Origin of the sequence: Pseudovibrio ascidiaceicola (assembly GCF_900114245.1) — a bacterium.
Classification (GTDB): domain Bacteria; phylum Pseudomonadota; class Alphaproteobacteria; order Rhizobiales; family Stappiaceae; genus Pseudovibrio; species Pseudovibrio ascidiaceicola.
This window is the reverse complement of sequence record NZ_FOSK01000009.1, coordinates 173015-277218: the sequence shown is the minus strand read 5'-3', so window position 1 is coordinate 277218 and position 104204 is coordinate 173015. Positions and strand designations below refer to the sequence as shown.

The following is a 104204-nucleotide window of genomic DNA, read 5'->3' as shown; positions in this document are numbered from 1 at the left end:
TGCGCTGGTTGCTACCAGACAATGTAGACATCGTGGCGTCTCACCCCTTGTTCGGTCCTCAGAGTGCCACGACAGGTATAAAGGGTCTAAAAATTGCTGTCTGCCCCATTCAGGGAAAACGACATGCGAGGCTAGTTGCGTTTTTACGCAAGATTCTGGGACTGACTGTCATCGTGACGACACCAGAAGATCACGACCAAGAAGCAGCAGTTGTCCAAGGGCTCACGCACCTCATCGCTAAAGTGCTATTGAGAATGGGACCGCTGCCAACGCGCATGACAACGAAGAGCTTTGACTTGTTATCTGAAGCGATTTCTATGGTTCAGCATGATGCACCAGAAGTATTCGAAGCAATTGAGAAGGCCAATCCCTACGCCGAGACCGTGCGGCGACGGTTTTTCGATTTGGCCGCAAGTTTGAGTGAAGAGCTGGAAGCAGCATTGAGGGCGTCGCCAAATAACGAAAGTGGACATTGATGTAGCGGTATCCAAGGTCGGCTCCGTCCGTATGGAAGAATGCCAGGATTGATGAAGCCTCTGACGGACGATCTGAAGCTTGGCTGAGAAGAACTGTAATCTAGGTGAGGCGTAATGTCCGCTATGGTCACCCAGCGCAATGCTGTCCAAATCGACTTATGGTTGAAACTAAAGAGGTGCTGGAACTTTTGGGTACTGAACGGCTGAAGTCTCTTACAAACCCTGAAAATTATCTCAGCTCCTGCACTCAAATGGTAGACAGGGTGCTGCAGAAAGGCCGGACTGCTAAATGGGCTGCCAGCCGCCGTGGACAAGGACCTGATGCTTCAGTCTAGATCGATACATAACAGAAGCTGCAAATAGATTGTGTGACTGGTCTCTTGCGCTATGATACAGACAATCCGCAGTTGAAGCGGATTGTCTGCTTCCCAAACCTTTATGCGAACATAAAATCATCTGTATTGATGAAGTTGGCATCAACACTGGTTAAGAGGATTGATCCCCCCTCATAGGAAATGAAAGCATCATCACCACGACTTGAGATTGCCAGATCTTCTAAGCGACTTGCTCCACTGTCAAACCTGATAAAGTCTAGCCCATCTGAAAAGTCGATGATCTTGTCAGCTCCGCAATTGGCATTAAAGACAAAAATATCCCGGCCTTTGCCCCCTGATAGCAGATCTTTACCAGATCCTCCCTCCAGCGTATCATTCCCTTTACCAGCGTAGAGCTTATCGTTACCACCACCGCCAAGAAGTATATCATGGTCGTTGCCGCCATATAGCTTATCGTTGCCGGTCCCGCCGTCGAGAACATCACGGCCATCCTCACCATAAAGTTTGTCTTTGCCCTGGCCGCCTTCCAACGTGTCTAATCCAGCACCGCCATAAAGCCAGTCATTACCCTTACCACCCTGCAACAGATCATGTCCTTCATTGGCATAAAGCTTGTTGTCTGCATCGTTACCGATTAATGCATCATCGCCTGACCCAGAAAGAGCATTCTCTATAACAGTGCCACGCATAATGGCCATGTTGCCTTTCAGACCCTGTACATCAGAATAAGTTTCCTCAATGAGAGAAATCCGCTGATTACTTATTTCAGAACTGAAATCAATGGTATCTTCGCCGCCATCATCCATAATGGTGAACGCGACCAGATCTAAATCCGCAATTCCGTCGTAATAATCTCCCGCATTGGAGTTTTCACCATAAGTGGTGTTGTCTGTACGCAGATTTCCCGCTGTGCCATAAAGATCCTGCATGGCAAGAATATCAGCAATCATGGGGGTGATAACTTGGGCGTAGCTGGCGTCAACGCTCGTGTTCTGTTGCTGAGTAAAATAGGACATGACAGTCGCTTGCCAGGAATCATTGGAGTAATGATTATCGACACCATATGTGGCACTGCCGTTGTAGTGCCCCGCATGCCCCAGGCCAAGCGCATGGCCAATTTCATGAATATAGGTCTGGTAGGAATAGGAAGTCAGGCTCGTGCCACTCCGATCAAGCCAGTCTGTGCCAATGTTAATGAAGGATCGTTCTATTTTATCATGGAAGGTCCATGAGTTGGCGTAGGCGCCGTCTGTTTTGTCATCAATGTTGATCTGTGCGTAGTCATTGGTGATCTCAAAATTGATGCCGGTCACCTTTGTCCAAGCATCAAGAGCATTTTCTGCCAAATACTGGCCAGCATCTGTGAGGCCAGAGATATTAACGGTAAGAGTTCCCCCAGGATCAACATCAAATGCGCGGCGATATCCCCAATAGGCGTCTGTCAGCTGATGGGCGATCTGATCATTTGTGAACGCCTCTGGATCTAATGGTTCCACAACGGGATCTGTACCCTCAGATATGCTGAGCAGATAATTTCCAGAAGTGCGCCCCTCAGTACCAGAGCCAGCAAGAATATAATAAGTGCCACGTTCTTCTGGAGTAAAAGTGATCTCTGACTTACTGCCATTCCCGCTTACGGTGTCCTGAGCAGCAACACTGCGATTTGGATTGAAGATGGCCAGGCTCGTGTCCGAAGGTCCGCTGTGGCCTTTGCTATCCATAGTGATGGCGTACTCAACACCAGCTTCCAGAACAACTGCAACAAAATCCGCATCTCCGCCTTTCTTTAAAGAACCGTGAAACGTGTCGCGCGGTGTTAAAGTATAGGGTGTATCGAAGTTTGTTGGGGCATCGCCCTTCTCCACTAATATAGAATTTCTGGAGTTATGTTTGGTAGACATACGAATCCTTTGCGATAATTCAAGTTATCGAAATAGGATATATTTGACCTTGCCCCAATCAATATTTAAATTGATGCCCTTAACAGGTATTATATTTTGATTTATATTATCATTTTACTTGTTAATAAAAGTAACTTGATTGCTACAAAACTTATTTCTTAGCATTTGTGCCATGACAGGTAACGATTAGTCATCTGCAGGCATCTGACAAGGAGGCTCTCCATCTCGCCGTTGAAGCATCGCTTATCTGCATGAGCTTTGTTCGGATACTTGTGTCTTTCGCTTCCGGATTGGGCTCGGAAATCTTGTCTTCATTGGTATAAGTCCCAGTTACATTTCTGTATCGTGACGAAATAGCAAGCCTTACTATGCGATCGGCTCCTACTTCGGGTGGAGAGGCAAAAATGCGCATGACTAGCCGAAAGAAACCTGGAATGCCGCTTAGATCGCGCAGCAAGTTGGAACTAATGAAGCCAGGATTAAGCGCGTTCACAGTGACACCCGAGCTTTCTAATTGCTCAGCCAGCTCAACTGTAAACGCATTGAGTGCAAGCTTTGCCTGAGCATAAGGTTTTAGTGCATCAAAGCCGTGTTTCGTTTGGAGATCATCAAAATTAATATGACCTAATGCTTCCGTATCGGAGGAAACATTCACAATTCTTGATGGTGCAGAGGCTTTGAGACGTTCCAGCAGTAGCTTCGTAAGCAAGAAGGGGCCGATATAGTTTATCGCCCACATCATCTCTAGCCCATCTGTTGTGATTGTACGCTTTGGGACTTGAGCACCTGCACAATTAACCAAGATGTCTATGCGCTTGTGAGTGGCCATGATACGTTCAGCGCAAGAGCGAATACTCTCCATTGATGCCAGATCACAAAATAAAAACTGCGCAAATCCTCCATCAATGGCATTTAACTCGCGTGTCGCTGCCATCCCTTTTTCTTCGTTGCGACCTAAGATGATCAGGTTTGCCCCAAGCTTATGCAGCATCCTAACTGCGGCTCGCCCCATACCATCAGTTCCACCCGTAAACACAATTGTCTTACCTGATATGTGTTTGTCTGCCTCGGGGATTGCATAGAGAGGATTGGGTTTCCTTCGTTGTGGCGTGAAAGTGTTGAGCACCATACTTGCTTGCTTGATGATTGAAGCCTTTTTAGAACTCATGGCCACCTCTATACTGGAATCATTAATTCCGGAATTGTTGATTATCGTAATAAGCGGTATAGAAGTTTAAAATGGAAATCAACCCTTGCAGTGATTAGGAAATCTTCATGAGTAAGAGATCAGGCCAGCGAGCTGAACTTACCCGCGGTCGCAAGCGGGATCGGAACCGGACTGATGCTATTCTTGCTGCGACGGCTGAATTAATCATCGAACATGGGTTTGATAAACTTCGAGTTCAGGATGTAGCAGAAAAAGCTGGAAGTGGGCTCGGCACGATTTACCGAAGGTGGGAGACAAAAGAAGCCTTGGTAACTGATGCTATTCGCGCTTTTCCTGACCCTCCACTACCTTCCAGTGATGATGCCGCAGCAGATTTAGAAGCAGTTATTCGGGAAAAAGCGGACTTTTATGCTTCCAAGCCAGACTTGCTTCCTGGAGTTATTGCGGCATTGAGAGAAGATAAAAGTATAGCTGAAGCTATTCGCGATCGATACGATGATGAACCACTTCGTCAGCTCTTTGCGAGGTTACTGGGTTCCGATCATCCTCAGCTGGATCTGTTGGCAGAGCTTGTCCCTGCAATACTTCTCAACCGAACTGTTTTCCATAACCGCTCGGTTCAAGCCGATAAGTTTGCCGACGAGATCATGGCACTTGTCAAAGCTCTATCGAGTGTTCGAGTTGAGTGATTTTCGTGTCATAAATGAGAGCGGACAAAAGTTGTAGGAGCGTATTAGTTATAGTCACAAGAGGCTGAGCGAATGGCCAGTTTTGGTCAGCTGCCACATGTAAGGAATGTCTTGAAGGGGCCAACAACGGTCATTCGAGCGTTTCTAACTAAGGTTGAGAAAGGTACATCCGGAGGTTTCTACATCAACTCTTATGAAAGACCCAGATGATAAGAAGGACTTTCAGATTAACTGGTCTGCGCGGCTGGAGGAGAGGGAGACGATTAGCTCCCCTGAAGGGCTAGGACTAGGTGATCTAGTGAAAGCTATTAGGGCGAAAGCACCACAATCTGGCTGGAAGGCGGAACGGCTAGGGAACGGTTCCGGCTGACAAATCGCATTTTAACGAGTAGCGGCCGTTCCTATGATCAATCGGCGATACTGAACTGTACAGAGTGATGGTCTTGTCTGGATTTTTTCTACCACTCCTTTTTAAGTTGATCCCAATCATATTGAACAACATGAGGAGTATCTTGGGTTGACTTTCCAAAATAATTTATTTCTTTTGGAATTGGGGTGGCTGGAACTTCTTCTCCAGTAACTGCGTCGGTTACTCTCCATTTATACTCGCTAGTGACTTCCGCTTTAACTGTTTGGTTGTTTTGCACTTCCCATTGCTGTTGTTCCGACCAGTTAAGGATCCCATCTTCGGCGACCCGATTAGCTGACTGAAGTACATTATACTTTACTCCTAGATCCGAAACTTCTCTTATTTCTACGTAATCTGCAGCAACAAGTGTCAGATGTTGATCAACAAAGTTCTTGGGGAATGCAAAATTGATCGCTAGTGTTTCTTTGTTTGGGAACTCAACTGATGCGTAAGCTAATACCGTTTTGCTTCCAGCGTTTAACTGGCCAAAATCAGTTGGATATTCTAGTGACATCAAGTAGTTAGAAATTGTTGCAGTTTGAGGGTAATATTTAGGGCCTCTATATTTAAAGTACTTTCGAAACTTGCTGTGTGCATGTCTGTCTGTTGACGACAAACCAACATAGCTTGGGTTGGAAGAAATGCTTTGCTCTTCATCTATGGTGAACCCAACTAGTACGGCATAGAGCTCTGGAGTAATTCGCCACTTACCTATTGCGAACTTGTCTCCGACCTTCAAGTTTTTCTGCTCAGCAAATGTGTTTGCTGGATGGTGTGATGCATAAAATACTTGCTGGTTGTCCAAATTACACCTGCCTAGAGCGGCTTTCCCTAGAGGAGGATAAGAAAGTCGCTCTTGATTGTTATGGAGATGAGCCCACTTGACAGAACGATAAACATGGTACCCGGCTTCGAATTTTCGAGCAGTGAACCGGCAATTGGATGCTAGCTCTTGAAAAATTTTTAGTGCTAATGCAGGTGATCTTTGGCGTTGAAATGCGTCAAAGCGTTCTCGAAATCTAGACAATTTCAAAATCTCAACTCCACAAGAGTGTTAGAGCTAGTGAACTTTCACAGAACATGAAGGCATGTGAAAATTGCAAACCAATCAACTAGATAGCAGATTGCTGTTTTGATGTGTGTTTGGCTTTAAACACCAATTACTGGGACAAAGATTCTCGCCGTTCTTTTTCAGATACAATCAGATTGTTGGCAACCAAAAGAACTTCATCGCGGCCATAGGAGCTGCCGTCCTCGAGTACATCGCCAACGTTGCTCAGATTCACGATTTGTGATTTCAGATGAAAAGCAGCGCCTGTTGGTGTATGGATGAGGCGATCATTTCGCCACTCGAATTGATCAGGAGTAACTTTAGTCAATTGCTCTGTCCATCATTGTATGTGCTTCTCATGACGCTCCCAATTTATAGGTTGCGGCGTAGAGTTTTTTAAAGGTGCGTGCTGGTAACCCAAGCTGGAATAATAGCAAGAAGCTGAGTAGCGCAGACATGTTCCCATTTTATTATATACTTGTCAGCTATGTTACCAACGCTCTAAAGTGGTCATCCATACATTTTATGGCAGTTGTTTGTATTTTTGATAGCCCAAATCCCATTGGGAAAATCGGATTATACACATCGGTTGATACAAAATACTCCAACAATTTCACAGCAGATTTAATATAGCGGTCTACCTTGTCAGAAAGTAACTCAGCAGTCACTTCGGCTCTGCTGCTAGATTTGCTGTGTGTTATTTCGTTTCTAAGGCGTTCCAGGTTTTTGAAGTCTGACCAGAATTTTTGAGACGTAGGTTTGTCGACACCTAAACAATCAGGGAGTATCGAAGATAGTTTTTCTGTCGTTGGCAGTTTTCGCTCTATTTCAGCTTTTCCATATTTCTCGACTACACCCTTGCTCTTCTCTTTTGAGTAAACGTAAGTGTCTGGGATACTTGAATTGCAGAATGCTTCAACTGCCTTGTAGGCAAACAATATCGATTTTTGAATTTCTTCTAACAAATCGTATACCGCGACGATGTCATCCTGTTCGATCAAATACTCGCCTTTAGCAGGAATTCTTATCTTACGTCGTAGTTCAATTGCAGCTAAATTCGATTTCCTTGCAATGTTAAGCGAAAGCGCGATTTCATTAGGTGTAACAAAGCCCAGTTCATTGGTTCCAATCGTCGCTAATTTCATTTTTTGGAAAAATGCCGTCTTGTTATCATCTTCAATGTAAATTGCAGTGGGTTTGTTGCAGCGTACGTCCGGTTGGTTGTATTTGCGCTTTTCTTTGTCCTTCTCAATGCCGTCAATGGTATGAACGCACACTATTAAATCATCTTGTTTTAGATCAGAACTCACAAACTTCTCCTTTTTGGTCGTCGCATCTTGATAGGCTAGCTGTTGTACTTTGTTAATCAACACTTGATTGCAACGAGCAGGATGTACACTTAATGTTAGCACGCCTAATTACGGAGCAGTATTATGTGTTCAAGGAATGTACTTCGCGTTCTATCTGCAATTCGAGACATTGTAGGCGCTGATGTGAAGGGGGTTGGTCCAGAGATGTCTGCCTTACTAAAAAATAAAAATCTTCGAGGCATGGACAATTTTGAAATTTTAGCGGGAATTGAAGAGAGCGAAAGCTATGGCTTAGTAACTGTTGTTCGAGGCACTCCAGCGGGACAGCGGTTGGGCGTGCCAGTAGAATTCAGGGGAATTGTTGGAGTTAATATCCTCGAAGCTGGACAGGAACTGCTTGACTAATCCCGCCCAACAAAGGAGGCAAGCGGCTGAAATGTCTGATTTCATCGTAGGTTCAGCGGAACATCTATTTTCAGCTGTGGTCATTCCTCAATATCAAGAGTTCTTAAAAAATAACGCAGATATTAAAGCAGCAGTCTGCACAATTATTCTGAGTTACCATTTGTATGAGTGGGTTAACGGCCAAAGTTTCAACAAAGATGACTTTCTCAAACAATACCCTGAGAACAATGTACTAGCAGAGTATTTTGACTACTCCAGAAAGATCACAAATGGTGTGAAGCACGGGAACCCAAAAATAAAAACAAAAACGCAAATAGGATTTTCTTCCGCATTCAGTTCTGCGTTTGCACGGCCACTCAATGTAGTGACCGATGAGGACGAGACAGTCTCTGTGGACGAACTATTAAAAGTGATAATTGAGTACTGGAAGCAGCAGATGCGCTTAATCGCGTAGAAGATTGAATATAGTAATCCGTAAAAGGAGCCTGAAATTGCTGACCATCTTTTCTCTGATCGGAGTTTGGCTAAACATAACAGGTGTAATTGGCTTGTTTCTCTTTGGAATGCCGTTTCACGTACCTAGAAAAGGTGATTTCCTCCTTATATCATCGAAGCGCGACGACAAAGAAGTGAGAAAAGAGTACGCCTTCAGCTTTCTTTCTTGGAGTTCTTTGGCACTCATTATCGTCTCTGCCGTTTTTCAGACAATGGCAGTTTGCTTTTCTTGATCATCAAGTGCAGCGCAGATACGGAGGCCTTGTTTCCTCCTCTTTTTTGAGCATAAAAACATCAACCTGAAGCTGAAGCCTCGTTCTAGCTGAGAATGCCTCAGACACGTGCGAACGTCCGCAACTGGTCATCAGCAACCTGCCAGTAAATAAGGCCAACTGCGGCCATTTGGGTGCTTCAATCAAGAGTTGAACCAGTTCCACCAAGATGCGTTTTCAGTAGCCCCCGCAAACGATCTGTAACTACTCGAACGGCCCACTCCTGCCATTCGCCGATTGGTCAACATTGCAAAGTGGCTTCCACAACGCTGCCATTCATTTCGGATTCAGAGGATTTCGTAGTTGCGGGCACAGCGGCCTTTTTGCTAGAGATTTTTCTCGATAATCGTTTCTTGGTAATTAGCATTTGTGCTTGATAACTTGCAGGTATAAGCATTGACCTCCAACAACCTGAGCGAGAATCGGTCAAGCGCTGTTTTCAAACGCCTAAATGGTCCAGTTGGCTTACCAGCTGAAAACGAATGAACGAATGTAAAGAAAAACGAACTCATTACAGTCAGCTCAATTTGCGAAGTAGATTGGACGATAAAACAAGTGGCATCATCGAATTTTGAGATTGGTCAATGTGTGCAACTTAGAAGGCGGCACTGGTTGATCGAGGAAATTGAAACGAACGATTTTGGACCCCTTTCTCTAGAGCTGCGATGTCTCGACGACGATGCTACGGGCCATAGACAAATCGTCCTGCCCACCTCAGAGGTTTCTATTAAGCATGTTGATGACTTGCTTTGGCGCCAGCTTGGTTTCAATGTCCCGACTGATCCAAAGGGATACACGGCGTATCTCCAATCACTCAAGTGGAATACTGCGTCCGCGTCCGACAACAACTTGTTCCAAGCGCCGTTCCGAGCAGGGATCGAAATCTCACCTTATCAGTTGGTGCCTTTGGCAAAGGCATTGGACCTGCCCAGAGTAAATCTATTGATCGCTGATGATGTTGGGTTGGGCAAGACTATTGAGGCAGGTTTGGTCTTGCGCGAAATGCTTCTGCGTAGGCGGGTTGACTTCTTCGTTGTCGCTGCTCCAGCTGCGATGACGCTCCAATGGAAAGAAGAGTTGTCTTCCAAGTTTGGATTGAATGCTCAGGTCGTCGATGCGGAGTTCTTTGCAGAAATGCGAGCGAATCGAGGTTTTGGTTACAACCCGTGGCAAGCAACAAGTGCTTACATCATTTCTCACTCCTTGTTGCGTGATGAAGCTTATACGGTTGGTCTAAAAGCTATTCTGGGCGACCCGAGACCTCGTTCCATGTTGATCCTAGATGAAGCTCATCATGCCGCACCGGCACATAGTCAAGCGTACGCCACGGACAGCCAGTTGACCTATGCGATACGTGAACTGTCAAAGAAATTTGAACACCGGCTCTTTCTTACCGCCACGCCGCACAATGGTCACTCAAACTCTTTTTCGGCTTTGCTTGAAATGCTCGACCCTCAGCGGTTTACACGAGGGATTCCGGTTACTCAGGACCAGCATGATGCAATTATGGTGCGCCGTCTAAAATCTGACCTTAGAGAACACTCAGACACGCCTTTCCCGATCAGACGCATCGAAAACTTTGAGCTTGGGGATACTGAAGCTACAGCACCCGAGTTGGAGCTCTTTGAATCTCTTTTGGATTTCGGCGAACTTGCTGATAGGAAGGGAGGATACAGCTTTGTAAGACTGCAGCAGAGGTTACTATCTTCTGTATCCGCTTTTTACTCAACACTTGCTGCAGAAATAAAAAAAATGCCCGACGGCGTTGTGAGGGACGCTGGCAATGCACTAGCACAAGCGGCAAAATCTCAAGCCTTCAAAGGAGACGCGAAAAGTCGGAGGCTTGCCAGATGGATTAGAGAACACATGGGCTCCGGTGAGGTCTGGAACCAGAGGAGAGTGATTGTATTCTCCGAATATCGTGACACCTTAGACTGGCTCCAGAAACAGTTGCTTGAAGAGCTGTGTCTAAGCCTGGAGGATAATCGCATTGCTGAGTTTCATGGCAACACACATCAAAGCGAAAGGGAACGGATCAAGGCTAGGTTCAACGCCGATCCCGATCAAGAGCCACTGCGAATATTGTTGTGCACGGACGCGGCTAGAGAGGGGATCAACCTTCAGCATCGTTGCTACGACTTGTTTCACTTCGACCTACCATGGAACCCTTCGCGGTTGGAGCAGCGAAATGGCCGGATTGATCGGCGCCTACAACCCGCCACAGAGATTTTTTGCCGATACTTTACTTATAAGAACCGTTCCTCTGATCGTATTTTGCAAGCATTGTTCAAAAAAACTGAGCGCATAAACAGCGAACTTGGCGAGGTTGGCCGCGTGATTGAGACCAAAATCGAAGAGCGCTTCAAGGACGGAATTACTAAGAAGAATATGTCTAGACTTCGGGCGGACCTCGATAGTGAAAGTTATCTTGAAGTCCAAAGACAGATCGAAGAACAACAGCTCAGTTCGGATAGAGCAGCACGTGTAAAGAAGCTCGAAGCAGAGTTGCGCTCAATTGATCGGCGTCTACAGTTGTCGCGGGCAAGTAAAGATGTTGCGCCCAGTTCGTTGCAAACCGTTTTTTTCAACGCCCTCGATAAAATTGGAGCTCCTGTCACGCCGGAACAAGTGGATGTTGCGGGCGATGTTGATATCATTGAATTGGATCCAAACTCAGACGGGTTTTCCAATGCAGATTGGACGCCAGTGTTCGACCAATTGCGTACTAGACCTCGAAACAAGGACGAAACTCTAGCCGAGTACCGATCCAACGCACCACTTAAGAAGGTCAGTTTTTTGCCAGCCAAAGACGGCGACAGGCTAAGGTCTGATGTTGAGCATCTTCACCTTGAGCATCGTCTTGTGAAACGTCTACTTTCACAGTTTGAAGCCCAAGGGTTTCGGTCGAGACTGGAGCGAACCGCTGTCTTGAACGCACAAGTTTCTCGCGGAAGATTGGTTCTATTGGTAAGACTCACGCTCTATTCGAAAGGTGCAAACCGTTTGCACTCTGAAGTGATACCAGTCGCCGCCACCATAAACGCAGACGACGTAACGCCTCTGAAAAGCGACGGGCAGACGGCTGCTCAAGCATATAAAGAGCTTCAGGGCGCAATCGCGAATGCTTCACAACCGGGTTCAGAGATTTGTGATATTTATCGAAGGAGGGCATCCCATGACGCGCTTTCATTGCGGGATATAGCAGAGGAACGTGCGAGGGAGAACGAAGCAAAGGTACGAGATGATCTTCGAAGCATCGGAGAAAGGCAAGCTGCGTCACTTCGCAAGCTACTGCAAGAGCAATTCGACCGCATTTTGAAGCAACAGGGTGAAGTCCAAACGTTCTTTGATTTCAGTGCGGAAGAAAAAAAGCAGCGCGAGCTTGACCAACTGTATTGGGCGACGCGTCTCAAAGACTTGGAAGCGGAAATTGAAACCGAACCAGAGATGGTACGGCAGAAACACGAAATATCTGCGCGTCGGGTCGAGCCTGTTGGGTTGGTGTACCTGCTACCAGAGGATCAAACATGATAGACCTTTGGCTTAAACATGTTCGGCAGGAAGGACTGGTTGTTTCACAATCTGCTCTAGCCGCCGAAAACTTGGTGCCTATCAAGCAGACCGCTGAAGATACAGAAACCTTCTTGCAAAATGCTCACGATTTTTGGTCGCTTGCTGCCAATGTTCTGGGTTGGCCACAGGAACGCGTTCTAAAAGGAAGCCGAAAACCCACAGATGCGGTGTTTCGCCTCACAGAAATGAATGTCACACTCGAAGCTGATGCGGCCTTAGCAGGCAGTGGCGGCGAAGGTGTTAGACTGCTTGTAAAGCATCTCGCGAACGACATCGATCCCGATGCACGTACCTCGCTGGGACAATGGAGCGGTGTGTCCGAGCAGCAAGCTTTTGAGCGGCACCTACGAGAAAGTGGCATTTTGCAAGGTCTACTCGTTACCGATGATGCTTTGCGCTTAACATACTCTCCCTCAGGAGAGACGCCTGGTTACTTAGAATGGCCAATTGAGGGACTGAAGACGACCGCTGGCCGCGAAATGCTCGCGGGCCTGAAGCTTTTGCTCGGCCGGAACGCCATTTGGGGCAGCAAAGAGGCCCGGCTCGATGGCATTCTGAAGCGGTCCCGCGAAAGTCAGAATATCGTTTCGACGAAACTCGCGGATCAAGTCCTTGGCGCGCTGTATACGCTTCTTCGCGGCTTCACATCTGAAGTGGAGACAGACCACCAGTTGCGCGATGTAGCGGAGACCGCTCCACAGCAATTCTACGAAGGCCTTTTGACGGTACTGATGCGGCTGGTCTTTGTGCTTTATGCTGAAGATCGCGATCTGATGCCGTCATCCGAGGATGAGAAGGCCAAGACCATTTACGAGCAAGGGTATGCTGTGCGGCGTCTCTTTGTCGATCTTGAGGCCGACGCAGCCCTTTACCCCGATACGATGGCAGATCGATATGGCGCTTGGGGTCGTTTGTTGGGTCTATTCCAGCTTATCTATGACGGTGCAGGCCCCAGCTTCATGCACCAACGACGTGGCAAGCTGTTTGATCTGACGACCTTCCCCTTCTTGCTTGGGCAGTTTGATGAGGGTGACGACCCTGATGTCCTGCCGGTTTCCGATAAATGCATTCATGAGGTGCTGAAACAGCTTCTGATGCTTGGTGGTGAAAGGCTGTCTTACAAGACGCTTGACGTCGAACAGATCGGCTCGGTCTATGAAACCGTAATGGGCTTCACAGTCACCCGCTCGAAAGGATCGAGCATTGCTTTGCGTTCGGGTAAAGGCGGCATCCCGGCCTACATCGACCTTGAAGCAGTCCTCGGCAAAGCCCCGGATAAGCGGGCGAAATATTTCTTGGATACGATCGACTTCAAGACGACACCCGCTCAAACCAAACTTCTCAAAACCTCAAAAACCATCGATGAGATACTGACAGCCCTCGATAAGAAAATCGACGTGCGCGGCTCGCCCGACAAACGCGTGGTGACGGCTGGCACGATTATCTTGCAGCCAACGGATGAGCGGCGAAAGACGGGTAGCCACTATACGCCGCGATCGCTGACAGCTCCTATTGTCAAGGAAGCGTTGGAGCCGGTGCTGGCGCAGCTTGGTGACAACCCGACACCTGACCAAGTGCTTGACCTAAAGGTCTGCGATCCAGCCATGGGGTCTGGTGCGTTTCTGGTGGAAACATGCCGTGCTCTTGGCGAACAACTCGAGGCGGCTTGGGCGCGTCATCCAGAGTTACTCCCTGATGAGGCACGGATAGATCCGCAGGTCTTTGCGCGACGTGAGGTCGCGAAGCGCTGTCTTTACGGTGTTGATAAAAACCACATGGCGACGGACCTCGCCAAGCTGTCCCTCTGGCTTGTGACGCTGGCCAAGGATGAAGACTTCAGCTTTTTGGACCATGCCCTCAAAACCGGTGACTCCCTCGTGGGGCTGACCTTTGACCAGCTCGCAGAGTTTGACTGGCAGACCGATGGGACCTATCCCGTCTTCACGCAAGAGTTCCGCAGGAAAGTTGATGCAGCCCGCGGGGATCGGCAACGCATCCGTACCGCCCCGGACAATGTGACCTTTGAACAGCAAAAGCATCGGCTGGATGAGGCGGACCGTGATATCGCCGAGGTCCGGCTGGGCGGTGACGCTGTGATTGCGGTGTTCTTTTCGGAGGCGAAGGCAAAAGCGCGGCGGCAGGCGTTGGACGATTTTCAGGTTCAATTTGGTCAGGAGGATGGGCAGGACGTTTCGCGGCGATTACAGCAGGGTCTGTTCAGCGGCAATTATCCCATTACACCATTCCATTGGGACATTGAGTTTCCCGAGGTCTTTGCGGGCGACAATCCCGGCTTTGACAGCATTGTCGGCAACCCGCCCTTCGCGGGAAAGAACACGATCATCAATGGATCACGCTCGGGTTTCATGGACTGGCTAAAGATCATCAGCCCCGGCGCGCATGGGAATGCGGATCTGTCGGCGCATTTCTTCCGTCGCGCGTTTGCGCTGCTGCGCGAGGGTGGCACAATGGGCTTGATCGCAACAAATACGATTGGGCAGGGGGATACACGCGAGAGTGGGTTACGGTACCTGCTACAAGTGAAAAACGGCGAGATTTATAATGCGCGGCGGCGGGTGAAATGGCCGGGTGAGGCTGCGGTAGTTGTATCCACGGTTCACGTGAGTAAGGGACCTGCGAAAGGCGTGTCGGTGCTACTGGATGGTCGTTCTGTCAGTCGTGTCTCGGCCTTTGTCCGCGAGGGCGATTTTGATGAAACACCTGCAGTTCTCGAAGAAAATCAGAATACTGCGTTCCAAGGATCGGTAATTCTAGGCCAAGGGTTTACCTTTGACGACGAGAATGCGGAGAAAGGCAAAGCGACCAATATAGATCGCATGAAAGAGCTTATTGCCAAAAACCCTCTGAATTACGAACGTATTAAGCCGTATCTGGGGGGCAATGAGGTCAACAATGATGCGGAACATCGACATCGTCGTTACGTCATAGATTTTGAGGATTTTCCGCTACGTCGCGACCGAAGTTTGAAGCATTGGACAGACGCCAACGAAGCAGAAAAAAAAGAAATGATACGCCTCGGTATTGTCCCCTCCGACTACAGTGAAGCAGTCGCTGAAGATTGGCCGGATTTGTTGGAAATTGTGGAGACACTCGTGAAACCAGAACGCGCTGGTAACCCACAATGGGATCGGCGTGAAATCTGGTGGCGTTTTACTAGGCGAACAAACTCACTTTATGATTCGATCGGCGCGAAAACCTCAGTATTCGCAGTGAATTGCGGTGCGACACCACACCTTTCGGTAGCCAAATTACCTGCGTCGTCAATTTGGGGTCATTCGTTGGTGATTTTCTCTAGCGATGAGTTTTCACTGTTTTGCAATCTTCAATCGCGGATCCATGAGATATGGGTGAGACTGACAAGTTCGAGTATGAAAGATGACCTTCGTTACACATCAACAGATGGCTACCAAACGTTCCCGTTTCCTTTTGCCAAAACAGAAACGCTGAAGGCAAAGGGTGCTGAGTATGAAAATCTACGCCGCGAGATAATGAAGAAAGCGGCCATAGGTTTGACCGAGCTCTACAACAGGTTCCATAGCCCTCTCGACCGGAAACCAGACATCGTCGAACTCCGTCGGCTTCATTCAGAAATGGACGACGCCGTTCTGCATGCCTATGGCTGGGATGACCTTGCCGACTTGGCGCAGGACACATCCGAAGATGGGGCTGCCCCACGCTTCCTGCATCGCACAGACGAACCAGAATTCGCCTACCAAGAACGCTATCACTGGCCCGCATGGTTTCGCGACAAAGTGTTGGCGCGTCTGTTGGAGCTGAACCGCCAGCGCGCTGCGGAAGAGGCCAAAGAACCCCAGAATGACAAAATGAAACCATCGGCTTTGCAGCTTGATCAACAAGGAACGCTGATATGAGCGACGCAGCCAGCACCAAAGCCTCGGCGCAAGTCCGCGATGATATCCTCGACGCATTCCGCATGGATGTCGTCGGCCCCGACACGCGCCCGGCATTCCACGACGATCACATGGCGAACTTCGAGGTCATCACCTCAACCCGTCCGTCCAGCTTTTACCTGATCGGCTATTTGACCCCCGCCGAGGGCTCGACCGCAGCCCTGCCCAAGAACGACGCGCCAGAAATCCAAAGCCCACTGCCCAGCATAGAAGACGACGATGAACACGGCGCGGCTGGCGGCGAAGACAGCGATGGTGGCAATGACGCACGGCAGCGCAAGCGTCTCGACCCAACCAGCCTCGGTTTGACGGCGTTCGTCTCACCAGATTGCCCCTACATCGATGTCGCCTTGCGATATGCGGACTACCACGCCCAACCGCCCATCCCCGAGGCGGTGCTTGAGGGAACTGGTAAGGACGCGCCCAAAGACATCAGCTGGCACCGTAAGCCGCGATTTGTCGAACACCGCATTGATGCGGCAACGCTGGCAAAGGCGATGGAAACCAAAGAAGGCTTGCCGATCCCGTTGTTGGATACAGAGACGCCTCAACGAAAGGGCGGGTGCCTTCACTTGCATCTGATGGTGCAAAAGGTTGACCTGCTGCGCCCCGAAGCATCCGTTGACGGTCTTTCCGTCACCATCTTTGTTGTAAACCGCCGTCCAGAATCCCAGCGGTTCCGCGACGTGTCCAACGTGTTCCAAGTCGGTTTGGAGCTGAAAGCCGGTGGCGACGGATTTATCGGCAACCCTGATATGAGCGGGTACGACGCCGAAGACTCTGATCTGCGACTGCATGATTTGCACTACCAAGACGTGCTTCGTTTTGCCGGTGGCCGCAATGTTGGAACAGGACATGCCGAGCCTGCCGACGGGCTGGCGCCGTCTGTTTGGACAGACCAACTGCCATCGGCAGATGTCGAAAAGGTAGACCAGAATGATGCGTTGAATGGTGTTGCTGAGTTCAACATGCTGGAACTCGCAAAGCTCGCAGAGGATCCGGCTCAGCTTGCGGCTTCACTATCCGGTTTTCCGGAGAACTACGCTGAATTTATTGCGCGTCAGGCGGATAAGGCGTCTGCGATCTCATTTCAATCGCGGCGTGAAGTGGCAGAAGAACTCGTGGAAAAACAACGCGAGGCATGCTCGCGAATGCGCAATGGTATTGAACTGCTGAAGACCGATGCTGCTGCGCGTGATGCCTTTCGCGCGATGAACTTGTCTATTAACTCATACCTCGAAAAACGTGGCGTGACTGGTGCTGGTTGGCGACCATTTCAGCTGGCTTTCATTCTTCTCAATCTAAATGGGTTGTCTGATCCCACTCATGATGATCGCAAGACAGTCGATCTGCTCTTCTTTCCTACGGGCGGGGGTAAGACTGAGGCGTATCTTGGCCTAGCGGCCTATCAGATTGCGTATCGCAGGCTAACGCACGCGGATTGGTTGGGAAGTGGTGTTTGCGTGATCATGCGCTACACGCTTCGACTATTGACGCTGGATCAGTTGGGCCGTGCTGCAGCGATGATCTGTGCGCTTGAACTGCTTCGGCGGTCTCCCGAATGGCAACAGAACGGCCAACCGAAACTTGGCTTGGCTCCAATTGAGATTGGGCTCTGGGTGGGTTCGGCGGCCACTCCAAATAAGATTGGCGGGCGAGGTGAGCAAGACGGCCCGGGCCGTCACGCCTACACTAAGGTCAACCGCTACAGAAAGTCGGGTCGAGAGGCACCGGCACCGATAAAACAATGCCCTTGGTGCGGAACTGATTTTGACAAAGACACATTCCATGTTGCTGGCAAGCGGATGCTTATCAACTGCGCTAATATCGATTGCGATTTTAGTGGCGAAAAGGGCGGATTGCCTGTTCTTGCCGTCGATGAAGAGATATTCAACCGCCTTCCTGCATTTATCATTGGAACTGTCGACAAATTCGCTGCCTTACCGAGGCGCGGTGAAGTTGGCAGGTTTTTTGACAACGTGGACCGTTTTGATGAAGGCAGTGACCCCAAACACCTGCGGTTCTATGGCGCTGATGAACCTGGCGTTGGGTATCTTCTTTCCGACGAAGCGCAGTGTCTTCCGCCGCCCTCTCTGATTATTCAAGACGAGCTGCATTTGATCTCAGGACCGCTAGGCACAATCGCAGGTCTCTACGAAGCGATGGTAGACCGACTTGCATCACGGACGATCAATGGCGAATTGCGTGGTCCAAAGATTATTGCTTCTACTGCCACCGTTAGGCGCGCGGAAGATCAAATTCAGAAACTCTTTGGTCGAACGAAAACGGCTATTTTCCCGCCCCCGGGCATCGATCGTAGGGATAGCCACTTCGCATTGACACGCGCCCTAGGCGAAGCTGATGGGCGGCGCTATGTCGGGATCAGCGCACTCGGGATCGGGCCAAGAAAGGTTATGCTTAGGTCTATTGTACCAATGCTGGCATCAGCACAGAGACAATTTGACCAAGACAGTCGCGATGGATCGAAAAATCCTGCAGACCCTTATATGACAGCACTTTGCTACTTCAATGCGCTGAGAGAATTGGGCGCAAGTCGTCGCATTATTGAAGACGAAGTTGCGACCAATCTATGTGTATGGCCCAGTAGACGTCTGAGATATGGACAAGATGAAGCTGGTTCAAGTTTTGCAGCACGTAATATCTCCGCACCTGATGAGCTCACATCTCGCTTAAGCACAGATGACGTTGCGATAGCAAAAGAGCGGCTCGAGCAAAATTTCTCGAAAGCTCCAAAAACAAAGGGGCAAATGCTTCCGCTCGATGTCGCATTGGCGACCAACATGATTTCTGTTGGCCTCGATATCACAAGGCTTGGTTTGATGTTTGTTCAGAACCAACCGAAGTCTGCTGCTGAATATATTCAAGCTACAAGTCGAGTGGGTCGCGATTCTCAGCGACCAGGAATAGTTTTGGTGATCCTGAATATGCACCGAGCTAGGGATCGTGCCCACTACGAAGACTTTGAAACATATCACAAAGCATTCTATCGCGCAGTTGAAGCCACAAGTGTTACACCCGGTTCTATGCGCGCAAAAGATCGTGCTTTAGGTGCCGTTTTTGCGGGCCTCGTTCGACACTTGGACCCAGATTTTTCTATGAATAGTGGTGCTTCTAGGTTCGACCCGGATCACCCAGCTGTCGCTGCAGCCAGCAATTTCTTAGTTGATCGTTTTTGTACGCTGGAGGATATCGGCCGCCTCAAGGATGGCTGGCTACAGATTCTGGCAGCGCGAGGTGGCGAAGATATCAACTGGGATACACACCGAGCTGACGATCAAGGGCTTATGCACAACCCGCTAACCGATATGTCTGCTTTGACTAGTGATTTTGAGTTATTTGAAGCGGGCTGGTCGATGCGCGATGTACAACCCGGCATAAGCCTCGATGTGAAAGACTATTTGGCTGGCCCTGTCACAACGGGAGGAACGACAAAATGAGTTCCAATGACGAGATCAGACTGTCGCAGTTGATCCAAACTTTTGGTCCCGGTTCCATCGTTGATCTGCCGGAAGCATCCGTGATGATTATGGGTTTGGATAGTTGGCCTATCGCTTTTGGCAATCAAAGCATGCGCCAGATCTCTGAACCACGCTTGGTACAGTACCTGACGAAACTTCTGAGCAACACTGAGGATGGAGGCAGCTGGCTTAAGGAAGGCGTAACACTGAGCCTGTTTGAGCCTCCGCTAAACGGAGATACAACGCTAGGTCGAAAATCACCAAAAATTCCCGCCGTGAAATACCCGCGTTGGGAAGTTGTTACCGATCAAGCTGATACTTCGAAACAGGAACTTCGGCGTTTCAGATCCGGAGAAAAACCAAAAGCGAAAAAGGGGCAAGTCATCTCTCCCGTTCGCTGGGTGGCTGCATGTAGTAAAGGCCATATCGACGATATTGATTGGAGATATTTTGTGCATCGCGGCGGAAACTGCCAACAAACCATGTACATGCAGGACCGAGGAGCAGCCGGAGACCCGCAGTACATTACGGTTTTATGTGACTGCGGGGCGAACAGACAGTTGAGTGAACTCTTTACTGAGAATGCTCTCGGCTCCTGCAAGGGTTACCGGCCGTGGATTGAAGGGTACGAGGCAACAAACTGCCCAGAGACGCAGAGACCAATGACGCGTGGCGCCATCAACAACTATTACTCTCAGGTTTTAAAGCTGATTGCCTTGCCTGATGGTCAAAATGACGTTGAACGACGGGTTTCTGAATACCTTCCCGCCTTCGAGGAGGTGCATACTGAGCAGGATGTATTGGGCCCTGTCAAGTTTGGCTTAGCACCAATTAGGAAGGCATTTGAAGGCTTAGATGGCAGCGCAATTTGGGCGGCTCTGCAAAAAATCCGAAACGAACAAGCTGACGTGTTGTCTCATGACGCTGAGAACCCAAAGGTCGAAGAATTTTCAATTTTGGCTTCTGGAAAGAAGACTATTGGGGAAAACAAGCTGTCAGCCCGATTGCACGCCGAGACTCTAGAAGATGCTGAGTGGCGGGATGATGCGCGAGCAGACACGAGCTTTATCACGTCGTTGGTAAAAGTGCACCGTATGTGTGAAGTGTCATGCCTTTATGGTTTTACGCGTATTGAGCCAGCACCATCACCTTTTGATGAGGTGCAGGAAGACATCACTCTGGAGGTTCAGGGACAATCTCTTGCAGACAAAGTTAGCTGGCTGCCCGCAATGGAACAGTTCGGCGAAGGGCTATTCTTTCATTTTGACATCGCGTCGATCCGTGAGAGGCTGAAGTCCCTCGGTGCCGACAGCTCCCTTGAAGACCTCAAGCATCGATATGATGAATGGTATCAAAAAGACGTAAACCAGCGAAAACCTTTTCCCGGTTATGAGTATGTTTTCGTTCATTCATTGTCCCATTTGTTAATAGAACAGATCTCATTGGACGCAGGATATCCTTCTACTTCGCTGTCGGAGCGGATCTATGCTTTGCAGAGTGATGGATCGTCCAAGACATCAAAATTGGGTTTACTGCTATACGCTGCTGGTGGCGGCTCTCAAGGAACGTTGGGTGGTCTTATAGAGCAAGCGCAGAACATTCCTTCAATTTTAGAACGAGGCATTGCCAGAAATACAGTTTGCGGGAATGACCCAATCTGCACGTCTGGTTCCAATAGCCTTACATCAGATATTGACATGATAAACGGCGCTGCTTGCCACGGCTGCTTGTTCACCGCCGAAACAAGTTGTGAGAGGAGAAATACACTTCTGGACCGTCAATCTCTTCTCAAAATACTTGAAAATTAACGGTAAATAGTGGGGAGGATCGGCCGCTACTGAGGGTGCTTTTCCTGCTGCCAGTAAACGTCCGCTTTGACATCAAGTTGAACTATCTCCGCCCTCGTAGCGAAAGTCGGCTCTCCGCCCAATAGAGACAAGGTGAGTGGGATCAATCTTAAGTTGATGTCTTGCTGCAGCTGAGGCTGCCCTGAGGTAGAGTGAGTGTCCGCAAATGGTCACGCTGAAACATGCAGCTCTCACAAACATCCAAGAACTCTAGTATAGCGGCTATGGAAACCTTACCCCCTCTCCCTTCAACCCCGCCTCGATCCGCTCTCCAACCGTTTCTGAAAGCACGCGGATCGGATGAGCATCATGGTTCACATAGCGGTTGGTGATGGTCACGTTGCGATGGCGTAGGAGGTGGCTGATGAGGAAAGCGTTGCTTCCTGATTGAGCGGCAAAGGTGCCAACCGTGTGGCGTAGATCATGAATACGCACATCTGGGATGCCTGCATGATGGCGCACGCGCTGCCATGCGTTCTCCACCAGCTCCTTTGTAATATGCCGTGTGGGATCGTTGATGCGAGCAAGCACATAAGGCGAGCCATCCAAGCGCGGTATATCGGAGAGAATGTCGAGAACATTCCCACTAACCGGATGAGGTTTGCGGCCATCCCCTTTCTTTGAAGGCAAGGCAATTGCCCCTTCTTCAAAGTCTACATGCTTCCATTCAAGAGAAGCGATCTCCATGAGCCGTGCTCCCGTATAGAGCAGCAGTTTGAGGCAATAGAGCGCCATGGGGTTCACAGGTGTCCGGCGCTTTTCAATATCATGGCGCAAGTGCTTGCGGTTCTCTGGCTTGGCCTTGATGATCCACGGGAGGCCCTCTTTCTCTGCAAGCTCCAGCGTTTTACCCAAGCGCTGCAACTCATCGCCAGTTAGGAACCGATCACGCTCATTCTCTTTATAGCGCTTCACCAACCGCACCGGGTTGCTGTGCTCAGGTCTCAAGCCCCAAACCTCAGCCAGATTGAACGCCTTGGAGATGATCGCAAGCACATGGTTTGCTTGTCTTGGTGTTCTGCGCATGGAGCGATGAAGCTTGGAGATATCCTGCCGAGTGACGGAGGCCAGCTTCGCCTTGCCCAAAGGCTTGCGCACACACCGTTCAAGAATACGCCGGATCTCAACAGCAGATTTCGGTTTATTGTGCACCTCCACGTGTTCACTCAGGTACATGTCCAGCAAATCATCTACCGTTGGCGCATTGCGAATGATCTTACGATTAACGGTTGGGTCTTCCCCATTACGAACTTTGGCCAGAACATCGACAGCCAATCCCCTCGCCTGATCTGGTGTCAGCTCCCCGTATTTCCCAAGGGTCAGACGGCGTGAGCGTCCTTCTAGTGTGCGATATTGGACAATGAAGGTTTTGCGCCCGGTTGGCGCTACCTGCAGCCCAAATCCCGAGAGCTTACCGTCCCAAACAAAGTACTTCTTTGCTGCAGGCTTGGCTGCATCGACCGTCCGTTTCGTGACATTGGGCATCAGACAAAACTCTCCCGCTGACGGCCCGTGACAAGAACCGCCTCACATGCGAAAATAGAAGCTAAATTTAGTCCCGAATTGCTGCTGTTTTTGACGGCCTGACAGCTGGTGACAACCTTTTGGGCTTTCCTATCGGCCCTGTGCAACACACGGCCTCATCCCCTTATAGATCGCTTGCGCTGTGCCTGCCGATTTTGGTCAGCATATTGTAAGCAAATGTACGAGTTTCGCAGCGAAATGCAAGGTAGGCAGGAGCAAATAATTTTCTACAACTCATTGATTCATAGTACTGAATCGTAGTAGAGTGTAAGTGGACGTGAGTTGCAAATTGCAACTTGTAATCAGGGGGTCGCGGGTTCGATCCCTGCTACCGGCACCATTTACTTTCTTAATTAACGAAGACAAGCAAGAGCCCTAGGTGAACTAACGATCGCGTGAACTCATCACTCTTCAATCCCGAAGCAAGAGGCAGAGCAGAGCCCTGCCTCACATTTGCATAACTTAAAACGTCTTGGTGTATTGCAAGAAGACGCGGCGGCCTTCGGCTAGGACTTCGCGGTCGCGTAAGGCTGTTGCGGTGGTATTTTGCTGTTTGGTGTCGAAGATGTTTGAGACACCGAAGTGGAAATCGCCATAGTCAGAGTTGTATCCAGCACTTGCGTTCATGGTGAAGGTTGGTTTTAGCTTCTTCAAGTCGCCCTTTGCACCTTCTTTGCCATTGCGGCCTGATCCAAACACTGCCTCACCTTGAACACTTAAGCCATTTCCGAAATTGTAATCAGAGAACACAGTGGCTTTGAACGGTGAACCGATGCGGTTGTTTGGAAGGTCTTCATCTACATCACCGTCTTTATTCTCGTCCCAAACACCTTCTTTATAGGCTAGAACGGCACCAGCGCCCCAAGCTTCACTCAATTGGCCCCGAATGTTGAGTTCTGCACCCCAGATACGCTCTTCCGCCTGTGTGACTGTTTGCGTCGCATCATCAAAATTCACCCCTTTGTCTGAGGTTGAATAGAAGGCAGAAGCTGCAAATGAGATACCGTTAGTATTGAAACGAGCGCCAAGTTCATAGTTGTTCACAATCACTGCTTCAGGAGCAACATCTGACACATCTATCATACGGGCATTCGTTAAATCACTAGGTACTGGATTCTCAGGATCTACGGGTACCGGCATTGCACGACGGGTAAATGAACCAACATCTGGAACGGAAAAGCCCTGTGAAAATCCCGCAAATACATCAACCTTATCAGTTAGATGAGCTACGGCACCCAGATTGAAAACTGTCGCACTATAATCTTTCTTAGCCCCAGTAAATGTATGCTCACCAAGAGTTAAAATTCTAGCCTGCCCATTTCCATCCCGATAGAATGGGTTCGGAACCAAAGCGTTCGGACGAACGAAGCTGTCCATGCTCAGGAAGAAACGTTCATGGCGAACGCCTCCACGAACCTCAAACATCTCACCGATGGGCGCTTTCACCTGAGCAAATTGTGCAAAACCGTGCTGTTTCATCGGGGAGATGATGTCGCGTCCATCTGGAACAGTTTGGGTAATGTCATTATAGCTGTAATCACTGCCCCAAGTGAAAGCCAAGCCTTCGTAAACAGTGCTTAAGTCAGCATCAAAAGTCGTACGCACACCAGCTTGCTTGGCGAACAGGACAGTTTGAGATTCATTTACATCCGGTAGATACGCGACTGGATTTGCAGCGCTCAGCGGCACATATGCAGCACGCTTTTCTGCATCATTGTAGTACAGTTCAACCTTTGCATCGAAGAGGCCTCCAACTTCGTAGAAGTTGAAAGTAGCATTGATATTCTTACTATCTTCGAGCGGAGGAAGGCCCAAGTATGGGTTACTTGGATCGATGGAAACTGGATCGCTCGTGTAATCCGTTTGATACTTTATATCCTGTTCCATCTTCACGAGGTTCGCGTAAAGCGTCACGTCGAATGCATCGCCTTCATAACCCACTTGGCCTGAAAGGTTGTACTGCTCGATTCCAGAGCCTCCTCCTTGCCCCGTAATTGGGTCCTCAGAAATCTGAGTTCCTGAGCCGTCAAACATATCGCCAGTGTTTTTGAACTGGCCATTCACTTGAACATGAGTATTCTCTTGACGGAAAGCTGCACTCACACTGGTCAGCACATTCAAGCTATCTTTAACATCACGCTCCGAGGCTGAAACCGTTGTGCTGACTTCACCTGACCAGCCTTCTTTTTCTGCCGTCTTTGTGATGATGTTGATCACACCACCCGTTGCACCATCACCGTAAACAGCACTTGCGCCGTTGATCACTTCAATTCGCTCTATGCTATTGGGATCAATCAGACTGAGCGCACGGCTCAACTTACGCAGCGCGGTCGTACGCGGCGCACCATTCACCAGAATCTGTACCGAGCGGCCACGGAAATTCTGACCTCCACCAGACAATGTCTCATTATCAAGCGAGAAGCCTGGAACAAGACGCTCCAGCGCAGATGTGATATCGCCAGAGGCGTCTACTGCGCCTTTCAACTCATCTTGGCCAATCACCTGCACAGTGCCCGGAATGGAAGAAATAGATTCCTCGGTGCGGCTGGCGGTTACGACGACGGTTAGGTCGGCGTCGTCTTCAATGGCATCCTGTGCGGTTGCGATGGATGCTGTTTGAAACAGTGCGAAAGGTGCGACGGTGCATAGCAGCACTCGCGCGAGGGAGCCCTTGCTCCCCATAGCGATGCGTTTCATATTGCCCCCTAAGTTTTTATCGGTGATGTAGTTGAAAGATCTGCATCTACGGCAGTTTGTTGCCCCTTGCCGATGGATGCTTTTTTGAAGAAGTGCATGCTGGCCAGAATGCCTGCGACAGAGCAGATAGTTGCGAGCGAGAAGAGAATGCCGTAGCCGGAGTACTGCGCGATAACACCAGCTGCTACACTGCCCAGCATGTAGACGAACAGGTTTGCGCAGCTGAGAATGGTGAAGTCGGTGCCAGCTTGCTTGAGTGAACTGACGCGCATGAATGCGCTGTAAAGACCGACGATTTCCATGTAGCGGATGAAGGTGTTGGCAGCAGAAAGGCCAACGAGCACGGCAACCCCGCGATAATCCAGTAGAGCTACAGACGCGTAGCCAAGGAAACACAAAGTCCTCAAAGTGCCGATGAGCCAGAGGAATTGCATCAGACCAGCTCGCTTGATCAGCACCACAGCGATCGCTGAGCCGCCCAAGCCAACGCAAGCAGCTGCACCTCCGCTTACCATCCCAATCTGAGAAAGAGAAAAGCCGAAGTCCACTAGGAACGCTTGCTCAACGCCTTTTACGAGCCCCTCAGGCAGACGGAACAGCAGTGCAAAGAACAGCAGCATCAGCGCATTGTGACGCTTTACAAACCCAACGATGGAGGGCCGTGGTTTGCTTTCATCATTGGCGCCTTTGTCTTTTCGTGGGTTTTCCTTGAAGAAGAGCAATGGCAGCAAAGTGAGAAATGACAGGCCCGCAGCGGTTTTGACGGCAAAGCTCCACCCCCACAGATCATGCAGGAACAGGGATAGAGAACCACCGATCAGCACTCCTGCTGCAACACTGCCTCCCTGGACTGCGTTGCCAAGGGGCTGGTCTTTCGGTGCGAGGTGCTCAACGGCAAAGCCATCTGTCGCAATGTCCTGTGTAGAGGAGGACAGCGCCAGAACCATCAGTAATGGAAACAGGATGTGCAGTTGTTCGGCGACATTGAGTGTCGAGAGGTAAGTGATGATGCCCACTGAGATAAGCTGCATCGGGATGATCCAGCTTCGGCGTCTTCCCAAGGCAGGTATAGAATAGCGGTCAACAATTGGCGCCCAGAGGAACTTGATGACCCAAGGCAGCATCAAAAGTGCCATGGAGCCAATGCTGACGAGGCTGATGCCTTGTGCACGAAAGATCGCAGGCATGGCGGCTGCAACAAGATAAATCGGAATAGCTTGAGCTACATAAAGCCCTGCCAGCACGACAATAACTGAACGGGCTGTACGGTCACCTTGCTCGTTTTGTGAAGTTGCGCGCGCCTGCCCTGCAATAAGGGCACTGCTGTCGTTAGCCATTTTCTACCTAGCACTCAACGGCCTGGCTCGAACGAGTCGCTCTGGCTAACCAATCAACGATTTTTAACTAGAGAATTATACTCATATTTTCAATCGATACTTGCAAGTTATTCGCAATTAGATCTCATGGGACAACCGTATTGAGTTCTGCTTTAGCTAAGTTTTCGCGCCAACAGCAACACGCTTCTAACCAGTTTGCTGAGAGGAGCTTGTGTATTCATGAGTTTAAACCTCAACTTCATCTCAACGCCCCAAAAGCAGATCATGAGCAGTGCACCGAAAACACGCAGTCTCAATCACCTTCTCAAAGGCGAAAGAGCCATTGTGCGAGAGATCGTGAGCGAGGAAACATCTGATGGACGCACTTTGGTCGTTCGCTTGAACGCACTAGGGATCAACATTGGGAAAGAGGTTAGCGTTATGCGGCTGGCGTGGTTGGGTGGCCCAATGTTGCTTCGTGTCAATCAGGTAACACAGGTTGCGATCCGACGTTCTGAAGCCCGTTGCGTTGTTGTGGAGGAGATCAAAGGCGATGAACCCTCGACCTGAGGCAGGTGCGCAGAGTACCCCACGCATTGCACTTATCGGCCAGCCAAACACTGGCAAATCCATGTTGTTTAATCGCATCACCAACGCCCGCGCCTCCGTTAGCAACTGGCCGGGGATTACCGTTAATGTAATGCGCGCCCGCGTTCCGTTGGCAGGGCGTAATGTGGAGTATGTCGACCTGCCAGGCATCTACAATCTGGAAGGTGGGTCTGAAGACGAAGCAGTGGTGAACCGGTTTTTGACAAAATTTCCAATTGATCTGGTTATCATCGTCATCAACGCAGCGCAGATTGAACGACAGATCCTGATGCCTTTGCAGGTGAAGGCACTAGGGCTACCCGCTGTTGTCATGCTCAACATGTGTGATGAAGCTCATAAGCTCGGTATCACGTTTGATCTTGAGCAGTTGCAGGATTCTCTCAAGATGCCGGTGGCTTTGATCAGCGCCAAATACGGCACCGGCTTTGACGATGCTATGAAGCAAGTTTCGGACAGTTTAAGCTCTGACTTTGCCAGCAAGCCGGTTTTGGCGGACTATGACTCGCTGTTCAAAACATTGATGACCGAGGAAACGCTTGATGATGCCTTGAAAGGCTGCGTGACCCTTCCAAAAATCTGGCCGAAAACACTGACAGAAAAGCTGGATCAGCTGTTCTTGCATCCACTGCTGGGCCTGCCCATGTTCTTCCTCAGCATGCTGGTTATCTTCTCCGTAATCTGGGAGATCGGTCTTCCCTCTCAGGATCTTGTAAGCCGAGGTGCTGACTGGATACAAACGGTACTGCTGGAGCCGGGATTGGCCTGGGCGCCCGTCTGGCTCAATAGCTTCCTGATCAATGGCATATGGCTTGGCCTGTCGACAGTCGCATCATTTGTGCCGCTTCTTGTGCTCTTTTTCTTTTGCATGGCTGCTGTTGAAGACAGTGGTTATCTGGCGCGTGCTGCCTTTTTGATGGATGCTCTGATGCGCCGCGTCGGGCTGGATGGGCGTGCCTTCGTGATGCAGATGATGGGATTCGGTTGCAATGTACCCGCATTAATGGGCACACGGGTCATGCGTACCCGCTCCTTGCGCCTTCTGGCTATGCTGGTTATTCCATTTTCGCTCTGCTCTGCGCGCCTTGCTGTATTCGTGTTTATCATCAGCGCCACGTTTCCCAGTTCCAAAGGTGCGCTGGTGTTATTCTCCTTTTATGTGATCAGCTTCCTCGCCGCTTTTTCAACGGCTGCCATCTTCAGCTTTTCCAAGCAGTTTAAGAGTCAGGAACCTTTCTTGTTGGAGATACCCCCTTATCGGATCCCGACCGTCAAACAGGTCTTACTTAGAGGCTGGGGGGAGGTGCGCGAGTTCATCAGAAGAGCTTCGCGCTTCATTATCATCGGCTGCATTTTGGTCTGGTTGTTAACGAACCTACCAGTTGGCGCGGAGGGATTGAGCACCTATGGCGGCCAACTGGGTGTTTTGCTTCAGCCGATCATGGAGCCAATCGGCATCAATCCGTATCTCACACTGGCACTGATCTTCGGTTTCATCGCCAAAGAGATCGTCATCGGGTCATTGTCCACGATCTACGCTTTATCTGCCAGCGGTGTTTCTCAAGCTATTTCAATGAGTGTCACACCGCTGGAAGCTTACAGTTTCTGCCTGTTTTGCCTGCTTTACACACCATGTCTAACAACCATTGCGACAGTGCACTCCGAAGGCAAGTCCTGGCAGTTCACCAGTTTCTCGCTGATCTTGTCACTAAGCTATGCCTGGCTGGTGTCATTCCTGTTTTATCAAGGCGCAAAACTCTTTGGATTTTAGGAAGACTTATTCCTCTTCCCAAAACCCCGCGATATAGCAGTTGTCGGCTTTGAAGCCGACTTCATTGCGGAAATGTTTGCGCGCTTTCTTCGCAGTTTTCTTTTCAGCAGCAAACCAGAGGAATGCCTCCTGAACCTCAGGAATTTCGACCTGCTTTGCGGCTTCAAGCAATCCGTCATGACCATCAACATCCCGATAGATCCATTCAAGGCTCATTGTCTCAGGCAAAGGGATTGGGGCTTCCATACCCTTTTTTGAAACACTGATGATCACCGTACCTTTTGCGTCTGCGGGAGAGCTTTCCAGAATGCGTGAAATGGCTGGAATGGCCGTTTCATCGCCAGCAAGCAACAGATAGTCAGCTTCAGGAATCCATCCGCCACCAGGACCAAGCAAACCAACTTTGTCCCCTTCGTTGACGCGAGCAGCCCACTCCGCCGTCGGTCCGCCCTCATGCAGGAAGACGTCAAAGTCGATGCTCTGTGCTGACCTGTCGAATTGACGGACTGTATAGACAGGACGCATCAGTTCATGATCGCCCTCAGGCCAGACTGTGCGACCTTTATCATCCCAATAAGGCCAGCGGGCCTCAAAACCCAGGTTTTTCGAAAACAACAGACGGAAGTGCAGCCCACCTTCAAAGAAGCGCTCGATGCCCTTCGCTGCAACGGTTACCCGTATGAAGTTGGAGCTGAAAGCCGCTGTTCTGACAACCTTAACTTCGAGAAAGTTGGGCGGGTAAACGCCTGCTGTAAAATCCCCGCTCCAGACCATCTGAGGTGGAATGTTTATATCAACGTGACCGATCAGATGCTCGATGCTCTCTTTCACCAAATGCAGGGCATCTTGGGATGATGCAGAGATCACGAGCTTTGCCTGCGTATCCACTTTCAGAAACTCGACCAGCCCGACAGGAGAACTTACACGGTAGTGCTCGCTGGTGACCTCCTCTAGTGTCAGATTATGAAGCTTTGCTTCAGCTCCAAACAGTTCAATAGCCTTGGCATACTCGATACCCGGAATGAGGCTTTCAATCTTATGAAGTTCTGTTGCTGTGGTTGTCATCAAAGTGCTCTTCTAAATTATTGAAGTCGTTAGTGGCATCAAGCTGGAACAACCAGCGGGGTTCCCTTCACCGGATCAGGCATCACATAGCACTCCAGACCAAAGGTTGATTTCATGATGTCTTGTGTGATGACCTTGTCAGCACTGCCCTGCGCTTCGATTTGCCCGTTCTTCATCACCACAAGATGATGAGCATAGCGTGCTGCGAGGTTGATATCGTGCAACACAGCGACGATCGTCATTTGCTGTTCTTCATTGCATCGCTTCAACAACTCAAGCAGTTCAATCTGGTGTGCAAGGTCAAGAAAAGTCGTTGGTTCATCCAGCAACAACAGATCAGTCTCCTGTGCCAGTGCCATTGCAATCCAGACACGTTGCCGCTGACCGCCAGATAGCGAACTGAAAGCTTTGTCACGCAGCTCAGTAATTTTTGTCATGTCCATCGCATTTTGAATGGCCACTTCATCCTGCCGCGACCATTGCCGCCAGACGGACTGGTGAGGCGTACGACCGCGGCTTACAAGATCACCAACCGTGATACCTTCAGGTGCAACAGGCATCTGGGGCAAAATACCGAGGCGCTTGGCAACCCCGCGTGTGGGCTGCTTGTGGATGGATTTACCATCCAGCAACACAGTACCCGCACTCGGTTTTTCCAATCGAGCCAATGACCGCAGGAGTGTCGATTTTCCGCAGGCATTCGGGCCAATCACAACCGAAACCCGCCCTTTCGGGACTGCCAGATTAAAGTCCTTAAGGACAACATGCGATCCAAACGAAAGCCCTAGATCCTTGGCTTCCAGCGGCGTATTTTCTTGAGGCTCAAGCATTAGATGAGGTTCCGTTTTGCCTGCCGGGCAAGCAACCAAATAAGATAGGGAGCACCGATAAGAGCTGTAAAAACACCCGTCGGCATTTGAAAAGCTGCAACCAATGTGCGTGCAGCGGTGTCAGATAACAACGTGACGAGAATACCAATCCCAGCAGCAAGGATAAGCGCTGACGATGGAGTTCTGGAAAGCTGGCGAGCTATTGGGCCAGAGACAAAGGCCACAAAAGGGATTGGGCCAGCAACTGCAACAGCTGTTGCTGTCATGACCACAGCAACAGCAACCAGAAGCAACCGCAGGCCATTCACTTTGAGGCCCAAGCCCGCTGCCAGGTCCTCATCGAAGGCAAGTCTGTCCAAAAAGTACTGCAGCACAACACCCAGTGCGCCCAGAACGACAAATGCGATGGCAACCGGTGCTATGTCTTCGCGTTGCACCTGCCCAAGACTACCGACGAGCCATTTTGCCATGTCAGAAGCACGCTGAATATCAAGCTGAGACATGAGAAAATCAGCACAGGCCAGCAGAGTGAACCCAATACCAATACCAACCATGATCAACCGGAACAGATCAAGCCCGCGGTGCCAGGACAGTGCGACCACAAGAAGCGCCGTCAACACTCCACCAGCCACTGCCCCCCAAAACACGTAGGCTGCAGATCCAAACAGGAAGATCGTCAACAATGCACCAAACGCGGCGCCTGCATTGAACCCAAGCACATCTGGCGATGCCAGCGGGTTACGCATAAGTGCCTGAAAGATTGCGCCGGACATGCCCATAAGACCGCCCACAAACACTCCGACGAGAATACGCGGCATCCGCACATCCAGAAGGATGAGTTGGTCCACACCGCCTTCCCCGCTGAAGAACAGCGGAACGATACGGTTTGCTGAGATTGGATAAGCTCCAAGCCAATGCGCAGCAAACAGTGCAACTAAGCTGAGTACCAGCAAGACTGCACCCACCACAGCACTGCGCTTACGCATGAGCAATGCACCGCCGGGTAACGGCACGACGAGATGATGACCGAGTAACTTCATGGAGACATCATCCTTGTTTTTCTGAGGAGACAGACGAAGAACGGACCACCTACCAATGCCACTGTGACGCCAATTTGCAGCTCACGACCTTCAAGCACTATTCGGCCAAGAATGTCTCCGGACAGCACAAACAACGCACCCAGCAAAGCTGAGAACAGCAACAACCAAGCGCTGTCCGCTCCACTGAAGCGTCGTGCCACATGCGGCACAACAAGCCCCACAAATGCAACAGGTCCTGCCAAAGCGACAGAACCGCCTGAGAGACAGACCACAGCAAACAAACTCAACGCCTTCACAAGACCCATTTTAGTGCCAAGTGACTTCGCTAAATCCTCACCAAGCGAAAGTGCATTGAGCCAGCGCCCGAGGAGAACGCAGGCAAGAAAGCCAGCTGCAAAGAACGGCCATAGTTGGAACAAGATCTCCGGCTTGACGCCTTGCAGTGAGCCAACCACCCAGAAGCGATAGGTTTCCAACGTTTGCTGACTGACCAGCAGTACACCACGCACCAATGCCAAAAGGAACGAGCTGACAGCTGCACCTGCCAAAGCCATGCGCAAGGGGCTGGCTCCGCCCTGCCCCAGATTGGCAAGCCCATACACCGCAATGCTCACCACAAACGCACCCGCCATTGCTGGCCAGATGAACATCCCGGCCGCAGAAATGCCTGCTCCCCAAATGGAGAGCACAACGGCCATAGAGGCACCGGCATTCACTCCAAACAATCCCGGATCAGCCAACGGGTTACGCGTCACGATCTGCATGATGGCACCAGCCATTGCCAGAGACGCGCCGATCAACAGCGCCCCAATGAGCCGCGGCACACGCATTTCCATAATCACGATATGATCTGGATTGCTTAGATCGGTTGCCAATAAAGCATCACTGATTGCTGAGAACGGGACTGCACGCACACCTGCACCAAGCGAAGCAACAGATAACACAGCCAGGATCAGCAAAAACAGGAGCGACCAACCACCACGAGATCTACCGGAAACAACAGAACCATCAGCAGTTCCAACACGTTGAGCAGCTTCAACAAACATCACCGCCCCTCCATTTGCTGTGCACGGGTGATGCCTGCCTCAACCGAAGTTGCAACAGGTGTTGCCGGGTCACCATCAATCGCCGCCGCGATCAACGGTTCCAGCTGGTCCAACGCAAAGTTCAGGCTCAGCGGTGAAGAATGCGAGAGCGCAGCAGCAATCATCGGCGTCGCCACCACCTCGCGCCCTTCTTTGTAAGCCCTCATGGTTGGGCGCAAGCGCAAGGTGTTGATTTGAGTGGCTCCTGAGCCAAAGTCGAGCCAGATCAGCACATCCGTATCAATCGGATCCAAATCCTCTGGCGAGACACGAACATAAAAAAGATCGCTGCGAACAAGCGCCTCAACTTTTTCGGAGACAACAAACCCAAGATCGCTCAGAAAACGCCCACGCAAATCTGACGAAGGATAGGCCCCAATATCACCTGGCCACACAACCACAGCAGACTTGCCGAGCCATGCCGGATTGCGTTTCTTAATGGCCGCAAAGCGCGCTTCCAGATCCAGCACCACCTGCTCACCTTTTTCAGGCTGTCCAACAGCTTTCGCGATCGTGCGCGTCATCTGCTGCCACGGCGTGCCGTAATCCCCGAAACGTTCTTCAGGCACGAGAACGGGCGCAATCTGCGAAAGTATCTTGTACTGAGAACGGGTCATTCCAGACCACAAACCCAAGATCAGATCAGGTTTCAGAGCAGCGATCTGCTCCACATTGATCTCACCCCACATGACTGTCGGCTTAGCATCCTCCAGAGCGGGCTGCGCCCAAGGCCAAACACCGCTCGGGTAATTGCCATACCAACGCCGAAGCGCTACCGGCTTCACTCCCAACGCCAGAAGGAAGTCATGCCCAATGAAACTGACAGAAACGATCCGTTTGGGCTCTGCTGTGACCGTCGTTGTCCCATACTGATGCTCAAAAACCACAGGAAACTCAGCTGCTGTCGTCTGCTGAATGCCCAGCAGGCTTACAGCAAGACACAGCAAACCGCTGTACAACAACAGCTCTATCTTCTTGATGCATGCGTGGATGGTTTGCATGTCACTCTCACAAAACCAGCCACGGACCGTAAAGCCCGTGGCATCAACGTATTTACTGATTGAGAAACTCTAGAAAGTACTGGTCAACTGCAACCGCAACTCACGCCCTCGGCCATAAGTACAGTTCATGGAATCCATCGTTGGGATAGAAAGCCCAAGTGATGGATCTGCCAGCGAGGCAGTTCCGCAATGGCTGATGTAGGACTTGTCAGCAAGGTTTCGTCCTGTGAAGGAGAGCTTCAGATTGTTGTATTCATAAGTCACCCCCGCATCGAGCAGTGTGACAGCGTCCAGCTGTACCGTGTTTTTTGTGTCTGCATAACGATCCCCCAGATAACGAGCGCCGGCAGCTATACTCAAGCCATCCAACCAGTTGCCCTGATCGGCAAAATCATACTTGAGCCAAAAGGACCCAGAATGTTCTGGCGTGCGCTCCAGCTGTTTGCCTGCCAGTTTGCCAGTCAGATCCTTGGTGATTTCTGTATCAAGGTAGGTGTAGCTGGCAAGCGCCGACAAGCCGTTGAACAACTCAATTGCCCCTTCTACTTCAATCCCCTGAGATCTTACCTCTCCGACCTGTGCTCGGTGTGCTGAATTATCTGGGTCAGAGACCACCAGATTGTCTTTGGTGATATGGAAGCCTGTAACACTGAAGAACCCGTTGAAGGCTTCTGGTGCATATTTCAGTCCAACTTCGAACTGCTCTGCTGTGGTCGGATCAAAGACTTTCCCGTCTGTGGTCACACCTGCTGGCGGAACGTCAAAGGAAGTACCATAGCTGACAAACGGAATGAATCCTATATCACTCACGTAAGAAGCACCAATACGGCCTGTAAGCGCAGTATTGTAGGTGCTTTCATGCGCTGCCATTGCTCCTGGAGAAGCAAGTTTTGCTCTGGTTTCAGTTGAGAGCCAGTCATGACGCAGGCTCAAATCAAGACGAAATTTGTCAAAAATCTTTGAGTTGGCAGCAGCATATACACCCGCTTGCGAAACCTTCTGGTCCTGATAACCGGTTTGCGGAGCCAGCAGTCCATCAACATAAGCATAAAATGCATTGTCTGCGACTGGGTTCCCAGTGGTCCCACCGGCCTTGAGAAGATTGCCCAAATTACTAGTGATATCACCCGTTTTCAGGTTTTTCTCACCTGCATAGCCGCCGCCCAGATCTGCTTCTGACTGACCTTTATAAAGATCGACACCCGCTACAAACTGTGTTGAGACCGCCCCGAATTCTTTGTCCCATTTCAACGCCGTGTCAACAGAGCCTTGCCACGCAGTTTCATCCACTTCGTTGGCAATGAGAACTGCAGTATCAATACCAGAAATGGCAGTTGGACTGCTGGTCAAACTATCAAAATCAAGCGCGCCGCCGTTATAAGCGCTATCATAGTTGATTTTGTTATAGGCTAAGCGGGCACGGTGATAGAGCTCAACACCGTCACCAAAATCGTGGTCCAGCTCGTAACCAATATAATGCTGGTCCCGGTTCAAACCCTTCCGATCCGGGTCTCCTGCAAAGGTACTATAATCAAAATCACCTTCTTGACCATTGCTCTTTAATGTACCCATGCTTGGCAGGATCTGCCAGCTGGCGCCCTGAATATCCTTCTGGTACTGCGCCAGCAAAGTCAGCTTGGTATTGTCGCCAATCTTAGCGGTAAGTGATGGAGCAAAATATAGTCGGTCATCTTTGACTTCATCCACCTGCGTATCAGAAAGCCGTCCTACACCGACCAAACGATAACTGATGGGCGACGCTTCGGACAAAGAACCCGTCACATCTGCAGCAATTTGCTTGCGGTTGTGATTGCCATATGAGGCCTGAATCTTGGCCTCAAAATCCTCCAGTGGGCGCTTAGTGACTGTATTCACCAGACCACCAGGCTGATTAGCCCCGATTAGATCAGAGGAAGGCCCGCGCAGCACTTCAACACGTTCCACACCAAACGGTTCAATGTTCCAACCACCCCACGCAAAGATGCGCAACGGCAGGCCGTCCCGGTAGTTCACACCACCTACACCACTTTCAAAGCCGCGAATTGTGTAGTTATCGTAGCGAAGGTCGAAACCATAAATTGCCGGCATCACACCCGCGCTATAGGAGATCGCATCCACAATAGATTCTGCGCCCTGATCTTCCATCTGCTGAGAGGAAACCACCGAAACAGAACGTGGTGTTTCCTCGATCGGCAAACCAATACGGCCTGCACTCGCTGTCTCAGTTGGGACATAACCCAGGGTCGGCGCCAACGCGTCTTCGGCGACGGAAGAGCCGTATACAACAACCTCATCCAGATCCTGATTGGGAGGTCCCGCCTCTTGCGCATTCGCAATTCCAGCAAACAGCAGCAAGCTAATAGAGGAGCCAGACAGAAGCGCAGACTTGTAGTGGATGCCCATGTTTCAAACACCTATCCCACTGATAATCGCTCCAAAGGTGTCTGGCTTCTGGCTTGACGGTTAATTTGGATGGAGCGCAATCATTTGATTTTTCAAAATTTTTAGAAATTGCGACAGCTTCAGGCCTAACGATCAAAAAGTTGAGCAATAACTCGATTTTTAATCTAGTAGATAACATGACTTTATAAGTCAAGATATTCAGTGAGTATATCTGCTGATTCTTTTTTAAAGGGCTTGCCTCTGGAAATCTTGTTGGGCAGAACACAGGGAAGCGAGATTTACAAAGGACAGCCAGACCATGCCATCCATGAACGCGCAATCACTCGCTTTGCGAAAGAAAGCCAAACAACAGCGCTCACGTGAAAAGATCGAACTGATCCTGCAGACAACATTGGATATGCTGAGCGAAGGCCAGGTTGATCGGATCAACACCAATGAGATTGCCCGCCGCGCTGGTGTCAGTGTGGGCTCGCTCTACAACTTCTTTCCCAACAAACAATCCATTCTTTATGAGTTGTTTCGCCGTTGGCTGGAAAACGCTCTTACCGGACTTGATGAACTGGATACCCGCTACGATGGCAGCGAGCCGATCCGGGATTATATCGATGACATGTTCGAGCAAATGGCAATCAGCTATGACGCCAACTCTGCAGGTCACTGGCAACTACGCCGCTCCATGAACTCATCCAAAGAGCTGTCAGAGCTTGAAGAAGCGCACGTGAACCAAATTCTGGCACGCTTCATCCGTATTCAGGAAAAGTTTGGCCGCCAGCTGCCACACAATCCTCAGCGTCTCGCCTATCTCCAAAACCTCATCAGCGTCTCCTGCCTCAACATCGTCGCCCTCACAACAGATGAACAAGAACGCAAAACCGTAATGCACTGGTGCAAAAACCTGCTCTATCTTGTGTTTGATGTTGAGAGGTTGGAGCAATGACAGTCTCTATCATGCTGAAGGCTGGCGACTTTTTTGCACATAAGGCACCATGCGTCCCCTATTACGGAGAGATAATTAGCCCCTGCAAATAAGCATCACCAAACAATGGATATATCCTACCTACCTCAGTTCTCACCATCCAGATCAATCGGATCGCTATCAAACGAGAGTCCTGGGACAAGGGCGACAGAACCGTCTTTTTCTTCCTTTGCGGCCAGTGATAAGTGCAAAGTTCCCATCGAACCCACTTCCATGATCGCGAAGAGATAGGGATCGTCCAAGGTTCCCGTTCCGGTTGGGGGGTCCAGGTGACCAGTTACGAGGCCAACCAGTGCGGCTCCCCATGCTTTTAGAGTTTTTCGGTCTCTGGCAACTTTTTGAACCCAGTTTTCAACGGTTTCAGGCACGTCTCCGCCATTCGTGATCAGCGAGAGCCAGTCAATGGCAGGCACTTCCCCCAGATCGCCGACATGGCCTCCAAAACCGATAGCTGGAAAAAGAAGCGGGTTCCATTTGCTGAACTCCTCAGCACTATCACTGTGCCCCTTCTTCAAGGCATTTAGCGCATTGCTCAGGCACCCATTGAGATCTTTGCTGACGGTTTTCAGCTGCTTACGCAATTGAGCAACTGGGTCTTTCAACCAATCTTTGTTGAGTTTGTATTCTACAGGATCTTTTCCCTCGGGAAGAAGCAGCCCAACCAGCAGTCCAAACTCCAAAGTTGCGGCATCCAGCTCGCCCGCTCCTATTGTTTTTCTCATATCAAACTCCTCACGGTATCTGCATTAAAACGCTTGTGAGGAATGACGAGAGCCTGACGAACGCGTGAGATTCTGGAACTTTAGAACTCAGCAGATGGTTAAGAAATGAGAAACCCATCAACGTGGAAGGCGGTCTTCATGAGCGAGCTTAACTCCAATGAAACCGTTAAAGTTCTCATAGAACTGTCCGGCCCGACTTAAACAACGGCTTACCTCAGTTCCATTAGGCAACGCTCACTACCTCTTTTTATCGCTAGATAATAATTACATATCACCATAGGAACGACCGCATGCTCCCCCAGAACGAGGAGACCTGTAATGAGCTTGGAAAACCCAAACGCTGGTGAAGATGTAAATGCTCTTGAAGGGATTATGAGCACCTATCACTCAGAAATCGCAGACAACACCATTTTGCTGGCAGAACTGGCCAAACTGAAAGATTTTCTGGAACACAGCGGCCAGCACTCCTTAAAAGAGCGCTTACAGGTCTTCGATCATATTATCGAAGAACTTCAGGAAAACTCAGGTGATCACCTTCGCATGACGGAAGAAAGCCCTCAACTGGATCACAACGAGATGGAAGCCAACCGTCATTTGGATGAACAGGAAACCTTAAGGGACGCGCTGAACAGGTTCGGTTCCCGCTACCTGAACTGACTTCCATCGCAAAACACTCAAAAGCATCACCAGCTATGAAGTGCTGCGTACGCCCCAGCACGTAGCACAGCAGTTTTAATTTGACCGTCCCTTCCCTTCGTATCATGCCTGAAAGCAGGACGGAGGCTGTCATGCATGTGCTGCGAAATCTGATTTTAGAAAATGAAAACACACTGATAGACCGCATATTCTTTTATGCCAAAAGTCAGGGTTACACGCAGTACACAGCCACACTGCGGGAGGCATGGCGAATATCAGTTGAAGGCCTCTCGAAATCCATTGTCAAAGCGATGGAGTGTTATGACACACCGCCTGAAATTGATGTCAGCTCCGATTTTTCCAATCATCCCTTCGCTGCATTTGGCGTAAAGCAAGCCAGGAGCCACCGATCCAGAGGTGTAACACTGGGCTATTTCCTCGGTCTGACAAAGTACTACCGCCGCGCTTATCTGGACCTGCTGGAAACACAAGGGTTTTCAGAGACAGATTGTGCCAGATATCGCGCCTACTTACTGCGCTATTTCGATTTCATGGAACTTGGGTTTTCAACCGAATGGAGTGGTGTTGCAGAAGATAAAAAACTGCATGAGGCTTATGAAGAAAACCGCCGTATCACCAATGAGAAGAACAAGTACCTCACCATTCTGGAGAGCTTGAGCGACCCAATCGTGTTGATGGACGAGGACGGCAAGGTCAATGATCTCAATTATGCAGCACAAGCTGTTTTCTGCGGGTTGCAGAACACCAACATCAAATACGTCAACGCCGCGACACGAGAACTGCTGACAAACCAGCTACAGGCGTACTTGCCGCAAAAGCTGGAAAGCTGCTTTACAGACATCACGCTGGATACCTCAATTGGTCCACGCGTTTTTGATATTCGCGCCCAACATATCGTCGACTTTAGCCGCAAGTTTCCGGGCATGATCCTTATCCTCAATGATGTCACCGATCATAAAAAGGCAAAGGAAGAAGCTGAAGCGGCCAACAGCGCTAAGTCCACGTTCCTCGCTTCCATGAGTCACGAAATCAGAACGCCGCTGAACGGTGTGCTTGGATTAGCAGATCTCCTTAAAGATACAGACCTGAACCCAGAGCAGCACCGTTATCTGGATGGCATCATCTCTTCCAGCGAAATGCTGCGCTCAATCCTCAACGATGTGCTGGATTACTCTAAGGTGGAAGCAGGTTCACTGGAATTGGAGACCGTTGATTTCAAGATCCGACAAGTCATCAAGCAAGTCATCGATTTGACACAACAAGACGCGGAGACCAAAGGCCTACGGCTTCACATAGATGTACATCCTCAGGTTCCAGAGATACTGCGGGCTGATCCCACCAAGATCAGGCAGATCCTGTTGAATTTCGTTAGCAATGCCATCAAGTTTACCAATGCAGGTTCCATCACCATCGGTGTACATATTCCTGTAAGCAAGATCCGACAGGCCCGATGTCTTCAGATCATGGTGACGGATACTGGAGTGGGTCTGCCCACCGGAGATCACGGCTATCTGTTTGAACCATTTGTACAGCAAAACGCCGCGATCAATCGCTTATTCGGAGGAACTGGTCTCGGTCTTGCAATCTCAAAACGGCTGGTCAACGCGATGGGTGGCGAAATCGGTTGCCGCTCTAACCAAACTCAGGGCGCAAGCTTCCACTTCACCATTCCGTTCTACGAAACGGATCAAACTGTCAGCGTCATTGAAGATAAACAGGATACCTGGAAGCCGAAAAAACTGAAAATCTTGTTGGTTGAAGACAATAAGGTCAATCAGTTAGTGACTGAAGGCTTTCTCGAAAAGGCAGGCCATAGATGTTGCACAGTTGGCAGCGGGGAAGATGCATTGGCCCAGTTGAACCAGCACCACTTCGATCTGGTGCTCATGGACAATCGCATGCCCGGCCTCAGCGGCACAGATACCATCGCCCGGATCCGTGCTTCTCACTATCATCACATCTCAAGCATTCCTGTTATTGTACAAAGCGCCTGCATCTTCCTAGCTGATATCGAGAAGAGCTTCACTGCTGGTGCCGATGGGTTCCTTGGCAAGCCGTATTCCCAAGAGGACCTTGAGGATGCCATCGCCTCCTGCCTCTCTGACAGAGCCATGTTTGCACGTAAATCCAGACAGACATTGCAGGAGCAACCTACAGAGCTCATTGATACAACAGTGTTACGTGGTCATTTCGAGATGTTGGGAGAAGTCCGCGCTAAACGCATTTTCGATGCATATATGCAAACATCGCGCTTCATCATTCCAGAGCTACGAAACCACATCGCAACCCAAAACTTCTCCAAGATCAGAGACAAGGCGCACAGTATGAAAGGTGCCTCACATAATGTGGGCCTCATTCATACCGCTGATCTCGCAGAGCAGTTGGAACACGCAGCTCAAAATGAGGAGAAACACAAAACTATGGAGATCTTCAGCGCTCTGGAGGTGACCTATACAGCCTCAAAGCACAAGCTGAACGAAACCTGGCTCAGTTGCCTGACGAAAACGTCGACAAGCCCATAAGCGCCTTCAGTACGCGCCAGTAAACACGTAGCCCACACCATGCACGGTCATGATCAAAGTCGGATCTTTGGGGTTAATCTCAATCTTACGGCGCAACCGGCCAATCAGCACATCAACAGTTCGGTCGCTGGGGTCCCATTCCCGGTGGTTCAGGTGATCCAGCAGATTATCACGAGTGAGCACACGGCCCTTGTTCTCAACCAGCGCAGAGAGCAACTCAAATTCGCCGCGTGTCAGTCGAACGTCTTCCCCTTCAGGAGACTTGAGCCCACGTTTATCTAAATCCAGAACCCAGCCTGAGAAACTCAACACACGCTCATCAACAACACAAGACACTCGCCCTGCTCTCACACGGCGCAAAAGGTTCTTGGAACGCGCCAGCAACTCACGCGGACTAAACGGCTTGATTACATAGTCATCCGCTTCCATCTCAAGCGCAACGATCCGGTCTACTTCATCTGTCCGGCCCGTCACCATGATGATCCCGACGTCGGACTTCTTCCGCACGTCCTTTAAAAGCGTCAGACCATCATCATCAGGCAATCGAATATCAAGCATAATCAGGTCCACATCACCACCAGCAAAAACCGAACGCATCTGCGCCCCGTCTTCTGCTTCAGAAACACGGTATCCTTCAGTCTCAAAGTATCCGGAAAGTGCGACGCGGCTGGTCAGGTCATCATCAACGACCAGTATATGTGCCTTGTTTGTCATATGCTTGTTGTCGGCTTGTGTGTTTACATCATGTTTACACCATTCTACACCCCGTTCATATTTCCTCCAAACGCTATTTACAACCTTAGTCTAATTCTCTGAGCATTGAACGGACCGACTTGTCCGAGAGTGCAAAAGAGATAGAAGATGAATATCTGGCGACTCCTGCGGACGAAAACCGCAATATTTCCAATAAGCTTATTACTGTTCGGCACATTTGCAGGTGGCGTCGTGTTCTGGGGCGGTTTCCATACCGCAATGGACTACACAAACACTCTGGAGTTCTGCGTCTCGTGTCATGAAATGCGCAGCACCGTCTACGAGGAGTACAAGAAATCTCCGCACTTCTCGAATGCATCCGGTGTTCAGGCAGTCTGTTCAGATTGCCACGTGCCCAAAGAAACTTACCCAAAGATCATTCGCAAGATCGAGGCTGCCAAAGAGGTCTACTCCAAACTCACTGGTAAGATCGATACCAAGGAGAAGTTTGAAGCCCATCGCCTGACCATGGCTAAAAGTGTCTGGGCAGAGATGGAAGCCAACGACTCCCAGCAATGCCGCAACTGTCACAAGCAAAGCTCCATGGACTTTGCAAAGCAGCACCCCAAAGCCTCTGAAACCATGCAGAAGGGCTTCAAAGACGGCGAAACCTGCATCTCCTGCCACAAAGGCATCGCTCACAAACTGCCGGACATGTCTCAGGGCTACAAAGCTATGTATGACGAGCTCAAGGCCCTGTCAGTAAGCGAAGGCGCAACAGCAGAGCACCTTTACGCCATAACCAGCAAACCCTTCTTCGTTGATCAATCAAAAGCGAAAAGCAACGGCAAAAGCGATGGTCGCATTCTCGGCGGAACCGACGTCACCGTTCTGGAGCGCCGAGGCGAATTGCTCAAAGTCCGCATTGCTGGTTGGCAGCAAGATCAGGTGGACCGGGTGATCTATGCCCTCAGAGGTCAGCGTATTTTCTCCGCCACAGTTGGCAAGAAGGTAACTGACAAAATCGAACGCTTGAAAACCGAAGTTGATCCGGACACTGAGCTCACCTGGCATCAAGTACAAATCGATACATGGGTCTCAAAGGAAAACCTGATTTCAGATGGAGATCAGCTCTGGAGCTACACCAAAGAAATGTATGGCGCGGCCTGCTCAACATGCCATGGCCTGCGCGATCCTGAGCACTTCCTCGCCAACCAATGGATCGGCTCTTTGAAAGCCATGAAGCGCTTCATTTCGCTGGACAAAGAGCAATACCGCATCTTGCAGAAATACCTGCAGCTCAACGCAAAAGACACAGGCGGGAGTAAAGCTCATGGGTAAACACGACACCATCATCCTGTCCAACAACGATAGGTCTCTGGTCTACCGCTGGCTGGCAAGCTTCTTCACCAGCGAAGTGAAAATAGAAACTCTGGAGAGCTACAGCTCTCCAGAAGGCCGAGCCCTTTTGGATGTCTTCTCACTGGCACCAGCACTAGCACCATTTACAGGCGAGCTCACCAAACTGACAGAACTGCCCCGCGAGAGCTATCAGGCGAAGGTACTCGATCTGGCAACCGCGTACTCCCGTCTGTTTCTAGGCGTTGGCGGACAGCATTCTGCCCCTCCTTATGAATCAGCCTTTTACAACGAAAAAGGCACGCTCTTCCAAAAGCCGACAGCAGACATGAACAAGATCCTTCAGGATCTGGGCATCTCCATCGAAAACTCGCTGAAAGAACCAGCTGATCACCTCGGTGTCCAACTCAACGTATTAGCGGAATACATCGACCGCGAAGCACTGGCCGAAGCCAACGGTAATCACGAGACTGCATACACTTTGCATCAGAGCCAGATCTGGTTCCTCTCAAACCATCTCCTGAACTGGGTGCCCTCCTTTTGCGAGAGCTGTAAGCGCTTTGATAAATCAGGCTTTTACAAAGAGTTGGCCGATGGTCTCAACACTTGGCTCGCCATGGATTCTGCCCACTTGAATGAGGCAGAAGCCACCACCTGACCACCTCCATTTACAACCTGTTTACTCGATTTTACATCCCGTTCAATCAACGCGCGAACCACGTTTACACGCAGTGACTAGGGTGAATCTCAAGAGAAAACAGGCTGTTTTCATCGAGCAACTTGCTCAACTCATCGATTGTCTGCCAAAATAAAAGGACAGCAGAGATGTCGAAAATCATTGCAAACTATACGTCTCGCCGTAGTTTCCTGAAAGGCGCCTCCGCACTGGGTGCTTTAGGTGTGCTGGCTCCATCCATTTTCTCACCACGCTTTGCGCAAGCAGCAGTCAACGGAGAAGTTCTCTCCGGTTGTCACTGGGGTGCATTCCGTGCAGTGGTTAAAGATGGTCGCTGGACAGAAGTAAAACCTTGGGAGCAGGATCCGCATCCTAGCCATCAGCTGGCTGGTGTTATGGACTCCGTCTATTCACCATCGCGCATCAAATATCCAATGGTCCGTCGTGCCTATCTTGAAAAAGGTCGTGGCGCTGACGTTGAAGACCGCGGAAGCAATGATTTTGTGCGCGTCAGCTGGGACAAAGCTCTCGACCTTGTTGCTCAGGAACTCAAATACGCCAAGGCGACACATGGTCCACGCAGTATCTTCACCGGCACTTATGGCTGGAAGAGCGCAGGCAAGATCCATAACAGCCGCAGCCTGTTGCGCCGCCTGATCAACCGCGGCCTGCAAATGCCAAACGTAACCCATACAGGCGACTACTCAACCGGTGCCTCTCAGGTGATCATGCCGCATGTCATGGGCACGCTGGAAGTCTATGAGCAGCAGACAGTCTGGCCCGTTGTTGTCGACAACACAGAAGTACTGGTCGTTTGGGGTGCAGACCCAATCAAGACCAATCAAATCGACTGGCTGATCGCAGATCACGACAGTTACACCTATCTTGAAGAATTCAAGAAAACCGGCAAGAAAGTCATCTGTATTGATCCTTTGAAATCCAAAACCGCAGAGTTCATGGATGCAGAATGGGTACAGGTCAAACCACAAACTGACGTAGCACTAATGCTCGGCATGGCGCACACACTCTTTGTTGAAGAGCTGTATGACGCCGACTTCATGGACGAGTACACTGCAGGCTTTGAAAAATTCCTGCCATATCTGACTGGTGAGACAGATCAGACGCCAAAATCAGCTGAATGGGCTTCCGAAATTTGCGGCGTCCCAGCTGATAAGATCAAGGAACTGGCACGCCTGTTCATGGGTAACCGCACCATGCTCACCAGCGGCTGGTCCCTGCAACGTCAGCATCACGGCGAACAACCACATTGGATGCTGGTGACGCTGGCTTCCATGCTAGGTCAGATCGGTCTGCCAGGTGGCGGCTTCGGTCTCTCCTATCATTACTCGAACGGCGGCACACCAACCTCCGACGGCCCTGCTCTGTCTGGCATGAACGATGGCGGCGCAATGGAAGGCTCCGTCTCCATTCCAGTGGCACGTGTTGTTGAGATGCTGGAACGTCCGGGTGAAGAATACGACTTCAACGGCACCCGCTATACCTTCCCCGATATCAAGATTGCCTACTGGGCTGGCGGCAACCCGTTCCACCATCATCAAGATCGCAACCGCATGATCAAAGCCTGGCAGAAACTGGAAACAGTGATTGTTCAGGACTACCAGTGGACCGCAACAGCACGCTTCGCAGATATCGTTCTTCCGGCAGCTTCTGCTTATGAACGCAATGATATTGAAGCGATGGGCTCCTACTCCAATAAAGCAACTGTCGCGATGAAGAAGATCGTTGATCCTGTCTTCGAAGCCCGCAGTGAATACGACATCTTTGTTGATCTGGCAGACCGCCTTGGCAACAAAGAAGCATACACTGACGGTCGCGACGAGATGGATTGGGTCCGTCACTACTACGAGCAAGCTCAAAAACAGGCAGCAAGCAAAAATCTTGAAATGCCTGCATTCGAGAAGTTCTGGGAAGACGGCATTGTCGTTCATCCGGTCTCACAGGCCGCGAAGGAATACGTCCGCTACGCAGACTACAGAGAAGATCCCTTGCTGGAACCGCTGGGTACACCAACTGGTAAGATCGAGATCTACTCCAAGAACATCGAGAAAATGGGCTACGACGACTGTCCTCCGCATCCAATGTGGATGGAACCGCTCGAACGCCTCGATGGTCCGGATGCCAAGTTCCCGGTTCACGTCAATACAGGTCATCCAAATGATCGCCTGCATTCCCAGCTCTGCGGCACAGTCCTTCGCGAAGGATATGCAGTCGCAGACCGCGAACCATGCATGATCAACCCGAAAGATGCAGAAGCACGCGGCATCAAGTCCGGTGACGTCATCCGCATCTTCAATGATCGTGGCCAGACACTGGCTGGTGCAATCGTCAGCGAAGACATCATGCCAAGCGTCATTCGCCTTTATGAAGGTGCTTGGTACGATCCTGTCGAAGGTGGCAAAGTCGGCAGTCTCTGCGCCTATGGTGACGTTAACACCCTTACACCAGACCTTGGCACCTCCAAGCTGGCACAAGGCAACTGCGGTCATACCGTCATCGCAGACTTTGAGAAGTTCGAAGGCGAATTGCCAGAGGTTAAAGTCTTTACAGCTCCAAAGAACGGGTAAATCAGGAACCAAATCAACACCAGAAAGGGCTGCCACGCGCAGCCTTTTTTGCTAAAAACCCCATGAAAGATTCTACTGCTGAGTGTTTCCATCAAAGCAGCATTGTCTGAACAAGAGACGTTCGTTAAGAATGATCAGAGAGTTCGGCTGCTGACACTATCAGCCCATCTTCTGTGTTCTGAAGACCAGCCACTATTGCCTCCTGCTAAACTCTGCAATCAAAGCCGCATACTTGAGTGGAGGTTACCTTGCCAGATTATCTGGATGGACTTGCAACAGCAGAAGAAGAACCGATCAACACTAAGCACCAAAAGAGAAAACAAACTAAGCGCTTCGCAAGAATTCTAATGCTTAGCTGCTCCCTGTTGGCTTGCCAAATAGGTGCACTTGTGCATTTCTTAACTGCGAACGCAGCTTCGCAAAAAGCTGCTCCCGCAAAGAAAGAAATGCGTGATATCCGGGCAAAATACTTTGGCCAAGTACTGAAGAAAATACAAATCGCAGCAAGCCAAAGCTACTCGAAGTCTCTAAAAAAAGCTGGCATTCAAGGCCGTGTACTTCTGAGATTCTCTATACAATCGAATGGGGTTGTGAAATCTCTGCGAGTTTATAGATCAAGCCGTAACAAAGAGTTAGATGCCGCTGCATTAAACGCGCTAAAAAGTGCTTCACCTTTTCCTCATCCACCTAAAAGCCTATCAAGAGATGATCTTACTCTCACAACACCTTTGGTATTCCACTCTAAATAACCCAGGTAAACTTAAGTCGAAATTTGGGGCAACCTCTCAGCTTTCGATAACTATCATCACACCGCGTCAAAGCCAGCCATGGCCAGTATGGTAGAACAGAAACTGCAATAATTCTGCGGGGAAGCGATGACAGAAAAACAGCAAAACACATCAGCCCATACCAAGGAAAAAATGGCGCGTCGCTATGACGATGATCATGAGCATAAACATAACAAAGATCGTCAGGAGTACGAGCGCGGCCAAAAAAGCCATCCCGAGACCCAACATGGAGGTGATCCGGAGGGCCACAAACACCCGCATAAGCACCGCCCTGGCAAGAGCCACTCGGACGATAGCCACCACCACACCAAAATGCATGACCATAAAGAACACACCAGAGAGCATCACAAAAAAGACGAGCATTGATCTCTAACTGGAAGTTCCTACGCAAACACCCCGACCATTTCTGATCGGGGTGTTTTTTTGTTTTCAAAAATGTCAGCTGTATCAGCTGCCCAGCAAACCACTCAGCATCACCCAGACAACAGCCAATGGAGCCACGATCCGCATGATCCATGTGAAGGCTCCCATCCACTTGAAGGTCAAAGAACCGTCATTGCTCAACTCTTTGCCCATTTTCTCAAGCACGACCCAGCCAGCAAACAGGGAGGTCAGAATACCGCCGATTGGCAGGGTGTAATTGTCAACGGCATAGACCATCAGATCGAAGAAGTTCATGCCGAACAGCTTGTACTCACCCCAGACACCCAGAGCCAGTGAACATGGTACACCGATCAGGAAGATCACAATGCCCACCACAATGGCAGACCACTTGCGCTCAATGCCGTATTCCTCTGCGAAGTAAGCCACCGGAATAGCCAACAAAGAGATGGAAGAGGTCAGAGCTGCAATCAATAGCATGGCAAAGAAGATGATCTGGAACAGGTAGCCGCCAATCATCTCACCAAACACAGCTGGCAGAGTGATGAAGGTGAGGCCCGGACCAGCACCTGGATCCATGCCGAAGGCAAACACGGCAGGCAGAACCAGCAGGCCACCCAGCACACCAACCAATGCCGCGAGGAACACCACCCAGCAGGACGCATTCGGGATGTCAGCATCTTTGTCCAGATAAGAACCGTAGGTGATCATCGCGCCCATGCCCAAAGACAAGCTGAAGAACGCCTGACCAAGAGCTGCGCGCAGCATCTCGCCATTCACCTGTGACCAGTCAGGGACGAGGAAGAACTCAATACCTTCCCATGCACCCGGCAGGGTCACACTGCGAACCACCAGAACCATCAGCAGAATAAACAGCAATGGCATCAGGACTTTAACAGAGCGCTCAATACCCTGGGCCACCCCTGCAATCACTATACCCATGGTCAACACCATGAATGCACCGTGATAGAAGATTGGCTCCCATACAGCAGAGACCAGACCACCAAACTGGGCTTCCAAAAGCTCAGGCTGTGCAGATTCAATGGTGCCAGCGATACTCTTCACCAGATATGCGATCGTCCAACCGCCAACAACGGAGTAGAAGGATAGGATCAGGAACCCCGTGATCACCCCAATCACACCCGTAACTGACCACAAGCGGCCACCCAGCGCGCGGAACGCACCAACAGGATTCATCTTCGCTGAACGACCAATGGCAATCTCTGCCATGATCAGTGCTGCGCCGATCGTAGCCATGATGACAAGATAGACCACCAAAAAGGCGCCACCGCCCTGTGTGCCTGCCAGGTATGGAAATTTCCAGATGTTACCAAGACCGACCGCAGACCCTGCAGCAGCCATAATGAAGCCAAAGCGGCTTCCCCATTGCTCACGTTTCATTTTTTGTTATTGCCGATCAACATGTGATGGTTTGTTTCAATCAAGCGCGAAAGCTTGAAATGAATTCGTTGTTCCAGCTCTTTTGATGAAATCTTTAGCCTTGTTGACCTGACAGATTGTCGCAGGTAATTTCACTTACCTCAAAAAATATAGGTTTTTGACAGCTGCACTTAATGGGTGAATTAAAAATATAGTCACATACACCCATATTTTGCCAGCAAACTACAAAACCCACCATTAAATACATAAATATTGGCTTATTATATCATTTATTGCATTAACCACGCGACAGAAGCGCAACTTCCTGCCACCACATGCAGCCCACAAGTTTTTTCGTCGCAGGCTCTCATCATGCCCCGCACCAACACAGTTCGGACACAAAAAAGCACCGCTCAAACGGTGCTTCTTTCTCTCGTTGGGACGGTGATAAGGCCTTATTCTTGAGGCCAACGTCCCCTTACACTGCGATATCTGGCCTGCTTTTCTTCGTCCAGACATACCATCTCACGCGGCAATCTGGCATTCATGGAATGCACCCAGTAGCGCTTCAGCTGCCTCAACATAACCTTGTTCCTTATCAAGACCATCTCGGGTGAAGGGACTATGCCCAACAGGAGCATTGTCCTCCCTCTTCCGGCCTAGATTAAGTCAAACTACGGACGACCATAAAACAGCATTAAAAAAGGCCACCAGAACTGGCGGCCTTTTCATTGTTTTTGAGTGAAGCTTTATGCTCCGAAGATGGAATGGACCATCACCCAGATGATCGCAAGCGGTGCAACCACACGGCACATCCACTTCCAAGCTGTCAGATAAGCAAATGGACGCTCACCGTTATTGGTTACTTCCGCAGCAAACTTGTCATAGCTCACCCAACCAGCAACCAGACAGGTCGCAATCGCACCAAGTGGCAGGAAGTAGTTGTCAGTGAGGTAGCCGAGGAAGTCGAAGATGTTCAGCTCGAAGAACGTGATATCGCCCCACACGCCCAGCGCCAGAGAACTTGGAACACCAAACAGGAAGATCACAATGCCAACCCAGATGGTGGCCGCCTTACGGCCAACGTTGAACTCTTCGCAGATGAACGCAACCACGACCTGCAGCAAGGAGATCGCTGAGGTGATCGCAGCCACAAACAGCAGCACGAAGAAGCAAAGCTGAATGAACATGCCAAATGGCAGTTCAGCAAAGATAGCTGGCAGTGTGATGAAGGTCAGTCCTGGGCCTGCAGCCGGATCCATGTTGAACGCAAACACAGCTGGCAGAATAAGGAAGCCAGCCAGAACGGCGACCAGCAAATCAAGACCCACAACCCAAAGGGCTGCATTTGGAATGCTCTCTTTGTTACCCAGATAAGAACCATAAGTGATCAAAGCACCCATACCCAGAGACAGCGTGAAGAACGCCTGCCCCAGAGCCGCGGCAACCATGTCTGCATTCAGGTGAGACCAGTCAGGAACGAGGAAGTACTCAACACCTGCCATTGCCCCATCAAGAGTAAGAGACCGGATAACCAGCAAAGCCAGCAGAACAAACAAAAGAGGCATCATAATCTTAGATGCCTTCTCGATGCCGCCGGAAATGCCGTTGATCACGATCACCACGCCAATCGCCATAAAGGCAGCGTGATAAATGATCGGCTCGACTGCGTCTGTCACCAGCGCGCCAAAGTGTCCCTCAAATTCCGCACCGGAATAGCCGGAGAAGCCACCCGTGATTGTCTTAACCACGTAAGCGATGGTCCAGCCACCAACAACGGAATAAAACGACAGAATAAGAAACGCGGTCAGAACCGCCATGAGACCGAAGACCGACCAGCCTGTGCCGCCAACACGTCGGAACGCGCTGAATGGGTTGGCCTGAGCCTGACGGCCCAGCGCAATCTCAGCAATCATCACGCACAAACCGATTGCAATCAAAAACCCAATATAGACAACAAGGAACGCCCCGCCGCCTTGCGCGCCAACCAAATATGGAAATTTCCAGATATTACCTAATCCAACCGCTGAACCTGCAGCAGCCAGAATGAAGCCGATACGACTTCCCCAATGCTCTCGTTGCATGTGACCTAAGCCATTCTTGTTGATTTTGCTTAAGTGTATTTTTGAAATCAACTTTCACAAGTTGCCCGATTCTAGCAATATAACGCTAGAGATACACCTCTTTTATGCAACAGAGTTTCTCATATATGACCATCAGGTGTCACGATGCTCATAAAAATGTAATACTGATTACTACGCGGCATTTGGTGAGATTAACTCAACAAGATAAGTAGTATTGATTACTTTAGGCATATAGCAACCAATACTACCAGTGATATATCTTACACTCAATTACACTTGGCGCAAGAGTTCGGCCACAGTGTCGTATTGCAAAGAGATTGGATGTTACTGACGATTGCATCCGCACCAACAGCTTTCGCACTCTGACAAGCACCGTTTGCATTGCCCACGGACAACTTGCCATTCGAGACAACGGACAGCGGAAAACTCAGGTTGGTGCGTTGATAAACCAGCGAGTTTTGACCGCATTTGATCATCGGCATAGGACCGTCTGCACTGCTTCCATCCGCATACAGCACATCACCACGGTTACAATACTGTGTCATGGGTGGAGTGACCTGATTGGAACTCCCCTGAGCATAGCCTTCAGAGGCAACCATGAAAGGAACGGCCAGTAAAAGGCCGAGACACCAAAAGATACGCATTTTTCTTCCTTCTTGTTTGGTCCCGCCTCTACAAAAACATGGCAGGACATTGATAAGGACGAAACATGCGCACAGATGTGAAAGAAAAGGCTGCTGAGCCAAACCCAGCAGCCTTGTATTATGTATCAATATCGAGCTGGCTTGCCGGTATCACGCAAACCACCACGCAAGACCAGCTTACTCAGCCGGCTCCAGTACAGAGGCCTGTTCCGTCACCGCTTTGCGAGCGGCATCATACTCTGACGACAATCGTGCAACCAGATCGCCAGTGCTGCCGATGGTTTTCACCGCACCAATGCCCTGACCGCAGCCCCAAATCTCTTTCCAGCTCTTCGGCTTTCCCTTGTCAGCACTGTGAAAGTCCATGGTCTTCAGATCGCCTTCCGGCAGATTGCTCGGGTCCATTCCTGCCTGCTCAATGGATGGCTTCAGATAGTTGCCATGCACGCCGGTAAACAGGTTGGAATAAACAATATCCTCTGCACCGCTATCAACGATCATCTGCTTATAGGCCTGCTGAGCATTTGCTTCCTCAGTCGCAATAAACGCAGACCCGATGTAAGCCAGATCAGCACCCATCACCTGTGATGCAAGAATAGACTTGCCAGTGCTGATGCTGCCTGAAAGCAGAAGCGGCCCATCATACCATTCACGGATTTCCTGAATAAGTGCAAACGGCGATGTTGTGCCTGCATGACCACCGGCCCCTGCTGCCACTGCGATCAAACCGTCCGCGCCTTTCTCAACCGCCTTATGTGCATGAGTGTTGGTGATGATGTCGTGCAACACGATGCCACCATAGGAATGAACCGCATCAAACACCTCTGGGCGTGCCCCAAGAGAGGTAATCACGATTGGCACCTTGTACTTCACACAAAGCTCAACATCATGCTGCAGGCGATCGTTGGAACGGTGCACAATTTGGTTCACAGCAAACGGAGCTGAAGGTTTGTCAGGATTAGCCGCATCATAAGCTGCCAGCTCTTCCGTAATCTGGATCAGCCACTCTTCCAGCTTTTCCTGCGGGCGGGCATTCAGTGCCGGGAACGAACCAACAATCCCCGCCTTACACTGGGCAATCACAAGATCAGGATTACTGATGATAAACAAAGGACTGCCAACAACTGGCAGACGCAACTTATTCTTTAAAATATTTGGCAAAGCCATTTCAAACACACTCCCTTACAATTTAATCTGCTGCTTGTTTGATCTCAAAATCAGGCAGCATCACCTCTCCGACGCTTCAATCTCTCCTGAATGTCCTGCATCATCTCACCACTCTGGTCATCAACCAGAGCCAGAACATCCCGGGCACTCAATTCTCTGTAGTCTTGCGAAAGCACACGCACATTACGCACAGGCTCTCCGCTTTGCTTGTCCAGCAATTCCAGTCTCGGTCCGCCTTCACGAGCTTCCCAGCGCTCACTCCATTGGTGCAGCGCAATCATAACTGGATAGAAGTCCATACCCTTCTCGGTGAGCAGATAGACCGTTCCGCGCTTATCCTGCTGATCCTGTTCCTTCCGCAGCAAACCGGCCTGAACCAGACGCCTTAGTCGGTCTGTCAGCACACTGGTGGAGATTTGCAAATGCCCCTGAAAGTCATCAAAGCGCTTGATGCCCTGAAACTGACATCTCAGGATAAGCAGGATCCATGGATCACCCATTTGCTCGATCGCTTGAGCAACCGCACAGTCAACACCTGCAAAGCTTCGTCGCGCTCCACTCATTCCCGGCTCCGGTACTTTCAATTTAACTTCGTTTAAAGAAGCTATTTCTAGTTGACCTAATGGGCAACCTATCTCTTTGACCTAGTCTTCAATCGAGCTTCTGAGTCCTTTTAAAAGGAACCTCTCACTCCGGAAACGAACAGTTTCACCGCATACAGCCCGCTCACACCAAGTTGTCCCCAACTCCGCCAAACTTTTTTTTTGGCTAAGTTTCGCTCACCGAAACCACCCGAAACCCTCTCTCGAAAAAACTTTGTGTTTCGGTTTACAAAACCGATTTCGGAGTTAGCAAAACCGATTTTGTTGACTTCCAAAATCGGTTTTGCAAGCATCATCGATGAAATCAGATCATGAATGGGAGCGATCTGATGACAACGTATTGGGTGGGAATTCTGTGAGCATCACTGACCAGAATGTGCAGCAGAGAAAATCTGTGACCATTGGAGACGTGGCACGCCATGTAGGCGTTGCAAAGGGCACCGTGTCCCGCGTCCTGAACAATTACACGGACATTTCCAAAGCGACCCGCGAGCGCGTGCTCAAAGCCGTAGAAGAGCTGGGCTACCGCCCTTCTTCCACCGCACGCAACTTGAAGCGCGGTCGTGTCGATACTTTCGGCATCGTATTACCGCTCATGCCCGGCAAAGGCGCGGATCCGTTTCTCGCTGAGTTTCTGGATGGCATGACCCGCGCACTCAACGCAGTCGATAAAGACCTGCTGGTGACAACAGCAAGTTCTATGGATGATGCTGTTCTGGCAATCCGCCGCCTCATCTCCTCGCAAAAGGTCGATGGCTTCGTTCTCACCAGAACAGCCACCAACGATCCACGCGTGGATTATTTGTTGGACCGGGGGTTTCCGTTTGTCAGCCATGGCCGTACCGCTCGCGAAAGCGAACACCCATGGTTCGACATCGACAATCACGCCGCATTCTATGCCGCCGCTAAAAAAGTCATTGCGCAAGGCCACACCCGCATCGCGCTGGTGATGTCTAACCCGCAAATGAACTTCAGCCGGTTGCGGATCGAAGGCTTTCACCAGGGACTAGAAGATGCTGGCCTCGCCTTTGAAGACCAGCTGATCGCCGAGGCAACTCTGGACGAGCCGGGCGGAGAGCAGGCAGCTCTTCAATTACTGCGTCAGGACCGCCCGCCCACAGCCATCATCTGCATGACAGACGCTATCGCAATCGGCGTCACCAAAATCATCCGGCGCCATGGCCTGGTGATTGGAGAAGACGTGACAGTTATTGGTTATGACGGCCTGCCTGTGTGCGAGCATTTTGATCCACCGCTCACCAGCTTCGCTCAGGAGCCCGTCCTTGCAGGCGGCACTCTGGCAGAACTTCTCACGAAAGCAATCAGCGGTCAGCCTGCCCGGGAGCTGCAGATACTGGCCGAAGCAAGACTTATTCAGCGTGGCTCTGATGGACCGCCACGCAAAACACCTGAGGAGCTGAAAGCTCACCTCAGCACATACTTCGCAACCGCATAATGGAGGAAATTATGTTCGGGAGGAACATTCTAAGGACAACTGCCCTTGTTGGCACACTTGCATTTGCAATGAGTGCTGCACAGGCAGAAGCACTGCGCTTCTGGACCACAGAAGAGCAGCCAGCACGTCTTGCCAAGCAGGAGGCAATGGCAAAGGCGTTTACTGAAGAAACTGGCATTGAAGTCAATGTTATTCCGGTAACTGAGAAAGACATGGGCACCCGTGCAACTGCAGCTTATGCAGCTGGCGACCTGCCTGATGTCATCTACCATCCGTTGATCCACGTTCTGCCATGGGCAGAGGCCGGCATCATCGACACCGATGCAGCAACCGAAGTCATCGAGGATCTGGAAGAAAGCACCTTCGCATCCGGCGCTCTGAACATGGCAGCTTTGCCAGATGGCTACGCAGCTGTTCCGGTTGATGGCTGGACCCAGATGATCGTCTACCGCAAAGACCTGTTTGATGCGGCTGGCCTTGAAGCACCGAACACATACGCCTCCATCCTTGCAGCCCTTGAAAAACTGCACAACCCGCCAGAGCAGTTCGGTTTTGTTGCCGCAACAAAGATCGACGAAAGCTTCATGAGCCAGCTTCTGGAACATGTGCTTCTGGCGAATGGCGCAACTCCGGTCGATAAAGACGGCTTCAAAGGCTTTGACGAGAAGAAACTTGCGGAAGCACTGACCTTCTATAAGGCCCTGGCAAAGGCATCTCCTCCGGGCGACCTTTACTGGAAACAGTCTCGCGAACTCTACTTCGCTGGCAAAGCAGCCATGATCATCTGGTCTCCGTTCATTCTGGACGAGCTGGCTGGTCTGCGTGACAGCGCACCGCCAACCATCAACGACGACCCAACCTCCAAGGAACTGGCAGGCAAAACCGGCGTTGTAACCACTCTGTCCGGTCCATCCAACAAGGCCGGCGCAGCATGGGGCGACATCCGCTACTTCTCCATCACCAACGATGCTGACACCGAAGCTGCGCAGCAGTTCGTGGAATACTCCATGAGCGAAGGCTACATGGCGACCTTGTCCATAGCACCAGAAGGCAAGTTCCCTGTTCGCCGCGGCAATGCGGAAGACAAAGAAGCCTTCATCAAAGGCTGGGCAACCCTGCCAGTGGGCGTGGATCGCAAAGCACCGCTCACAGAGCTCTACCCGGCTGAGACAATCACTCAGATTGTAGAGGGTCTGGACACGGCGAGCCGTTGGGGGGTGAAGGAAGGCCAGCTTAGTCTTGCATCCAAGATCCTGAACTCCATGGCAATCAACCGTTACACCCGCGAGTTCATTGATGACGAACTCTCTGCGGAAGAAGCGGTCGCCAAGATCAATCAGGAACTTGCCAAGATCAAGTAAGGCCTGACGCCGTGATCCCAGCCCGCAGGCCTCAGGTCTGCGGGCTCTCAATCCACCAAACCCCAAAGTGATATCAGGAGCACAGCGCAATGAGCGCCATAGCCGATCAGGCCGGAAAATCCGTGACCACAGCAGGTGAAAGCATAAGCCAACCGCCCAAAGGCGCAGGCCCCATGCAAAAGCGGGAAGCACGCCTTGCCTACACCATGCTGGCGCCCACGTTTCTGATCATCCTCGCAATTGTTCTCGGCCCCCTGGTCGCAAACTTCTGGATCAGCTTCAAACCCGTGGAGCTGGGCGATCTACGTGCTCCAAAAGTCCTCATCAACGAGCGCGTCAAAGGCAAACCAAAGCAGGCAGGCGATCCGGCAACACTGGAGTACCGCGTCAGGAATTCCTCCCAGAAAAACTCCATCGCAAACGCAGGTTTTACCGACATCCTCCCACCCGGTTTCACCGCACAGCAATTGCCGGACGCCTGCTCTCTCAAAGGTATTGATATCCAGTGCGACCTTGGTACGCTTGAGGGCAAGGCCCGTGAAAAGCTGGTCATTTCAGGCACGGTCTCCGACGAATACCTTGGCCTGAGAAAACCTGAAAAAGCCAGCAAACCAGTCTCCTATGGCGACGCAGACAGTGTGCTCACCAACGGCACCTTTACACTCGAAAACTTCCGCCGTGTGTTCGACAGTGACGAGTTCTGGAGCGTTTTGCGTGTAACGTTCTACTACACCATTTTCGGCACAGCGGGTGCGCTGGTCCTCGGCCTGTTTGCAGCACAGCTCCTCAACACCTCCTTCAAGGGCAGAGGCATTCTGCGCGGGCTCTTCCTGTTCCCCTACGTGTCTCCGGTGATCGCCGTCGCCTTCACCTGGGTCGTGCTGCTGGATCCGTTCTCCGGAACCCTGAACGCCCTGCTCACCAAAATGGGTGTTCTCGCAGAACCGGTAAACTTCTTCGGCCAGCGCGCAGTGGACCTGCACCTGTTCGGAACCTCCTTCGAGTTCCCTCTGGCGCTCTCAACAGTCATCGCGTTTGAAGCATGGCGTTATTTCCCGCTGTCCTTCCTCTTCATTCTGGCCCGCATGCAATCCGTTTCAACCGACATCTATGAAGCAGCCGAAATGGACGGCGCTACTCCAATGCAGCAGTTCTGGTACATCTCCCTGCCGCAACTCATGGGCATCTTGTCAGTCCTCTTCCTGCTGCGCTTCATCTGGACCTTCAACAAGTTCGACGACATCTTCCTGCTCACTGGCGGCAATGCCGGAACACGCACCTTGACTGTGGATGTGTACGAGCAAGGCTTCGCCCTCTCCAATCTGGGAGTCGGGGCTGCCGTTGCTGTGGTCGTCTTTGTTGTTCTTGTCACCTTCGCCACCTTGTTCATCCGCTTCTCCACCAAGGAGGAAGGGCTATGAGATTGCTAAACAGCTACGTTCTTTCCGCCTTAAGCGGCGCCGTCTGGGGCTTTCTGGCCATGATCGTGATTGGTGTCACCCTGACACTCATCACTGGAGAGCTCGCCATCCCGCAAGTGGGTGCTGCTGTCCTCGCCTCCGCGCTGGGCGCACTCTTCACCCATCTCTGGGATGGAAAGGCCGCAAGCGCCGGGCAAAAATATGCCCCTGCCGTTATCATCCTGCTGGCCCTGCTGGCAGCAACCTTCGGCGCTCCATTTGCTTTGCCGCTTTCTGTCGAACCTCTCTGGCAGCTCCTCGCACTGGTCTCCTTCGTGGCCATAACCTTCTGGTCCAATCGCCAGACAATGGCAGACACACCGAAAGGCACTCTCACGCGATACGAGAAGGAAGTCGTCTTCCTGCGTGTGGCCAAGGGTGTCGGTTTTGTCATCTTCACCGTTATGGTCGCCCTGCCGTTCTATGTCATGGTCATGACCAGCCTGAAGAGCCAGCAGCAACTGCTCGGCAACCCACTGGATTTATCCATCGACCTCTCCGGCGGTCTGTCAGGCATGTTCCGTTCTTACGTGGAGCTGTTCACTCAGTTCAACTTCGGCACCTATCTGACAGTTTCCGCCATTGTCTCAGTGGCCACCGTCATCCTGACCCTGCTGTTCTCAGTCCCGGGAGCTTACGCCGTCTCCCGCCTGAACTTTCCGGGTCGCTCCTGGATGTCCCGCTCCGTACTGCTCATATACATGGTGCCTGCAATCGTATTGGTGATCCCGCTTTACGCCGTTTTCTCTCAGTTGGGCCTGCGCAACTCATTGACTGGCCTGCTCATCGTTTATCCAGCAACCACCATTCCGGTTGCCCTCTACATGCTGCAAGGCTACTTCAAAGGCCTGCCTGCAGAGCTGGAAGAAGCGGGTCTGATGGATGGTCTCAGCCGTCTGGGCGTGATCCTCAAGATCACTCTGCCGCTATCCTTACCAGCGCTGGCCTCTGTATCTCTTTACGTCTTCATGATCGCGTGGAACGAGTTCCTCTTCGCCTTCATGTTCCTGGATGATCCAGACATCTTCACCCTCTCTCGCGGTGTCGTGTCTCTCAATTCCTCTGAAGTCCCACGTCAACACCTGATGGCCGGTGCGGTCATCGCAACAGTCCCTGTTCTTGGCATCTTCCTGTGGTTCGAACGTTTTCTCGTTCAGGGCCTCACAGCAGGCAGCGTCAAAGGCTAAGCGGCACTGTCAAAAAGAAAAAACATCGGAGTATCTACTATGTCCGCACAACTCGACAATCAGGCCATTTCCATCCTTAAGGAAAATGATCTGGGCGGCTACACCATCCCAACCAAAGGCCTCTACCCTTACCAATGGAATTGGGACAGCGCCTTCGTCGCCCTCGGCTTTGCCACATTCAACATGGAACGGGCCTGGGAAGAGATCGAACTGCTCTTCGAAGGTCAGTGGGATGACGGCATGGTCCCACACATCATCTTCCGCAAGGATGACCCAAGTTACTTCCCAGGTCCGTCCGTCTGGGGAACCACAAATCCGAAGATCCCAACCTCCGGCCACTCCCAGCCACCAGTGGCAGCAACCGTTGTCCGCCGCTTGTTTGAGCAAGACAACACGGAAGCAGGCATAGAGAAAATCAAAACCCTTTTCCCTAAACTGCTGGCTTGGCACCGCTGGTACCACACCTACCGCGATCCGGAAGGTCACGGCGTGATTGCCATCATGCACCCATGGGAATCTGGTCGCGATAATCTGCCAGACTGGGACAACGCAGCAAGTCACGTCGATATCTCCGAAATCGGCGACTACACCCGCAAGGACACCTCACACGTCAATCCGGAGATGCGTCCAAAGAAAATCGACTACGACCGCTATCTGGCAATTGTGAAGTTTGGCCGCGACAACAATTGGGATCCAAAAATTGTAGCAGACCAGTGTCCATTCTTCGTCGCAGACCCAGGCAACACCTTCATTCTGCTACGCGCAGATCGTGACCTACTGGCCATGGCAGAAGCGCTGGGCGAGACAGACGCAGCAGAAGAACTGAAGGGATGGATTGCCCTAACAGAAAAAGGCATCGCAAAACTCTGGAACGAAGAGAAGCAAGCCTTCTGCACCTACGACTTGCGCAACGATGTTTTGGGAGATGGCATCTCTAGTGCCTCATTCCTCGCACCATATGCAGGCATTCGCGAAGAAAAGTACATCAATCCAACACAAGCGCATTTCGATCGTATCGCAGCAAAGGTCAACTACACCATGCCAAGCTACGATCCGGATCATCCACTGTTTGAAAGCATGCGCTACTGGCGTGGTCCGGTCTGGGGCATCATCAACTACCTTATCGCAACTGGGTTTGCAGATATGGGCGATACAGCCCGGGCTGAGCGCCTGCGCACAGACACCGTTGCACTGATCGAAAAGAGTGATTTTGCGGAATACTTTGATCCAATCACGGGTGAAGGTGCTGGCGGCAACTCCTTCTCATGGACATCCGCTATCTGGCTCACATGGGCCACACCAAGCCTGACCGCTAAAGCAGCCTGAGGAGGAACGGAAGAATGGGAGCTATTCGCCTTGAGGGTGTCGAAAAATGGTTTGGTGATCTTCAGGTCATCAAAGGGATTGATCTTGAGATCAATCCCGGTGAGTTCGTCATCTTTGTTGGTCCCTCTGGCTGCGGCAAGTCCACCCTCTTGCGGGTGATCTCCGGTCTGGAAGAAGCCAGCCGCGGCAGTGTACACATTGACGGCAAGGACGTCACTGCTCTGCCACCGTCAGGGCGCGGGCTCTCCATGGTGTTCCAAAGCTATGCACTCTACCCGCATATGAGCGTGCGGGAAAACATGGGCTTTGCACTGAAAACCGCTGGCGCGCCAAAATCCGAGATAGAAGCCAAGGTCAACAAGGCAGCCGCGGTCCTTCAGCTGGAGGAGTATCTCGATCGCCGCCCGAAAGCCTTGTCTGGTGGTCAGCGACAACGCGTTGCCATTGGCCGGTCCATCGTTCGCGATCCAGCAGCTTTCTTGTTTGACGAGCCACTCTCTAACCTTGATGCAGCACTGCGCGTTGAGATGCGTTTCGAGATTGCAAAACTACACCGCAATTTGGATGCCACCATGATCTACGTAACCCACGATCAGGTGGAAGCAATGACGTTGGCAGACAAGATCGTGGTTCTGCAGTCTGGCCGCATCGAGCAGGTCGGCTCGCCTCGCGACCTCTATGAACGCCCAAACAACCTGTTCGTGGCTCAGTTCATCGGCTCACCAAAGATGAACATCCTGCCCGTTGAGTTTGGCAAAGACACGTTCTCGTTGGCCGGACACTCTGAACAACCGTCCCCCTTCACACAAAACGAAGGCACTCCCATAAAACTGGGCATCCGCCCAGAACATATCAGCGTGGTGTCTTCTGCTGACGCCGCAATGACCGGAACGGTGGAACACGTCGAATACCTTGGTGCAGATCTGTTCATCTACGTTGCCGCTGAGAACTTGGGAACCGTCCTTGTGAGACTGTCAGGTCTGGAACACTACAAAGCGGGCGACACAGTCGGCCTCGCCTTTGACCCTGCCCTCACCCACTTCTTCGATGCAGAAGGTCAGGCGGTACGGGTGAACACCGAAAAGGCGCTGGAAACCGCCTAAAAGCTTGGCATCACGCAAAACAAAAGGCTTGGGTGCTCACACATCCAAGCCTAACTTTTAATACAGCTATGAAGCCTTAGAAGCGATAGGTAACACCAGCACCAATCAGCCAAGGGTTAAGTTCAGCGGTACCCGAAACTTTTGCGTCGTTATTCAACGTTGCATCGTAGTCTGCTTCAAGGAACAATTTTTTAACGTCAAAGTTCACGCCCCAATGGTCGTCAACCATGTAGTCGAAACCAACCTGTAGAGCTGCACCAAACGTGTTTTCTATATCAAGTTTCTTGGAGTCTTTTCCATCGTCTTGATTATAGAAAATCGTGTAGTTAATACCTGCACCAATATAAGGCTTGAAAGCGCCAAAATTGGTGAAGTGGTATTGCAAAGTAAGCGTTGGTGGGAGGATCCAAGTCTCCCCAACGTCACTTACACCTATGCCTGGAAGGCTACCATCACCATCAACATCTGACCAAGTAGTGCCCAAAACCAACTCAGCTGCAATATTGTCAGTGAAGTAATAGGTGATGTCCAACTCTGGAACCACTGTACTCGAGTATGACAGATCAGACCCTGAGACACCGTTGACATGTCCCTCATCCATCGGAACCACACCCAAAGCGCGCACACGGATCTGCCAAGGGCTCTTTTCAGATGCAGCCGCAGCCATGATATCTTCCTGTGGCACAGGCATATCCGCTGCCAAAACCTGCCCGGCAGGCACCACCATCGCAGCAGTGACCATCAGGCCCATCACCCTTTTCAAACTCATCTCCACCTCCAGTTGAATAAGAGAATTTTACACTTATTCCAATTATTGAGAGCGGGGCACGTGAGCATTGAGGTGCATCAAACCAGCATTGATAATATAAGTACTATTTATAATAGTAATTTTGCCGGATAAAGAATGTGAAATGTTGATTTCAAATAGACATTTTCCGCATAAAAACTAACATATTCGTTGGAGTGCGACAAGATCAAGTACGTTTCCATGACCTCAACCCATCACTAGGTTTGATACGTAGAACGCTTGGCGATATCTCCGATGACCACAATCTCCAGCTGAAAACACACAACCCTCCATCGTTCCAGCGTTTGTCACCACGACCAGAAGCAGCTATGAAGTTAAGACTTCGCGCAGGCCGATCCACAAGGCACACACCCTTCCTTGCAACATCAGGTTCCAACCGAAGTCTCTTCAGGTTTAAGTCTACCGGGTTTTGTGAGTGGGGGAATAAATGGCGGCACAATGGTGCATCGGTCTGATGACCGGAACGGTAATGGACGGCAACGTCGACATCGCCATGCTGAAAACCGATGGACAAACCATCGAAGAGTTCGGCCCTTATACACTGGCAAGTTATCCCCCTGAGACCAACCAGCTGATCGCGGAAGCAATGGCTGCCGCTCAGGAGTGGAACTTTGCCTCCGAAGAACCAGAAATCTTCGCCCGGGCAGAAAAGGCATTGAGCGAAGGTCAGGCCCGTGCGATTTCACATTTCCTTTCAAAAAACTCCATTTCAACGCAAAATATTGCGTTGATCGGTTTTCACGGCCAAACCGTCTTGCACCGGGCACCGAAAGGTGGCCAGAAAGGTGCAACCCGTCAGCTAGGTGACGGTCAGATCATCGCTGATATGCTCGACATTCCAGTGATTTACGACTTCAGAACGCAGGACATAAAAGCAGGTGGACAAGGCGCACCCCTCGCAGCCATCTACCATCAGGCCCTCTTGAGAAGCGCTGGCCTCTCTGACGATCCAACGGATACCGCCATCCTGAACCTGGGCGGCGTCGGCAACATCTCATGGTGGGATGGGCATAACACCCTCATCGCCTTCGACACCGGCCCGGCCAATGCACCCATAAACGATTGGATTAGCTCCCATAATCGCGGTGACATGGACCGCGACGGCCTCATCGCAGCCAGCGGACAAGTCGACGAAGACCGCCTCAAAACGCTTCTCGAACACCCCTATCTCACCGAAGCCTTCCCCAAATCCCTCGACCGCAACAGCTTCACAAAAGACATGGCAACCGACCTTTCTCTGCAAGACGGCGCAGCAACGCTCACTGCATTTTCAGCAAGCGCAGTCGGCAAAGGGCTGGACATGCTACCAAAGCACCCGGCTCGCTTGGTAGCCTGCGGTGGCGGACGAAAAAACCCTCAGCTTCTGAAAGAGATCGAAGCGCGGGCAAACGTAAAAATCATTCAGGCAGAAGAACTTGGCTGGCGCGGTGATGCAGTGGAGGCCGAATGCTTCGCCTTCCTCGCCGCCAGATGTGATCGCAATTTACCAATCAGTTTCCCGGGAACCACAGGCGTTCCAGTGGCGATGTCAGGTGGTACAAAAGCAGTTCCGCACCAACACACCAGCTAGACGGACCTACCAAATGTAAAAAGGTGGGAGCTCTTGCCGCCGCGCAAAAGCTCCCACCGACCTCTTGTTTAAAGCTCAAAAGGTCTCACCGACAAATATCTATAAGAAAAGGTAAGCAGTATATTCTGGTCGCAACATTGTAGATAATTGATATCTTGAAATAATTTCAACCATCTGCAACACATTCAACATACTCGAAAGTTATTTTAACAAAAACCCCTCCAAACAACCAAAGCAACAACTGTTGCAATTCAGTACCTTGATGTTTATTCGAACACAAACAAGTAGTATTGCACAAATACACAACACAATACTTATAGTATCTATGTATATTTAACAGCCCAAACCGGCGGAACAGGCTCTAATCCATTGGCAATCCGACGAGAAGCGACATAAAGGCAGTTTGAATTTTCCCAAAGTCATGCTACCTCCTTTTTGAGGGAGGAGCCGTCTTTGAAGAGAAGAACTATCAACCGCATCGCCTTTGTTTCCAGCGATACGCCAGAAGCACTTGCTGCACGCCAAGCTCTTGAAAAGATGTACGGATCTGCTTCGCAAGACGACGCGGACGTCATTGTCGCGCTCGGCGGCGACGGAGTTATGCTCTCTTATCTACATAAGTTTATGAACAAAGGCATGCCGATCTACGGCATGAATCGCGGCTCAGTCGGCTTTCTCATGAACGAGTACAAAACCGACGGTTTGATCGAACGCCTTGAAAAAGCAGAGATAACGCCTCTCCATCCACTCAACATTGAAGCTGTCGACAAAGACGGAAATGAGTTCATCGCCCGCGCAATCAATGAAGTGTCTTTCCTGCGCAAATCGCATCAGGCTGCAAAGCTGCGCATCTCCGTTGATGGCCGCGTCCGTATGGAAGAGCTGGCATGTGATGGCATCATTATTTCAACCCCCCAGGGCAGCACAGCTTATAACCTGTCAGCCCACGGTCCGATCCTGCCGATTGACTCGCCCCTGATGGCACTTACCCCCATCAGTGCCTTCCGTCCAAGGCGTTGGCGCGGTGCCCTCCTCTCCACGCAGAACACCGTTAAAATTGAAGTGCTTGAGGCAGATAAGCGCCCGGTCAACGCAGCAGCTGATCACCGTGAGTTCCGAAATGTTATCAGCACGACAATCTATCAGGATGCAACAGCTCAAAGCTGCATCATGTTCGATAATGAACACAGCTGGGACGAACGTATCCTCTCTGAGATGTTTAAGTACTAAGACACAACCAGTTGATGCTGTGACCACAGCTAAATATGCTACAAGAAGCAACTTCGGGTTGGAATTGCTCGTAAAATAGTTAGATATTATTTCGAATTCGAAATATAATCGTGCCTACAGCAATGCAGGCTCAGGAATTACGCAGGACAATGACTTCTTTAACTGGTTCAGATAAATCTTCTCAGGAACGCATCCGCGTTCCAAACGACCTTTCCAAAAAAGTCAGGAAGATGTCGACCATTGAAGCTGCCAAATTCGATCCAGTCAAAGCAGCTGAAGAAGCCATCGAGAAACTCTCTGACAAGTTCGAAAGTTGGATGGGATCGGAAGTTGATTGCCTGAAAGAAACCCATCAGGCAGCACAAAGCGCTGATTTTACAGAGGAAACCTACGACGCATTATTCCGCTGCGCCCACGACATCAAAGGCCAGGCGGAAACTCTGGGCTTCCCTCTGATTGGCCGTGTTGCAAACAACCTGACACTGCTGCTCGTCGCCGCCAAAACACAAGAGAGTTTCCCCAAAGAGCTCATCTCTCAGCACGTAAGCGCAATCAATGCAATGATTTCTGAAGATGCTCGCGATGATACCAATCGGCTTGGTGTCGCGCTTGTAACAAGGCTGGAAGAAGCCAGTGCTCCACTTACAGAACTCGTTCCTAACTAATTAGCCCAGTAAATCGAGTAGCTTAAGCCACATCGCTTAGCATTTCAGCTACGCGTGTACGTGCACTTTCCCGCGCTGCCTCATTAGAGAGGCGGTGCAACAAGTCTTGCAGATCTCCCAAATCCTCAATCCCCAACTCATCTTCCAGCGCAATCAGATCACCCGCTACAATACGTGACTTGGACCAATGGTCGATCTGCATATTTTCGACCCGCTGCCAGCTGGCAATGCATTCCTGAAAAAGCGCATGCGTGCGATCTGGCAACCCTGCCGCTGACAAGACACGTCGCAACGGTGCACCAAATGGCGTCGCCAATGCGTCAAACACCTGATCCTCATCATAATCAGATAAGCGTGCGAGCGAGCTGGTAAGTAAGTTAAAACAGCCAGTTACCGCGGAACGAAGCAAAAGAACACTTGTCATCTGAGCAGAAACAACCAGATGCTCAACAAGCCCATGCAGCTCCTTGTCAGACGCACTCCAGGCCAGTGAAATTGTAGAACGGTCCTGCGCATCAGCGACCAGTTGCTCGGGAGCACGCATATTTCTTGCACCAAGCACCTGCGGATGATCCCCAAGTCCTTCAGTATAACGCCGCAGCATCATATGGCGGATTTGTAAGGGAACATCATCACGAGACATCAGAGCATCTTTCACGTCCCGGCTTTCACCAAATCGCGCAACAACACGCTCCATACTGTTAGGTGTGATCTCTGCTTTCTCATTTGCAAGCAAAGCAACACAGGCCTCTTCGCAAGCAACTTCACAGATAGCAGCAGACAGACCCACCGTGATCTCAGGCCGGCTGGCAACCGCAACACAACGCTGAGCAGAGCCTGTCGCAACAAGGTCCACCAGTTCACCTTCTGGAATAATCGTCGCACCAGAAAGCAAAGGCAGCGCAACTTCATCTTCGTCCACGAGCAAAGCAGAAATTATGTGAGAAGGAACAATCTTCGCAGCACCAAAGGCTTCTGCAAGTGCAACCCGAACCGCAACATCGCGATCATCAAGCAGGAAGGTCAATGCCGCTTCCGCTTCGCTATGCTCAGAGCTTTCAAGGTCAGAGTACAAAAAAGCACGTGCCAAAGTACCAGCCGCCTGTGCGCGACTTCCACTTGGCGCATACTGCACCCAATTCAGAAAACTCTTGATAATCATGGCACTCAGAAACCTGTATCCACCAACTATGGGTAGAAATAATTAATCATAATTCTTAAGGCTTCGTTCACCGCACCAGCAGTTTCTCGTAAAACTTACTTTTTGAAAGATTAGACCAGCAAGAAACGCCTGCAAGTCACAGGCTCTAGACCTTCTTACTTAAGGATTTTCCACTTGCTTGGGACGGCGCAAGAAATTTAGTCAGGTCCAAAGGCGCACCGGATGGTCTCGCAACTGGTTTTGGCGCAACAAACTGTTGGCTGATTGATTCCTGAACCTCAACTCCAGACCGTTTCGTCTCGCTAACAGCTTTGGACGCAGTTAGTGCTGCTGCTTCATCAGTCCGAAACAGGGACTGAAAAGGCGCCTCTTCTTTATCAACCGTCGTCGCACGCCACGCTGTCAGAATGCGGCTTTCAACACGATGGCTATCAATCGGTTTGGTAATCGGCCCTTTACGCACCCCAACTGCAGGGCGGTCAGCACCGGCAATCGTATCGTTGAAACGGCCAACCAATCGGTCATGCACATCGCTGACAGTCCGTGCTTGCCCATCCCTGTTGTAAAATACAGCCTTGTTGGACCGCGCCTGCAGCGGAAACAAGTCCGCAGCTGGATGTTCTGGGCGGTCCTGAACCGCGTTCAGAAGCCGCAGACCACCGTTCACACCAAGGAAGTGTGCAAGATAGAGCTCACCAGCGGAGGGGTCTCGTCCCAGATTTGAAGAGAGCCCGGAGGCGTTGTCTTTCGCTAAAGCACCGGCAACAAGCGAAGAGATATCAGGGTCATAACGCAAGTCCAGAAGCTGTTGCTTCAGGTGCTTGTTATCAACGCGGTACTTGCCATTTGCATCTACACGAATGTGCTGCGCATAATCTTGCAAGCCCAGCTCTTCACCATTTTTCTTGAGCGTCTCAAGCCAGGTAGACTCGATGAATTGGAATAACCCTGAGGCAGAGGAGGTTTTCGCTTTTGCATTCGGATCAAAGGAAGATTCACGTGCAGCCGCTTGCAGCAGAAAGTCAAAAGACGTGCCTGTTTTGGAACTGGCCTTTTGAAAAGCCGATTCAATACGCCCTGCTATGGAAGGATCGCCTGCAACCTTCACTAGAATCTGCCCCCTATGATACTATTAGTTAATATCCCTTAATATTAGTTAACAAATAGTTAAATTTTAATTTTACCCGACTGAACTCACTGAGTTATTTGAGTTAAAACAGATTTTTCGCCTATCCTGTTCTCTACGATTTATGCATTACAATTCAATTTCTGATTGGATTCGGAGAAAAGCAATGAACAGCCTGCTGAGCGTGAGGGCTTCAACATTCGATAAGACCGAAGAGCTGAAAGCTTTGAGGAATGTATCACTCGCCATCCTACCAGAAAAGCCCGTCAGCGAGTTCGAGCCTTATGGCCCGTCAAACACTCTGGCAGAGCTGGGCAAACACCACAATCTCTACCTCATGCTGAACGAACCATCAGAGAGCACGATCCTCTCAATGCTCAAGCCCTATGCTCATGTGAGGTCACGAGGCGTCATTCCAACCTTCGTCAAGTCTCGGGCCGATATTGAACGTTTGCACGCAATACTTTCAGTCTTTGAGGCCGAACACGCATTGCAGGATTGCATAATGAAGATCATTCCTGAACTTGGTAGATATCCTGTGGCGTTTCACAACCTCATGAACCTCTCCGACACTAGCCCGCGCCTAACCGCGCTGACATGGAATGAAGAAGCGCTGAAAGAGACACTGGATGCAAAACAGTCCAGAGATGAAAACAGAGGTTTGCTACCACCATTTCAGTATGCACAAACACAATGCCTGTTTGCTGCAAAATCGGCTCATCTGATTGCTTTGGATACAGCACCAACGGCAACTCCTGAGGACCTAGAAAAATCAACAGCCCTCGGCTTTACTGGGATGAACGCAAACACGCCTGAAGACGCGCAGCAGATACAGCAGGTATTTTCGAAATAAGAAAAGGGGCGCCTGAGCGCCCACCATCATGCTTTTTCTGGAAGGACCGGTCGATCCATCTGAAATACAGAATCGACTACCGAATAATCCATGTAGCCCAAGCGGGCCAAAGGCTTCATTTTTGCCACATTGAGCAAGCCGTTTTTGAGCACGCTTTCGTCGATATGCACACCAACAACCTGACCCAGTATAAGCCAACTGTTGGTCTCATTTCCGTCAATATCGACCAGACGCTGCACATTGACCAGCTTACATTCCAACGCAGTTTTCGCCTCTAAAACGCGCGGAGCTTTGAGCAACTTGGATGGCGCTGCTGTTAGACCGGATAGCTCGAACTCATCCACGCCAGAGCCAACCATTGCAGAGGACAGGTTCATCGCATCTGCAAGATCCAATGTGGCCTGGTTACAGACAAACTCACCAGTCTCTTCGATATTGCGGACAGAATCTTTGTAGCCGCTGGAGCCAAACACCACCATCGGAGGCGTATCACACACCGCATTGAAGAAGCTGTACGGAGCCAGATTACGCACGCCATCCTTAGACACAGTCGAAACCCAGCCAATCGGACGCGGAGCAACAACAGCCTTAAATGGATTGTGAGGCAATCCATGGGGCTTATTCGCTTCATAAAACATGTGCTTGCCTCAACTCCTACGCATCAACACCAGACGGAGAACTTTCAAAATATTCAGTCAATTGGGCAACATCAGGCCGAGGACGCTCATTCGGCACAACGCTCGGGCTTCCGATATGAATGAAGCCTGCAAATCGCTCGTCATCACGCGCACCCAGATAAGCAGCTGCCTCATCATCAAAAGCATACCACTCAGAAAGCCACTGACCTGCAAAACCCAGTGAAAAGCAGGCATTAAGGAGCGAAACGCAAACCGCCCCAACAGCAAGTTCCTGCTCCCAGACCGGAACTTTATGTTCCCGGTTTGGAGAAGACAGAACGCCAATAACCAACGGTGCACGCTTGAAACGCTCCAGCTCCATTGCCTTGGTGTTCTCCCCAAGAGGTCCCTGACGTTTTTCTGCAATTTCAGCAAGCTTTAGACCGATAGGGTCAGCCTGTGAATTGTCATAGATAACAAACCGCCAAGGAGAAATTTTCCCGTGATCTGGAACACGGCAGGCCATCTCAAGAAGCTCTGAAATTTGTGCTTGATTGGGACTAGGATGCACGAGTGTTGCAGCGAGATGGGAGCGACGAGTTTTGAGAAAACTCTTCAGTTCTGGAAGGTCTTTAGTTTCCACGGTCTCGATTCTTTTCAGGATTTCAACGATTAAAGCTACGCAATAGTCCTATACAGAATATCAACTGTGTCAATTAAAGGATGGTCTTGCCCCATTCTTGCCACATTGACTACCAATCCCCAACCCACTTAGTAAAAATTTATAAAACACTTCCAAATCACAGTTTGTCACTGTAATCTGATTTCACTCGATCGGGTGTCGGTTTTGTATTTACTGTCGCACACGGGTAACACTTTCTGAAGTAGTAGCGAGAGCACACGTGAAGTTAGAGCGGATATCGACGTTCAGCAAGGCGCTACAACGCGCAGCAACCGCCACAGCATTTTGTGCTGTATTGGCTGTGCTTGGAAACGCCGCTCAGGCTGCAGGTCCTATTCCTGTTTCCAAACCTGCTTTGCCATTCTCAAAGGAAGTACTGGACTTGGGCGCACAGCCAGACAAGACCATCGCTCCTCCTATCAGCTATGATCCGCTCAGCGGCTATCAGGGACAATCTCTTGCACCAACAATGGGTACGAGCTTCTTACCATATGCTCCCCCATCCGTAGGCGCAGAACAGGCACCTGTTGGCGCTCAACCTGTCCTCTATCTGGTAGCAAAGCTGGCTGAGGGAACACCAAACCTCACACGCGGCCTGAAATGGCGCGTCTACTCTTCAAAAGAAAATGATGATGGATCTTTGACCATGGTCGCGTCCTCTCAAGATCAGGACGCAGAATTCCGCCTCGATCCGGGTACGTACCTCGTACACACGTCTTTTGGCAAAGTCACAGCAACCACGCGCTATGAGCTTAAAAGCGGTGTGAAAACAGGAACAATCATCCTGAACGCAGGTGGCATTCGTCTGGACGCTGCTCTAGGCAACGATCAGCAGATGCCACGCAAAGATGTGCGCTTTAACATCTACGACATGACTTACGACACCACAGGCAACCGCGGTCTCATCGCTTCCGGCATTAAGCCGGGCGAACTTGTTCCAGTAAGCGCAGGCACCTACCACGTTGAAAGCCGCTACGGCGATATCAACGCTGTCGTACGCGCCGACATTCATGTTCAGGCAGGCAAGCTGACCGAAGCAACTCTTTACCATCAGGCAGGCAACATCACGCTGAAATTGGTGAGCGCTAAGAACAAGACGTCTTTGGCCAACACCTCTTGGACGATCCTTTCTCCAGGTGGCGACACAGTTGCAAGCGGCAATGGCGCATTCCTCGACCTCACCCTTGCAGCCGGAACCTATACGGTTATGGCGCGTAACAATGGTGAGATGTATCGCGAGGAGTTCACGGTCAATCCAAGTGTAAACAACGTAGAAGTGGAAGTGCTTGCAGAAAATCCCCTGTAAGGCTTACACAAGATCAAGAATGACCAAGGCGCCTCACTCGGCGCCTTTTTTATTGGCTCACGCAGACGTTAAGGAGGATGTCCTACGGAAGATAAAAGGTCTCCGCCTTTGGCGCCTCAACACAGTCCCGCAAACTCATAACAGTTGCCTGAAGTTCATCCATCATTTCTCGCTGGCTCTCGCATCCCTCTAAAACCTCAAAGGAAATAGGAGAGCCAATCCGCGCAAGAATGGTTTGTCCCAGAATGCTCTTGAACTCGCCTATGAGAAGCGACAATCGTAAACTCAGAGAAAAGCGACTGACCATGTGGAACAACGCCGAGTTCTGGCCCTCAAAATAAACCGGCAACACCGTTGCTCGCGCACTTCGAATGAGCTTGGCACTAAATGTTTTCCAAGGCAGCTCCTCAGCCCTGCCAAACGGCTTAGCAGCTGTAGCAACTCCACCTCCTGGAAAGATCACAATCACCACCCCTTCCCGCAGCAGTCTAAGGGCTTCCTGCCGTGTTTTCAGGTTGGTCCGCAAGGCTTCTTCGGTTTCTTCAAAATCTACCGGTAAGGCAAAAGGCCTGATCTCAGGCACCTTCAACAGCTCATTATTGATCAGCACGCGATAAGGACGGTTCAGCTGCTCAGCAAGTGAAAGGATCGCAATGCCATCTGCAATACCATACGGATGGTTTGCTATCAGCACCAAAGGCTTTCCATCTAGATCAGAGGGCGGCCAGTCGTGTCCAGAACATTCCACACACAGGTCAATCTGATCCAGCAGATCTCGCCAGAGCGCTCGATCAGAAACTGAGAAGCCTACTCGCCAACCCTCATAAAGGTCCAACAGCGCTCGTCTGCCAGAAAGACCTTCAATGCTGCGAATAAGCCACCGCTTCAATAAAGGATGATTATTATTGGCATAGCTCAAATCGGCGTGGTTCACGACATCCTCACTTCACATAACTCATTTTCATCTGAGCTGGCTTTGTAAGCTTTCGCAAACTTACGTGAAGTTTAGGCGACAGTGAGGCCAAAAAGAAAAAGGCTGGCAACAGAAACCTGCAGCCAGCCTTCAAAATTTCACTCAGTTGAAAAGATCAGGATGCCTGCTCTTTCAGGTCTGGAGCTGTTGCTTCATCAGTAAGGCTTGCCACCGCCTCATCCAATGTCATTGATGTTTGGTTACGCGAACCAAGACGACGGATGCTCACTGTCTTCTCTTCTGCTTCACGCTTACCAACTGCAATGATCACTGGGATCTTGGCATGAGAATGTTCACGAACCTTGTAGTTGATCTTCTCATTACGAAGATCCAACTCACCGCGCAAACCAGCTTTCTTCAGCGCCGCATGCACTTCTTTTGCATAATCATCTGCATCAGAAGTGATTGCTGCCACAACGAAGTGCTGAGGTGTCAGCCACAATGGGAAGTGACCTGCAAAGTTCTCAATGAGGATGCCAAGGAAGCGCTCCAGAGAACCACAGATCGCACGGTGGATCATCACCGGCTGCTTCTTCTCGCCATCGCTATCGACATAGAACGCACCAAAGCGCTCTGGCAACGTGAAGTCGACCTGAGTGGTACCGCACTGCCATTCACGACCAATCGCATCGCGCAGAGTGTACTCAAACTTAGGGCCGTAGAACGCACCCTCACCTTCAAGAATGCCTGTCTTGATCTTGCCGCCAGAGTTCGCTTCGATCTCCTTCAGCACTTCTCCCATCACAGCTTCAGCGTGATCCCAAACTTCATCAGAACCAACACGCTTTTCAGGACGGGTTGAGAGCTTCACAACAATCTCTTCAAACCCAAAGTCCTTGTAGACGGACATAATCAGGTCGTTGATCTTGTGGCATTCCGCAGCCATCTGTTCTTCAGTACAGAACACATGCGCATCATCCTGCGTAAACGCGCGAACACGCATCAAGCCATGCAACGCACCGGATGGCTCATAGCGGGAAACCGCACCGAATTCAGCCATACGCAGAGGCAGATCACGATAGGACTTCAGGCCGTGCTTGAAGATCTGGACGTGACCAGGACAGTTCATCGGCTTAATCGCGAAGACACGGTGGTCTTCGGTCTCAGTCGCAAACATGTTCTCGCGGTACCATTCCCAGTGACCGGAGGTTTCCCAGAGCGACTTATCCAGAATCTGAGGTGCATTCACTTCCTGATAGTCATCAGCAAGACGACGACGCATGTAGTTGGTCAGGTTCTGGAACAACTGCCAGCCCTTGTGATGCCAGAAGACAACACCCGGACCTTCCTCCTGGAAGTGGTACAGATCCATTTCGCGGCCAAGCTTACGGTGGTCGCGCTTCTCAGCTTCCTCAAGCATATGGAGGTAAGCTTTCAGGTCTTTCTCATTGGACCATGCAGTACCATAGATACGGGTCAGCATCTCATTGTTGGAATCGCCGCGCCAGTAAGCACCGGCAACAGTCATCAACTTGAATGCCTGACCGACCTGGCCAGTGGATGCCATATGCGGACCACGGCAAAGATCCAACCAGTCACCCTGCTTATAGATCTTAACGGTTTGATCTTCAGGAATCGCATCAACAAGCTCAACCTTGTAATCTTCACCCTTGGAAGCAAAGTATTCTTTCGCTTCGTCGCGGCTCCAGATTTCCTTGGTAAACTTCGCATTGCGCTGAATGATCTGCTGCATCTTCTTTTCGATTTTTGGCAGATCTTCAGGTGTAAATGGCGTTTCACGCTTAAAGTCGTAATAAAAACCGTTCTCGATAACAGGACCGATTGTAACCTGTGTATCAGGCCACAGCTCCTGCACAGCTTCTGCCATCACGTGCGCCGCATCGTGGCGGATCAATTCCAGCGCACGAGGGTCATCGCGAGTAACAAATTCAATCGCAGCACTTGCTGGAATAGGATCAGAAAGATCACGCAGCTCACCATCAATCGCGACGGCAACGGCTTTCTTCAAGAGAGATTTAGAAATGCTCCCTGCAACGTCAGCACCGGTGGAACCAGCGCCGTATTCGCGAACGGAATTGTCAGGGAAGGTCAATTGCAGCATATCAAGTCTCCAGCTCACTCCTGCAAACAAGGCAGGTAAGCGGTTTGGTGTTAATCATGGATTGCCTGAATAACCAATTCTTGAAGACGCGTCCAGATTATTTTAAGCGCGCCCAACTCTGTTTTCCTCGGGAGAGATCACCTAATCGACGGGTTACGCACCTTGAATTACCACTGGTTAGCAAGGGTTTAGCTAGCCTTCCCTCTCCCCACTCCGCATACTGCTTGCAACAACAGGATTCGCAAACTCCATCACAAGGAATGCATGATGCACACTCTACCAGCTGTCAGGAGCTGAGCATGACGACGCCAAAGCCAAAGCTCTACTTTGATTTGACCACCTTGAGGCAGAACCGCTCTACCTCATTGCAGGCAAATGGCGTCACCAGAACTCTCTATGAAACAGCCAAGCGCTTTTATAAGGATGACCTTGAAGTCACCTTCATTTGCCATGACGCCCGAACAAACGAATATGTGAGTGTGCAAGCCGATCCATTGTTTAAGGATGATGACCTTAACCCCGAACACCTGCCCGACTTGTTGGGCGCTCCAGTAAAAGCATTCCATCTGGAAAAATATAGAAACCGCAAGATCAAGGGACTGTTTCACAGGTTGCGACATACATTGCGCTCACATGCGGATGAAACCATCGGCGCGTATGATGGTGAAGCGCTGGGAGAACCACTCTCCGATATCGACGCTCCCTTCCTTTCATTGGGAAACCTGGAAGAAGCCCGGCGTCTAACGGAATATGTGAAGAGCCGCGCACCATATGTACCAGTCTACGTCATGATCCATGATATCTCCCCTTTACGCCTCAACGATCCTGAAGAAGACTTAGGCGCCAAACTTTGGCTGGAGCATTTACGGCGAACCGTCACTACAAGACCGCACGTTCTGGCAAACTCTGAGTACACGAGAAGCGATCTACTCAAATTTCTGGCAGAGCAGAAACTCCCCTCGCCTCAAAGCACAAGCGTTGTCCATTTGGCGCATGAATTTCAGGAAGCAGAGCCAATCTACCCCCTCAGACAACGCCCTGAAAATGGGTTCTTTTTGCTGCTAGGGGACATAAGGTATCGGAAAAATGCAAAACTCGTTTTTGATGCTTACTTACACATTTTAGAGCACGACGAAGACGCACCTCTACCACAGCTCATATGCGCAGGTGCAATTCCAAATGGCGCCTTCGCAAGCCTCAACAAAAATCAGAAATATACAGCTATTGGCAAGTACGTGACGATTGTCCAATCGCCCACGCAAGCTGAACTCACTGCCCTTTACAAAGAAGCAATTGCACTGGTCTATCCAAGCTTGTTTGAAGGATACGGCCTACCCGTCGGTGAAGCCCTTTGGATGGGAACACCTGTGCTTGCTTCCAATGCAACCTCAATTCCAGAAGTTGGCGGCGACCATTGCCGATATTTTGACCCACACAACTCTGAGGAACTGGCTGCCCTGATCCAATCAACATTGCAAACTAAGAACGCCTTGCGCGCAGAGCTACCTTTGAGGGCTGAGCTTCGGCAATGGCAGGATGTTAAAGAGGATATCTGGCAGGCTATTCAAAGCCACAACGCACCACCGGACAAACGATCATCCGTATCAAAGAGCATCTCACAAAAACTGGAAGAAATTTAGTTCGGCTTAGCTTGATCGCGTTTGAAGATCTTCACCAACTGAAAGTACTCACAAACCAGCTTCATATCTTGAGCAAAGACACCGTTCCGCTCAAAATATTCACGATGCGCATCCTGCCAAAATTCAAGACTAAGATCGCCTTCACCTTCCAGCACAGCCCAAATCTCATCAATCTCGTTGAACTGGCGCACATCAACCGTGACCATCTCAATGACGCAAGCGGCTTGCCCCTTACCATCAAGAATAACGAACTGATCGCCCGGCTGAGGAAGCGGTTCCCCTTCCTTCTCATAGGAAAGCAGATCACCACAGGTAGCTGTCTTTGTTCCATTCAGAACAAGCTCAAGCAAGCTGTCAGCTAGCTCAGGGCTGTCGCCAAAAGCATAACTCGGGAGGTCTTCAAAACCTTCAATAGACATGCGTCTTTACCGTAACAAACTGATTTTATGAAAGAAAAATGGTGGAGGAGGTTGGATTCGAACCAACGTAGGCATAGCCAGCGGATTTACAGTCCGCCCCCTTTAGCCACTCGGGCACTCCTCCGTCGCATTGGCCAAGTTGGCCGCGCCGTGTGAGGACGGGTTATCTTCATTTGAGCCCCTCTTGTCAACGCTCCTTTGAAATTTGGATTGGGAAAACATAGGAAAAAACGTTTTTGACCTCCAATCTGTGAACAACACGCCTCTACGCAGCCTTCGCATAGGCAAAAGCACGTATTACGCGCGCAAAAATTTCATGAATTTCAACACCAGCAGATAGCTTTTCATTAAGCCAAGAACTGGGAACCACTGCTAGTTGCTGGACGCAACTCTACATTAAGCCATTATCTTCAAATGAAATTATGAGTTTCTGTATTGGAGTGCGTACCACACTGATCATCCAAAGGTATTCAAATGAGCAGGCATTGGCTTTTCACATATATTGTCGTCACAGGGTTTGCGCTCACGTCCAGTGCGCTTCCTGCTCACACTCAAATATCTGTTGAACCCTCTCTTGGAACCTCTGGGACTGTTGAAGCAGAACCAGACAACGCAGAAGAGGACCCATCCATGATGAGTGGCATGCCAGAATACCAAATGAGCACCCCCCAAGACATGCCGGTACCATCCGAACCGACGAATGATCCAACCGCTACTGACAGTGAGCAAAACCAGGAAGATAAAGGAAGTTTTTGGCCACAGTTCCTTCAGTAGCCTTTGAACCCAATTAAACAGCGGCAAGAATGAAAACAGGATAACCCGATGAAACTCTTAGCAATCCTGAGCGCCAGCGCAATCTTGTTCATGCATTCATCTGATCTGGTAGCAGTTGCACAGGTTACGGGAGATGGCCCGCCCGTCCCGACCAGCAAAAGCCTCCAAAGCGACATCCACACACTCGCAGAAACTGGAAGTGACGCCTCCGCTGTTAAGGCCGCCGAGCAATGGCTAGGTAAATCATTGAATTTCGCCTGGACGATTACAAAGGAAGGCGCAGAGGCGATTGAAGAGAAATTCACGACCTTCATTTGCAACAGTGAAGCACTGGCGTGGAACACCACCTCAAAACTTGGTAAAAGCAAAGGGTCTGCGACCTACACCGTACAGCAGATCACACCAGATATTACTCAGATTTCTTGGAAGGATAATCCGCAGGAATCCAATCTCGGCTGGGTTTGGACATTAGATGCTGCCAGCGGCAAGGCCTATGGCGTCGTCATCAACTCACAACCCTATGAAAACCTCTCTATAGAAGGAGAGTTTGCGGTTCTGCCGGTCCTAACCGAAGAAGAGAAAAGTGCATTCTCCTGTCCATAGGCAGAGAAACGGCTTCTAGTCCTGCAGATCAAAACGCGTCTTGGGGTCAATATGGCGCCCAGTCCAATGCCCATAGCGCCAGGGCAAATACCATCTGGATTGCTCAGGCAGACTGGCAGGAACAGGATCATACCCACTCGCTCCATATGGATTACAACGAATGATCCGCGACAACCCAATCCAGCCACCACGCCAGAAGCCAAAACGCACCATCGCCTCAGCTGTATAATGTGAGCAGGAAGGCTGATAGCGACACGCTCGCCCGAGTATCAGCGATAAACTGTGTTGGTAAACCCAAATAAGCCCGATACCAACTCGCACCATCAGGCTGGCAGGCCTCTCTTTAGGGAGCGGTTCGGGTTTACACATCTTAGTTTGCCTTAAGCAACGGTAGCTTCAACATCATCAAGCGCTTTCACCAAAGCTTCAAACGCAAGCATGGTGGACGCATGACGCGCTTTATAATCGCGCACCGGTTCAAGGAAAGACAGATCAGCAAAACGACCGGTCGGAGGTGGCCCATTTTCCTTCAACATCGCATGGAGCTGCGCATAAGCCTCCCGGATTTCGGAGGGTGAGGCCCCAATAACATGTTGGCCTAAAATAGAGGCGGATGCTTGCCCAAGCGCGCACGCTTTCACGTCCTGCGCAAAAGAGGCTATTAGACCATCGGCTACACAAACCTCAACGCTCACCGTCGAACCACAAAGCCGTGAGTGTGCTTTTGCCTGAGCTTGCGGGGCATCAAGATGTCCCAACAGAGGGATATTCCCTGCAAACTCAAGGATCTTAGTATTGTAAATGTCGTCCAACATGCAAAACTCTGGCTACTATTCTGACACTCGCTTTATAACTCGAAGCGACCTTGGATCACTCAGTAGTAAGGGAAGACCCTTTCCTAACCAAGACATCTATCTTATATAGGTGGTGCTGCCGAGACCTTGCTAGAGGTCAAAAGCGGAATATCGCAATCTAGCACACATTACCTAGAAGAAACCATAGGTGCCAATTTATTGGCTGTCTAAACGGGTTGTCGTAGTTTATACCCTGCGCCATACTCGCATCTCCTTAGGTAAGATATAGATTTGCGTATGACAATGGGAAGAGCCTGAACTGAAAACAGGCCGACAAAAATAGTTGTTGCGCAGGAACCTATGGCGGGTTCAGTGTTTTTTTAAGAGAAGTATGTCTTAATTTACACTCATCGCCTGCGTATTGTTGGAGACATAATATGGACGCTGTTTTGAGACCGGTTACAGAAACCGATCCCACGGCTACAGAAGACAACAAGCTCCCCAACCGCCCTAGCCGGGCTGAAGCTGAGGCTGCTGCGCGCGTACTTCTTCAATGGATCGGTGACGATACCGAACGTGAAGGACTGCTGGATACGCCAAAACGCGTGGTAAAAGCCTACGAAGATCTTTTTTCTGGATACAAAGAAGATCCTCGCGAGCATTTGGAACGTACCTTCGAAGAAGTCGGTGGTTACAATGATATTGTGCTGCTGAAAGATATCTCTTTCACTTCTTTCTGTGAACATCATGTGCTGCCGTTCACCGGAAAAGCGCATATCGCTTATTATCCAGATCATGCTGTGGTTGGTCTTTCCAAGATCGCGCGTGTTGTAGAAATTTACGCACGTCGCCTTCAGACACAGGAACATCTGACCGTTCAGATCGCAACAGCATTGGAAGAGTATCTGGCTCCTCGTGGCGTCGCCGTCATGATTGAGGCAGAACACCAGTGCATGTCTATGCGTGGCATCCAAAAGCAAGGTGTATCAACACTCACCAACCGGTTCTCTGGTGTTTTTGAAGATAACGCGTCTGAACAGGTACGCTTTATGACAATGGTCCGTTCGTAAGCTCGGACCATTCATCACAAAATTCGAGCATTTCATGTCGACGAATATTAAAGCCGACGGCTTCGCGCCGCGTGCTGACAAAAAAGCAATTGAGCTGGGCGATGAGCTCTGCCCAAAATTTGATGACAACGGTCTGATCGCGGCTGCAGTCACGGATTTCAAGAGCGGTGAGCTGCTCATGGTGGGTTACATGAACACCGAGAGCCTGCGTCGCACCATTGAAACTGGCGAGGCTTGGTACTGGAGCCGCTCCAGACAGGAATACTGGAAAAAGGGCGGCACGTCCGGTCAGGTGCAGGAAGTCATTGAAATCCGGACTGATTGCGATCAGGACGCCATATGGCTGCGTGTCAAAGTGCACGGCAACGGCGCAACCTGTCACGTCGGCTATCGCTCCTGTTTCTTCCGCAAAGTGAACAGCAGCGATACAGGGGATGTCTGGCTGGAGAAGACGGAAGTCGCTCCGGTATATGACCCCCAAGAAGTTTACGGGAAAAAACAATAGGTTTCTCTGTGCCCCGATTCAGTCTTTTTATAGGTTTAAATAGCATAGTTACCCCAAGGTAATTTTGATTATTCAACCGTTGAAAGACAGTCGGGGAGATAGAAGTGCTGCAAAATCTACCTCTGTGGCCAAACAGCAAACAGCCTGTAGAAGAAGAACCTGAGACACCGCTCAACACACCTGAGCCAGAGATCACACCAGGTATCGGACTGGCTCTGGGCGGCGGTGCGGCCCGTGGTTGGGCACATATCGGCGTACTCAAAGCCCTTTCAGAAGCAGGCATTCAACCAGACTTTATAGCTGGCACGTCCATTGGCGCTGTTGTCGGTGGCTGTTATCTCTGCGGCAAACTGGATCAACTCGAAGAGTGGGTCGTTTCACTCTCTCGCCGCAGGGTCTTCAGCATGGTCGACCTTTCCTTCGGCGGTTCCGGTCTTATCTCAGGCAAAAAAGTCCTCTCATTGTTCGAAGACCACTTCGGCGGTATCATGATCGAGGATCTGGATCGACCATTTGCGGCCGTTGCAACGGAGCTGGGCACGGGACACGAAATCTGGTTGAAGAAGGGTCCACTCACACAGGCTATGCGGTGTTCCACCTCCCTCCCCGGCGTGTTCGAGCCGGTCGCCTATGGCGGTCGTTGGCTGGTGGATGGCGCGTTGGTCAATCCAATCCCGGTTTCCGTCTGCCGCGCGATGGGCGCACGAGCTGTGATCGCAGTCAACCTCAACTCTGACACTTTCGGTCGAGGCTCTACGGTTGTCCATGAACTGCCCCCAATCCCGAAAGATATGATCCCGGAAATCGATAGCAAGCTCCAGAAAGATCCGGGCGGCGCAATCAAGCGCGTGCTGCGACGTCAAATATTCGGCGGGAAGCCAAAAGGATTGCCGGGCATATCCGGTGTGATGATGGACAGCTACAACATCATTCAGGACAGGATCGGGCGCTCACGACTTGCAGGTGACCCACCAGACAACATCCTGACACTACGTCTCTCACATCTGGGTTTGTTCGACTTCCATCGCGGTGAAGAGGCAATTCGCGTCGGTTACGAAACCACTTGCCGTGCGTTGCCAGAACTCCATCAACTTGCAGAAGTGCAGCCTTAACTTGGCGTTCTGCACGCCCAAGCCAATAACAATGAATGGGTAAGTACCAGGCTGGATTGGAACTGCTGTGCCTTAAAAGCACAGCAGCTTAGTAAAAATCATACGGCCTGAATGTAACTCCGCAGATCCTCAGCTTCGCGCTCAACTTGAGCGATGCGGAACTTCACGATATCGCCGATTGAGACCAAGCCGATGAGCTTTCCGTCTTCCACAACTGGCATATGACGGAAGCGCCCTTCTGTCATACGCGCCATGACACCGTTCACGGAGTCTGTCTCGTTGCAGACGGCAACCTCTTTTGTCATGTAATCGCTGACAGGCTGCGCAAGCGCGTCAGTTCCTTCCATTGAAATGGCCTGAACCACATCACGTTCTGACACGATCCCAACAATCACACCGGGCTCGTTACACAACACAATCGCACCAATGCGGCGGCCACCTAGGCTTGCGCATATCTCGCTTAAACTACGTGTACTCGGCTCCGTAAAAACGTCCCGCCCTTTGCCGTTTAATATGGCAGCAACTGTCATGGCGACCTCCTCATTTGTTTGTGTCATCCTTCTTTCTCAGAGAAAAAAGAGGAAGAGAACAAATCTAACCCTACGGCATCATGACACAAAAAAACAATGCTTGCCTAGCCACCAACTTAGGTGCTGTTAACATATGTAGTTAGCTAACTATTAAACGTCTCACTTCAACGCGGTTTAATCGGATCTAATAGCGGGAACAGGATCAATCCTGCGATAAATCCACCTACGTGAGCTTGCCACGCAATACTGACGCCCTCCCCTGCAATTGGCGCAGACCACATGCCAAATAGGAAGTTCAAGCCAAACCAAACCAGAATAAAGGTAAGAACACGGCGGTCGCTCAGCGCCTCCATCAAAGGTCGAGCAGGCACAGAATAAGCAGCATTATCATGCCGTCGGAACGAGCTCATTGGCCCTCCAGCTTCAAAGATAAAGCGCAAGGAAGCTGCCATTTGCCCTGAGACCGCCGCCGATGCACCGATCACCGGGATACTCTGCCCCCAGTTTGTAGCAAGGTGAGCCCCCGCGCCAGCAATAGCACATACAGCCGACAGCAATAGAAAACGGGTCGCACCAAAACGTCGTGCAACTGCACTGCCGAACACTGCCATCCAAAGCACATTGAAACCAACGTGCTCCGCACTACCATGCAAAAACCCATAGGTCAGAAAACTCGAGACCGCGGAAACAGTCTCTCCCGGCCAAGAGTATTCAGCCATAAAACCACTAAGATATCGGACAGGCCAGAATGCAAACAAAAGCAGCGTCTGCAAATCTGCATTGGGCGTCAACACATAGGCACGAACCAGATGTATCCCAATAAAGATCAGAGACAGTCCAACAACCACGGTTGGCAGATTAAACATCGGCTCCCGCGCAGGTCTCTGAAAGTTGGGGCCATGAGATGCCAGGTGGTCTTCATTGGATTGGTTCATTTTATTACAGATCCAAAATTATTGTCCCATTTTGAACTAAGACAACTTGGCACGCTTCGCAAGGCTTGCCGCAAAATGTAAGGATCAAATGAAAACAATAAACCGCCAGCACTCCCCCAAGCGCTGACGGTTTATTGGAGCTTCTCCCCGTTAGGCGTTTGTTTTCCCGACTTTTCATCAGCACAAAAAATGCCCAAAACCTGGGTTTACCGCCAACAATAGCTCAATTCTTAGGGCCTCAAGGGTTCAGGTGAGGCAACTGCAACCAAGATTATACAAGCCACCAATCAGCACAACTTAAACCCTTTGTTAAGGTTAATATTTTATTAAATTTTTATGATATTTCTAACTTGGCATGCTCCATGCTTATTCCCCACCATAGACCAGCGGATAGTTAAAGTTGTCCATAAAAAGGACACTGACCCCAATGGGAATACCCAATAAGCGGACTGGGGAAGGCGGGAATATGAAACACGGCGCATCACGGATACTCTTTGAATACTGGGACGAAATTCGGGCTGAACGCCCAGCTCCCGAACGTGGCGATATTCAGCCCTCCGCAATCAAAAGTGTTCTGGGCGATACATTCATTTTAGAACTGGCCCAGCAGAACAATTTTAGATTCCGTCTTGCGGGGACAAGATTGTGTTCTCTGTTCTGTCGTGAACTGAAGGGCCGCAGTTTTCTTGATGGTTGGGATGAGAAAGACCAGCAAGCTGTCACCGCCATGCTCTCTGCAATAACACAGGATGGCGCTGCGGCCGTGATCAGCTTCACGGGCACAACTGAAATGGGCCAGTCAGTAGATCTGGAGCTCCTACTCCTGCCAATCCGCGTTCAAGGTGAAGGTTGCACGCGCATTCTAGGCTGTATGGCACCGCTCAAGCGTCCGTTCTGGCTCGGTGTTCAGGCAATCTCCAAGCAAAAAGTCAACAGCTTGAGGTTGATCTGGCCAGATGAAGATGCACCTCTCTTCAGTGACGAGAATGACTGCGTCCCACATTTTGGAACCCCAAGTCATCGTGCTGTTAGTTCAATGGAACCAAGAGTTAGCCGTGGAACTAACTTGGCACGTTCAGCAGCACCAAAAGCTGTCGAAATTCCAAACAGCCGACAGGTAGGACACCTTAGAGTTGTTGATGGTGGCAAAATATAAACCTGCACCCCGCACCTCAGTTACCATTCTGTTAACCTTGTTTTCCTAGGGTGTGACCCAAGTTTCTTACTAGTCAATAATCGCGTATTCGGGATTCCTAGGAAAATGGCAGGGCGCACAGCGACCAACAGAATTGCTGCACTAGCAGCAAAAGCACCTGACAGACGCCGTTTTTCTCGCGTTGAAATCAACGTGCTGGGCCGTTTCATGCTGGAAAACCGACGCGAGTATCCATGCCAAGTCGTCAACATGTCTCCTGGTGGCGCTGCCTTTATCTCTCCGGTAATGGGCGAAATTGGCGAGCGCGTTGTCGCTTATCTTGATCACATTGGTCGTGTTGAAGGGAAAATTGTCCGCGAAATCGATGGTGGCTTCGCAATGACCCTTAATGCCAGCGCACGCAAGCGCGACAAACTGGCCTCTGTCCTGACTTGGCTGACGAACAAAGACGAGCTTAATCTGCCAGAAGATCGCAGGTTTGATCGCTTTACACCAAAGAACCCGATCACAAAGATCATTTTGCCAGACGGTAGAGAGTATGCCTGCCGCATTGTGGATGTCTCCCTCTCCGGCGCAGCACTCAAGACAGATGTACGCCCAGCACTTGGAACACCAATCACGCTTGGCAAGATGCGGGCACGGATCGTTCGTCACTTTGAAGAAGGCGTCGCCGTCGAGTTCGCCACCGTCCAGAATAAGGAATTATTGGAGCACCATATCTCCAACGCTGAGAAGCGCTAAGGCACAGCCAAACCGATTCCTGTCTTTTCAACGGTTAAGCCCCGGCATTTTGATAAATTTATAAAAAAATATTAGCAGTGAGAATTACATGCAACTGGCACAGCTTCACATCTCTACTCTCTAATTAACTGTAACTAAACCATAAAATTCTTGTTACCTCTCATCAGAAACTCCAGTTTCCTGCGGAGTCTTAGCTTAATTACAATTTGAATTAATATTGATTCTTATTTTCGGAAATATTGATTTAATTAATATTCAAGCTTGATTCAAATACTGGTCAACTTTGATTAAATACTGACTTTAAAGGTTATAACCAAATAAAAGCGCGCGAAGGAAAGTAGAGCCTGCCATGATTGGAGGGCGCTACTTGTGTTTGAGTATAAGCTGTTCGCGAAAAGTGTTTTGGGGGTCGCATTGGGCGGGCTAATAAGCCTGTCTCAGGCTCACGCTGAGCAAGTTCCAGGACGCTTTATGCCAGTTATCGGACAAGCCAGTGCCCCCGTTGGTCATATTGAATTCTGTCAAAACTACCCACAACAGTGCCGCTATGGCACCAACACACCGTTGGTTGTCCGCTTGACTAAAGAGCGCTGGCAGGAATTGCTGGATGTAAACGCCTCAATCAATACGCAAGTTCGCCCACTAACCGACGAGCAACTATTCGGAGTGCCCGAATACTGGACATACCCGCAAGGTGCTGGTGACTGTGAAGAGTACGTTCTGGAAAAACAGCGGCAACTCATTGCCTTAGGCTGGCCACCAAGCTCCCTGCTCATAACGGTTGTGAAAGACCTGAGCAATGGTGGGCACGCTGTCTTGAGCGTGCGTACTGACCAGGGAGATCTCATTCTAGATAATCAGATCTCTTCAATCTTGCCTTGGTACTCAACCCCATACCGCTACGTGAAGCGACAATCCGCTCGCCATGCTTCTGCCTGGTCCGCCATTTCGGATAAACGCGTCACCACCGTTGCAAGCATTCCAGAATAAAGCAGCCAAGGTGTTGGCAAACAACAAAGCCGCGGGAAACGCCGCGGCTTGTTCTATTTTAAAAAGCCGTGATGGCTTCAGAGTTCAACCAGCTGCTCTTTAAAGCGCTGCGCATTCATCACATAGCCATCTGCTGAGCGGATAAGCATTGCCTGAGCTTCATTATCCAGCTCACGAACCACCTTCCCCGGCATTCCCATAACCAGAGAACCGTCTGGAATAACCTTGCCTTCAGGAACAAGTGCATTCGCGCCGATAATACAGCCCTTACCAATCTTAGCCCCATTGAGGATTGTCGCACCCATTCCGATAAGCGAGCCTTCCCCCACAGTGCATCCATGCAAAATCGCTTTGTGACCAACCGTACAATTTGCGCCAACAACCAGCGGATACCCCAGATCTGTATGAAGAACCGAGCCATCCTGAATGTTGGAACGTGCACCAATATGGATAAGCTCATTGTCGCCACGCAAAACAGCGCCAAACCAAATATTCGCTTCTTCATCCAGCTGCACATGCCCAATCAGACTTGCACATGGCGCGACCCAGTAGTTTCCATTTTCAGGAACATTAGGGCTTCTGTCTCCAAGCTTATAAAAAGGCACAAGGTTCTCCTAGATTGCACAAATCAAATCCCGCGCAATCTAGCATACGGCTTGCTCAAAGTGCCAAGAGAAAACTCAAAACAAACGTGCCGGAAAGAATGCTCCACATAGCGGTGAGCCCTCCCGCCGCAGCGAGCATCTTGGGACTAAACGACTCTCGGTAATACCCTTGGATCGCATTGCGCATGAATATGAACGGCCCAGCAACGAGCCATAGTCCGACAACAATTAACCAGGACACAGGCCCTTTCATCTCAGCAAAAAATCGCGGCGGCTCGCCAGTCACCAAGTGATAGAAGCTACCCAGAATTCCCGCAGTCACAAAACCAGAAGCCGCTATAAACGCGGCCAAAAACAAATCGCCCAGCATGCACTCCCCCTTCTAAGCTGACTCAATCCAGCTCAAACGCGTTACTGTGCAGTTGAAAGCAATTCCTATGCCGTGTGCTATCCTCGAGTTAACCTCCTATTAATATTTACATATGGAAAACGCATAGGAAATTAATGCAGATGAGCAAATTCCATCCCGTTTCAATTCAGGACGCATTCAACGCTCAAGAGTCTCATTTTGATGCAAAAAGGGCCCCGAAACGGAGCCCTTCAAATCCATCAGATTTTGCGTGAAGCCTTAGAGGCCTTCCACGTCAATATCAAGGATAGCCATCTGGAAGTTCCAGCTCAGTTCGCCATCTTCCTCGTCGCGGAAGATAACACCGAGAAACTCGTCGCTGATATAAACTTCTGCAGAATCATCTTTACGAGGACGCGCACGCACTTCAAGTTCTGGCGACTTGAAAGTGTTGCGCATGTAGGTTTGCACCTTACGAATTTCATCAGGCTTCACAGCCGTCTCCTTACCAATTTCACTTCAAACTTGGGGCACAAACTATACAAGTTTATCGTCCTGCCAACCCTAGGAAACTAGCTTATCCTTGTTTGTTTTGCGAGGAAAGTCCTTGACCTTGACCGATCATTTGATCCATGGCTCGAGCCGGCTGGTCGCAACCAGCTTCACCCACAACCTTGGCAGGAACACCCGCCACAGTCGTGCACGGATCAACATCTTTAAGAACCACAGATCCAGCTGCAACACGTGAGCAATGGCCGATTTCCAGATTACCAAGAACTTTAGCACCTGCACCAATCAGCACGCCCTGACGAATCTTCGGATGACGGTCGCCAGTGACCTTGCCCGTACCACCAAGTGTCACACCTTGCAGAATGGAGACATCGTCTTCAATCACTGCAGTTCCGCCAACCACAATGCCGGTACCATGATCAAAGAAAACGCCCCGTCCAATTGGAACCTGAGGATGAATATCCATCTGGAACACCTCGGAGCAACGGCTCTGCAGGTACAGCGCGAAATCTTCTCGTCCCTGCTTCCACAGCCAGTTGGCTAAACGATGGGTCTGCAGCGCATGGAACCCTTTAAAGTAAAGGAGAGGCTCCAAGAACCGGTCACAGGCAGGATCACGGTCAAACACAGCACCCAGATCAACACGGAATGCCTGAACAATATCAGGAGCCTGATCCAGTACATCCAGATAAGTTTGACGAATAAGAGAAGAAGAAACAACCACATGGCCCAGTCGGTCAGCCACTCGATGAACAATCGCTTCCTCTAAAGAAGAATGGTTCAGCACCGTCTCGTACACAAAAGACGCAAGCGCAGGCTCAGAACTGGCCATCGCTTGGGCTTCGGCTTTCACGCGATCCCAAACAGGATCATGCGACGCGAACTCCTTGGGGCTACTTGAAGAAAATTGCACCATGAAAGAGCGTTCCTTTATGGATAGGACCTATTCAACTTTACATAGGTGCAGACTGTCTCAATCCAAGCCCCACCTAATCACTATGAATTATCCGCCTATAGTACATCACGCAGTATTGCCATTAGAGAAAGCGCGTACCAAACCTGCCATATCAATTAGAAAGTGAACCTACGTTTCTTCCAAAAGTCAGAAACTCGTTCTAATTTTAAGCTGCAGCTTGGTACTCTTTTAGAAACGGCATGATCGCAGCAGTGAAAATATCATTCACATCACCTGCCACCATATGACCAGCTTCTTTCACATCTGTGAATTGCGCATGGGGAACCAATGCGAGAAATTCATCTACATGACTCTGTTTCACGAGCTCTGATGCCGCCCCGCGAACAAGCATACTCGGCACTTTGAGATTGGCTGCCGCCTCGAGCAGCTCACTCTGCACCTTGTCTTTCATATCAGCACGATCAGCATGATGCGTGATAAAGCGAGGGTCCCAGTGCCAGCGATAGCGCCCATCTTCCCGCAAGCGCAAGTTTTTCGAAAGGCCGTCCAACGTTTTGGGACGCTTGCGGTGCGGGAGATAAGACGCGATCATGTCCGCAGCTTCTTCCACACTACCAAATCCGTCTTCGACCTTCTCGGCCATGAAAGAAAGGATCTTGCTCACCCCGCCCTCATCAAGGCGCGGCGTCACATCAACCAGAATGACACCAGCAAGAACACCAGGACGCAACGCCCCTTCCGCCAGAATAGATGCAAGCCCACCCAAGGACGCACCGATCGCAATTGGTTTGAGACCGGTTTCCTCATGGATCTGAGAGGCAGCAGCGGCAACATCGGCACCAAAGTCAGAAAAGAAGTACTTCTCTCCATCAACCCATGCACTGTCACCATGCCCACGCATATCAAGACAAAACGCCTGCATCCCTGCATTGGCGATCATCTCAGCAGTCTTGCCCCACGAATGTCTCGTCTGCCCGCCACCATGCATCATCATCACCGGCTGGCCTTTTGAGCCAAACCGGTCTGCAACGATGCAATTGCCATCGGCTCCGATAAATTCGTGGGTGCTTCTATTCATGAAAACTGCTCCAAAAACTCTAATGTGCCTTTTTTGAAAATCTTGTCACCAACAGCGGTCATATGATCCCGGTTGGTAATCTCCAGATAACTCGCATTCGGCATAAGATCAGCAAGCGCCTTAGGATCACCCGCCACGTCATCGTTTGTACCAACGGCAACAAGTGTCGGCGCCGTAATCTTAGATACCATGTCCTCGGAAATTGGCTTGCGAGCTGACTGCATACAAGCAGCAAGCGCCCGTCGATCAGACTTAGTCTGCTCTGCAAAGGCCCTGAAGGAACGGCCCGTCCGGTCTTTCACATCGGAGATTTTATCCGCCAGCAGACCTTCAATGATCGGCTCTGGATTACCTACGCCAGAAATCAAACCATATCCCATCCCGCCAAGGGTCAGCGAGCGTACCCGGTCCGGCGCTTGAAGCGCACAAAACGCAGAAATACGGGTTCCCATGGAATAGCCAAGCAGATCTGCTTGATCGATGTAAAGATGGTCCAGCAGTTTCAGCGCATCTTCGGCCATAACCGGAGCGCCATAATCCTCTGCATTGTAGTACTTGTAGCTTTCGCCATGACCACGATTATCAATCGCAATCACACGACGCCCATCCTTCACCAGCAAATCAACCCAACCAGGATACACCCAGTTGACGAACTTGTTGGATGCGAATCCGTGGATCAGCAGGATCGGATCGCCCTCTCCTTCATCAAGATAAGCGATAGGGTGATCATTATTATTGAATATTGGCATATTACCTAACGTTTACGTAAAGGAAAACTACGGGATCATGGGAGGGTAAATGTAAGGGTGGAGAAAGAAAAGGCCAAAGAACTATCAATTTGGACTAGTCCCTCAACTATTCACAGAGGCTGAGACAACACCAGTTCCGCCGAAAAACCTCAACGCTAGGTGAAAAAACGCAGTACAGTTGTGGACCGCGTAGGCCCCAAAGCAATCAATCAACTAGAAAACCTGTCTTTTTCACCCGAACCAATTTAATGTCGGCGGCAAATTTTTGTTCCATGGAGCTTGGCGAAAAAATGGCCGGTAAAGTCGTACCCCACTTTCACAACACCAATGGCGTTGACGCCATTAAAATCGGCGCTAAAGAATTTATGTGCATTGGCGCACGCCCCCCACAGGATCACCCACACGTATTCCTCGACATGGGTGCTGATGACAACATAATCTGCCCATACTGCTCAACGCTTTACCATTACGATGCTGAGCTCGGTTCCGCAGAATCTAATCCAGCCGACTGCGCTTGGGTACCTGATGCGGCTTAACAACCGCGTCATCTGACCGATAAAACGAATAAACAGTAATCACATTGCTTTGCCTGATCCCGATAACCTCAGGCAAAGCACGGCAAGCAAGCTGCGTAATGATACCAAAAAATATTGCTATCGCAGGAGCCGGGATCGCCGGACTTACAGCTGCGTTATACCTTGCCCGTAAGGGCCACAGTGTTTTCCTGTTTGACGCTGCCCCAGAGCTTTCCGAAGTCGGCGCGGGAATTCAGCTATCTCCCAATGCAATGAGATGTATGCAGGCTCTTGGCTTAGGCCCTGCGCTCATGTCCAGAGCCGTCTCTCCAGCCAGCGTCAATATACGCTCCGGCCAAGATGGGTCTCAACTTGCAACTGTTCCACTTGGCCGCATTGCTGAAGACCGCTATGGCGCGCCATACTACGTGATCCACCGGGCAGATCTGCAACAGTTGTTATTGGAAGCTGTCCAGAACACACCGGAAGTCACTCTGCGGCTGGATACCAAGGTAGAGACCGCCGAAATCAAGGGTGATACCGTTAAGCTTCAGGGAGCGGCATTCGCAGAAGCTCTTGCTGGCGTGCCGGATCAGTTTGATCTGCTCATCGGGGCTGACGGTGTCCGCTCAAGCATCCGTCAGAACACATTGGGTGGCGCACCGGCCAAACACACCGGGTTTGTAGCGTACAGAGCAACAGCAGAGCCGCCTTTCAATCTGGAACCTCTGCTGAGCACCTCAGGCCTATGGCTCGCTCGCGATGCCCATCTGGTTCAATACCCAGTAAAGAATGGCAAGCTGCTCAACATTGTCGCCATCACGAAGGAAGACTGGAAAGAGGACACCTGGTCCCATCCGGTTGGCAGTGATCACGTCCGTAAACACTTCCGCAATTGGGCGCCAGAAGCGTTGCGCCTGGTCTACCTGCCGGAAACGTGGACCCGTTGGTCATTGTGCGAGGTCGACACTCGCCCTGCGTGGACGCAAGGGCCTGTAACACTTATCGGCGATGCTGCTCATGCGATCCTGCCATTCTCAGCGCAAGGCGCGGCAATGGCAATCGAAGATGCTGCAGTCCTGTCCAAGATGGTCGACAAACATGGTGCGACACCGCAAGCCTTGCAAGCCTACGAGACTGCCCGCCGTCCACGTATTGAAAAGATGAGCAAGCTCGTTAAATGGAATGATTGGGTCTACCATATGGGCTTCCCTCTTCGCATTGCACGAGACCTTGTCATGCGGTCCAACACACCAAGTCAGCTTCTTGACCGGTTGAACTGGATCTATGAGTGGTCGCCAGAAGATCATAACGATTGAAACTAGAGCCTACTCCCCCAAGGTGGCTCCGGTTTTCGGATAAGCATACGCATAAAAATGAAGAGCTAGAGCTTGGTGTATGAATACAACGCCTTCTAGCTGTCAAAGCCACCCATAGTTCAGGAATACAGAAAGCCATGACCAATAAGATCATCACAGCGGGATATGTCGTTATTGGCGATGAAATCCTGTCTGGTCGGACCAAAGACAAAAACATCGGCTTTCTGGCATCCTACCTCACAGATATCGGCATCGATCTGTCTGAAGTCCGCGTCGTTCCTGATGTAGAAGAAAAGATCGTCGAAGCCGTCAACGCTCTTCGCGCAGAATACACCTACGTGTTCACATCCGGCGGGATTGGCCCAACGCATGATGACATCACAGCAGATGCCGTAGCAAAGGCCTTCGGCGTTTCGATTGATCTGGACCCACGCGCTTACAAGCTTCTGGAAGATCACTACGGCGCAGAGAACTTTACCCCTGCCCGCAAGCGCATGGCCCGCCTTCCTGATGGAGCCGACCTGATTGAAAACAAGGTGTCCATCGCACCCGGTTTCAGAATGGAGAACGTGCACGTGATGGCAGGCGTACCAGCCATCATGCAATCCATGGTCGATGCCATTGCACCAACGCTTGAAACCAGTCAAAAGATGCTGTCAGTGACTATTGAGGCCGCTCTTCCTGAGAGTCGCATTGCTACAGACCTAGGGGAAATACAGAAAAACTTCCCCGAAACCTCAATTGGCTCCTATCCGCAGTCAAAAGATGGAGTATTTTCCACACAGGTTGTTGTGCGATCTAGGTCAAATGATGTACTGGAACAGGCCAGTGAAGCCGTCCGAGCAGCCGTAGAAGCTGCAAAGACAAAATTTCTTTGAAAGAAGACACATGGATAATCAGCAGCAATCCAAAGCATTCCCGGTCTCTTGGGACCAATTCCACCGCGATTGCCGTGCCCTCTCTTGGCGCCTCGCCGACAAAGGCGAATTTACAGCGATTGTAGCCATCACACGTGGTGGCCTTGTTCCAGCTGGCATTATTGCGCGCGAATTGGGTGTTCGCACCATCGAAACAGTTTGCATTGCATCCTACCATGATTACGACGATCAGGGTGAGTTGAGGGTCATCAAGCCAATCGACCCCAAAGTAGTCGGCTCTGAAGGTGGCGAAGGCATTCTCATTATCGACGATCTGGTCGACACCGGTAAGACTGCGAAAGTTGTTCGCGAAATGCTGCCAAAAGCACACTTTGCAACCGTCTACGCCAAGCCAATGGGCCGCGATCTGGCTGATACCATTGTGACTGAGGTTTCTCAGGACACCTGGGTGTATTTCCCATGGGATCTTGGCATGCAGTTCCAGCCACCAATCTCTAAAGATACCGCAGGCTAACCAGCCCGCCGGAATTCTGCATAAGAGTTTCCAAAGCCTCGGCCTCACCGCCGGGGCTTTTTTAGTTCAATCGACTGAAATGAGCTGGTAACGACCCAGCCTTCACAAACGCATTTTGGACGAGGCGATACAAAACGATGAATAACATCGGGCTGGCAACTATCTTTGACAAACTTATCCCCCTCGTTCGGTTATGTGCACATACTAATCCTATGCCCACGTGACGGGCTGCTGGCGGACCGTCCGTCAGCATGTCGTGGGCTGGGTGGGGCTTTTGGGAGAAGTAACGCATCTTTCAAAGGTCCGGTGGAACCGATTTTCAGGCGTGACTGCATGGTCTGAGAGGAAGGACCCAAGTCTGAAGGGCATCACGCAGTGACATTTTCTGGTCAGAGCGGCAAATGTCAGGGGTAGAAGACCTGTTCGGATACGGAAACTTATCTGAGCAAAGCCGCTATCCTTCCGGGAAACCGGCTATCGTGTCTTTCAGGATAAGAGGCGATGTTGTCCATATCAAAATGCCCGGGCAAGGCGCGTAGCCAATGCCAAAGACTCATATCTAACAAGTAGCGCAGGTATTGCCTGCCGCCTTGCTCATCCCGACCTTCGGGAACTTCAGTTCAACGCTGCATGGGGTGCCATGTGGTGCTTATCGTGCAGGGGCAGACTTGTCATCAGAAAACGTACTTTTAGCCAAGCCACAGTCATTTGATACGCTGCTCTTCTTAAGCTCTTCCGCCTCAGCACCGCACCTCAATAGCCCGGTCTGCGATGATCTCGTTAGCATCCAAGCGGCACCCAATCGCATAGACTTCAACGCCGGCTTTCACAGCCGCATCAAAAGCCTCTCCGTATTTCGGGTCAATATCACGGGCCAGAACGAGCGCATCGCAATCATCGCGCTGGATCAAAAACACCATCGCTGAGCGATGGCCTTCCCGGACCATATCTGCCAGTTCATCCAGATGCTTCGCACCACGTGCGGTCACAGCATCCGGGAACTCGGCAATTCCATTTTCGCGGGCCAGAGTGACGTTCTTCACCTCAACATAGGTGCGCTTGTCGCCCTCACTTTCCAGCAGAATATCGATACGAGAATTCTTGCCGTACTTCACTTCGCGGCGCAGTTTTTCATAACCGACAAGCTCAGGAATACGCCCAGCTTCAATCGCTTCTTCGACCAGCCCATTTGGACGGCTGGTATTGATGCCCACCATCGCACCGTCAATCTCGAGCATTTCCCAAGAGTATTTCAACTTGCGCTTCGGATCATCATTGGGCGTCAGCCAGACCTTAATGCCCGGATCTTTCAAACCCATCATGGAGCCCGAGTTGGCACAGTGAGCTGTGATTTCAGCACCGCCATCATCGAGGGTCACATCCGCCAGAAACCGTTTGTAACGCTTAATCAGCCGGCCAGTGACCAGCGGTACATCAAATCGCATAGCGACCTTCCAAATTATTCAGATTATTTGGACCAGAAATCAGGATCCAGAAGAATGAGAACCGTAAACAGTTCCAGACGCCCCAGCAACATCGCAGAGCATAAGATCCATTTCACTGGATCAGGCAGCGCAGCAAAGTTGCCAGATGGCCCGATCATGGTGCCAAGGCCCGGGCCAACGTTACCAACGGATGTCGCAGCGGCAGACACAGCAGTCACCAGATCCAGATGGAACAGAGAAAGGATCAGCGTCAGGATACCAACGGTGCCGATGTAAACCACGAGGAACGCAAGAACAGAGAACGTCAGTTCTGGTGTCAGGTGCGTGTTACCATAGCTCACAGAGATCACGCGGTTTGGCCGCACCATCCGCCGCATATGCGCGATCACCGTTCCGAAGAATACAAGAAACCGGAAGACCTTGATACCGCCCGTTGTCGAGCCCGTACAGCCACCAACAAACTTGAGCAGGAATGCAAGACCGATCACCGGAGCACCCCAGGAGGTGTAATCCCCCATGGCGTAGCCAGTGCCCGTCACCACAGAAATCACGTTAAACGCAGACTGCAGGATGGCACTGCCAAAACTGTCAGCATTGCCAGAAGTACCGAGATAAATCGTCAGAGCAAGAGAGATCAGACCCACCAGCCACAGAAACGCCCGCACCTGAGGATCACGCCACAGCAACAACGGCTGCCCGCGCAGCGCCTGAATGATAAGCACGAATGGCAGCGCGCCCACAATCATGAAGACAACCGCAATCCAACCAGTCACTGGATTGGTAAAATACCCGAAGGAGTTATCATGCGTGGAATAACCACCTGTCGCAATTGTCGTGAGACCATGGTTGAACGCATCAAACATCGTCATGCCAGAGAACCAGTAAAGCACGATGCAAAGACTGGTCAGAAACAGGTACGTCAAACTGATCAGGCGGATCAACTCAATGGAACGGCTAACAATCTTCTCACTCTGGTCGGAGCTTTCTGTCTGAAACAGCTGCATCCCACCAATGCGTAGAAACGGTAAAAGCACGATCGCCATAACGACAATACCAACCCCGCCCATCCACTGCATCAGCGAACGCCACACAAGCAGCCCCGGTGGAAGTGAATCAAGACCTGTCAGAACTGTAGAGCCTGTGGTGGTGAATCCCGACACTGCCTCAAACGCAGCATCAACATACGCAATACCCAGCCACAAAAACGGCAGAGCCCCAAACGCAGGCAATGAGACCCAGCATAAAGTTGTCAGGATAAAGGTCTGGCGTGTGTCTAGCCCGTCACGCAGCGCACCACCCATGGCCACGATGAGCAACATGCCAACCAGACCGGTAATTAACGATGAAATAATAAAGGCTTGCCAGTCAGCATTACGCGACACAACATCCACAAATGCAGGGACAAGCATGGCAGCAGCGAGGCCAACATAAAGGTACCCAAGCACACTTAAAACCGGTCGTATGGAAACCAAAATCAATCCGCCGATATAAAATCCAATTTAACCCGCCCGCTAGTCACATATTGTCCCTTAACGGACGAGATTGGAACGGTATGCTCTCAAACATTTATGAAGCATTGGTTTTAGGCCACTTAGTGATATCTGGCAATTGAATTAATCGGGCAACTACCTATTCACACAACAAGAATGAAGCCGAACAGCCCAAACATGCTCAATGCACGAAATCCCTAGTCTTTCAGGGACGTAGCGTCAACGCCAGAATTGAGGGTTAAACAACACCAGCACCGTAAAAAGTTCCAATCTCCCCAGCAACATTGCCGCAGAAAGCACAATCTTCGCACTATTGGGGATGTCGGCAAAGTTTCCGATAGGGCCAACAACATCGCCAAGTCCTGGGCCTACATTAGAAACCGCAGTCGTCGCTGCGCTCATAGCAGTCACCAGATCCAAACCAAGTCCACCAAGAATGACAGTAATCAGTCCCACAGTGGCCATATAGACTACCAAAAACGCAAGAACCGAGAAAGCCAGTTCAGGCGTGATCTTTGTATCGCCATACCGGACAGGAACCACCTGATCAGGCCGGATCATCTTATTCATGTACGCACGAACAGTACCAAAGAACACGATGAAGCGGAAAATCTTGATGCCACCACTGGTCGAGCCCGTACAGCCGCCAATAAACGTCAGCATCAGGAAGAAACCCATCATCGGTGGGCCCCACGCTGTGTAATCGCCAAGACCGTAGCCCGTCGTGGTAATGATTGAGATCACCACAAACAACGCCTCCACCACTGCTCGACCAAACGTGAACTTGTTCTCAATACCGAGATACAGCGCCGTCATGCTGGAAAGGATGATGATGACAAAGATAAACGCCCTCGCCTGCGGATCTTGCAAGAGCGCTTTCGGGTTCTTGGTCAGGGATTTGATCAGCACAACGAACGGAAGGCCGGAAGCAAGCATGAAGACAACTGCCACCCACTCAGCCGCCGTACTCTCAAAGTAAGCAAACGAAGCATCATGTGTCGAGAAACCACCGGAAGACAGCGTCGTCATGGCATGGTTCACTGCATCAAACAACGACATGCCGGAGAACACATAAAGAATCGCACAGGTCAGCGTCAGCATGATGTAGACGCCACCTATAAGGCGCGTCAGATCCGTCGCACGAGCAACAATCTTCTCACCACGGTCAGAACTTTCTGTCCGAAACAGCTGCATACCGCCAATACGCAACAAAGGCATGAGCAAGATCGCCATAACGATAATGCCAACACCGCCGATCCACTGGGTCAGGGAACGCCAGAACAACAGTCCCGGAGGCATACCATCCAAACCAATCAGAACCGTAGAACCTGTGGTCGTAAATCCTGAAACACTTTCAAAAAACGCGTTCTCAAAGCCGATCCCGAGGCTGAGAAAGGGCAGAGCGCCACAGACAGGCATGACAATCCAGGATGCTGTAGTCAGCAAAAACGCCTGACGAATGGTGAGATGTTCAAGTTTGTAATTGGCCGTAGAAACAGCAAGCAATAGACCAAGCAGACCAACAAAGAGCGAGGAGAGCGCAAACGCAATCCAGTCCGGGTTGCTGAAGTAAATATCCAGCAATGCAGGTGCCAGCATCAAAATGGCCAGCCCAACCAGAAAGTATCCAAGCACCCGTAATACGGGACCCACCAGTGCCATAATATCTCTCATTTTCAGATGGGCTTCGCCTCTGGCGAGTGCACCAACACGCTTTAATCTCAAATCCTACAGAAACTCGGTTAAACTTCTCAGCAAACAGACGTAACAAATCGGTCCGATGATTTTTGAGGTTACTGGGAAGTGAAAATTTGAAGGCCCGTGACGAGCCCGCAGAAAAGTCCGGCAGGATGGATCGCCTATCTACGCCAAAAGTAGAGGGCAGCCAAGTTTTTTCTTATCAAGATATCCTCGGAGCATGGAAGTGCACCATAGTAGAACTGCAATTTAGCCTTGCATGGCGCCAACTTGGTATCTGTGACGCATCATTTAAACTCGGAAAAACACTTGTATCGCACATTCCCACAACGCTGCGACAATACTACCTATAAGTCATTCTACCGCGACAGGATGTGACTCTCAGATCACGTTTTTCATCAGCCTTAACACACGCTCCAACTGAATTAATTTCATTATACTATTGTTTTAAATGAGATATTGCAGACTGAAATTTCACTGAACTCAAAACCGGGGCAATTCAACAAAATCAATTAGATAGCTCATATTGTCGCAGTTTTTCGCCTTATAGATTTCATCAATAACGCGATAGACTCATACGATTTTATTTAAGCTGCATCCTTCTGCAAGTTCTCGCTGAACACCGTAAGCTTCCCTACGTCATTTCAGGTAGGGGCCTTTCGGAACTGAAGAACAGGGGAAGGGTATTCATGGTCTGAATTTGTGGTTTGCAAGGTCTCTTGAAAAGACCCAGGAACCCGGAAGGAAAGTTACAGCGAGTTTGAAGCCGCTGACGCAGTTGCACTTTAACACCTCCCATTAAGCTGCAACTCAAAACCCAAAAATCCTGACGGTTCCAACTCCTCCCAGCAAACCAGAAATCAAGGCCATGAGGTGAGATGCCTTCATCTGCTTCGCTCACAAAGCAAGCACCGTGAAGCCACACTCTCCTTTCTCCCGTCAGTTTTATGGAGAATGGCTGTTATGCTTCAGCAGACAGACAAGCACGAAGAATCCTATAGCGAGGCACACAAGCCTGCGAGTGAGTTCGAACAACGGTCTGATTACCTAGACCACGAACTCCAGATTATGAAACCACGCCGTTGGGGTCTCAACCTGCCGGGCCGCGACTTCCGTTTTGAAATGGAAGATTTTGTTCCGGCAATTGCAGGAACAATCGGCATCTCCGTGATGTACTCTGCGGTTATGACAGCATGGGCTACCGGCCTCACAGCAAAATGGCCGCACGTCAATCTTGGCGCTGAATGGATCATTGAAGTGGTCCGCGTTGAGATGCTCATTCCGGCCCTGCTCTTCTGCATCATCGGTTCAGGCTTCCTCAACCCACGCGCAAACCTTGCGGGCAACCACGGTCCAATGATCCCACTCATTGGCTCTATCGCTCTCGCAGGCGCGCATCCTCTGGCGCTGGCAGCTCTCGTCTGTGCCTTCGGCTTGCTTCTCAGTTACTTCAAAGGCGGCTCTCGTCTGGTAAACCTGACCAGTCAGGGCGTTGCAGGCGGCTTGCTCGTGTTCCTCGGCTTCATGGGGGCAAAGGGGCAAATCACATCCCTCTTTAGCTGGGCTGGCGGCCTACAGGCGAAGCATGACCTTGCTTACAGCCTCTCTTACGTCGCTCTGGCAATCTTTGCAGTCAACATCGTGCTCTATGCCTTCCTCGCAAAGATCGGTAAGCGCTGGCTCGCAATTCCAGCTTGCTCCGTCATCGCGGTAGTTCTGGCTCTCGCACTCGGCGCTGGTGTTGACCTTCAGTTCACCACAGCTCCTGGCCTACCAAACATGAACCCATGGTACTGGTGGGGATCTACTGAGACCGGTTGGCAGCTCGGCATTCCTAGCTTCAACCACTTCGTTGCATCTTTGCCTTGGGCAATTCTGGCAGTCGCAATGTGGTCTCCGGACTTCCTTGGTCACCGTATCTTCCAGGAACTCAACTACCCTAAGAACACCGATAAAGTTCTGATGGACGTTGATGACACCATGACCTGCTGCTCGCTGCGTCAGTTCACCGGCACATTCTTCGGCGGTGGTAACATCACTTCTTCCTGGGGCACCTACATGATCCCAGCTGCGATCGCGAAGCGTCCAATCCCTGCTGGCGCAATCCTGCTTGGCGCACTTTGCATCGTCATCGCAACCATCGGCTACCCAATGGACGTAGCAGTATGGCAGCCAGTGATGTCCTGTGCTCTGCTGGTTGGCGTGTTCCTTCCACTTCTGGAAGCTGGCCTGCAGATGGTGAAGTCCAGCAACGACACCAACTCCGCTGGTATCTGCATCTTCGCAGCAATCGTAACCAACCCAGTTCTGGCATGGGCAATCACCATGTTCCTCGACAACAATGGTCTCATTGGTGACAAGGAACGTGCAGAACGCCTGAGCTTTGCAGACCGCATCATCATTCCAGCAGGTGCAGTAATCATCTGTACTCTGGCAATGGCAGCAGTAGGCATGCTTCCAGGTATTCCAGCTCTCCTGTAAGCTGAACCGCACCAAATTCCAAAAAGCGCATCGCCCAGCGGTGCGCTTTTTTCGTTTCCGCAAGCACTGCGACAATACGCACCTGAGTAAAACCTGACGTCAGTAACACACAGTACGGATGACAAACTCACACCCATCTGGCATATTCGTAAGCACCAAGCAGCGCTACTCATCTGATATTTCAAAATAAATCAAAGCGTGCAAATTTTTCACCGCACTAGCCTCTGCTTTCGGCCTTTCTCTTCCCTCCACAAACCCACGCTGTAATAGATTACATCTATAACGCGATAGACGCTGGCGATTTCAACTCACCATGTGTTAGATGCAGACTCAACGTATGGATGCAGGCTTCCTCCCTCTCGCCTGCCTCCTAGGCGCATTCCCGGAATGGGGCTCGGTTTTCGGAAAAAGAATGTAGTCGCAACACAAGGTCAAGGCAGTTTGCCGGGCGAGGCAATGCAACCTGCTTTGATTGCTCTAGGGGTTTGCTGATGTTTAAAATACCAAGTTTTATGCTGAAAGACGCGATCGTAGCCAAGCCGGGCTTCAATCGTTGGCTCGTTCCACCGGCTTCCATTGCAATTCACCTATGCATCGGCTCTGCCTATGCATGGAGTATCTACAATCCAGCACTTGTCAGAGAAATTGGAGGCATAGCACCCGCAGCTGAAGACTGGTCTCTCAGCTCCGTGGTATGGATCTTCTCTGTAGCAATTCTGTTTCTTGGCTTATCTGCCGCAGTCGCAGGCAAGTGGCTTGAAAAAGTCGGCCCACGCTGCGTTGGCACAACAGCTGCCTTCTGCTGGGGTGGTGGTTACATCATCGGCTCAATTGGCATCATGACCCACCAGCTCTGGCTACTGTATCTGGGGTACGGTGTCATTGGTGGTTGTGGCCTCGGCCTTGGATATGTTTCACCTGTCTCCACCCTGATCCGCTGGTATCCTGACCGCCGAGGTCTGGCAACCGGTATGGCCATTATGGGTTTTGGCGGCGGCGCAATCATCGCAGTTCCGCTGAAAAGCTGGCTTCTGAACCTTTACGCCAAAGCACCTGATTATCTCGGTCCACTCGCTGACGTGCAAACAACCGTAGAAAACGGTGTCCGCTACGTGCAGGTCGCAGGCCAAAAGCTGGAAGCCATCGTCGTAAGCGCATCTCAAGCAGAAGCAGCCTTTGACGGTGCCCAAGCAGGCGTATACCTTGCAGGCACAGGTAACACTGGCGCAGCATCAACCTTCCTCACACTGGGTATCGTCTACTTCTTCGTGATGATCCTGGCATCTTTCGCCTACCGCATTCCTGCACCGGGCTGGAGACCAGAAGGTTGGGAACCGCCACAAGAAGATCCAGCCAAACAGGGTCTAATCACTCGCAATCATGTGCACATCGATACAGCTCTGCGGACTCCACAGTTTTACCAGCTCTGGATCGTGCTTTGCTTCAACGTGACAGCTGGGATCGGTGTGATCTCCGTTTCCAAAACCATGATCTACGAGATCTTCGGCAACGGCATGCCAACCATCGTGGATGGAGCCTTCACCGCAACCTACGTCTTGATGATCTCTGTCTTCAACGCCATGGGCCGCCTTGGTTGGTCAACCCTTTCTGACTATATTGGCCGCAAAAACACCTACACCGTCTTCTTCGTGCTGGGCTCTTTCCTATACCTCTCCATTCCGCTCATCGCAGCTGAAGCAGGCGCAAGCCCATCCGTGATGTGGCTGGTGATGTTCTACGCAGCCACCATGACCATCTTCACCATGTATGGCGGTGGCTTCGCTACAATCCCCGCCTATCTGGCAGATATCTTCGGCACCAAATTCGTCGGCGGTATCCATGGTCGCCTGCTCACCGCATGGTCTGCAGCAGGTGTAGCTGGTCCGTTCCTCATCACATTCCTGCGCGAACGGTCTGTAAACACCAAAATCCATGAGCTTGCAGAAAAGGTTGATCCAGCCGTATTCCTCCAGACCTTCGGCGAAGGCAAAGAGAAACTGGCTGAGCTCATCGCAGCAAAATCCATCTCTGTCTCAAGACTGATGGAAGTAGCTCCGGAAGGCACAGTTGATCCAACTCCGAGCCTCTACAACACCACAATGTATGTGATGGCTGGTTTGCTCGTCGCGGCACTCGTTTCCAACCTTCTCATGAAGCCAGTCCATCCGAAGTATCATATGGCTGAGGACGCACTGGGCGAAGGAGAAGCTAAAACAACAAAACCGGCAGCATCTGGCAAACAAACATCTGCACCAATGCCTGCTGAATAAAAAGCAAACCCAAACAACTAAGCCCGCGATGATCGCGGGCTTTTTTTATGAGCAGCTCTAGAGCGCGTTCCGTTTGATTGTATCCAATCAAACGACAAGAACTCGCGCAGAATAAAGGAGTTAGAGCATGAGGTGTGAATGTAAATGAACACAACGGGCTCTAAAGCAATGCTACTTTGCTAATCAGCCTGCTCTGGTATCAGCGGCTTCTTATACTGTGCGGCGCAATCAGCCAGGGATGTGATAATCGCAGGCTCCAGCTCACGCTTTGTCATCACCATACCAATGCTGTGCGAAACAACTGGTTTGATCAGCGGTACGGAAACAATCCCTGCCCCAAGCGACAAGGCAGAAAACTCCGGCAAGATCGCGCAGTACCCCGCACGGATAAACCCGCCAAGCGATGGGATCGTTTCAGCCTCAATCTCAGGATCCAACTCAACACCTAAAAACCGTAGCGTGCTGTCTACCATCAACCGATTTTGCAGGTTCGGCGAAAGCGCCACCATCGCCCCGGCATTCACAGCCGTCTCCCATTCCACTGCGTCGACCCCTTGCAGGCGATGCCCTGCTGGCATGAATAGACGATAGTCTTCCTCATACAGCGTGAAACTGCTGTGTTTCTTTGCATCGCTGAATTGAGTGTACGTGATGCCCGCATCGATCTGATAATCCTCAAGAGCCTTATGGATTTCATCATGGCTCATCAATTGGATCGTCGCATGTGCATGCGGGTGGCTCTTCTTCAAATCCAGAATAAGGGAGGCTGTCGCAACATCCGCAGACGGAATAACGCCGATATTGACTTTGCCAAACACCTCAGCACTTTTACCCGCAACCTCGTTTCGCAAACTGTTGCAGTCCGCAAGCACCTTCTTCGCCCAAACGAGAATGCGCTCACCTTCCGCCGTCAGTCCATGAAACTTCTTGCCGCGCTCAATAATGGGAACGCCCAGCTCAATCTCCAACTGACGAATTCGGCCCGACAACGTTGGCTGCGTCACATTACAAGCCGCAGCGGCACGCGTAAAATGCCGCTCTTGAGCCAGAGTAACGAGGTATTGTAACTGCCGAATATCCAAGGAAGATCACCCTTCACACAACGCTTGATAGAAACGCTCTATAGCACAATAGAGCAATCAGATCAGAATGGGCCCGGACACTAGCATCTGTTTTATCAAAGAAAAGCAAAACAAATACGCTGCGTTCTTACGCCACAGGAATATCAGAGTGACCTTTTCACAGAGTTTCCAGT

General features: G+C 50.6%; 88 protein-coding genes and 1 tRNA gene. 45 read left to right on the top strand and 44 right to left on the bottom strand.

Features of this window, described 5'->3' with window-relative positions; translation table 11 throughout:
• A partial coding sequence (locus BM231_RS18140) for a prephenate dehydrogenase dimerization domain-containing protein (RefSeq protein WP_139226365.1) occupies positions 1–476 on the top strand: 476 nt, incomplete at its 5' end.
• A gap of 436 nt (positions 477–912) precedes the next feature.
• On the opposite strand, the gene BM231_RS18135 is transcribed toward BM231_RS18140, so the two are convergent.
• Together BM231_RS18135 and BM231_RS18130 are read right to left on the bottom strand one after the other, a co-directional pair.
• Positions 913–2712, bottom strand: a complete 1800-nt coding sequence (locus BM231_RS18135; protein WP_093521527.1) for a M10 family metallopeptidase C-terminal domain-containing protein — start codon at positions 2710–2712, stop codon at positions 913–915.
• A 190-nt stretch (positions 2713–2902) separates the two neighbouring features.
• Positions 2903–3880, bottom strand: a complete 978-nt coding sequence (locus BM231_RS18130; protein ID WP_093521525.1) for an SDR family NAD(P)-dependent oxidoreductase — start codon at positions 3878–3880, stop codon at positions 2903–2905.
• A gap of 107 nt (positions 3881–3987) precedes the next feature.
• Here BM231_RS18130 and BM231_RS18125 point away from each other — a divergent pair, with 107 nt between their 5' ends.
• Positions 3988–4569, top strand: a complete 582-nt coding sequence (locus tag BM231_RS18125) for a TetR/AcrR family transcriptional regulator (protein WP_093521523.1) — start codon at positions 3988–3990, stop codon at positions 4567–4569.
• A gap of 327 nt (positions 4570–4896) precedes the next feature.
• Positions 4897–5007 (top strand): phage fiber-tail adaptor protein, encoded by a 111-nt coding sequence (locus BM231_RS27545; protein ID WP_425287821.1) that lies wholly within the window; start codon positions 4897–4899, stop codon positions 5005–5007.
• Positions 5008–5027: 20 nt separating this feature from the next.
• Here BM231_RS27545 and BM231_RS18120 read toward each other — a convergent pair whose 3' ends face one another.
• The 3 genes from BM231_RS18120 to BM231_RS18110 all read right to left on the bottom strand — a co-directional run bounded on the left by BM231_RS18120 (position 5028) and on the right by BM231_RS18110 (position 7339).
• A complete protein-coding gene (locus BM231_RS18120; RefSeq protein ID WP_093521521.1) occupies positions 5028–5783 on the bottom strand; it encodes a hypothetical protein in 756 nt (251 codons plus the stop codon).
• 355 nt (positions 5784–6138) lie between these two features.
• Entirely contained in the window at positions 6139–6357 is a 219-nt protein-coding gene (locus BM231_RS18115; protein ID WP_093521519.1) for a hypothetical protein, read from the bottom strand.
• Between the two features lie 157 nt (positions 6358–6514).
• Positions 6515–7339, bottom strand: coding sequence for a hypothetical protein (locus BM231_RS18110; RefSeq protein ID WP_139226364.1), 825 nt, complete (start codon positions 7337–7339; stop codon positions 6515–6517).
• Positions 7340–7543: 204 nt separating this feature from the next.
• Here BM231_RS18110 and BM231_RS18105 point away from each other — a divergent pair, with 204 nt between their 5' ends.
• From BM231_RS18105 to drmB, 6 genes are all read left to right on the top strand, one after another.
• On the top strand, positions 7544–7744 hold the full coding sequence (locus tag BM231_RS18105) for a hypothetical protein (protein WP_139226363.1): 201 nt from the start codon (positions 7544–7546) through the stop codon (positions 7742–7744).
• A 31-nt stretch (positions 7745–7775) separates the two neighbouring features.
• Entirely contained in the window at positions 7776–8198 is a 423-nt protein-coding gene (locus BM231_RS18100; RefSeq protein ID WP_093521515.1) for a hypothetical protein, read from the top strand.
• Between the two features lie 868 nt (positions 8199–9066).
• The gene (locus BM231_RS18095; RefSeq protein ID WP_093521514.1) at positions 9067–12042 is read left to right on the top strand and encodes a DISARM system SNF2-like helicase DrmD; all 2976 of its coding nucleotides are present in this window, start codon (positions 9067–9069) and stop codon (positions 12040–12042) included.
• Positions 12039–15977, top strand: coding sequence for an Eco57I restriction-modification methylase domain-containing protein (locus BM231_RS18090; RefSeq protein ID WP_093521513.1), 3939 nt, complete (start codon positions 12039–12041; stop codon positions 15975–15977). Before BM231_RS18095 ends, BM231_RS18090 begins: the two co-directional genes overlap by 4 nt.
• On the top strand, positions 15974–19474 hold the full coding sequence (gene drmA, locus BM231_RS18085; RefSeq protein ID WP_093521511.1) for a DISARM system helicase DrmA: 3501 nt from the start codon (positions 15974–15976) through the stop codon (positions 19472–19474). Before BM231_RS18090 ends, drmA begins: the two co-directional genes overlap by 4 nt.
• Positions 19471–21303, top strand: coding sequence for a DrmB family protein (drmB, locus tag BM231_RS18080; protein WP_093521509.1), 1833 nt, complete (start codon positions 19471–19473; stop codon positions 21301–21303). Before drmA ends, drmB begins: the two co-directional genes overlap by 4 nt.
• A 261-nt stretch (positions 21304–21564) precedes the next feature.
• Here the strand turns inward: drmB and BM231_RS18075 are convergent, their stop codons facing one another.
• The 3 genes from BM231_RS18075 to BM231_RS18065 all read right to left on the bottom strand — a co-directional run bounded on the left by BM231_RS18075 (position 21565) and on the right by BM231_RS18065 (position 26900).
• The gene (locus tag BM231_RS18075) at positions 21565–22827 is read right to left on the bottom strand and encodes a tyrosine-type recombinase/integrase (RefSeq protein ID WP_093521507.1); all 1263 of its coding nucleotides are present in this window, start codon (positions 22825–22827) and stop codon (positions 21565–21567) included.
• Positions 22828–23328: 501 nt separating this feature from the next.
• Positions 23329–25563, bottom strand: a complete 2235-nt coding sequence (locus BM231_RS18070; RefSeq protein WP_208860475.1) for a TonB-dependent receptor — start codon at positions 25561–25563, stop codon at positions 23329–23331.
• An 8-nt stretch (positions 25564–25571) separates the two neighbouring features.
• Entirely contained in the window at positions 25572–26900 is a 1329-nt protein-coding gene (locus BM231_RS18065) for an MFS transporter (RefSeq protein ID WP_093521505.1), read from the bottom strand.
• A 219-nt stretch (positions 26901–27119) separates the two neighbouring features.
• Between BM231_RS18065 and BM231_RS18060 the strand changes: the two genes are divergently transcribed.
• A complete protein-coding gene (locus BM231_RS18060; protein ID WP_093521503.1) occupies positions 27120–27449 on the top strand; it encodes a FeoA family protein in 330 nt (109 codons plus the stop codon).
• Positions 27433–29256, top strand: a complete 1824-nt coding sequence (feoB, locus tag BM231_RS18055) for a ferrous iron transport protein B (protein WP_093521501.1) — start codon at positions 27433–27435, stop codon at positions 29254–29256. The genes BM231_RS18060 and feoB overlap by 17 nt, the downstream gene beginning before the upstream one ends.
• Before the next feature lie 6 nt (positions 29257–29262).
• Here the strand turns inward: feoB and BM231_RS18050 are convergent, their stop codons facing one another.
• The 6 genes from BM231_RS18050 to BM231_RS18025 all read right to left on the bottom strand — a co-directional run bounded on the left by BM231_RS18050 (position 29263) and on the right by BM231_RS18025 (position 36680).
• Positions 29263–30321, bottom strand: a complete 1059-nt coding sequence (locus BM231_RS18050; protein ID WP_093521499.1) for a siderophore-interacting protein — start codon at positions 30319–30321, stop codon at positions 29263–29265.
• Between the two features lie 38 nt (positions 30322–30359).
• The gene (locus BM231_RS18045) at positions 30360–31151 is read right to left on the bottom strand and encodes an ABC transporter ATP-binding protein (protein ID WP_093521497.1); all 792 of its coding nucleotides are present in this window, start codon (positions 31149–31151) and stop codon (positions 30360–30362) included.
• On the bottom strand, positions 31151–32191 hold the full coding sequence (locus BM231_RS18040; RefSeq protein WP_093521495.1) for a FecCD family ABC transporter permease: 1041 nt from the start codon (positions 32189–32191) through the stop codon (positions 31151–31153). The genes BM231_RS18045 and BM231_RS18040 overlap by 1 nt, the downstream gene beginning before the upstream one ends.
• Positions 32188–33237 carry a FecCD family ABC transporter permease gene (locus BM231_RS18035; protein WP_093521493.1) on the bottom strand — a complete coding sequence of 350 codons (1050 nt, stop codon included), beginning with the start codon at positions 33235–33237 and terminating at the stop codon, positions 32188–32190. The genes BM231_RS18040 and BM231_RS18035 overlap by 4 nt, the downstream gene beginning before the upstream one ends.
• Positions 33237–34277 carry an iron-siderophore ABC transporter substrate-binding protein gene (locus BM231_RS18030; protein ID WP_093521484.1) on the bottom strand — a complete coding sequence of 347 codons (1041 nt, stop codon included), beginning with the start codon at positions 34275–34277 and terminating at the stop codon, positions 33237–33239. Before BM231_RS18030 ends, BM231_RS18035 begins: the two co-directional genes overlap by 1 nt.
• Positions 34278–34346: 69 nt before the next feature.
• On the bottom strand, positions 34347–36680 hold the full coding sequence (locus BM231_RS18025) for a TonB-dependent siderophore receptor (protein WP_093521483.1): 2334 nt from the start codon (positions 36678–36680) through the stop codon (positions 34347–34349).
• A 298-nt stretch (positions 36681–36978) separates the two neighbouring features.
• Between BM231_RS18025 and BM231_RS18020 the strand changes: the two genes are divergently transcribed.
• Complete coding sequence (locus BM231_RS18020) at positions 36979–37617, top strand: TetR/AcrR family transcriptional regulator (RefSeq protein WP_093521482.1); 639 nt, start codon at positions 36979–36981, stop codon at positions 37615–37617.
• Between the two features lie 125 nt (positions 37618–37742).
• On the opposite strand, the gene BM231_RS18015 is transcribed toward BM231_RS18020, so the two are convergent.
• On the bottom strand, positions 37743–38378 hold the full coding sequence (locus BM231_RS18015; RefSeq protein WP_093521481.1) for a hypothetical protein: 636 nt from the start codon (positions 38376–38378) through the stop codon (positions 37743–37745).
• 318 nt (positions 38379–38696) lie between these two features.
• Here BM231_RS18015 and BM231_RS18010 point away from each other — a divergent pair, with 318 nt between their 5' ends.
• Together BM231_RS18010 and BM231_RS18005 are read left to right on the top strand one after the other, a co-directional pair.
• Entirely contained in the window at positions 38697–39035 is a 339-nt protein-coding gene (locus BM231_RS18010) for a hypothetical protein (protein ID WP_063312099.1), read from the top strand.
• A gap of 131 nt (positions 39036–39166) precedes the next feature.
• Entirely contained in the window at positions 39167–41557 is a 2391-nt protein-coding gene (locus BM231_RS18005) for an ATP-binding protein (RefSeq protein WP_093521480.1), read from the top strand.
• 6 nt (positions 41558–41563) lie between these two features.
• On the opposite strand, the gene BM231_RS18000 is transcribed toward BM231_RS18005, so the two are convergent.
• Positions 41564–42271, bottom strand: a complete 708-nt coding sequence (locus BM231_RS18000; protein ID WP_093521479.1) for a response regulator — start codon at positions 42269–42271, stop codon at positions 41564–41566.
• A gap of 147 nt (positions 42272–42418) precedes the next feature.
• On the opposite strand from BM231_RS18000, the gene BM231_RS17995 reads away from it, so the two are divergent.
• From BM231_RS17995 to BM231_RS17975, 5 genes are all read left to right on the top strand, one after another.
• Entirely contained in the window at positions 42419–43591 is a 1173-nt protein-coding gene (locus tag BM231_RS17995) for a NapC/NirT family cytochrome c (RefSeq protein ID WP_093521478.1), read from the top strand.
• Entirely contained in the window at positions 43584–44267 is a 684-nt protein-coding gene (torD, locus tag BM231_RS17990; protein ID WP_093521477.1) for a molecular chaperone TorD, read from the top strand. Before BM231_RS17995 ends, torD begins: the two co-directional genes overlap by 8 nt.
• Positions 44268–44434: 167 nt before the next feature.
• On the top strand, positions 44435–46870 hold the full coding sequence (torA, locus tag BM231_RS17985; RefSeq protein WP_093521476.1) for a trimethylamine-N-oxide reductase TorA: 2436 nt from the start codon (positions 44435–44437) through the stop codon (positions 46868–46870).
• Between the two features lie 248 nt (positions 46871–47118).
• Positions 47119–47619, top strand: coding sequence for an energy transducer TonB family protein (locus BM231_RS17980; RefSeq protein ID WP_139226362.1), 501 nt, complete (start codon positions 47119–47121; stop codon positions 47617–47619).
• A gap of 126 nt (positions 47620–47745) precedes the next feature.
• Entirely contained in the window at positions 47746–48024 is a 279-nt protein-coding gene (locus tag BM231_RS17975) for a hypothetical protein (protein ID WP_084403770.1), read from the top strand.
• A gap of 81 nt (positions 48025–48105) precedes the next feature.
• Here the strand turns inward: BM231_RS17975 and BM231_RS17970 are convergent, their stop codons facing one another.
• From BM231_RS17970 to BM231_RS17945, 5 genes are all read right to left on the bottom strand, one after another.
• A complete protein-coding gene (locus BM231_RS17970) occupies positions 48106–49440 on the bottom strand; it encodes a sodium-dependent transporter (protein ID WP_093521474.1) in 1335 nt (444 codons plus the stop codon).
• Between the two features lie 728 nt (positions 49441–50168).
• Complete coding sequence (locus tag BM231_RS17960; RefSeq protein WP_093521472.1) at positions 50169–51503, bottom strand: sodium-dependent transporter; 1335 nt, start codon at positions 51501–51503, stop codon at positions 50169–50171.
• Positions 51504–51769: 266 nt separating this feature from the next.
• Positions 51770–52147 carry a hypothetical protein gene (locus tag BM231_RS17955; protein ID WP_063300830.1) on the bottom strand — a complete coding sequence of 126 codons (378 nt, stop codon included), beginning with the start codon at positions 52145–52147 and terminating at the stop codon, positions 51770–51772.
• 177 nt (positions 52148–52324) lie between these two features.
• Positions 52325–53314 (bottom strand): NAD(P)H-dependent flavin oxidoreductase, encoded by a 990-nt coding sequence (locus tag BM231_RS17950; RefSeq protein ID WP_167550312.1) that lies wholly within the window; start codon positions 53312–53314, stop codon positions 52325–52327.
• A 50-nt stretch (positions 53315–53364) separates the two neighbouring features.
• Positions 53365–53877: a winged helix-turn-helix transcriptional regulator gene (locus BM231_RS17945; RefSeq protein WP_093521470.1), complete on the bottom strand. Its 513-nt coding sequence runs from the start codon at positions 53875–53877 to the stop codon at positions 53365–53367.
• Between the two features lie 337 nt (positions 53878–54214).
• Here BM231_RS17945 and BM231_RS17935 point away from each other — a divergent pair, with 337 nt between their 5' ends.
• The 6 genes from BM231_RS17935 to BM231_RS17910 all read left to right on the top strand — a co-directional run bounded on the left by BM231_RS17935 (position 54215) and on the right by BM231_RS17910 (position 61809).
• A complete protein-coding gene (locus tag BM231_RS17935) occupies positions 54215–55372 on the top strand; it encodes a substrate-binding domain-containing protein (protein WP_208860474.1) in 1158 nt (385 codons plus the stop codon).
• An 11-nt stretch (positions 55373–55383) separates the two neighbouring features.
• Positions 55384–56733 carry an ABC transporter substrate-binding protein gene (locus BM231_RS17930; RefSeq protein WP_093521564.1) on the top strand — a complete coding sequence of 450 codons (1350 nt, stop codon included), beginning with the start codon at positions 55384–55386 and terminating at the stop codon, positions 56731–56733.
• Positions 56734–56822: 89 nt separating this feature from the next.
• Positions 56823–58154: a carbohydrate ABC transporter permease gene (locus BM231_RS17925; RefSeq protein ID WP_093521468.1), complete on the top strand. Its 1332-nt coding sequence runs from the start codon at positions 56823–56825 to the stop codon at positions 58152–58154.
• Positions 58151–59380: a carbohydrate ABC transporter permease gene (locus BM231_RS17920; RefSeq protein WP_093521467.1), complete on the top strand. Its 1230-nt coding sequence runs from the start codon at positions 58151–58153 to the stop codon at positions 59378–59380. Before BM231_RS17925 ends, BM231_RS17920 begins: the two co-directional genes overlap by 4 nt.
• A gap of 39 nt (positions 59381–59419) precedes the next feature.
• The gene (locus tag BM231_RS17915; RefSeq protein ID WP_093521466.1) at positions 59420–60706 is read left to right on the top strand and encodes an MGH1-like glycoside hydrolase domain-containing protein; all 1287 of its coding nucleotides are present in this window, start codon (positions 59420–59422) and stop codon (positions 60704–60706) included.
• Positions 60707–60720: 14 nt separating this feature from the next.
• Positions 60721–61809, top strand: coding sequence for an ABC transporter ATP-binding protein (locus BM231_RS17910; protein WP_063292709.1), 1089 nt, complete (start codon positions 60721–60723; stop codon positions 61807–61809).
• Positions 61810–61885: 76 nt separating this feature from the next.
• Here BM231_RS17910 and BM231_RS17905 read toward each other — a convergent pair whose 3' ends face one another.
• Positions 61886–62578: an OmpW/AlkL family protein gene (locus BM231_RS17905; protein WP_063292710.1), complete on the bottom strand. Its 693-nt coding sequence runs from the start codon at positions 62576–62578 to the stop codon at positions 61886–61888.
• Between the two features lie 466 nt (positions 62579–63044).
• Between BM231_RS17905 and BM231_RS17900 the strand changes: the two genes are divergently transcribed.
• The 3 genes from BM231_RS17900 (at position 63045) to BM231_RS17890 (ending at position 66082) form a co-directional block, all read left to right on the top strand.
• Entirely contained in the window at positions 63045–64187 is a 1143-nt protein-coding gene (locus BM231_RS17900) for an anhydro-N-acetylmuramic acid kinase (protein WP_093521465.1), read from the top strand.
• 453 nt (positions 64188–64640) lie between these two features.
• Positions 64641–65417, top strand: a complete 777-nt coding sequence (locus BM231_RS17895) for an NAD kinase (protein ID WP_093521461.1) — start codon at positions 64641–64643, stop codon at positions 65415–65417.
• A 149-nt stretch (positions 65418–65566) separates the two neighbouring features.
• On the top strand, positions 65567–66082 hold the full coding sequence (locus BM231_RS17890; protein WP_208860473.1) for an Hpt domain-containing protein: 516 nt from the start codon (positions 65567–65569) through the stop codon (positions 66080–66082).
• 22 nt (positions 66083–66104) lie between these two features.
• On the opposite strand, the gene BM231_RS17885 is transcribed toward BM231_RS17890, so the two are convergent.
• The gene (locus BM231_RS17885) at positions 66105–67244 is read right to left on the bottom strand and encodes a DUF2336 domain-containing protein (RefSeq protein ID WP_093521459.1); all 1140 of its coding nucleotides are present in this window, start codon (positions 67242–67244) and stop codon (positions 66105–66107) included.
• Positions 67245–67389: 145 nt separating this feature from the next.
• Entirely contained in the window at positions 67390–68352 is a 963-nt protein-coding gene (locus BM231_RS17880) for a lytic transglycosylase domain-containing protein (protein ID WP_093521458.1), read from the bottom strand.
• A gap of 184 nt (positions 68353–68536) precedes the next feature.
• Here BM231_RS17880 and BM231_RS17875 point away from each other — a divergent pair, with 184 nt between their 5' ends.
• Positions 68537–69223, top strand: a complete 687-nt coding sequence (locus BM231_RS17875; RefSeq protein ID WP_093521457.1) for a citrate lyase subunit beta — start codon at positions 68537–68539, stop codon at positions 69221–69223.
• 26 nt (positions 69224–69249) lie between these two features.
• Here BM231_RS17875 and BM231_RS17870 read toward each other — a convergent pair whose 3' ends face one another.
• Both BM231_RS17870 and BM231_RS17865 read right to left on the bottom strand, forming a co-directional pair.
• Complete coding sequence (locus tag BM231_RS17870; RefSeq protein WP_093521456.1) at positions 69250–69861, bottom strand: flavin reductase family protein; 612 nt, start codon at positions 69859–69861, stop codon at positions 69250–69252.
• 16 nt (positions 69862–69877) lie between these two features.
• Complete coding sequence (locus BM231_RS17865; protein ID WP_093521455.1) at positions 69878–70483, bottom strand: nitroreductase family protein; 606 nt, start codon at positions 70481–70483, stop codon at positions 69878–69880.
• A 259-nt stretch (positions 70484–70742) separates the two neighbouring features.
• Between BM231_RS17865 and BM231_RS17860 the strand changes: the two genes are divergently transcribed.
• The gene (locus BM231_RS17860) at positions 70743–71828 is read left to right on the top strand and encodes a hypothetical protein (RefSeq protein ID WP_093521446.1); all 1086 of its coding nucleotides are present in this window, start codon (positions 70743–70745) and stop codon (positions 71826–71828) included.
• 82 nt (positions 71829–71910) lie between these two features.
• Here BM231_RS17860 and BM231_RS17855 read toward each other — a convergent pair whose 3' ends face one another.
• The gene (locus tag BM231_RS17855; RefSeq protein WP_093521445.1) at positions 71911–72762 is read right to left on the bottom strand and encodes a 1-acyl-sn-glycerol-3-phosphate acyltransferase; all 852 of its coding nucleotides are present in this window, start codon (positions 72760–72762) and stop codon (positions 71911–71913) included.
• Positions 72763–72916: 154 nt separating this feature from the next.
• Positions 72917–74863, bottom strand: a complete 1947-nt coding sequence (gene thrS / locus BM231_RS17850; protein WP_063312117.1) for a threonine--tRNA ligase — start codon at positions 74861–74863, stop codon at positions 72917–72919.
• Between the two features lie 299 nt (positions 74864–75162).
• Here thrS and BM231_RS17845 point away from each other — a divergent pair, with 299 nt between their 5' ends.
• Entirely contained in the window at positions 75163–76503 is a 1341-nt protein-coding gene (locus tag BM231_RS17845; RefSeq protein ID WP_208860472.1) for a glycosyltransferase family 4 protein, read from the top strand.
• Here BM231_RS17845 and BM231_RS17840 read toward each other — a convergent pair.
• Both BM231_RS17840 and BM231_RS17835 read right to left on the bottom strand, forming a co-directional pair.
• Positions 76500–76922, bottom strand: a complete 423-nt coding sequence (locus tag BM231_RS17840; RefSeq protein ID WP_063312119.1) for an ASCH domain-containing protein — start codon at positions 76920–76922, stop codon at positions 76500–76502. The two genes, BM231_RS17845 and BM231_RS17840, sit on opposite strands and share 4 nt — an antisense overlap.
• 39 nt (positions 76923–76961) lie before the next feature.
• A tRNA-Tyr gene (locus tag BM231_RS17835) sits at positions 76962–77046 on the bottom strand.
• 350 nt (positions 77047–77396) lie between these two features.
• Here BM231_RS17835 and BM231_RS17830 point away from each other — a divergent pair.
• Positions 77397–77696 (top strand): hypothetical protein, encoded by a 300-nt coding sequence (locus BM231_RS17830; protein WP_093521433.1) that lies wholly within the window; start codon positions 77397–77399, stop codon positions 77694–77696.
• 48 nt (positions 77697–77744) lie between these two features.
• Complete coding sequence (locus BM231_RS17825) at positions 77745–78299, top strand: hypothetical protein (protein WP_093521430.1); 555 nt, start codon at positions 77745–77747, stop codon at positions 78297–78299.
• 15 nt (positions 78300–78314) lie between these two features.
• Here the strand turns inward: BM231_RS17825 and yidD are convergent, their stop codons facing one another.
• Together yidD and BM231_RS17815 are read right to left on the bottom strand one after the other, a co-directional pair.
• Positions 78315–78668: a membrane protein insertion efficiency factor YidD gene (yidD, locus tag BM231_RS17820; RefSeq protein ID WP_093521422.1), complete on the bottom strand. Its 354-nt coding sequence runs from the start codon at positions 78666–78668 to the stop codon at positions 78315–78317.
• Between the two features lie 11 nt (positions 78669–78679).
• Positions 78680–79114 carry an iron-sulfur cluster assembly scaffold protein gene (locus tag BM231_RS17815; RefSeq protein ID WP_093521420.1) on the bottom strand — a complete coding sequence of 145 codons (435 nt, stop codon included), beginning with the start codon at positions 79112–79114 and terminating at the stop codon, positions 78680–78682.
• Between the two features lie 416 nt (positions 79115–79530).
• Here BM231_RS17815 and folE point away from each other — a divergent pair, with 416 nt between their 5' ends.
• The 3 genes from folE to BM231_RS17800 all read left to right on the top strand — a co-directional run bounded on the left by folE (position 79531) and on the right by BM231_RS17800 (position 81780).
• Complete coding sequence (gene folE, locus BM231_RS17810; RefSeq protein WP_057462520.1) at positions 79531–80163, top strand: GTP cyclohydrolase I FolE; 633 nt, start codon at positions 79531–79533, stop codon at positions 80161–80163.
• A 34-nt stretch (positions 80164–80197) separates the two neighbouring features.
• On the top strand, positions 80198–80668 hold the full coding sequence (gene hisI / locus BM231_RS17805; RefSeq protein ID WP_093521418.1) for a phosphoribosyl-AMP cyclohydrolase: 471 nt from the start codon (positions 80198–80200) through the stop codon (positions 80666–80668).
• A 107-nt stretch (positions 80669–80775) separates the two neighbouring features.
• Positions 80776–81780: a patatin-like phospholipase family protein gene (locus BM231_RS17800; protein ID WP_425287820.1), complete on the top strand. Its 1005-nt coding sequence runs from the start codon at positions 80776–80778 to the stop codon at positions 81778–81780.
• A 98-nt stretch (positions 81781–81878) separates the two neighbouring features.
• On the opposite strand, the gene BM231_RS17795 is transcribed toward BM231_RS17800, so the two are convergent.
• Together BM231_RS17795 and BM231_RS17790 are read right to left on the bottom strand one after the other, a co-directional pair.
• A complete protein-coding gene (locus BM231_RS17795; RefSeq protein WP_063312233.1) occupies positions 81879–82310 on the bottom strand; it encodes a CBS domain-containing protein in 432 nt (143 codons plus the stop codon).
• A 164-nt stretch (positions 82311–82474) separates the two neighbouring features.
• Positions 82475–83245 (bottom strand): rhomboid family intramembrane serine protease, encoded by a 771-nt coding sequence (locus BM231_RS17790; protein WP_093521414.1) that lies wholly within the window; start codon positions 83243–83245, stop codon positions 82475–82477.
• Positions 83246–83711: 466 nt separating this feature from the next.
• On the opposite strand from BM231_RS17790, the gene BM231_RS17785 reads away from it, so the two are divergent.
• From BM231_RS17785 to BM231_RS17775, 3 genes are all read left to right on the top strand, one after another.
• Positions 83712–84401 carry a PAS domain-containing protein gene (locus tag BM231_RS17785; protein ID WP_093521410.1) on the top strand — a complete coding sequence of 230 codons (690 nt, stop codon included), beginning with the start codon at positions 83712–83714 and terminating at the stop codon, positions 84399–84401.
• A gap of 105 nt (positions 84402–84506) precedes the next feature.
• On the top strand, positions 84507–85142 hold the full coding sequence (locus BM231_RS17780; protein WP_093521409.1) for a PilZ domain-containing protein: 636 nt from the start codon (positions 84507–84509) through the stop codon (positions 85140–85142).
• 369 nt (positions 85143–85511) lie between these two features.
• Positions 85512–86132: a transglutaminase-like cysteine peptidase gene (locus BM231_RS17775; protein WP_093521407.1), complete on the top strand. Its 621-nt coding sequence runs from the start codon at positions 85512–85514 to the stop codon at positions 86130–86132.
• 77 nt (positions 86133–86209) lie between these two features.
• Here the strand turns inward: BM231_RS17775 and BM231_RS17770 are convergent, their stop codons facing one another.
• From BM231_RS17770 to BM231_RS17745, 6 genes are all read right to left on the bottom strand, one after another.
• Positions 86210–86737 (bottom strand): gamma carbonic anhydrase family protein, encoded by a 528-nt coding sequence (locus BM231_RS17770; RefSeq protein ID WP_093521405.1) that lies wholly within the window; start codon positions 86735–86737, stop codon positions 86210–86212.
• A 55-nt stretch (positions 86738–86792) separates the two neighbouring features.
• Complete coding sequence (locus tag BM231_RS17765; protein ID WP_093521403.1) at positions 86793–87107, bottom strand: DUF6949 family protein; 315 nt, start codon at positions 87105–87107, stop codon at positions 86793–86795.
• 258 nt (positions 87108–87365) lie between these two features.
• Entirely contained in the window at positions 87366–87581 is a 216-nt protein-coding gene (locus BM231_RS17760) for a DUF3126 family protein (protein ID WP_093521401.1), read from the bottom strand.
• Between the two features lie 82 nt (positions 87582–87663).
• Positions 87664–88512 carry a serine O-acetyltransferase gene (gene cysE, locus BM231_RS17755; RefSeq protein WP_093521399.1) on the bottom strand — a complete coding sequence of 283 codons (849 nt, stop codon included), beginning with the start codon at positions 88510–88512 and terminating at the stop codon, positions 87664–87666.
• 205 nt (positions 88513–88717) lie between these two features.
• Positions 88718–89590: an alpha/beta fold hydrolase gene (locus BM231_RS17750; protein ID WP_093521398.1), complete on the bottom strand. Its 873-nt coding sequence runs from the start codon at positions 89588–89590 to the stop codon at positions 88718–88720.
• Positions 89587–90339, bottom strand: coding sequence for an alpha/beta fold hydrolase (locus BM231_RS17745; RefSeq protein WP_093521397.1), 753 nt, complete (start codon positions 90337–90339; stop codon positions 89587–89589). Before BM231_RS17745 ends, BM231_RS17750 begins: the two co-directional genes overlap by 4 nt.
• 290 nt (positions 90340–90629) lie before the next feature.
• Between BM231_RS17745 and BM231_RS17740 the strand changes: the two genes are divergently transcribed.
• The 4 genes from BM231_RS17740 (at position 90630) to gpt (ending at position 93565) form a co-directional block, all read left to right on the top strand.
• Positions 90630–90875, top strand: coding sequence for a zinc-finger domain-containing protein (locus BM231_RS17740; RefSeq protein ID WP_057462674.1), 246 nt, complete (start codon positions 90630–90632; stop codon positions 90873–90875).
• Between the two features lie 98 nt (positions 90876–90973).
• Positions 90974–92173 (top strand): FAD-dependent oxidoreductase, encoded by a 1200-nt coding sequence (locus BM231_RS17735; protein WP_093521396.1) that lies wholly within the window; start codon positions 90974–90976, stop codon positions 92171–92173.
• A 137-nt stretch (positions 92174–92310) separates the two neighbouring features.
• Entirely contained in the window at positions 92311–93051 is a 741-nt protein-coding gene (locus BM231_RS17730; RefSeq protein WP_093521395.1) for a competence/damage-inducible protein A, read from the top strand.
• Positions 93052–93061: 10 nt separating this feature from the next.
• Complete coding sequence (gene gpt / locus BM231_RS17725; protein ID WP_093521394.1) at positions 93062–93565, top strand: xanthine phosphoribosyltransferase; 504 nt, start codon at positions 93062–93064, stop codon at positions 93563–93565.
• A gap of 740 nt (positions 93566–94305) precedes the next feature.
• On the opposite strand, the gene sfsA is transcribed toward gpt, so the two are convergent.
• The 3 genes from sfsA to BM231_RS17710 all read right to left on the bottom strand — a co-directional run bounded on the left by sfsA (position 94306) and on the right by BM231_RS17710 (position 98135).
• Positions 94306–95010 (bottom strand): DNA/RNA nuclease SfsA, encoded by a 705-nt coding sequence (gene sfsA / locus BM231_RS17720; RefSeq protein ID WP_093521393.1) that lies wholly within the window; start codon positions 95008–95010, stop codon positions 94306–94308.
• Positions 95011–95033: 23 nt separating this feature from the next.
• Entirely contained in the window at positions 95034–96485 is a 1452-nt protein-coding gene (locus BM231_RS17715; RefSeq protein WP_244310616.1) for a TrkH family potassium uptake protein, read from the bottom strand.
• Positions 96486–96719: 234 nt separating this feature from the next.
• Complete coding sequence (locus BM231_RS17710) at positions 96720–98135, bottom strand: TrkH family potassium uptake protein (protein WP_093521560.1); 1416 nt, start codon at positions 98133–98135, stop codon at positions 96720–96722.
• Between the two features lie 1026 nt (positions 98136–99161).
• On the opposite strand from BM231_RS17710, the gene BM231_RS17705 reads away from it, so the two are divergent.
• Positions 99162–100679: a DUF3360 family protein gene (locus tag BM231_RS17705; RefSeq protein ID WP_208860470.1), complete on the top strand. Its 1518-nt coding sequence runs from the start codon at positions 99162–99164 to the stop codon at positions 100677–100679.
• Between the two features lie 491 nt (positions 100680–101170).
• Complete coding sequence (locus BM231_RS17700; RefSeq protein ID WP_093521384.1) at positions 101171–102949, top strand: OFA family MFS transporter; 1779 nt, start codon at positions 101171–101173, stop codon at positions 102947–102949.
• Positions 102950–103128: 179 nt separating this feature from the next.
• Here the strand turns inward: BM231_RS17700 and BM231_RS17695 are convergent, their stop codons facing one another.
• The gene (locus tag BM231_RS17695) at positions 103129–104031 is read right to left on the bottom strand and encodes a LysR family transcriptional regulator (RefSeq protein WP_063289544.1); all 903 of its coding nucleotides are present in this window, start codon (positions 104029–104031) and stop codon (positions 103129–103131) included.
• Between the last annotated feature and the right edge of the window lie 173 nt (positions 104032–104204).

Excerpts from the sequence above, each read along its gene's own strand:
- BM231_RS18135 (WP_093521527.1), bottom strand. The coding sequence starts at position 2,712 with ATGTCTACCAAACATAACTCCAGAAATTCTATATTAGTGGAGAAGGGC.
- BM231_RS18130 (WP_093521525.1), bottom strand. The coding sequence starts at position 3,880 with ATGAGTTCTAAAAAGGCTTCAATCATCAAGCAAGCAAGTATGGTGCTC.
- BM231_RS18125 (WP_093521523.1), top strand. The coding sequence starts at position 3,988 with ATGAGTAAGAGATCAGGCCAGCGAGCTGAACTTACCCGCGGTCGCAAG.
- BM231_RS18105 (WP_139226363.1), top strand. The coding sequence starts at position 7,544 with ATGTCTGCCTTACTAAAAAATAAAAATCTTCGAGGCATGGACAATTTT.
- BM231_RS18100 (WP_093521515.1), top strand. The coding sequence starts at position 7,776 with ATGTCTGATTTCATCGTAGGTTCAGCGGAACATCTATTTTCAGCTGTG.
- BM231_RS18090 (WP_093521513.1), top strand. The coding sequence starts at position 12,039 with ATGATAGACCTTTGGCTTAAACATGTTCGGCAGGAAGGACTGGTTGTT.
- drmA (WP_093521511.1), top strand. The coding sequence starts at position 15,974 with ATGAGCGACGCAGCCAGCACCAAAGCCTCGGCGCAAGTCCGCGATGAT.
- drmB (WP_093521509.1), top strand. The coding sequence starts at position 19,471 with ATGAGTTCCAATGACGAGATCAGACTGTCGCAGTTGATCCAAACTTTT.
- BM231_RS18075 (WP_093521507.1), bottom strand. The coding sequence starts at position 22,827 with ATGCCCAATGTCACGAAACGGACGGTCGATGCAGCCAAGCCTGCAGCA.
- BM231_RS18070 (WP_208860475.1), bottom strand. The coding sequence starts at position 25,563 with ATGAAACGCATCGCTATGGGGAGCAAGGGCTCCCTCGCGCGAGTGCTG.
- BM231_RS18065 (WP_093521505.1), bottom strand. The coding sequence starts at position 26,900 with ATGGCTAACGACAGCAGTGCCCTTATTGCAGGGCAGGCGCGCGCAACT.
- BM231_RS18060 (WP_093521503.1), top strand. The coding sequence starts at position 27,120 with ATGAGTTTAAACCTCAACTTCATCTCAACGCCCCAAAAGCAGATCATG.
- feoB (WP_093521501.1), top strand. The coding sequence starts at position 27,433 with ATGAACCCTCGACCTGAGGCAGGTGCGCAGAGTACCCCACGCATTGCA.
- BM231_RS18050 (WP_093521499.1), bottom strand. The coding sequence starts at position 30,321 with ATGACAACCACAGCAACAGAACTTCATAAGATTGAAAGCCTCATTCCG.
- BM231_RS18045 (WP_093521497.1), bottom strand. The coding sequence starts at position 31,151 with ATGCTTGAGCCTCAAGAAAATACGCCGCTGGAAGCCAAGGATCTAGGG.
- BM231_RS18040 (WP_093521495.1), bottom strand. The coding sequence starts at position 32,191 with ATGAAGTTACTCGGTCATCATCTCGTCGTGCCGTTACCCGGCGGTGCA.
- BM231_RS18035 (WP_093521493.1), bottom strand. The coding sequence starts at position 33,237 with ATGTTTGTTGAAGCTGCTCAACGTGTTGGAACTGCTGATGGTTCTGTT.
- BM231_RS18030 (WP_093521484.1), bottom strand. The coding sequence starts at position 34,277 with ATGCAAACCATCCACGCATGCATCAAGAAGATAGAGCTGTTGTTGTAC.
- BM231_RS18025 (WP_093521483.1), bottom strand. The coding sequence starts at position 36,680 with ATGGGCATCCACTACAAGTCTGCGCTTCTGTCTGGCTCCTCTATTAGC.
- BM231_RS18020 (WP_093521482.1), top strand. The coding sequence starts at position 36,979 with ATGCCATCCATGAACGCGCAATCACTCGCTTTGCGAAAGAAAGCCAAA.
- BM231_RS18015 (WP_093521481.1), bottom strand. The coding sequence starts at position 38,378 with ATGAGAAAAACAATAGGAGCGGGCGAGCTGGATGCCGCAACTTTGGAG.
- BM231_RS18010 (WP_063312099.1), top strand. The coding sequence starts at position 38,697 with ATGAGCTTGGAAAACCCAAACGCTGGTGAAGATGTAAATGCTCTTGAA.
- BM231_RS18005 (WP_093521480.1), top strand. The coding sequence starts at position 39,167 with ATGCATGTGCTGCGAAATCTGATTTTAGAAAATGAAAACACACTGATA.
- BM231_RS18000 (WP_093521479.1), bottom strand. The coding sequence starts at position 42,271 with ATGACAAACAAGGCACATATACTGGTCGTTGATGATGACCTGACCAGC.
- BM231_RS17995 (WP_093521478.1), top strand. The coding sequence starts at position 42,419 with ATGAATATCTGGCGACTCCTGCGGACGAAAACCGCAATATTTCCAATA.
- torD (WP_093521477.1), top strand. The coding sequence starts at position 43,584 with ATGGGTAAACACGACACCATCATCCTGTCCAACAACGATAGGTCTCTG.
- torA (WP_093521476.1), top strand. The coding sequence starts at position 44,435 with ATGTCGAAAATCATTGCAAACTATACGTCTCGCCGTAGTTTCCTGAAA.
- BM231_RS17975 (WP_084403770.1), top strand. The coding sequence starts at position 47,746 with ATGACAGAAAAACAGCAAAACACATCAGCCCATACCAAGGAAAAAATG.
- BM231_RS17970 (WP_093521474.1), bottom strand. The coding sequence starts at position 49,440 with ATGAAACGTGAGCAATGGGGAAGCCGCTTTGGCTTCATTATGGCTGCT.
- BM231_RS17960 (WP_093521472.1), bottom strand. The coding sequence starts at position 51,503 with ATGCAACGAGAGCATTGGGGAAGTCGTATCGGCTTCATTCTGGCTGCT.
- BM231_RS17955 (WP_063300830.1), bottom strand. The coding sequence starts at position 52,147 with ATGCGTATCTTTTGGTGTCTCGGCCTTTTACTGGCCGTTCCTTTCATG.
- BM231_RS17950 (WP_167550312.1), bottom strand. The coding sequence starts at position 53,314 with ATGGCTTTGCCAAATATTTTAAAGAATAAGTTGCGTCTGCCAGTTGTT.
- BM231_RS17945 (WP_093521470.1), bottom strand. The coding sequence starts at position 53,877 with ATGAGTGGAGCGCGACGAAGCTTTGCAGGTGTTGACTGTGCGGTTGCT.
- BM231_RS17935 (WP_208860474.1), top strand. The coding sequence starts at position 54,215 with ATGAAATCAGATCATGAATGGGAGCGATCTGATGACAACGTATTGGGT.
- BM231_RS17930 (WP_093521564.1), top strand. The coding sequence starts at position 55,384 with ATGTTCGGGAGGAACATTCTAAGGACAACTGCCCTTGTTGGCACACTT.
- BM231_RS17925 (WP_093521468.1), top strand. The coding sequence starts at position 56,823 with ATGAGCGCCATAGCCGATCAGGCCGGAAAATCCGTGACCACAGCAGGT.
- BM231_RS17920 (WP_093521467.1), top strand. The coding sequence starts at position 58,151 with ATGAGATTGCTAAACAGCTACGTTCTTTCCGCCTTAAGCGGCGCCGTC.
- BM231_RS17915 (WP_093521466.1), top strand. The coding sequence starts at position 59,420 with ATGTCCGCACAACTCGACAATCAGGCCATTTCCATCCTTAAGGAAAAT.
- BM231_RS17910 (WP_063292709.1), top strand. The coding sequence starts at position 60,721 with ATGGGAGCTATTCGCCTTGAGGGTGTCGAAAAATGGTTTGGTGATCTT.
- BM231_RS17905 (WP_063292710.1), bottom strand. The coding sequence starts at position 62,578 with ATGAGTTTGAAAAGGGTGATGGGCCTGATGGTCACTGCTGCGATGGTG.
- BM231_RS17900 (WP_093521465.1), top strand. The coding sequence starts at position 63,045 with ATGGCGGCACAATGGTGCATCGGTCTGATGACCGGAACGGTAATGGAC.
- BM231_RS17890 (WP_208860473.1), top strand. The coding sequence starts at position 65,567 with ATGACTTCTTTAACTGGTTCAGATAAATCTTCTCAGGAACGCATCCGC.
- BM231_RS17885 (WP_093521459.1), bottom strand. The coding sequence starts at position 67,244 with ATGATTATCAAGAGTTTTCTGAATTGGGTGCAGTATGCGCCAAGTGGA.
- BM231_RS17875 (WP_093521457.1), top strand. The coding sequence starts at position 68,537 with ATGAACAGCCTGCTGAGCGTGAGGGCTTCAACATTCGATAAGACCGAA.
- BM231_RS17870 (WP_093521456.1), bottom strand. The coding sequence starts at position 69,861 with ATGTTTTATGAAGCGAATAAGCCCCATGGATTGCCTCACAATCCATTT.
- thrS (WP_063312117.1), bottom strand. The coding sequence starts at position 74,863 with ATGCTGCAATTGACCTTCCCTGACAATTCCGTTCGCGAATACGGCGCT.
- BM231_RS17845 (WP_208860472.1), top strand. The coding sequence starts at position 75,163 with ATGACGACGCCAAAGCCAAAGCTCTACTTTGATTTGACCACCTTGAGG.
- BM231_RS17840 (WP_063312119.1), bottom strand. The coding sequence starts at position 76,922 with ATGTCTATTGAAGGTTTTGAAGACCTCCCGAGTTATGCTTTTGGCGAC.
- BM231_RS17830 (WP_093521433.1), top strand. The coding sequence starts at position 77,397 with ATGAGCAGGCATTGGCTTTTCACATATATTGTCGTCACAGGGTTTGCG.
- BM231_RS17825 (WP_093521430.1), top strand. The coding sequence starts at position 77,745 with ATGAAACTCTTAGCAATCCTGAGCGCCAGCGCAATCTTGTTCATGCAT.
- yidD (WP_093521422.1), bottom strand. The coding sequence starts at position 78,668 with ATGTGTAAACCCGAACCGCTCCCTAAAGAGAGGCCTGCCAGCCTGATG.
- BM231_RS17815 (WP_093521420.1), bottom strand. The coding sequence starts at position 79,114 with ATGTTGGACGACATTTACAATACTAAGATCCTTGAGTTTGCAGGGAAT.
- folE (WP_057462520.1), top strand. The coding sequence starts at position 79,531 with ATGGACGCTGTTTTGAGACCGGTTACAGAAACCGATCCCACGGCTACA.
- hisI (WP_093521418.1), top strand. The coding sequence starts at position 80,198 with ATGTCGACGAATATTAAAGCCGACGGCTTCGCGCCGCGTGCTGACAAA.
- BM231_RS17795 (WP_063312233.1), bottom strand. The coding sequence starts at position 82,310 with ATGACAGTTGCTGCCATATTAAACGGCAAAGGGCGGGACGTTTTTACG.
- BM231_RS17790 (WP_093521414.1), bottom strand. The coding sequence starts at position 83,245 with ATGAACCAATCCAATGAAGACCACCTGGCATCTCATGGCCCCAACTTT.
- BM231_RS17785 (WP_093521410.1), top strand. The coding sequence starts at position 83,712 with ATGAAACACGGCGCATCACGGATACTCTTTGAATACTGGGACGAAATT.
- BM231_RS17780 (WP_093521409.1), top strand. The coding sequence starts at position 84,507 with ATGGCAGGGCGCACAGCGACCAACAGAATTGCTGCACTAGCAGCAAAA.
- BM231_RS17765 (WP_093521403.1), bottom strand. The coding sequence starts at position 87,107 with ATGCTGGGCGATTTGTTTTTGGCCGCGTTTATAGCGGCTTCTGGTTTT.
- cysE (WP_093521399.1), bottom strand. The coding sequence starts at position 88,512 with ATGGTGCAATTTTCTTCAAGTAGCCCCAAGGAGTTCGCGTCGCATGAT.
- BM231_RS17750 (WP_093521398.1), bottom strand. The coding sequence starts at position 89,590 with ATGAATAGAAGCACCCACGAATTTATCGGAGCCGATGGCAATTGCATC.
- BM231_RS17745 (WP_093521397.1), bottom strand. The coding sequence starts at position 90,339 with ATGCCAATATTCAATAATAATGATCACCCTATCGCTTATCTTGATGAA.
- BM231_RS17740 (WP_057462674.1), top strand. The coding sequence starts at position 90,630 with ATGGCCGGTAAAGTCGTACCCCACTTTCACAACACCAATGGCGTTGAC.
- BM231_RS17735 (WP_093521396.1), top strand. The coding sequence starts at position 90,974 with ATGATACCAAAAAATATTGCTATCGCAGGAGCCGGGATCGCCGGACTT.
- BM231_RS17730 (WP_093521395.1), top strand. The coding sequence starts at position 92,311 with ATGACCAATAAGATCATCACAGCGGGATATGTCGTTATTGGCGATGAA.
- gpt (WP_093521394.1), top strand. The coding sequence starts at position 93,062 with ATGGATAATCAGCAGCAATCCAAAGCATTCCCGGTCTCTTGGGACCAA.
- sfsA (WP_093521393.1), bottom strand. The coding sequence starts at position 95,010 with ATGCGATTTGATGTACCGCTGGTCACTGGCCGGCTGATTAAGCGTTAC.
- BM231_RS17705 (WP_208860470.1), top strand. The coding sequence starts at position 99,162 with ATGCTTCAGCAGACAGACAAGCACGAAGAATCCTATAGCGAGGCACAC.
- BM231_RS17700 (WP_093521384.1), top strand. The coding sequence starts at position 101,171 with ATGTTTAAAATACCAAGTTTTATGCTGAAAGACGCGATCGTAGCCAAG.